Below are 110521 nucleotides of genomic sequence, written 5' to 3'. Positions count from 1 at the left end.
TGAAGATCGGCGTCGCGCCGATGATGGCCCGCACCACCCGCCGCGAGCCAGACGAGGGCACGACGATCACGTCGCCGGGGTAGATTTCAGGATCGGGGGCGCGGCCCGTGCGGATGTCCGCCAGGTCGGCGATCGCCGCCATCCGACGCTGCTCCACCGTCCGGAACACCACGATCTGGCGGATGTTGGCGGCCGGATCGACCCCCTGGGCGGTGGCGATCGCCTGCAGCAGCGTCATCTGACCGGTGATGTCGAAGACGCCGGGACGCTGCACAGCGCCCTCGACGGTGAATCGCCGGCTCACCGACTGGCGAACGAAGACGCTGACGTGCGGCGCCTGCAGGTAGCTGCGCCCAAGGCGCGCCGACATCTCCGCGGCGAGCTGGCGAGTGGTCTTGCCGGCAGCGGTCACCGGCCCGATCAGCGGAAAGTCGATCTGACCGTTGGAGTCCACCTGCATCGTGCGGCCGAGGTTTTCGACCTGGAAGACCGAGATCTCCAGCGTGTCCAGCGGCCCGATTCGGTAGTCGCCCTGCACCGACACCGGCGCCGGAGTCGGGTCCGGCGGCGGCAGGGAGCCTATGGTGCTCTGCCCGCCTCCCCCGCCCGCACAGCCGGCCAAGGTCGCCGCCACGAGCGCCAGGGTGAGCGGCCGGCGCAAGAAGACCCGCTGCAAGATCACTGACGCCCCCGCACTGGAGCCTGTCCGCCGTCCTCGAAAACCCAACTTAAGCGCGAGGTCATGACGCAGGGCTCGCCTTCCTACTCGATCAGCTGCATGCTTGATAGACGCTATGGTCAACCGGCCCAACAAGTTGATCACGCGATTGCGGGCGAGATCATGTCATCGCCGCAGTGCGGCGCCCAAACTTAGCGCACGAAGCCGAGCGAGCGCATCCCGGATTCACCGAACGGCGTTCAAAGATCGCCTGAAGGCCGGTTCCGCCTTGCCTTTCTCCTTAAGGAACTCTTAAGTTGGCCCGCTTCCGGCGGGCGTGCGCACGTGCGGCGGAGGCTTTGGGGATATCAGTTTCGCGATCCGCGAAGGTGCAGGTGGCGTATGGATCAGGCCTGGCAGGGCTTGTGGAGCCACTCTTTGGTGGCGTCCATCACAGCGTTTGTCGCCACAATCCTTCTGGTTGTGACGCTAAAGCCCGTGGCCCGGCTCCTCGGCTGGGTCGATCGCCCCGGCGGTCGTAAGATTCACGCCGTGCCGACCCCGCTGATCGGCGGGCTGGCGATCGTCCTGGGCGCGCTGCCCGCCGCCGTCTTCACCTTCGAGCCGACGCCGCGGGTGGTCGGCTTCGGGCTCGCCGCCCTGATCGTGGTGGCCGCCGGCATCATCGACGACCTCGTGGACCTTCGCTGGCCCTATCGCCTGCTCGCCCAGGCCTCGGCCGCGCTCGTCCTCGTCTATGTGGGCGACGTGCGCATCGAACATCTGGGGCCGATGTTCGGCGTTCAGTTCAGCGAACTCGGCGCCCTTTCCATGCCGCTCACCGTGATCGCCACCGTCGGCATCATCAACGCCCTCAACATGGCCGACGGCGTCGATGGATTGGCCGGGGCGATGACCGTCTGCGCCCTGGTCATGCTCACCTCGGCCGCGGTCTATTCGGGCAATGTGCGCCTCTCGCACGGGCTGGTCCTGCTGCTGGGGGCGGTCCTGGCCTTCCTGGCCTTCAACATGCGCACGCCCTGGCGCTCCCGCGCCGGGGTCTTCCTCGGCGACGCCGGGGCCGAGTTCCTGGGGCTGGCGATCGCCTGGGCCTGCTTCCGTCTCACCCAGAACGAGAACCATCCGGTCACGCCGGCGCTCGCGCCGTTCCTGATCGCCCCGCCGATCATCGACTGCCTGGCCGTGATGATCCGGCGCATGTCCAAGGGCCGCTCGCCCTTCGCCGCCGACCGCAACCACCTGCACCACATGATGCTGGACGGGGGCCTGCGCCCGTCGGTGGTGGTGGCCCTCCTGTCGGCGACCTCGCTGTTCATCGGCCTGATGGCGGCCCTGGCGCTGATGGCCCAGGTCCCGTCCTACTGGCTGATGGTCGCTTTCGTCGGCCTCACCCTCGCCTACTACATGGCCTCGGCGGATCGGGCCCGTTGCGTGCGCCTCTTCGCCTGGGTGGCGCGCCGGCTGCGGCGGGGTGAAGCCGCCGAAGGGCGCAAGATGATCGCCGCCGCCGAGTGAGCGCATCCCGCGCGCCCGAGGTCTTCGTCGACGCCGACGCCTGCCCCGTGAAGGACGAGGTCTACAAGGTCGCCCTGCGGCACGGCCTGAAGACCTGGGTCGTCGCCAACGCCTTCCTCATGGTTCCCGCCTCCCCCCGCATCGAGCGGGTGGTCGTCGAGGCCGGTCCCGACGCCGCCGACGACTGGATCGCCTCGCGCGTGGCCCCGGGCGACGTCGTCGTCACCTCCGACATCGCGCTGGCCGACCGCACGCTGAAGGCCGGCGGCCTCGCCCTCTCGCCGACTGGCAAGCCGTTCACGCCGGACTCCATCGGCGCGGCCCTGGCCAAGCGCGCCCTGATGGAGCACCTGCGCTCCTTCGGGGAAGTCACCGGCGGTCCCGCCCCCTTCAGCCGGGCCGACCGCTCGGCCTTCCTGCAGGCGCTCGACCGCCTGATCGTCCAGTCCCTGCGCTCGCGCCGCTGAGCGCCGCAATCGCCACAAGAAATCGGGACATGGCGCTTAATTCGCGCGCGCCTTGAGCAATGTCAGTTTCAACGCGCCGGACGTTTGCTCTAGCTTGCGCGCGCATTCGCATCACAAGGGGCGTTGGACCAGTAAATGCGTGTTCTCATGACGATCTCCGCGGCGGCCGCGCTTGCCGCCGCGCTCACCGGCTGCGGCCAGAAGCCAGCCTCTTCGGGCGACGGACAGGCCGCACCCAGCACGCCCGCAGCGGCGGCGCCCGCTGCGGCGCCCGCCGCCGCCGAGGGCCCCAGCGAGGCGGAGAAGGCCGAACTCCTCGCGGCCCTGCCCGCGCCCTACAACACCGGCGACCTGGAGAACGGCCGCCGCAAGTTCGGCCTCTGCCGCTCCTGCCACACCATCACCGAGGGCGGACCGAACATGACCGGCCCGAACCTCTACGGCGTGTTCGGCCGCCAGGCCGGCTCGGTGGAGAAGTTCAACTACTCCGACGCCGTGAAGAACGCCGGCTTCACCTGGGACGCCGAGAAGCTGGACCAGTGGCTGACCAATCCCGCGACCTTCCTGCCCGGCACGAAGATGCCGCCCGTCCCCGGCCTGAAGGAAGAGAAGGACCGCGTCGACCTGATCGCCTACCTCAAGGTCGAGACCGGCTATAAGCCGCACTGAGCCTGCAGGGCCGCCGCGCCGTCCTATTCTGCGGCGTTGGCGGCCCGCGCCTGCTCGGCCTCCTCGAAGGCCTCGATCCGCCGGGCCATGTGCATGGGCGACTTCGTGAAGCGGGCCAAGAGGTTGTAGAACACCGGCACGATGAAGAGGGTCAGCAGGGTCGAGAAGATCGCCCCGCAGAAGATCACCACCCCGATCGTCTTGCGCGCCTCGCCGCCCGCCCCGCCCCACACGATCAGCGGGATCGCCCCCGCCGCCGCCGAGATCGAGGTCATGATGATCGGCCGCAGGCGCAGCGCCGCCGATTCGATCACCGCCTCGCGGATCGAGAGCCCCTCGTCGCGCAGTTGGTTGGCGAACTCCACGATCAGGATGCCGTTCTTGGCGGCGATGCCCACCAGGATGATCAGCCCGATCTGGCTGTAGGTGTTGATCGTCGAGCCGACGATGAACAGGCCGAACAGGCCGCCCAGCGCCGCCACCGGCACCGTCAGCATGATCACGCCCGGGTGGATCCAGCTTTCGAACTGGGCGGCCAGCACCAGGAACACCAGGATCAGCGCCAGGCCGAAGGCCACGGCCACCGCGCCGCCGGCCTCCAGGTAGTCCCGCGCCAGGCCGCCCCACTTGACGCTCACCCCGGGCTGCTTGGCCAGCTCGGCCTCGAAGAACTGCACCGCCTCGCCGGTGGTGTAGCCAGGATTGAGCTGCACGCTGAGGGTGATCGAACGCAGCCGGTCGACCCGCGAGCGGTCGGGCGTGTCGCCGCGCACCTTGGTGGTCACCAGCGCCGCCAGCGGCACCAGCTCGCCGGACTTGGCGCGCACGTAGAGCTTGCCGAGGTCGTCCTCGGTCTGGCGCCGCTCCCGGTCCGTCTGCAGGATCACGTCGTATTCCTGGCCGCGCCGGATGTAGGTCGTCACCTGGCTGGAGCCGAACATGGTCTCCAGGGCCGAGCCCACCGACTGGGCCGTCACGCCCAGGGCGGCCGCCTTCTCCCGGTCCACGTCGACCAGCACCCGCGGGGAGGTGGGCTCATAGTCCAGGCGCGCGCGGGACATGCCGGGATTGGCCTCGGCCGCCCGCAGCAGGGGCGCGATCGCCTTGGCGATCTCCGGATACTCGTTGCCCACGACGATCAGATCGACGCTGCTGCCCCCGCCGCCGCCGCGCTGCAGGCTCGGCCGCACCGAGGCGATGACCCGCGCGCCGGTGATCGAGGAGAACTCGCGGTTCAGCTGGGCCGCCAGCTCCTGCGAGCGCACCTCGCTGTCCTCCGAAACCGTCACGTTGCCGCCGGCGGTGTTGTACTGGGTGTTCCCGAAGCGCGGGCTGGAGATGACGTAGCGGCTGATCGTGCCGTCCTTCAGCAGCTCCATCAGCCGGGCCTCGACCTTGCGGCTGATCGCCTGGGTGTAGTCGAAGCCGGCCCCCTCGGGCCCCTGGATGTTGAAGTCCACCCGTCCGCGGTCCTCGTTGGGCACGAGCTCCTGCGGCAGGATCAGGAACAGCCCCGTGGCCGCCACGGCCAGCACCGAGACCAGGCCGGCCGCGGCGAAGGTCGCCACGCGCTTGCCGAGCATGGCGTCCAGGGAGGCGCGGTAGGACTGCCGCAGAGCCCCCATGGCCGTATCCACCCGGCGGGCGATGAAGCCCTCCCCGTGGGCCGGGCGCAGCAGCTTGGAGGCCAGCATCGGCGACAGGCTCAGCGCCAGGAGCGCCGAGAAGAACACCGCCGCGGCGATCGCCACCGCCAGCTCCACGAACAGCCGGCCGATATAGCCTGGCATGAACATCAGCGGCGCGAACACCGAGATCAGCACCACGGTGGTCGCCACCACGGCGAAGAACACCTGGCGCGCGCCGCGCTCGGCGCCCACCGGCGGCGGCTCGCCGTCGTCAATCCGGCGCTGGATGTTCTCCACCACCACGATGGCGTCGTCGACCACAAGGCCGATCGCCAGCACCAGGGCCAGGAGCGTCAGGAGATTGATGGAAAAGCCCAGCGGGGCCAGGACGATGAAGGTCGACAGGATGCAGATCGGCGCGACGATCGAGGGGATCAGCGCCGCCCGCCAGGTGCCCAGGAAGATGAAGTTCACCAGGGCGACCAGCACCAGCGAGATGCCCATGGTGATCCACACCTCGTGGATCGCCTCGGCTGTGAAGGTCGTGAAGTCCACCGCCACCTTCAGCTCCGTGCCCGGCGGCAGGGCGCGGTTGATCTCCGGCAGCGCCTCGCGCACGCCCCTGGAGATCTCCAGGTCATTGGCCTGGGACTGGCGGGTGATGGCGATGCCGACCTGGTCGACCCCGTCGGAGCGGAAGATGCGCCGATGCTCGTCCGGCGCCTCCTCCACCCGGGCGATGTCCCCCAGGCGGGTCACATAGGCGTCGGCCGGCGCGGTCGAATTGGAGGGGCGCACGGGCAGGCGCGCGAATTCGGCGGGCGTGGAATAGCCCCGCGCCACGCGGATGGTGAAGTCCTTGCTCGGCGCCTCCAGCGAACCGGCGGGCAGCTCCAGGTTCTGGGTCGTCAGGGCGGTCTTGACGTCGTCCACGGTGATGCCGCGCGCCGCCATGGCCTCCGGGTCCAGCCAGATCCGCATGGAAAACAGCTGGCTGCCGGCGACGCGCACCGCGGCCACGCCGGGCACCGTGGAGAACCGCTCGACCAGATAGCGCTGGGCGTAGTCCGACAGCTCCATCCGGTTCAGCCGGTCCGAGGAGAAGCTCAGGAAGACGATCGGCTGGGAGTCGGCGTCGGCCTTGGCGATTTCCGGCGGTTCGGCCTCGTCGGGCAGTTGCGAGGTCACCCGCGAGACGGCGTCGCGCACGTCGTTGGCCGCGGCGTCGAGATCCCGGTCCAGGGTGAAGGACACGTTGATCCGCGACACCCCGTCCCGCGATGAGGAATTCACGCGGTCGATGCCCTGGATGCCGGCGACCTGGCGCTCGATGACCTCGGTGATCCGCTCCTCGACCACCTCGGCCGAGGCCCCGCGGTAGGTGGTGGAGATCGACACCACCGGCGGGTCGACGCTGGGCAGCTCGCGCACCGACAGGGTGCCGAAGGAGGCGATGCCGACCACGCACAGGATGATCGCCGCCACCGCGGCGAACACCGGCCGGCGGACGGAGATGTCGGACAGCATCATGCGGACGGCCGGGGACGGCCGGCGCCCCCTCCCTGCCCGGCGCGGCTCGCCCCGGCCACCTCGATCGGCTGGCCGGGCGTCACCTTGTTCAGCCCGTCGGCGACGATGCGGTCGCCCGCCGCCACGCCCTCGCGCAGCTCCACGAAACCGTCATGGCGGGCGCCGGTCACCACCGGCCGCTGCTCGGCCACCGTCTGGCCGTCGCGGTCGGCGACCAGGTAGACGAAGGAGGCGTCGCCCTCCACCGAGAGGGCCGATTCCGGCGCCGCCGTGGTCTGCCGCTGGCCGCGGGCGATCGCCACCCGGAACAGCATGCCCGGCTTCAGCCGCTGGCCGGGATTGGGAAACTCGGCGCGGGCGGTCATGGCGCGGGTGGTCTCGTCGACCCGGGTGTCCAGGGTGGCGATGCGGCCGGTGATCGTCTCGCCGGGGAAGGCGTCCACCGTGGCGGTGATGCTCTGGCCTTCGTGCAGACCGGCGATGTAACGCTCGGGCACCGGAAAATCGACGCGGATCATGCTGAGGTCGTCCAGCGTCACGATCGCCGCGCCGGGATTGATCAGGGCGCCTGGCGCGATGTCGCTCAGGCCGACCACGCCGGAGAACGGCGCGCGGATCACGCGGTCGCCCTGGCGGGCCCGGGCCGCGTCCACGTCCGCCTTGGCCGACAGATAGGCCGCCTCGTACTGGTCGATGGAGGCCTTGGAGGCGAAGCCCTTCTCGCCCAGCGTCTTCCACCGCTCGAAGGCGCGCCTGGCCTCGATCATCTGTGCTTCGGCCTGGGCGAGCGCCGCCGTCTGCTCGGTCGCCTTCAGCTCCACCAGCACCGCGCCCTTCGGCACGTGCTCGCCGTCGCGGATGTTCACCCGCTCCACAAGCTGGGTGGTCGCCGCGGTCAGGGTCACCGACTGGCGCCCTTTGGCCACGCCCAGCACCTCGATCGAATCCACGAAGGTGCGCGGCTGCACGGTGACGACCGAGACCTGGGCGGGACCGCCCATGCCGCGGCCTCCGCCGCCCTTGCCGGGAGGCGCGCCGCCCCCCTCGCCGCCCGCGCCCAACACGAACTTCAGCCCGCCGGCCACGACCATCAGGATCAGAACCGCCAGCGCGCTGACGAGGAAGAAGTGCCTTCGAAACAAACCTGGGAGCTCCCTGTCCCGCACACCGTCACGCATGGGACGCCCGCCGGCCCCGCGCCTGACGGGGCGGCATATACCTGTAGAAGCAATAGAACGATGGCTCGGCGATTGCCGCGCTGAAACAGACCATCAAATGGTCGTTTGCGCAGGCTCCGGATGACGAAAAACGGGCGCCCCGCCGGGGCGCCCGCTCAAACTTGCACGTTTCGGGTATCGGCGATTTCGCGTCGTTCGGCCGGACGGCGCGATTCGCCGCCGCCTCAGGCGTCGTAGCCCGGCAGTTCACGGTCGAGCCGGCGCAGGCAGCCGGGCCAGGCCAGCTTGCCGCCGATCCCCCGGGCGGTCTGCATCTTCACCTCGGCCACGGAAGCCTCCGGCGCGAACAGCACGTTCTCGCGCCCGGCCGACAGAGCCATCACCTGCTGCTTGCAGGCGCGCTCCAGGTAGAACATGCCCACCCAGCAGTCGGCGGCGCTCTCGCCCACCGACAGGGTGCCGTGGTTGCGCAGCAGCATCAGGGTCTTGTCGCCGATGTCGGCCACCAGGCGCTCGCGCTCGTCCAGGTTCAGCGCGATGCCTTCATAGTCGTGATAGGCCAGCCGCGGCAGCACGATCAGCGCGTGCTGAGACAGCGGCAGCAGCCCGTCCTTCTGCGCCGCCACGGCCACGCCCTGGTCCGAGTGCAGGTGCATGACGAACTTGGCGTCCTCCCGCGCGGCGTGGATCGCCGAGTGGATGGTGAAGCCCGCCGGATTGATGAAGTAGGGCGTCTCCTGGAGGATGTTCCCTTCCAGGTCGATCTTCACCAGCGAAGAGGCGGTGATCTCGTCGAACAGCATCCCGTAGGGATTGATCAGGAAGTGGTGCTCGGGCCCGGGGATCCGCGCCGAGATGTGGGTGTAGATCAGGTCGTCCCAGCCGTGCAGCGCCACCAGCCGGTAGAGGGCCGCCAGGTCGACGCGCGCCTGCCATTCCTCCGGGCTGACCTTGTCCTTGAGCGAGATCACGCCCGCGAGCGAACCGTCGGCCATCGGGGCCTCCCTTGCCTCTGTCTTGTCCGCGTCAAAATCCCCCCGCGCGCCGGCCGGGTCAAGCGGCGGGCTCAGCGGCCGGTCCGCACCCGCGCCACCGCGTCGAGCCAGCGGGCGTAGGCCGCCTCCCGCGCATGCGGACCGAGCTCGGGCGACAGGGTCTCGGACGGCGGCCGCGCGGCGGAGGCCTCGGCCGCGTCCGCATAGAGCCCCGCGCCGATGCCGGCGAACAGGGCCGCGCCCAGGGCGGTCGTCTCCTGGAACATCGCCCGGCGCACCGTCACGCCCGTCAGGTCGGCGAGGCGCTGCGAGAACCAGGCGCTGCGCGCCATGCCCCCGTCGATGCGCAGCTCCGCCGACTTGCCGAAGGCGTCCGGCGCATCGGCCCGCATCGCCTCGATCAGGTCGCGGGTCTGCAGCGCCGAGGCGTCGAGGGTGGCGTGGGCGATCTCGGCCAGGCCGGCGTCCCGCGTCAGGCCGAAGATCGCGCCCCGCGCCTCGGCGTCCCACCAGGGCGCGCCCAGCCCGGTGAAGGCCGGCACCAGCACCACGCCGTGGTCCCGGCGCGCGCCCATGGCGAGCTGCTCCACCGCCTGCGGCCCGCCGGCCACGCCCAGGCCCTCGTTGACCCATTGCACGGCCGCGCCCGCCACGAAGATCGCCCCCTCCAGGGCGAAGGTCGCCTGACCCCTCACCCGCGCGGCGACAGTGGTCAGCAGGCGCGAGCGCGACACCGGCGCCGCCGCCCCGGTGTTCACCAGCAGGAAGCACCCGGTGCCGTAGGTCGCCTTCATCTCCCCGGGGCGTACGCAGCCCTGCCCCATCAGCGCCGCCTGCTGGTCGCCGGCCACGCCCCGGATCGGCAGGGGGCGGCCAAGGAAACGGGCCTGCGTCTCCCCGAAATCGTCGGCGCAATCCAGCACCTGGGGCAGCAGAGCCGCGGGCACGTCGAACAGCTTCAGCATCTCCGGCGACCAGGCCTGGGCGCGCAGGTCGAACAGCAGGGTGCGCGAGGCGTTGGTGGCGTCGGTGGCGTGCACCCGTCCATCGGTCAGCTTCCAGATCACCCAGGAATCGATCGTCCCGGCCAGGAGCTCCCCCGCCTCGGCGCGCCGCCGCGCCCCGTTCACGTTGTCCAGGAGCCAGGCGATCTTGGTTCCGGCGAAGTAGGGGTCGAGCAGCAGCCCGGTCACCTCGGTCACCTGCGATTCGGCGCCGGCCGCCCGCAGCCGCTCGCACATCGCCGCCGTGCGCCGGTCCTGCCAGACGATGGCGGGATGGATCGGCCGGCCGGTGGCCCTGTCCCAGACCACCACGGTCTCGCGCTGATTTGTCACACCGATCGCCGCGACCGCCGCGGCGTCGCCGCCGGCCGCCTCCATCGCCTCTCGGAGCACCGCCACGCTGGCGTCGAAAATCTCCTCAGGGTCGTGCTCCACCCAGCCGTCGTCGGGATAATACTGCTTCAGGTTGCGGCCGGCCGTGTGCAGCGCCCGCCCCGCGCGATCGAACACGATGGCTCGAGTGCTGGTGGTTCCCTGGTCGAGCGCGAGAATGAGCGGTTCGGCCATGCGACGTCCCTCCCCTTGGCGTTGCGTAAGGTCCCGGCTGCGGGGGGCCGTTTAAGCATGTTTTCACCTTCGCGGGAGGAGCCTGCGGAAGAAGTTTCTCGCGCAACAACGGGTGGGGGATCCCGGTTTGGGCGTCGCGATCAAGACCGAACAGATCCTGGGCCTGGCCCGCAGCCGCGCGCCGGAGGACCGCGAGCGCCTGCTGCTGGCGGTCGTCGACCTCGCCGGCTCGGGCGGCGGCGGCGAGGCGATGACGGCCCCGCCGGTCCAGGCGCTGCTGAACTCCATCTTCATGAGCCTGGTGGTCGAGGCCGAGCGCGACATCCGCCGCCGGCTGGCCGAAAAGCTCGCCCACGCCGCATGGGCGCCGCCGGCGCTGATCAACGTCCTGGCCCTCGACGACATCGAAATTGCCGCCCCGATCATCGCCGCCAGCCCGGTGCTGAAGGACCACGACCTCGTGCGCCTGCTCGTCGAGGCCACGGTCGAGCACCAGATCGAGATCGCCCGCCGGCCGGCCATCGGCGCCCCGGTGGTCGCCGCCATCCTGCAGCAGGCCGAGCCGGCCGTGCTGACGGCGCTCGCCGGCAACGACCAGGTTGAGCTCTCCGCCTTCGACATGGAGCGCCTGGTCCAGGCCTCGCGCCGGGTCACCGGCCTGCGCGCCCCCCTCGCCCGCCGCGCCGAGCTCACCAGCGAACTGGCCTGCCGGCTCTACGCCTGGGTCGGCCAGGCCCTGCGCGAGGCGCTGGCCGGGCGCTTCCGCCTGGACGCCGCCGCCCTGGACGCCCAACTCGCCGAGGCGGTGCGCGAGGCCCACGCCGGGACCGGCGGCCCCGCAGACGTGCGCCTGGCCGCCAGCGATTCGGAACGCGAGGAGATGGAGCGGCGCCTGATCGCCAAGCTGCACGCCGCCGGACAGCTTCGTCCCGCCTACCTCCTGCGCGCCCTGCGCGAGCACCGCATCAGCCTGTTCGAGGCCGCCCTGGCGGCCCTTGGCCATTTCGAGCCGGACCAGATCCGCCGGACCATCGACAGCGACCGTCCCGAGCTCCTGGCCCTGGCCTGCGCGGCGGTGGGCATCGACAAGAGCGCCTTCCCCGCCATCCTGGACCTGGTGCGCCAGCTCAACGGCGGCCGGCCCGGGGGCGGGGCGGAAGGCGCGCGCCGGGCGGCGGGCGCCTTCGGGCCGTTCTCCGCCGAAGTGGCGGCCGCCGCCTTCCGCCAGGCCGTCGCCTCCGTTTGACAAGCGCCGCAGGCTGGGGGCTTGTGGCGCCCCATGTTCAAGCCCGAGCCCTTCGTCACGCGCCTCGCCTTCGCCGCCAGCGAACGTCCCGAGGCCCAGGAAGCCCGTGAGCGCCTGATCGCCCGCTATGGCGCGGTCGACGTGGCCGAGGCTCACGTGATCGTCGCCCTCGGCGGCGACGGCTTCATGCTCGAGACGCTGCACCGCCACATCGCCGATCCCCGGCCGATCTACGGGATGAACCGGGGCTCGGTCGGCTTCCTGATGAACGAGTACAGCGAGGACGGGCTTCTGGAGCGGATCAACGCCGCCGAGCGCGCCTCAATCCATCCCCTGAGCATGGTGGCGGTGGACGCGCGCCGAACCCAGCATCGGGCCCTGGCGATCAACGAGGTCTCCATGCTGCGCCAGACCCGCCAGACCGCGAAGCTGCGCATCTCCATCGACGGCCGGGTGCGGCTGAACGAGTTGTTCTGCGACGGCGCCCTTGTCGCGACTCCCGCCGGGTCCACCGCCTACAACCTCTCGGCCCATGGGCCGATCATCCCGCTGGACGCCAAGGTGCTGGCGCTCACCCCCATCAGCGCCTTCCGCCCCCGGCGCTGGCGCGGGGCGCTCCTGCCCCACACCGCCCGGGTGACCTTCGAGGTGCTCGAGGCCGACAAGCGCCCGGTCAGCGCCGTGGCCGACAACTTCGAGGTCCGCGACGTGCTCGAAGTCCACGTCGCCGAGGACCGCGACATCACCCTGATCATGCTTTTCGACGCCGGGCGCAGCCTGGAAGAGCGCGTTCTGGCCGAGCAGTTCTCGGTATGAACCTCAGCTATATCCGAGCACTGCGCGAAGGTGTTGTTAAGAGGTGAGGCCTAGATTTGGCGGCGTTGCTTGATGGAGGCGCGTGTGAGCCAGCAGAATCAAGGCCAGGTGATCCAGGTCCCCAACACCCTTCGCCTCAAGGTCGGCGGCCGGCTCGGCGGCATCGACCCCAGCGCCATCGCCAAGGCCGAGGCGGCCCTGAAGAGCCTGTCCGGCAATTTCGCCCAGTGGCTCCAGGACGAGGTGGTCAAGCTCGAGACCTCGCGCCAGCGGGTGAAGACCGAGGGGCTGACCCCGGAGACCATGGAGCAGCTCTACCTGCGCGCCCATGACCTGAAGGGCTTGGGCGCCACCTACGAGTTTCCGCTGATCACCCGCATCGCCGCCTCGCTGTGCAAGCTGATCGACGACAAGGAAAAGCGCGAAAAGGCGCCGATGGTGCTCATCGACGGACACATCGACGCCATCAAGGCCGCCGTGCGCGACAGCATCAAGACCGATGACCATCCGGTGGGCAAGGTGCTGGTCGAGGAGCTGGAGCGCCGCGTCGCCGAGATGGGGCTCTAGGGTCCGCTAGGCGCAGCCGAACGACGGATCGAGCCCCGCCGCCAGGGCGCCCGGAGGCCCTTAGCGGCCGCTCGTCGGGATGTCCTTGAACGGCACGGACTTGTCCACGCGGATGTCGCCGGGCAGACCAAGCACCCGCTCGCCGATGATGTTGCGCAGGATTTCGTCCGAGCCCCCTTCGATCCGCGTCGCCGGAGAGCGCATCAGCATGGCCTGGAATCTGCCGTTCTGCGGGCTATCGGGATCCCAGACCACCCCGGCCTGGCCCTGCAGGTCCAGGGCGAACATCGCCAGTTCCTGCATGCTCGCCCCCGCCACCAGCTTGCCGATGGAGTTCTCGGGCCCGGGGGTCTGACCCTTCGACAGGGCCGTGATCGCCCGCATGCCGGTGTACTTCAGGCCGCTCTGCCTGACGGCGAACTGGGCCAGCCGGGAGCGCACCGCCGCATCGTCCACCGCCGGGCGCCCGTCGATCTCTGCCTCTTCCAGGCAGAAGCGGAAGAGTTCGGGAAAGCCCGTCGACATGCCCGAGCCGATCGACAGCCGCTCGTTCATCAGGGTCGTCAGCGAGACTTCCCAGCCCTGGCCCACAGCGCCCAGGCGCTGGGCGTCCGGGATGCGCACGTCGGTGAAGTAGACCTCGTTGAAGCCCGACTGGCCATTGGCCTGCTTGATGGGGCGCACATCCACGCCAGGGCTGTCCATCCGCAGGAAGAACATAGTCAGACCCTTGTGCTTGGGCACGTCGGGATCGGTGCGGGTGATCAGCAGCCCCCAGTCGGAGTGCTGGGCGCCGCTGGTCCAGATCTTCTGGCCGTTGACGATCCAGTCCCCCGAGCCGTCGTCCGCCGGAACCGCCCGGGTGCGCAGGCCCGCCAGGTCCGATCCGCCGGCCGGCTCGGAGAAGAGCTGGCACCAGATCTCCTCGCCGCTGGCCAGGGGCGGCAGCAGCCGCCGCTTCCAGTCCTCCCCGGCCCAGGCCATGACGGTGGGGCCGCACATGCCGTGGCCGATGATGAAAGGGCCCGAAAGCGCGCCGTAGACGCCCTCCTCCTGGCCCCAGATCACCCGCTCGATCGGCGAGCGCGCCCCGCCGCCGTACTCCTTCGGCCAGTGCAGGCAGGCCCAGCCGGCCTCGGCCTTGGTCTTTTGCCAGGCCTTGGAGGCGGCCAGGGGGTCCTCGCTCTCCACGCCGGACGAGGCGAAGCCAGCGCGCTTCAGCTCGGCTTCCAGGTGCTTGGGGGCGTTGGCCTCGATCCAGGCGCGGGCTTCGGCGCGGAAGGCGGCTTCTTCGGGCGTGTCGTCGAAATCCATCTCTCGTCTCCCTTCAGGCCGCGGCTTCGACGTTGCCGGCGCGCATGCGGTCGATCAGCAGGTCTTCCCAGGTCGACTGGGCCCCGAGCGCCAGCGCCAGGGCGTTGGCGCGGCGGTAGAACAGGTGGCAGTCGAAAGCCCAGGTGAAGCCCATGCCGCCGTGGACCTGGATGTTGTTCTTGGCGCAGTGCAGGAAGGCCTGGGTGGCCGACACCCGCGCCGTGGCCGCCGCCACCGGCAGCTCGGCCGCGCCCGTGGCCAGGGCCCAGGCGCCGTAATAGGCGTTCGACCGCGCCAGCGTCGCCGACACGTACATGTCCGCAAGCATGTGCTTGATCGCCTGAAACGAGCCGATCGGCCGGCCGAAAGCCATCCGTTCCAGGGCGTAGTCCCGCGCCATCTCCAGCGCCCGGTCGGCGCCGCCGATCTGTTCGAAGGCCATCAGGATCGCCGCGCGGTCCATCACCTGGGACGCGATGCGCCAGCCGTCTCCCGGCCCGCCCAGGGGCTCGACCGGGGCGCCGTCGAAACTAAGGCGCGCCTGGCTGCGGGACGGGTCGATGGACTCCAGGGTCTGCCGTTCAACGCCCGGTCCCGACAGGTCGACCACGAACAGCGAGATCGCCTCGGCCCCGGCGCCGGCGCCCGTGCGGGCCGCGACGATGGCCACGTCCGCGCAGTCGCCGTCGGCCACCGGCGACTTGATCCCGCTCAGCCGGCCGTCGCGCACCTGGGTCTGGATCTTGTCCGGCGACATGCGCCCCTGGCCCTCGTTGAAGGCGAAGCAGCCCACCGCCTCGCCGCTCGCCAGCTTCGGCAGCCAGGCGCGCTTCTGGGCCTCCGATCCCGCCTGCATCAGGAACTCGGCGGCCAGGTAGATCGAGGAGGCCACCGGCGTCGGCGCCAGCGCCCGCCCCAGTTCCTCGGCCATCAGGCACAGCTCGAGGGTCGACAGCCCCACCCCGCCGTACGCCTCGGGGATCGCCGCGCCCAGCACGCCCATCTCCGCCAGCCCCTTGTAGAGCGCGCGATCGTAAGGCTCGGGCCCCTCCAGCACCGCCCGCGGGACGGACGGCGGGCAGTTGCCGGCCAGGAACCTGCGGACCTGGTCCTGCAGCGCCTTCTGGTCGTCGGAAAAGTCGAGGTTCATCGGGGTCTTCGCCTCAAACGCCGGATCGTCCAGGGACCGTGGCGACTTGCCGTCGGGTGAGTCCAGACGGCGCCCCGCGCCGCCCTACATCACCGACGACAGCGGCTCGGCCACCGTCCCGTAGCCGGCGTCCGGCGGCAACGTCAGCACCCGCCCCTCGGGGCGGTCCTCGACCTTGGGCTCCACAGTCACCAGGGTGCGGGCGCGGGCCCGGGCCACGGCGTCGGCGGCGCTGGTCGCCTCCGCCAGCAGTTGCACGTTCATCCGCGTGGGGAAGATGATCTTGCGCTCGCCGGTCTCGGCCTTGCGAAGGGCCTCGCTCGGGGCGATCCAGGTGGCGTCCACCGTCTCGCGGCCGTCGCAGGCGGCGAGCTGGTCGGCCGGCGCCTCGGCGATGTAGAACCAGGTGTCGAACCGCTTGGGCATGATCGCCGGGGTGATCCAGCGGGCGAAGACTGTCAGGGAATCCAGGTCCAGCTTGGCCCCCAGCCCCTTGACCACCTCCAGGAACGGCAGCTCCCCGCGATCCACCGCCTGGCGCACCTCCATCGGCGCGGCCTCGCCGCACAGAATCTCGCCGTCCTTGCGGGCCAGCAGCACCCCGGCCTCCTCGAAAACCTCGCGGATCGCGGCGATGCGCAGGGCCCGCTGGTCCGAATCATAGTCGGCGCCGCCGCCGATCAGGTGTTCGGCCCAGGCCGGGTCATGATCGCCGTCGTGCCACTTGCCGCCCGGGAACACCAGGGCGCCGGAGGCGAAGTCGATCTGGTGGTGGCGCTCGACCATCAGCACTTCGAAGCTGGGCTGGTCGCGCAGGAGCAGGATGGTGGCCGCAGGCCGGGCCGCGGCGGCGTTGGAGCTCGTCGTCATGGCCCGAGCTTGGCCGGGGCCGACGGCCGGAGCAAGCGCCTTGCGCTGCGGCTCAGGCGCTCAGCTGCATCCGCGCGTCGCGCCGCGAGCGGCGGGCGAGCTTGTCCATCCGGTCCAGAAGATAGTCCACGTCCTCGCGCCCGCCGGCCTGCGGCTGGGTCAGGAACCGCTGGATCATCCGCTCCTGAAAGCGCACCGCGTCCCGCGTCCCGCCGTCCAGCTCCATGGAGTGATAGGTGTCCACGGCGGCGCGGAATGCGGTGAACAGACGCGCCGGCAGGCCCGCCCGTTCGTAGATCGCCCGCAGGCCCAGGGGCCCCGCGTCGTGGATCATCAGCCAGGTGCGGTGGTGCGGCACGCCCGACAGCTCGGCCACGCCCCACTCGAAAAAGGTCATGTGCCCGTGCGCCAGGGCCCGCAGCAGCAGCGAGGCGGTCAGCCGCTCGTGCTTGTGCAGGTGGGCGACGAAGCTCTTCACGTCGGCGGTCCGGCCGGCCTGGTCCACCAGGTCGATGGTCGCCCGCTCCTTGGCGCCCAGCACCAGGTGCACCGCCGTCTCCGGCGAGATCTCATGGTGGCTGAGGATGTGGTCGCGGATCTGGTCGCCGACCATCTCAATGAGCCGCTCGGTCACCGACATCGGCAGCACCTGGCGATAGGCCACCGCCGCCAGCACCCGCTCGGACGCCTCGAACCGGCTGATCACCTTCTGCAGCGAGGACTCGCTGAATTCGGCCCGGTCGTTGGCGCAGGCCGCCTCCACCGCCCGCTCCACCCCGTGCTCGGCGATGGCGCCCGTCACCTTGGGCGACAGGCTGGGACGCTTGGCGATCGCCACCTGCTGCACCGCGCCGCCCAGGCGGATGATCTCGGCCAGGTCGTCGTCGGTGAACACCGGCGAGAAACTCAGCACCGGCAGGCAGACGCTGTCGACATCCTCGGCCAGCCGCAGCGCCACGTCCCGCGGCAGGATCGCCGACTCCTTCAGCGTGATCGCCATGGCCCGGCGGACCAGTTCGGCCGCATCGGCGGCCATCACCCGCAGGATGTCGCTCGCCCGCTGGCGGTCCTCCTCGCTCAGGTCCGGCCGGTCGATCTTGCGGCAGATCTTCTGGGCGGCCATGGCCCGCTCGTCGGGCGTGGCCCCTTTCACCAGCGTGCGGATGTCCTCTTCCGTCAACGCCGCGCGCGTCGTCGTCATGCCGCCCCCGATAAGCCCCAAGGCCCCCGCGTTAGAACATCACTATCGCCGGGTTAGGCTTAACGTTCGGTTGCGCCGAAACCGGTGGATTAACGATGCCGGGTAACGCAGCGCCAACCTTGCCGGGCATACCTTTCGCGCCTCGCCGCAGGGGATGCGTTCGTGTTCTTCCAGTTCAAGTCGAAGCCCGCCGGCGCCGCCCGGGGCGGCCTGTCGGTCACCCACCAGGCGCTCGAGGCGCAGCGCGCCCTGCTGCCCTACGCCCTGGCCGCCTTCGGCGTGGCCCTGCCGATCTTCGTCTGGGTGGGCTCGCATGCGGCCAACGTCGCCTGGATGAGCTTCGCCCTGGTCACCTTCGCCATCGCCTGGGCCGGGTTCTACGCGGCGGTCAACTGGCTGCGCGAGCCGGCCGCCGAGGACCTGGCGGCCCGCGCCCGGGTGCACATTCTCAGCGGCCTGCTCTGGGCCGCGGCCATCGTCCAGGTCACCGCCTTCGCCCAGGATGCGGGACCGGCCCGGCCGGCGCTGCTGATGATGGCCGCCGCCGCCGGCGTGGTCTGCATCTTCTTCACCGCCCCCTGGCTGCCGAGCCTCGCCATCGTCGGCCCGGCCGCCGTGATCGCCCCGCTGCTGGCGATCAGCCTGCATCCGATGCAGAACGACCTGGTCGGCTTCGCCTGGGGCGCCGTCGCCCTGGCTTTCGCCCTGGCCCTGATCCTCAACCGCGCCTTGCGCCGCCAGTTCGCCCTGGCCGCCGAGCGCGAGACCCTGATCGCCGAGCGCGCCCGCTCGGTGGAGGAGGCCAGCCGCCTGGCCCAGTCCAAGTCCGACCTCGTCGCCACCCTCTCCCACGAAATCCGCAACGGACTGGCGGGCGTCGCCCACGTGCTCGCCGGCGCCGCCGGACGCAGCGGCCGCCAGGCGCCCTCGCGCGAGCAGCTCTCCGCCGCCCTGGACGCCACCAACGACCTGATCGAGGTTCTCAACACCACCCTGGACTCCGAGACCGCCGAGACCGGCCGCCTGTCGGTGGACACGCGGCCCTTCGATCCCGTCGGGCTGGTCCGCGACCTGGTCCTGCTGAACCGTCCGACCGCCACCGCCAAGGGTCTGGAGTTCTCGCTCCACGTCTGCGAGGAGCTCGCCGAAGGGACCGCCGGCGCCGTGGTCGCCGACCCGGCCCGCGTGCGGCAGATCCTCGCCAACCTGATCAGCAACGCCATCAAGTTCACCGTGCGCGGCCGTGTCGAGGCCCGCCTCGAGCTGGCCGCCCCCGACCGCCTCGCCATCGAGATCGCCGACACCGGCCCGGGACTGTCCGCCGAGGAGCTCTCCCGTGCGTTCGAGGCGTTCCACCGGGTCCAGCGCACCAGCGCCGGGGTGCCGGGGGCCGGGCTCGGCCTGTCGCTCTCCCTGCACCTGGCCCGGCTGATGGGCGGCGACCTGGTCGCCCAGAGCGCCCTCGGCGTCGGCACCTGCCTGCGCCTGGAGCTGCCGTTCGACCCCAAGGTCGAGCTCGCCCCGTCCGAGGCGGCCCCGGTTCCGGCCGAGCCCGCCCCTGCCCGCCGCGGCCTGCGCGTCCTCGTGGCCGAGGACGATTCGCTGAACGCGGCCATGCTGCGCGCCATCCTCGAACAGCTCGGCCATCATGTCGTCCACGCCATCGACGGCCGCCGCGCGGTCGACCTGCGGCGGGTCTGCGACTTCGACCTGCTGATGATCGACGGACGCATGCCGAACCTCGACGGGCCCGAGGCGATCCGCGCCATCCGCGCCCTGCCGGGCGAGGCCGGCGCAACCCCGGTGATCGCGGTGATCGGCGGCGACGCCGACGAGGCCGCCGAATGCGCCGACGCCGGCGCTGACGTGGTCCTGCGAAAGCCGGTGGCCGTGGCCGCCGTGGCCCGCGCGGTGGCCGACGCCTGCGCGACCGAGCGCGACCCCGCGGCCCGCCAGGTCGCCTGATCGGCGGCAGCCGTCTTCCGCCTCGCGCCCCGCCCCGGTAAGACGGGGTCAAGGTGGGAGGAAAAGCCGTGCTTCTGAAGGGCCTGAAGGTCGTCGAGTTCGCGTCCTATATCGCCGCGCCGGGGGCGGCGGGCATCCTGGGCGACTGGGGCGCCGAGGTGATCAAGGTGGAGCGTCCGGGCGGCGACGCCATGCGCCACGTCTTCGCCGACGCCAAAAGCGACCTGGCCGGCAACCCCACCTTCGAGATGGACAACCGCGGCAAGCGTTCGGTGGTGCTGGACATCGGCCGCCCCGAAGGGCGCGAGGCCCTGGCGCGCCTGGCGGCCTCCGCCGACGTCTTCCTCACCAACGTGCGGGCCCAGTCCCTGCGCAAGGCCGGGCTCGACGAGGCGTCCCTGCGCGCCGCCAACCCGCGGTTGATCTACGCCCTGGTCACCGGCTACGGCATGGAGGGGCCCGAGGCCGACACCCCCGGCTTCGACGTCACCGCCTTCTGGGCCCGGGCGGGCGTGGCCCGGATGCACGCGCCCAAGGGCCAGGACCCGTTCCTGCTGCGCACCGGGGTCGGCGACCACATCACCTCCCTGGCCACCGTCTCGGCGATCCTGGCCGCGGTCTACGAGCGCGAGCAGACCGGCGTGGGGCGGCTGGTGCAGACCTCGCTCCTGGCGACGGGGGTCTATGTCGTCGGCTCCGACCTCGCCGTCCAGCTGCGCTTCGGCCGGCTGCTGTCCAACCGCCCGCGCACGGCGCCCCTCGACCCCACCGCCAACTTCTACCGCAGCGCCGACGACCGCTGGTTCGTGGTCAATCCCCGCGGCGGATCGGCCGACTGGCCGCTGCTGGCGAAGGCCGCCGGCCGGCCCGAGCTGGTGGAGGACGAGCGCTTCCGCACCAGCCGCCTGCGCAAGGACAACAGTCCCCTGCTGGTGGCCGAGCTGGACGCCGCCTTCGGGGCCATGGACTTCGCCGAGGTCGAACGCCGCCTCACCGAAGCCGACCTGGCCTGGGCGCCGGCCCAGACTCCGGCCGAAGTCGCCGCCGATCCCCAGGTCCGCGCCGCCCACGCCCTGGTGGAGGTCGAGGACGGCCGCGGCGGAACCAACGCCTCCCCCGCCGCGCCGGCCGTCTTTCCCGGCGCCCAGCCCGACAGCCGCCCGCCCGCCCCGGCGCTGGGACAGCACACCCGCGAGATCCTCGCCGAGATCGGCTACACGGACGCCGAGATCGAGGCCATGTTCGCCGCCGCCGCGGTGGCCTAAGGCCGCCGCTGTCGCCGCGCAACGCCAGGCCGCGCGCGTCCGCCCCCGCGGCCGCGGGGTTACGGTGAGATCCGAGATCTGCGGGAAGTGCGGAGCCGAAGCCCCGCCCGGTCCTAGGCCGTGACGGCGGCGTCCGACAGCGCTCGGCGCACGCGCGCGGCCAGCGGGTCCTGGGCGCGCCACTCGGCGTCCTCGTCGTCGGCGTCGACCATCACCGAGGGCACGCCCCAGGTGTTCATCAGCTCGCGCGCCAGGGTCTGGCCGTCACGGCGGCCGGTCAGCCTGGAGCCCACCACGGCAAGCGTCAGCGGCGACTGGGCGGCGAGCGCCAGGGCCATGCGGGCCGAGTCCACCGGACCCACCACGCTGAAGCCGAAATCGGTCAGGATGCCGACGATCTTCTCGGACGACTCCGGAGTGGCGCAGGCGACGACAACGGTGTCGGCGGCGGTCGCTTCAGGCATGGGTCGCCCTCACAGATTAACGAAATTTAACGGCAGCGCTTAATATCATCGCGGACACGACGGCGCTATGATATTGCCGTGACCGGCCGTGTCTGCGCGAAGCGGACAGAAACCGACGCCGTTCAGCCGGAAAACCACATTCTCCTGAGACGTGTCGTCCTGCTGGGACGCGACCGCGTTCGTCCCTGGCCCGGCGCTCAGCCGTAGACCGCCGCGATCACCACGGCCGAGATCACGATCACCAGCATCGACAGCGCCGCGCCCACCCGCCCGTAGTCGGCGAAGCGGTAGCCGCCCGGCCCCATCACCAGAAGGTTGTTCTGGTGCCCGATCGGGGTCAGGAAATCCGACGAGGCGCCGATCAGCACCGCGATCAGCAGCGCGTCCGGCGGGGCGCCCAGGGCGCGGGACACCGCCACGGCGATGGGCCCCATGATCACCGCCGTCGCCACGTTGTTCAGGAAGATCGACAGCAGCAGCGTCGCCGCCGTGGTGCAGGCCGCCGCCAGGACCAGCGGCGATCCGGACAGCCACTCGCCGAGCTGATGGGCGACGATCGCCGCCGCCCCGCTGGTCTCGAAGCTTTGCCCCACCGGGATCATCGCCCCCAGCAGCACGATCGCGGGCCAGTCGATGGAGCTGTAGATCTCCTGCGAAGGCAGGAAGCGCAGCGCCGCCAGGCCCGCCGCGGCCGCCGAGAATGTCAGGGCCGTGGGCCACTGGAAGACCACCGAGGCGAGCACCGCGGCCGCATAGATCCCCACCGCCAGGGCCGCGCGCCCCGGAAGCACGGCGACCGAGGCCTTGCGCTCCACCTCCAGCAGCCGGGCGTAGCGGATGTAGCTCTCCAGACGCTGGGCGGGCCCGTGGACCATCATCTGGTCGCCCGGCTGGATGTCCATCGCCCCCAGCGGGCCCTGCGCGCGGGCGGCCCGCGGCCCGCCGGCCACCACCCGCAGCTCTCCGTCGGTCTCCGCCGCGATGGTGTCGTAGGGCCGCCCCACCAGCGGCGAGCCGTGGCCGACGACGATCCGCGCCGTCACCGCGTCCGACGCGGGCGAGGCCAGGGCCGCGGCCCGCAGGCCGGCCGCCTTGGCCGTCTGCCAGGGATCGTCCCGGCCGATCACCAGGATGCGGTCGGTGGAATAGAGCACGTCCACATCCCGCGGCTTCAGCCGCTCGTGGTGGCGGATCACGGCCAGCACGTGCGCCCTCGCTTCCTTCAGGGCGGCGAACACCGCCTGCGGCGGCGCGTTGGCGTCCCCGTTCCCCAGGGTCTGCAGTTCGAACACGCTGCGCCCGCCGCCGGTGTCGGCCCGCCCGCCGCGGCGTGGCGTCAGCCGCCAGCCGATGAGGCAAAGATAGGCCAGCCCCACCGCCGCCACCGCCCCGCCCACCGGGGTCATGTCGAAGAAGTGGAACGGCGCGCCCAGCTGGTCCTGGCGCACCGACGACAGGATCAGGTTGGCCGGGGTGCCGATCAGGGTCGTCATCCCCCCGAGGATCGTGGCGAAGGCCAGCGGCATCAGGGCCGCGCTCGCCGGCAGGCGCGCGTTGCGGCAGATGCCCGCCACCGCCGGCATGGTGATCGCCAGTGCGGCGATGTTGTTCATGAAGGCGCTCAGGGCCGCGGCCAGCACCAGCAGCACGCCGAGCTGCAAGGGAAACGGCGCCTTCAGCGACGCCAGCCGCTCGGTCGCCGCGGCCGCCACCCCGGTCAGCTCTATGGCCCGGCCGATGATCAGCACCGCGGCGACGACCACCACCGCCGAATCGGAGAACCCCACCAGGGCCTCCTGGGGCGATACCAGTCCCAGGGCCAGGCAGGCTCCCAGGGCGATCACCGCCACCAGGTCGTGCCGGATGCGGTCCATGGCGAAGAGGATGAGCGTCAGGACCAGGACGATCCCGCTCAGCAGGGGCTCGGTCATGGCCTGGGCGCCTGGCCTTCGGGCTCGAGCCGCGCCACCCACCACATCGCCTCGTCCGGGCCGGCGGCGTCGGGCACGGAGGCGGAGGTGCGCGCCGGGGGGGCTCCGCTGGCGGCCAGCGCCTGCGCCACCGCCTCGGCCCTGGCCGAGGCCAGGGCCAGGTCCCGCCGCCGCGGCCCGCGGGGGCCGGGGCTGGCCATGCCGACCACCCGCACCGCGGGCACGCCCCAGCGCTGCAGCGCCCAGGCCGCGTCGGCCGCCTGCGCCCTCGCCTCCTCGTCCAGGGCGCGCGAGCCGCGGGCGAACCGGATCTGCGGCAGCGGCAGGAACGGCGGGGTGATCAACACCTCCTGGTCGGGCAGGAATCTCTGGGCGGCAGTCTCCAGCGCACGATAGTCCCCCAGGTCCGCGCCGTCGGGCAGCACCACCATGGCCTTCAAGGTCCCATCCGCACGGTCGATGGACGAGACCCGTCCGGCGACCGACAGCATATCCCGCAGGCGGCCCTCCGCCGAGCGCGGAGCGGCCTGGGGCGCGGTCAGCGCCCGGTTCAGCAGGGCCGAGCGCCCGCCCGCCACGGCGTCCTCCTCTGCGCTGAGGATCTGCTCGAGGTCCACCTGCGGCGCCCCGCCGAGCCGGGCGCGCACGGCGGCCTCGGCGCCGGAGACGTAGCGGCGGGCGAAGACGATCGCCTGGACCTCGCTCACCCGGCCCCGATCGACCTCCACGGCCAGTTCGGACACCCGTCCGCCCGCGTCGGCGAAGACCGCTTCGATGGCCGAACGCGCCCGGTGGGTCTCGCGGGTCTCGATGACGATGCTCTGCAGGGAGACGGCCAGCGGCACGCACAGCGCCGCCATCACCGCCAGCAGCACCGGCGTCTGCCAGCCGACCTCGGCCTTGCCCACGTGCCGGAATCCATAGAGCCGCGCCATGCCGTACACGGCGCCGACGATGGCCACGACGTTGGTCAGGAACAGCAGCATCGCCCCGCCGGCCACGGGCGCCGACCAGGTCGCCAGGCCGTAGCCGACCACCGCCAGCGGCGGCATCAGGGCCGTGGCGATGGCCACGCCCGCGATCACCGCCCCTCGCCGGGTGATGGTGACGTAGGCGCCGACCACCCCGGAGAGCACCGCCACGATCAGGTCCAGCAGGGTCGGCCGCGTGCGGGCCAGGATCTCGGGGGTCACGTCCTTCAGCGGAGAGAGCCAGACGATCAGCGCCGAGGCTGCGATCGCCCCGGCCGAGCCCAGGGCCAGCGTCCCGGCGGCTGTGCGCACCGACGGCGGGTCGAACCGCGCCAGCGCCAGTCCCATGGCCATGATCGGCCCCATCAGCGGCGAGATCAGCATCGCCCCGATCACCACCGCCGCCGAGGACTGCAGAAGCCCCAGGGCGGCGATCCCGCAGGCGCAGGTGAGCAGCAGCAGGTAGGCGTTGCTGATCCGCCCGGCCTCCTGCACCTCGGCCTCGATTCGGCGGCGCTCGTGCTCGGTGCGGCTGGAGGCGAGCGCGCGCACGGCGCGGCGCGACTTCAGCATTCCCAGCCGATAGAAGGCCTTGGCGCGTCGACGGGTCGGCGTCAGCATGGCTAAGGCATAACGTCCCTGCTCCTGCGTTCCTAGGCCGCAGGCGGGCTCGCCTCAGCTCTTGTCGCGCGCCTCCGAGAGCACGCGCAGCATTTCGCTGGTGAACAACGAGCCAGTGACCGAGCGGCTCCCCCCGTCCGGCCCGTCGGCCGACTGGGACCCGCGCAGGATCATCTCCACCAGGGCGTCCTGCTCCTTCATGCGGTCGGTCTGCCGCGCGGAGGCGTACTGGACGAAGCCGCCGTCGTCGGCCTGCGGGGCGGCGGGGCGTTCTCCGGTGGCTTGCCCGGCGCCGCCCGTCCGCGTGAGGTTGGCGTAGACCTCTGCGACGGTGGCCGGCCGGCCGCCGGGATAGAAGATGCTGCGGTTCGACGAGGCCGCGTCGGGGAACAGGCTGGCGGCGACGGCCCCGGGGCGCGTGCGCACCGCCTCGATCAGCCTGGCCGAGCCCTGCGGCCCCAGGAAGTGGGCGGCGTAGAGCTCGCCGGCCGTGGGCGTGCGCCCGGTCCGCCCGCGCAGGTACGAGGCGTGGTCCGACGCCAGCTCGCCGGCCATCAGCGAGGCGGCGTGCGGATCGAACCTCAAGTCCATCACCGTGCGGCGCGCTTCGGCCCCCGCCACGGTGTAGCGCCCGCGGGAATCGCGCTGGATCAGGTCGGCGTAGCGGGCGTAGCCGTACTTCGCGCCGTGCTGCTTCAGGGTCGAAAGCCAGGTCTGCTCGACGAACTGGAACAGCCCCGCGGCCGAGGAGGTCCCCGCCTTGGCCTTGGGATTGTAGCCGCTCTCGCGGGCGGCGGTGCGCATCAGGAATCCGAAGTCCACGCCCGTCGCGCTCGACGCGCGCTGGATGGCCGCCTCGACGACCCCGCGGATTCCCTGGACGCTCATGCCCGACTTGTGCCGCCGGCATGGTTAACGACGCGCTAACCATGTTCGCGGGCCGCGTCCGGCGGCCGGCGGCGCCCGCCCTCTGGCGCCCTTGTGCCGGGCGACCGCACAAATGCCATGCCGCGAGCATTGATTCGTCATGGATTCCGTGGCGAATGGACGCAGGCGCCGCTACGTCGCGGAGTCTGCCTGGCCAGGGCGCGTCACCCGGTACGCTCCCCTGGGCCGCGACGGATTGGATGATCAGTAGCCGTTCATGAGTGCAGGCGTTCGAGACCAGGCTGGGTCGGGGCGGTTGATCATCGTCTGCGACTGGCTGCCGCCGGAGTTCGGCGCCGTGGGCCAGTACATGCTCCAGCGCGCCGAGCGGGCCGCCCGCGCCGGCCGCGAGGTGGTGCTGATCGGCCTCGGCCGTGGCGCGGCCGCCGACGACGCCGAGCTGCTGGGCCAGGGACGCCTGCAGATCCGCCGCCTCGCCGCGCCAGTGACGCCAAAGCACAGCCTCGCGCAGCGCGGCCTCTGGGCGCTGTCGGTGAACCTGCGGCTGCTGGCGGCGGTCGCCGCCGCCCAGCGCGGCCGCCCCGACGCCGAGATCCTCGTCACCGGCTCGCCGCCGTTCCTGTCGCAGATGCTGATCCTGGCCAACCTCGTCTGGCGCCGCCCCCTCACCTACCGCATCACCGACTTCTATCCCGAGACGGCCCTGGCCGGCGGCAAGGCCCGCTTTCTCGCCCCCCTGCTGCCGCTGTTCCGCTGGGTGCGCCGCCAGGCCTCCTGCATCGAGATCATCGGCGAGGACCAGGGCCGGCGCCTGCGCGCCAGCGGCGTGCCGGCCGAACGCCTGCGGCTGGTCCGCGACGCCAGCCCGGTCGAGGTCGCCCCCGACGGGCCGGCTGCTCCGCGTCCGTTCGGACCCGACAAGCTCGTCCTTCTCTATTCCGGCAACCTCGGCGTCGCCCATGACGCCGCCGCCTTCTGCGAGGCCTATCGCCGCCACGTCCGCCAGGGCGCCGACCGCGTCCGGCTGTGGGTCAACGGCTCGGGGGTGCGCGTGGCCGAGCTGAAGGCCTATTGCGAGCGCCACGACCTGCCGCTGCATCTGACCGGCCCCGCGCCGTTGGCCGAGCTGCCCTCGCTTCTGCGCGCCGCCGACCTGCACCTGGTGCTCTTGGGCGCCCCGTTCTGGGGCTATGTGCTGCCGTCCAAGATCTACGCCTGCCTGGCCTCGGCGCGGCCGGTGCTCTACGTCGGGCCGCCGGAGTCCGACGTCGCCCTGCTCCTGCGCGAGCACCCCCAGGCCGGCCACGCCGCCGTCGCCGCCGGCGACGCCGACGCCTGCTTCGAGGCGCTGGAGGCGTTCGCCCGGCGCCCGGCGCGAACCTTGCAGGACGTCCGCCCCTCCGCCGTGGCCATGACAGGGACCCTCAAATGAAGACAGCTCTGGTGTGCGGCGCCGGCGGGTTCATCGGCGGCCATCTGGTGCGCCGCCTCAAGCGCGAGGGCTTCTGGGTGCGCGGCGTCGACCTGAAGTTCCACGACTACGCTGAGAGCGAGGCGGACGATTTCGTCGTCGGCGACCTGCGCGATCCCTACTTCGTGCGCCAGGTGATCGACCGCCGCTTCGACGAGGTCTACCAGCTCGCGGCCGACATGGGCGGCGCCGGCTTCATCTTCACCGGCGAGAACGACGCGGACATCATGCACAACTCCGCGACGATCAACCTCAACGTCCTGGACGCCGCCTACAAGCGCGCGATCAGGCGCATCTTCTATTCCTCCTCGGCCTGCATGTACCCGGCCTACAACCAGGAGGATCCGGACAATCCCAACTGCGCCGAGGACAGCGCCTATCCGGCCCAGCCCGACAGCGAGTACGGCTGGGAGAAGCTGTTCTCCGAGCGGCTCTACCTCACCTACGCCCGCTGCCGCGGCATGGAGGCGCGGGTCGCGCGCTACCACAACATCTTCGGGCCCGAGGGTGCCTGGACCGGCGGCCGCGAGAAGGCGCCGGCCGCCCTCTGCCGCAAGGTCGCCGCGGCCGCCAACCCGGGCGAGATCGAGATCTGGGGCGACGGCCTGCAGACCCGCTCCTTCCTCTATGTGGACGAGTGCGTGGAGGGCACCCTGCGCCTGATGCGCTCGGACTTCGCCGGCCCGGTCAACATCGGCTCCGACGAGATGGTCAGCATCAATCAGCTCGCCGCCCTCATCGCCGACATCGCGGGCAAGCGCATTGAGGTGAAGCACATCCCCGGCCCGCAAGGGGTGCGCGGCCGCAATTCGGACAACCGGCTCATCCAGTCCAGCCTGGGCTGGGCGCCCAGCCAGCCCCTGCGCACGGGGCTGGAGCGCACCTACGCCTGGATCGAGCGCGAGCTGCGCAGCAACAACGCGCGCTGACCCCAAGGCGCCGCCGCCCCGGCCGGGCGGGGCGCGCGACCGGGGCGGCGGGCTTCAGTCAGGTTTCAGAGGGTGCGGCGGGCCTCCGCACCCTGAGTGCGGTAGCGTGGGAGAACGCCCGCCTCCAGGGTCTGGCCCGGATATTCGGAGAGACGAGCCGTGCACATCCATAAGCGCGTCCTGGTGACCGGCGGCGCGGGCTTCATCGGCTCACACCTTTGCGAGCGCCTGCTCGCCCGCGGCGACGAGGTCCTCTGCGTCGACAACTTCTTCACCGGCACGCGGGCCAACGTCGCCCATCTGCTCGGCCATCCGATGTTCGAGCTGATGCGGCACGACGTGACCTTCCCGCTCTATGTGGAGGTCGACGAGATCTACAACCTCGCCTGTCCGGCCAGCCCGATCCACTACCAGTTCGACCCCGTGCAGACGACCAAGACCAGCGTCCACGGCGCCATCAACATGCTGGGCCTGGCCAAGCGGGTCCGCGCCAAGATCCTCCAGGCCTCGACCTCGGAGGTCTACGGCGACCCGGGCGTTCATCCGCAGCCGGAAGGCTACTGGGGCAACGTCAATCCCATCGGTCCGCGCTCCTGCTACGACGAGGGCAAGCGCTGCGCCGAGACCCTGTTCTTCGACTACTGGCGCCAGCACCGCGTGCGCATCAAGGTCGCGCGCATCTTCAACACCTACGGCCCGCGCATGCACCCCAACGACGGCCGGGTGGTCTCCAACTTCATCGTCCAGGCCCTCAAGGGCGAGCCGATCACCATCTATGGCGAAGGCCTGCAGACCCGGTCCTTCTGCTTCGTCGACGACCTGGTCGAGGGCCTGATGCGCCTGATGGCCACCGAGGACGCGGTGACCGGCCCGGTCAACCTCGGCAACCCGGGCGAGTTCACCATGCTCCAGCTCGCCGAGGCGGTGATCGAGCTCACCGGCTCGGCCTCGCAGCTGCAGTTCCTGCCCCTGCCCCAGGACGACCCGCGCCAGCGCCAGCCCGACATCGCCAAGGCCGCCGCCGAGCTCGGCTGGGCCCCCACCGTGCCGCTCCGGGAGGGCCTGAAGCGCACCATCGACTATTTCGACGCCCTGCTCTCGGCCGGCCGCGCCCAAGCCATCGCCGCCGACTGACCCGCACCCGTGCGCAACCCCCTGCCCTTCATCACGAACCACCCGCTCAACGCCGGGCGTCCGGTCTCCGCGATCCTGCGGTTCGCGGCCTGGCAGGCGTCCAGCCGGATCTTCGGCGAGCGTACGGTGCGCTGGATCGACGGGGCTCGGCTGGTGGTGCGCAACGGCATGACGGGCGCCACAGGCAACATCTACTGCGGCCTGCACGAGTTCGCCGACATGGGGTTCGTCCTGCACGCGCTGCGTCCGGCCGACCGCTTCCTCGACGTCGGCGCCAACGTCGGCAGCTACACCGTCCTGGCCTCGGCCGTCTGCGGGGCGCGGACCCTGGCCTTCGAGCCAGACCCCGGCGCGGCCGCCGCGCTTCGCCGCAACGTCGCGGTGAACGGGATTGAGGCGCGCGTGGCGGTCCACGAGACCGCCGTCGGGGAAGCCGCTGGCTGGGTGTGGTTCACCGTCGGCCGCGACACCACCAACCAGGTCGCCGCCGACGGGTCGAACGGCGCGCGTCGGGCGCCGACCATCGACCTGGACTCCGTGCCCGACGCCGTCGGCGCGGCGGTCGTCAAGCTCGACGTCGAGGGCTATGAGGCCTCGGCCCTGGCCGGCGCCGGGAACGTCCTCGCCGATCCCGCCCTCCTTGCGGTGCTCAGCGAGTGCCAGGACCGGCCGGTCACCGACATCCTCGCCCGCCACGGCTTCGAGCGGGCGTTCTATGATCCGTTCACACGCACCCTGTCCGACGCCCCGCTCCACCAGCGGGACGGCAGCCTCTTCGTCCGCGACGCCGCGGCCCTGCGCGAGCGCCTGGCGCAGGCCCCGAAGCGGAAGGTGCTCGGCCGTTGGCTCTGAGCCGGGACCTTCCATTGCGCCCCGAAAACTCGCCGCTCACGCGCAATGGCTTGGCGAACGGCGGGATCGCGCGCTCAGTCACAGGCTGCATCCGCCTGTCTGGACCCACCAGTCCGTGAAATCGACCGTCCCGTCCCGCCCGCCTTGCGCCTCGACTGCGGCGTGCAGGCTCGCCGTGGCCTTCGGTTAGCCGCCATGTGCGGGCTCAACGGCGTCTACGCCTATCACTATGCGGCCAGTCCGGTCACCGAGCGCGAGCTCCTGGCGACGCGCGACCACATGGCCCGGCGCGGCCCCGACGGCGAAGGCGCCTGGTGGAGCCAGGACCGCCGCATCGCCCTGGCCCACCGCCGTCTGTCGATCATCGACCTGTCCGAGCGCGCCGCCCAGCCGATGGCGAGTCAGGACGGCCGCCTCGTCGTCACCTTCAACGGCGAGATCTACAACTTCCCAGAACTGAAGGCCGAGCTGGAGGCCAAGGGCAGGCGCTTCCGCACCACCTCCGACACCGAAGCCCTGCTCCATCTCTACGCCCTCCACGGCGAGGACATGGTGCACCGGCTGCGCGGCATGTTCGCCTTCGCCATCTGGGACGAGGACCGCCAGGGGCTGTTCCTCGCCCGCGACCCCTACGGCATCAAGCCGCTCTACACCGCCAACGACGGCTGGACGTTCCGTTTCGCCAGCCAGGTCAAGGCGCTGCTCGCAGGCGGCAAGGTCTCGCGCGATCCCGAGCCGGCCGGCGTCGTCGGCTTCCACCTGTGGGGCAGCGTGCCCGCCCCCTTCACCATGTACCGCGAGATCCGCGCCCTGCCGGCCGGCCACACCCAGTGGATCGACAAGCTCGGCCCGCGCGAGCCCAGCTCCTACGTCCGCCTCTCCGAGGTCCTGGCCGAAGGCGCCCGGCGCCGAACCCCGGACGCCGAGCGCCCGCGCATCGTGCGCGAGGCGGTGCTCGACAGCGTCCGCGCTCACCTGCTCGCCGACGTCGAAGTGGGAATTTTCCTGTCGGCGGGGGTCGATTCCGGCGCCCTGCTCGGGCTGATGCGCGACGCCGGCCAGAGCGGCATCCGCGCCATCACCCTCGCCTTCGAGGAGTTCCGCGGCACCGACGAGGACGAGGCGCCCCTCGCGGCCCAGGTGGCCCAGCTCTACGGCGCCGGCCATGTCGTGCGCCGGGTCAGCAAGCGCGAGTTCCAGGACGACCTGCCGGCGATCCTGGAGGCGATGGACCAGCCGTCCATCGACGGCGTGAACACCTGGTTCGTCGCCAAGGCGGCCCGCGAGGCCGGCCTGAAGGTGGCCCTCTCCGGCGTCGGCGGCGACGAGCTCTTCGCCGGCTATCCGAGCTTCCGCGACATCCCGCGCTGGGTGAACTGGCTCGGGCCCACCCGCGCCCTGCCCGGCCTCGGCGGCGCGCTGCGGCGCGTCGGCGGCGTGGTCGCCCCCAGCCTGAAGCGCACGCTGCCCAAGGCGCTGAGCCTGGTCGAATACGGGGGCAGCTACCCGGGCGCCTATCTCCTGCGCCGCGGCCTCTATCTCCCCAGCGAGCTCGACGCCCTGCTCGACGGCGACGTGGTGCGCGAGGGCCTGCGCCGGCTGAAGCCGCTCCAGCGCGTGGCCGGCTGCCTGAAGCCCGACCCGGGCACCCCGATCGGCCGCGTCGTCGCCATGGAATCGGCGAACTACCTGCATCACCAGCTCCTGCGCGACGCCGACTGGGCGGGCATGGCCCACTCGATCGAGGTCCGAACGCCGCTGGTCGACATCGAGCTGCTCAGGCGCCTCTCCCCCATCGTTCCCGGCTTTTCGCCCGGCGCCGCCAAGCGCGACCTCGCCGGCGCGCCGACCTGCCCCCTCCCGGCCCAGATCGTCGAACGCTCCAAGACCGGCTTCGGCGTTCCCACCGCCGAGTGGATCGCGGCGGAGACCAACGCCCGGCCCCGGGCGATCGCCAAGGGCGCCAGTTCCCGCGCCTGGTCCCTCGAACTCATGCGACGACAGTGGACGCCGCCCGCGCCGATACCTTCGTAAGGCCGGTCCGCATCCTGGCGCTTGTCACCGAGGCGTTCGGGGGACGAGGCGGCATCGCCCAGTACAACCGCGACCTGATCCTGGCGCTGGCCGCCGGGCCCCGGGCCGCGTCGGCGCAGATCCTGCCGCGGCTCGCGCCGGACCCGCCAGGCTCGCTCCCGCCCGGCGTCGTCCAGCACCGGCCGCTCTTCGCCCGCGCCGCCTATGCTCTCAAGGCCCTGTGGCTCGTCGCCCGGACGCGGCCGGACGTGGTGTTCTGCGGCCACCTCTACATGGCGCCCCTGGCCGGCGTCCTGGCCGCCCTGGCCCGCGCCAGGCTGGCCGTCCAGCTCCACGGGGTCGAGACCTGGACCTCCCCGACGCCGGCCCAGCGCCGCGCGGTCGAGTCGGCCGACCTCGTCCTTTGCGTGAGCCGCGACACCCGCCGCCATGTCCTGGCCTGGTCGAACCAGCCCCCCGAACGGGTCGTCGTCCTGCCCAATACAGTCGGCGAGGGCTACGCGCCGGGCGACGCGGCCGCCGCCCGGGCCCGCCTGGGGCTCGGCCAGGAGACCGTCCTGCTCAGCGTCGGGCGCCTTGACGCGCGGGAGCGCTACAAGGGTCACGAGCGGGTCATTCGCCTCCTGCCCGAGCTCCTGCGCGAACATGGCCCGATGGCCTATCTGATCGCCGGCGACGGCGACGACCGGCCCCGCCTGGAGGCGCTCGCGCGGGATGCCGGCGTGGCGGCCCACGTTCGGTTCCTGGGGCAGGTGGAGCACGCCGACCTTCCCCTCCTCTACAGGGCCGCCGACGCCTTCGTCCTGCCCTCCACGGGCGAGGGGTTCGGCATCGTCTATCTGGAGGCCATGGCCTGCGGGACCCCGGCGATCGGCCTCGCCGCCGGCGGCGCCGCCGACGCGCTCGGCGACGGCGATCTCGGCGCCGCCGTGGCGGACGAGGACCTGGCGGCGGCGATCCTGCGCGCCCTGGTGCTGAGCCGCGGACGGGCGCCGGCCGATGCGGCGCGGCGCGATCTTGCCCAGCGGACGCGCGATCGGTTCGGCGTCGCCCAGTTCCGCGGTTTTGCCCAAGCCCTTCTCGCCTGCGTCACGTAAATGCCGCAACCGGTGCTGCTAATCGCCGTGTCGCCCCGGGCGACGCCGGCCCCTGCGTCAAACCGTTCGCCTGTGGTGCTTGAATGCGTGCACTTGCGTTAGTCACTGACGCATTCGGCGGCTTCGGCGGCATCGCTCGCTACAACCAGGAGTTCATCACCGCCCTGGCGGCCGCGCCGGGCGTGCGCGAAGTCCACGTCCTGCCCCGGATCGGCCGGGCCGAAGGCCCCCTGCCGGAAAAGGTGCGCCAGGAACCGCCGATCCGCTCGCGCCTGCGCTACGCCCTGGCCGCCCTGCGCATCGCCCTCAGCCAGCCGGTCGACCTGATCTTCTGCGGGCACCTCTACCACACGCCCCTCGCCGCCCTGCTCGCGCGGCTCACCCGCGCCCGGTTCGTCTGCCAGACCCATGGCGTGGAGGTGATTGAGCGCCCGCCGCCGCATCAGCGGGTCTCGGTCGAACAGGCCGACATGGTCCTCTGCGTCAGCCGCGACACCCGCGCCAAAGTCCTGCGCTGGGCCGACATCGCCCCGGAGCGGGCGATCGTCCTGCCCAACACCGTCGACGACGCCTTCCGCCTGGGCGACCGCAGCCGGATGCGCAGAGGCCTTGGCCTCGGCCCCCAGAAGGTGCTGCTCAGCGTCTCGCGCCTCGACGCCCGTCAGCGCCACAAGGGCCAGGACCGGGTGATCCTCGCGCTGCCGTCCCTGCTCCGCCGGGGCCTGGACGTCGTCTATCTCATCGCCGGCGACGGCGACGACCGGGCGCGGCTGGAGCGCCTGGCCCGGGAGCAGCGGGTCGAGGACCGGGTCCGCTTCCTGGGCCGTGTCCGCCAGGAGGACCTGCCCGACCTCTACCGCGCCGCCGACCTCTTCGTGCTGCCGTCCACCGGCGAGGGCTTCGGCATCGTCTTCCTCGAGGCCATGGCCTGCGGCACCCCGACGCTTGGCCTGGCGGCGGGGGGCGCCGGCGACGCCCTGGGCGAGGGCGGCCCCGGCCGGGCGGTCACCGAGGCCCAGTTGCCGTCCGCGATCCACACGGCCCTCAGCGACCTGGCCGTGGACCACGCCTATCTGGGCGAGGCGATCCGCGAGCGGTTCGGCCGGGCCCGGTTCCGGGACCGGGTCGCCCAGCTCCTGTCGACCCAGCCGGACTGAACGCCTGCCCTTGCCGCCCCGCACCATCCATCGCAGCGCCCCCTTCGCGTCCCCACTGGGCCATGCGTCTCGCCGAGACTTCTCGACAATGGTAGGTGGCGGACCTCATGGTCGTTCCGATCGTCACACGCCCAGGCGCGTGGACCCAGCCCACCTAGGCGCCCTTCGCTGATGCCGACCGACGCCCCCTCGCCCGACGATCCGGCCGCCGACCACGTGCTCGTGCTCGAGCCGGGCCGCGCCGAGCGCCACTACTGGCGCGACCTGTGGGCCTACCGCGAACTGTTCGCCATCCTGGCCTGGCGCGACCTGACCGTGCGCTACAAGCAGACGGTGATCGGCATCGCCTGGGCGGTGATGCGCCCGTTCCTGACCATGGTGATCTTCACCATCCTCTTCGGCCGCCTGGCGAAGATGCCGAGCGACGGGGCCGCGCCCTACCCGGTGATGGTGTTCGCCGGCATGCTGCCGTGGTTCCTGTTCTCCACCATCCTCAGCGAGGCCTCCAACAGCCTGGTGGTCAACGCCAACCTGATCGGCAAGGTCTACTTCCCGCGCCTGCTCGTGCCGGCGTCCACCGTCGCCGTGGCCCTGGCCGACGCGGCCGTCACCTTCGTCCTGCTGATCGGCATGATGGCCTGGTTCCAGTTCTGGCCCGACTGGCGGATCCTGGTGCTGCCGGTGTTCGTGGCGCTGGCCGTGCTGGCCGCCCTCGGCCCGGCGCTGATCATGACGGCGATGAACGTGAAGTATCGCGACTTCCGCTACATCATCCCCTTCATCCTGCAGTTCGGCCTCTACGTCTCTCCGGTGGGCTTCTCCAGCGCCGCGGTGCCCGACCAGTGGCGGCTGCTCTACAGCCTCAACCCCGCCGTCGGCGTCATCGACGGCTTCCGCTGGTGCCTGCTCGGCGGCGAGGCCGAGATCTACGCCCCCGGCTTCGCCCTGAGCCTGGCCATGGTGGCGGCCCTCCTTTGGATCGGCGTGGCCTATTTCCGCCGCACCGAGCGCACCTTCGCGGACCTGCTCTGATGGGCGATGCGCCGATCATCAGCGCCCGGGGCCTGGGCAAGAAGTACCTCATCGGCCACCAGCACGAGCGCGAGCGCTACGTCGCCCTGCGCGATGTCCTGGCCCGCAGCGCCCGCGGCTTCGCCCGCACCGTCCGCGACACCCTCGCCGGCCGGGCCATGGTCGCCGGCGATGAGGTCGAGGAGTTCTGGGCGCTGCGCGACGTCGACTTCGACATACGCCGCGGCGACGTCGTCGGGGTCATCGGCCGCAACGGGGCGGGCAAGTCCACCCTGCTCAAAGTGCTCTCCCGCATCACCGAGCCGTCCGAGGGCCGGGTGGAGATCCGCGGCCGCGTCGCCAGCCTGCTGGAGGTCGGCACCGGCTTCCATCCCGAGCTCACCGGCCGCGAGAACATCTTCCTCAACGGCGCCATCCTCGGCATGACCCGCGCCGAGATCCGCCGCAAGTTCGACGAAATCGTCGCCTTCGCCGAAGTCGAGCGTTTCCTGGACACGCCGGTCAAGCGCTACTCCAGCGGCATGTACGTGCGCCTGGCCTTCGCCGTGGCCGCCCACCTCGAGCCCGAGATCCTGGTGATCGACGAGGTCCTGGCCGTGGGCGACGCCGAGTTCCAGAAGAAATGCCTGGGCAAGATGAGCGAGGTCGCCGACGGCGGGCGCACCGTCCTGTTCGTCAGCCACAACGTCGGCGCTCTCCTGGCCATCTGCAAATCCGGCATCGTCCTGCGCTCGGGCCAGGTCGTCGCTTCCGGCACGATCCGCGAGGCGGTCGAGCACTATCGGGCGGAGGGCCACACCAGCGCCGGCGGCATCGACCCGGCCGCTTTCCGCGGCCCGCTGAAGTCGGTGATCATCGAGCAGATCGCGGTCAACGACGCGGTCGGCGGCGGGCGCCACTTCATTCAGCCGGACGACGAGATCACCGTGCGCCTCATCGGGGTCAGCACCGCCCATCACCCCGGCTTCCAGTTCGGCCTGGGCCTGAACTACGTCGGCGGCCGGCTCTTGACCCTGCACGATGCGGCCGCCGACCTCGAGCCGGGGCCCTTCGAGGTGACTTTCCACCTGCCGCGCCACTTTCTGCGGCCCGGCGAGTTTAGCGTCTGCGCGGGAGGCAGCTATGGCTCGGCCGGCGCCTGGACCTGGGCCGACGAACTCGCCGTGCTCGAGGTCACGCCGCAATGGTCCGAGCTTTATCTGCGCAAGAACGACGGCCTGGTGAACCTCTCCCGGTCGGGGGTGCGCACCCACCCCTCGCCCTCCCGTCCGCAGGAAGCGCTCCAGCCCGAGACCGGGCGGACGCCTGGATGAGGCCCCGGCCGCCTGCCGGCGGCGCGCCCGCAGTCCGCAAGGAACAGGTCCACGCATGACGGCGACACATCCGATCCAGCTCCTTTGGGTGTCCGGCGACCTGCCCTGGTACGCCCGGGCTGCGATCGAATCCTTCGCCCGGCGTGGCCACGAGGTGGTGCTCTACACCTACGAGCCGCCGCGCGATGCGCCGCCCGGATGCCGCCTCGCCGACGCCGGCGAGATCCTGCACGCCGACAACATCTTCGGCTACAAGTCGGGCATCGTGAAAGGCTACCTCAGCGGCTTCGCCAACTGGTTCCGCTACGAGCTCCTGCTCCGGAAGGGCGGCTGGTGGGCCGACGCCGACATGATCTGCCTGGCCCCCTTCGACCCCGGGCCGGCGGACCACCTGTTCGCCTCGGTCTGGGAGCCCGACGCCCCGCGCTACGTGAACAACAACGTCATCTTCGTGGGCCGGCCGGGGTCGGAGCTGATGGCCGCCTGCGCCCGCCGCTGCCGCGAGCGCGGCGCGGACATCCGCCACGCCGAGACCGGTCCGGTCCTGCTCCACCAGATGGTCCAGCAGTTCGGCATGGGCGGCCTGGTCACCCCGCCCTCGGCCTACAATCCGGTGCAGTACCGCGACATCGACCTCTTCTTCCGCTCGCCGTCCAGGGTGCGCCTGGTGGCTGCGAGCCGCGTCCTGCGCGGCCTGCGTCCGGTGCGCCTGGGCCGTCGCAGCAAGGGTCTGCACCTCTATTCGGCGCTGCTCCCCAAGGACGCCCCGCAGCTCATGCGCGAGCGTCCGGACTGCCTCCTCAGCCGCGTGGTGCGGCGTCACGCCCCCGGCAGTCTCCCAGCTTGAAGCTGCACGTCTACACGCCTGAATTCCTTGGCTCCGGGGGCGGAGTGGCGACCTACTACAGGGGCCTCCTGCCGGCGCTGGCCGAGCTCGGCTGCCGGGTGCGGGTCACCGAGGGCGGCGCCGCACGGGCGGTCCCCGGCGGCGACCGGCGCAGCGTGGGCGGCGTCGAGGTCGAGGTCCTCGACCTGGAGCGCCTCGATCGCTGGCGGGCCCGCCTTCCGGCGCTCGACGCCGCCCCGCGCCTGCAGCGCGACCTCGCCGCCGCCTGGGCCATGTGGGAGCTGTCCGCAGGAGCCGGCGAGGCCGAGGTGGTCGAGGCCTGCGACTTCGGCCTCTCCTTCGTTCCGCCGATCCTCGCCGGCGGTCCGCCCGCCGTCGTCCAGATGCACGGCGGCGCAGGCCAGCTCGCCATCCACGATCCCCTGCGGGGCCGCGAGCTCGACGGCCTCCTGGCGCTCGCTGTCGAGACGGCCGTCCTGCCCGCCGCCGCCGCGGTCCAGACCCTCTCGGCGGCCAACGCCGCCTACTGGTCGGCCCAGTCCGCCCGGACCGTCAGCGTGCGCCGGCCGGCCTGGGCCCCCGGCCCCCGTGTCGAGCCCTCGCCCGGCGAGCGCCTCGTCGTCATCGGCCGGCTCCAGCGCTGGAAGGGCCCCCACGTCCTGTGCGAAGCCCTGCGCGCCCTCGGCCCGGGCGCCCCCGGCGTCGACTGGTACGGCCGCGACACCGAAATCGAACGCCCCGGCCGCCGCGTCTCCGCCTGGCTCGCGGAGCGCTATCCGGACATCTGGGGCGATCGCCTGCGCCGCCTGGACCCGATCCCCCCCGAGGCCGTCGCCGCGCGCCAGGCGAGCGCGCTTCTCAACATCGTTCCCTCCACCTGGGACGTCTTCAACCTGACGGCCGTGGAGGCCATGGCCTCCGGGCGTCCGCTGGTGATCTCCAACGGCGCCGGCGCCAGCGAGCTGGTGGCCGACGGCGAGACCGGCTTCGTCTACGCCGGCGACGATCCGGCCGCCCTGGCGCAGGCGATCGCCCGCGCCCTGTCGCTTCCCCCCGCGCGCCTCGCCGAGATCGGCGCGGCCGCCCGCGCCCAGGTGATCGAGGCCCTCGCCCCCGCGCGGATCGCCGCCGAGCGGATCGCCGCCTACGAGGCGGCGCGCACCGCCACGGCCGCCGCCCCGGTGGCGGACTTCGCCGCCCGCGTCTGCCGCCCCGCCGGTGCGGCCGCCGATCCCGACTTCGCCTTCCTGGAGGGCCACCCGCTCTCGGCCCTGGCGGCTCATGTCGCCCGGCGGGGGCTTGGCAAGGTGTTCGGCCGATGAGCGCCGCCGACCGCCTCGCCCTGCTGATCCCGGCCTACAACGCCACCCCCTGGCTGGAACGGCTGCTGGCCTCGGCCAAGGCCCAGACCCAGCCCTTCGACGAGATCTGGGTCTACGACGACTGCTCCAGCGACGGCACCGCCGAGCTCGCCGAGCGCCTGGGCGCGCGGGTGGTCCGCGGCGAGGTCAACCGCGGCTGCAGCGCCGGCAAGAATGTCCTGGCCCGCCGCACCACCGCCCCCTGGGTCCACTTCCACGACGCCGACGACGAACTCCTGCCCGGCTTCGTCGCCCTGGCCCGCCGCTGGATGGCCGCCGACGCCGCCGACGTGGTGCTGTTCCCCTACGAGGAGCGCGACGACCGCACGGGCGAGCACATCGCCTGGCGCCGGTTCGACCCGGCGGACCTCGCCGCCGATCCGCGCTCCTACGCCCTTCGCGAACAGATCAACCCGTTCTGCGGCCTCTATCGTCGCGAGGCGTTCCTGGCGGCCGGCGGACACGACGAGGACCCCCTGGTGCTCTACAACGAGGATGTCGCCGTCCACGTGCGCCTGGCCTTCGCCGGCCTCGTCTTCGCCGCCGAGACCGAGGTCGCGATCGTCAATCACCGGCGGCTGGACTCGATGTCTGCGGCCAATGCGATGAAGTGCGTCCAGGCCCAGTACAACGTCATGCGCAAGGCCCTGGAGCTGCCCGGCGCGCAGGCCTACCACCGCGAGATCGCCTCGCGCCTGTGGCGCAACGCCGGTCTCCTCGCCGCCCACCTGGACTGGGAGACCGCCGACCGCGCCGCCGCCCTCGCCGCTCGCCTCGCGCCGCCGGCGCCCGCTGACGGCTCGGCCCTGTTCCGGGCCCTGGCGTCCATCTCGCCCGCAGGGGCGCTTCGAGTGCGCGAAGCGCTGATCCGCCTCGCCCGCCCCGACGCGCGGGCCGGCTATCCGCGCCGCGCCGCCCTTGCCGGAGCCCGTCCGTGACCGCCCCCCGCGTCTCGGTCCTGATCCCCTGCTACAACGCCGAAGCCTATGTGGCGCAGACCCTGGAGAGCGTCTTCGCCCAGACCTGGCCGAACATCGAGGTCGTGGTCGTCGACGACGGCTCCACCGACGCCAGCGCCGCCGTCGTCGCCGCCATGGCCCGCCCGAACCTGACTCTCGTGCGCCAGGACAACCGCGGCCAGACCGCCGCCCTCAATGTCGCCCTGGCCCACGCCGGCGGCGACTTCGTCCAGTACCTGGACGCCGACGACCTGATCGACCCGGAGAAGATCGCCGTGCAGATGGCCCGGCTGCAGGGCCGCCCCCGCAGCGTGGCGTCGGCCCGCTGGGGCCGCTTCTACGGCGCGCCGCAGGACACGCGCTTCGAGGAGGAGGCCGCCGTCCAGCGCGACCTGGCGCCCCTCGACTGGCTCGCCGCCTCCCGCGCCGGGGGGCTCGGCATGATGTTCCCGGCCCTTTGGCTGATCCCCATGCCGCTGGTGCGCGAGGCCGGCCCCTGGAACGAGCGCCTGACCCTCAACAACGACGCCGAGTACTTCACCCGCCTCCTGCTGACGGCCGACCAGGTGCTCTATTGCCCCGAGGCCCGCTGCCGCTACCGCTCCGGCCTCGTCGGCAACCTCTCGGGGCGCAAGGGCCCGGCCCACTGGCGTTCGCAGTTCGCCGTGATCGACCTGTGCGAGGGCTATGTCCTGGCGCGGGAGGACAGCGAACGGATGCGCCGCGGCTTCGCCCTGTCCTGGCAGCATCTGGCCCACGCCAGCCACCCCTACGCCCCGGACGTCGCGCGCCAGGCGCTGGAGCGGGCCAGGCGCCTCCACGCCGTGCGCATCCGCCCCGGGGGCGGGCCGTCCTTCCGCCTCCTGTCCCGACTGATCGGCTGGCGCGCGGCGCGCCGGCTCCAGGTCCTGAGCGGACGGCCATGAGCGGGCGGCGCATCTTCCTCGACGTCGGCGGCTACGTCGGCCACAGCGTCCTGGCCGGGCTCGACCCGATCTTCGCCTTCGACCGCGTCTACAGCTTCGAGCCGGTGCGCGCCCTCGCCGACCGCATCGCCCAGATCGCCGACCCCCGGCTGCACGTCGTCGTCGCCTGCCTGTCCAAGGGCCATGGCGCGGTCCAGCTCTTCAACCCCGGCTCCCTGGCCGGCAGCGTCTTCCCCGACGCCCCGGAATACGGCGGCGCTGCCCCGCCCCAGACCGTCGACAAGCTCGACGCCGGCGCCTTCCTGGCGGCCTTCACCGGGCCGGACGACAGGATCTGGATGAAGCTGAACTGCGAGGGCTCGGAGATCGACGTCCTGGAGAGCATCCTCGACGGCGGTCTTTCCGGCCGGCTCAGCGGCGTGCTCGTCGACTTCGACGCCCTGAAGATCCCCTCGCAGCGCCACCGGGTGGCGCCCATGGTCGCCCGCCTCGACGCGGCCGGCGTCCCCTATCTGACCCCCGAACAGTGCCAATACGGCATGGTGACCAACTACGGCGGCGTGCGGAACTGGCTGCTGATGGCCGGGGCGCGGCTGCCCGGCGCCGGCCGCGCGGCCGCCTCCCTGGCCTACAACGCCGCCATGATGCGCAGGCCCGACGTCAACGGCTATCACAAGATGCGCATCCTCAAGGCCGCGCCGATCCTCGCGCCGCTGGCCCGCTCGCGCCGCGACGCTCCGGGAGACGGCCGTGAGCCCTGACGCCGGCGCGCCCCTGCGCATCGCCCTCACCGCCGACCCGGAGCTGCCCGTGCCCCCGCGGCTCTACGGCGGCATCGAGCGCGTCATCGACATGCTCGCCCGCGGCCTCGTCGCCCGCGGCCATCACGTCACCCTCTTCGCCCATCCGGATTCGGCCTCGGCCGGCGACCTGCGCCCCTGGCCCGGGCGCGACAGCCGCTCGCGCCTGGACACCGTGCGCAACGGCCTGGCCCTCGCCGGCGGCGTGCTCGGCGGCCGCTTCGACCTCGTCCACAGCTTCTCGCGCATCGCCTATCTGACGCCGATCCTGCCGGCGCCGATCCCAAAGCTGATGACCTACCAGCGCGAGATCAGCCCCCGCACCGTGGGCCTGGGCCACGCCCTCTCCGGCGGCGCCCTCGAATTCTGCGCCATCAGCGACTGGATGAGCGCCCACGTCCGCCACATCGGGACCTGGCATATGGTGCCCAACGGCGTGCCGCTGGAGACCTACGACTTCAAGGCCCAGGCCGCCCCCGACGCGCCCCTGGTGTTCCTGGGCCGCATCGAGGAGATCAAGGGCCCGCACCTGGCCATCGAGGCGGCCCGCCGCGCCGGCGCGCGCCTGGTGATCGCAGGCAACATCCCCGAGCCCCATCGCGCCTGGTACGAGGCCCACGTGGCCCCGCACGTCGACGGCGAGCAAATCCGCTACGTCGGCCCGGTGGACGACGCCGCCAAGAACGCCCTGCTGGGCCAGGCCCGCGCCTTCCTGATGCCGATCCTGTGGGAGGAGCCCTTCGGCATCGTCATGGCCGAGGCGCTGGCCTGCGGCACGCCCGTCCTGGGCTTGCGCCGCGGCGCCGTGCCCGAGGTGGTGGACGACGGGGTCACCGGCTTCGTGCGTGACGACCTCGACGGCCTGGTGGAGTCCATCGGCCGCCTGGACGAGATAGACCGCGCCGCCTGCCGCGCCGCCGTCGAGGCCCGCTACAGCGCCGATGCGGTGGTCGAGGGCTATCTTGGCGTCTATCGCGACATGCTGGCCCGCCGCCGCGCCTGACCGCCATGGCCCGCATCTGCCTGATCACCCCGGGGCACCTTTCGACCAACCCGCGCCTGGTCAAGGAAGCCGACGCCCTGGCCGCCGCGGGCCACGACGTCCACGTGGTCGCCTGCCGCTACAGCGCCTGGGGCGAGGCCGCCGACGCCGCCTTCGCCGCCCGCCCCTGGAGCCGGTCCGCCCCGGTCCCTTTCGGCCCCCGCGCCCCGCTGCCCCGGCGCCTGGCGCAGAAGGCGCGTCGGAGCCTCTGGCGCGCCCGCCTGAAGGCCGGCCACTCCCCCCCGCCGGCCGCGCTCGCCGCCGCCCTTCATGACGCCTCGGCCGGCCTCGCCGCCGCCGCCGAGGCGGTCCCGGCGGACCTCTACGTGGCGCACTACGTCGCCGCCCTGCCGGCGGCCGCTCGGGCCGCCGCCCGCCATGGCGCCCGCTACGCCTTCGACGCCGAGGACTTCCACACTGGCGACCTGCCCGACCGGCCCGAACACGCCTTCGAGCGCGACCTGATCGGCCGCATCGAGGCCGCCCTCCTGCCGGGATGCGCCTACCTCACGGCGGCCTCCCCGGGCATCGCAGAGGCATACGCCCGGGCCTATGGGGTCGCCCGTCCGCAGGTGGTTCTCAACGTCTTCCCTACGGCGGAAGCGCCGCCGTCGCCCAGCCCGCAGGGCGGCGCCGATCCCGGCCCGTCGGTCTACTGGTTCTCCCAGACCATCGGCCCCGACCGCGGCCTCGAATGCGCCGTCCGCGCCCTGCCGCTCGCCGCCTCGCGCCCGCACCTCCACCTGCGCGGCCTGCCCGCCGCGGGCTACGCCGAGGCGCTTCAGGCCCTCGCCCGCGAACAGGGCGTCGCCGATCGCCTGCACCTGCTGTCGCCTGCCCCGCCGGACCGGATGGTCGGCCTCGCCGCCGCCTTCGACCTCGGCCTTGTCGGCGAAACCGGCGTCACAACCAACCGCCGCATCGCCTTGACCAACAAGCAGTTCACCTACCTCCTTGCCGGCGTGCCGAGCCTCCTGAGCGACATTCCCGCCCACCGCGACTTCGCCGCCGAGGCGCCCGGCGCGGCCGTCCTCTATCCGGCTGACGATCCGGCGGGCCTCGCCGCGGCCATGGACGCCCTGCTCCTCGACCCGGCGAGCCTGGCCAGGGCCCGCTCCGCCGCCTTCGCGCTCGGCCGCGACCGCTTCAACTGGGAGATCGAGCAGTCGCGGCTGCTGGCCGCAGTGGAGGCCGCCCTCCCGTGAGCGATCCGCGCACCGTCCTGATCGTCTCGCCGCACTTTCCGCCCTCCACCCTGGCTGGGGTCCACCGGGCGCGGCACCTGGCCAAGCACCTGCCCGCCCACGGCTGGCGTCCGATCGTTGTCTGCGTCGACGAGCGCTTCCACACCGAGACCCTGGACCCGGACCTGGCCGCCCTCGTCCCGTCCGCCGTCCGCATCGTAAAGACCGGCGCCCTGCCCGCCGACCTCACCCGCAAGGCCGGGGTCGGCGACATCGGCCTGCGGGGCTACGGCGGCCTCAGGGCCGCCCTGGCCCGCCTGATCCCCCAGGAACGGCCGGCGGCGGTGATGATCACCGGAGCGCCCTTCTATCCCATGCTGCTGGCCGGCTGGGTGCGCGCCCGGTTCGGCGTGCCCGTCGTCCTCGACTTCCAGGACCCCTGGGTCTCGGCCTGGGGCGCCAGCCGCAAACCCTTCACCAAGGCCTGGGCCGCGCACCGGCTCGCCCGGCTGCTTGAGCCCCGCGCCGTGCGCGCGGCGTCCTTCGTCACCTCGGTGTCCGACACCCAGAACGCGCAGATGGCCGAGCGCTACCCCTGGCTGGACAGAAGCCGCATGGCCGCCATCCCGATCGGCGGCGACCCGGAGGACTTCGTGGCCCTGCGCCGCAGCCCGCGGGTCGGCGGCGACGTCCCCCTCGATCCGGGCCGCCTGGAGTTCAGCTACGTCGGCGCCTTCCTGCCCCGCGCCGCGCCCCTGGCCGAGGTTCTGTTCCGCGCCGTGGCTCGTCTTGCACGTGAAGAGCCCGAGCTATCCGCCCGGCTTCGCTTGAACTTCATCGGGTCGAGCAACCAGCCGGACGACCGCACCACCTACCGGGTGGCGCCCCTCGCGGAGCGCGCCGGCGTCGCCCGCGTGGTCCGTGAGATTCCCCAGCGGATCCCCTTCCTCCAGGCCCTGGCGACCCTGGCCAACTCCCACGCCGTCCTGATGATCGGCTCCGACGAGCCGCACTACACCGCCTCCAAGATCTATCCGGGCATGATGTCGGGGCGGCCGTTTCTTTCCCTGTTCCACGCCGCCAGCAGCTCGCACCGCATCCTCACCGCCGCCGGGGGCGGCGCGGCCCTGGCCTTCGAGACGCCAGAGCAGCTCGCCGCCCTGGAGGCGCCGCTGGCCCAGGCGCTCGCCCGCCTCGCCCGCGATCCGGCGAGCTTCGGGGCGGTCGATCCGGCGGCCTATGCGCCCTACGAGGCCCGCGCCGTGGCCGGCCGCTTCGCCGACGTCTTCGATCGCGTGAGCTGACATGCGGCTGGCCGTCGTCACCTCCCATCCGATCCAGTACTACGCGCCGCTCTTCCGCACCCTGGCCGAGCGCCTCGACCTGCACGTGTTCTTCGCCCACCGCGCCACGCCCGAGCAGCAGGCCGCCGCCGGCTTCGGCACGGCGTTCGACTGGGACGTCGACCTCGCCAGCGGCTACGCCCACAGCTTCCTGAGGAACGTCGCCGCCGACCCGGGCCCGCATCACTTCGCCGGCTGCGACACGCCCGAGGTCGGCGCCCGCCTCGCCGAGGGCCGCTTCGACGCCGTCCTGCTCCTGGGCTGGCACCTGAAATCGCTCCTGCAGGCGCTGCTGGCGGCCAAGCGCCAGGGCCTGCCGGCGATGGTCCGCGGCGACAGCCAGCTCCAGACGCCTCGCTCGCCGCTCAAGCGCCTGGTCAAGGAGGCGGCCTATCCGGTGTTCCTGCGCCGGTTCGATGCGGCGCTCTACGTCGGCGCCCGCTCGCGGGCCTACTACGAACACTACCGCTATCCGGCCGAGCGCCTGTTCTTTTCGCCCCACTGCGTGGACAACGCCTTCTTCGCCGAGCGGGCGACGCCGCAGGCCCGCGCCGACCTGCGCGCCCGCCTCGGCGTCGCGCCGCAGACGCCCCTCGTCCTGTTCGCCGGCAAGCTGATCGACGTCAAGCGGCCCCTGGACGTCGTCGAGGCGGTCGCTCGCCTGCGCGCCCAGGGCGTCCCGGCCGAGGTGATGGTCGCCGGTTCGGGCGCGCTGGAGGGGCCGATGCGCGAGCGCGCGGCCCGGCTCGCCACGCCCCTGCATCTGCTGGGCTTCCAGAACCAGTCCGCCATGCCGGCGGTGTACGGGGCCTCGGATGTGCTGGTCCTCCCCTCGGCGAGCGAAACCTGGGGCCTGGTGTGCAACGAGGCCCTGGCCTGCGGGCGTCCGATCGTCGTCTCCAGCGGGGTCGGATGCGCCGAGGACCTGGCCGGCGAGGGCCCCGCCGGCCGCGTCTATCCGGTGGGCGAGGTCCCAGCCCTCGCGGACGCCCTCGGGGCGACGTTCGCCGGGCCGCCCGCCGCGGCCGCCGCCGTGGAACGCGCCGCCCGCTACAGCCTCGCCGCCGCCGCCGACGGCGTGCTGGCGGCGGTCCGCGCCGTCGGCCGTTCGCGCCCATGAGGATCGCCCACGTCCTGGCCGGCGTCGGCGAGGCCACGGCGGGTCCCTCGCACAGCGTGCCCGCTCTCTGCCGAGGCCTGGCGGACCTCGGCGCGGATGTGGAGCTGCACAGCGTCGCCGGCTGGCGCGGCCCCGCGCGCGAAGACCTGGCCTTCGCGCCCATCCTGCACCGCCAGGATCAGCCCCGGACGCCGATCCTCGGCCGGCTCTGCCTGTCCTCGGATCTGCGCCGGGCGCTGGAGCGCGCCCGCCCGCCCTTCGACGTGCTGCACGGCCACGGGCTGTGGCTTGCGCCCAACCTCTATCCGGCGTGGGCCGCCCGCCGCACCGGCGCGAAGCTCGTGATCTCGCCGCGCGGCATGCTCGGCTCGGCGGCCCTCAGCTTCTCGGCGGGCCGAAAGGCGCTCGCATGGCGCCTGGCCCAGGGTCCAGCCGCCCGGGCCGCCGCCCTGTTCCACGCCACCGGCGAAGCCGAGGCCGAGGAGATTCGCGCCGCGGGGCTTGCCGCGCCGATCGCCGTGATCCCCAACGGGGTGGACCTGCCGCCGCCGCGCCCCGCGGAGGCGAGGCGTGACGGCCCGCGCACCGTGCTGTCCCTTGGCCGCGTCCACCCGAAGAAGGGGCTGGACCGCCTCTTGCGGGCCTGGGCCGCGGTCGAGGCCAGCCACCCCGACTGGCGACTGCGCATCGTGGGCCCCAGCGAACTGGGCCACGGCGCCGAGCTCGCCGCCCTCGCCGCCCGCCTCGGCCTGGCCCACGCGACCCTCGAGGACGCCCTGGTCGGCGAGGCCAAGGCCGCCGCCCTCGCCGAGGCCGACCTCTTCGTCCTGCCGACCCTCAACGAGAACTTCGCCATGACGGTCGCAGAGGCGCTGGCCGCCGGCGCGCCGGTCATCTCGACCCGGGGCGCGCCCTGGTCGGGGCTGGAGGCCGAGCGCTGCGGCTGGTGGATCGACCATGGCCCCGAGCCCATGGCCGCGGCGCTTGCGGCCGCCATGGCCCTGCCGCCGGCCGAACGCGCCGCGATGGGCGAGCGCGGCCGCGCCTGGATGGCCCGCGACTTCTCCTGGGCCAAGGTCGCCTCGGACATGCTGCAGGCCTATCAGTGGCTGGCGGGCGCCGGTCCCCGCCCCGCAACCGTAAGGACGGACTAGGCCGTGCCGTCCTCCGCGCCCCCCGCGATCGACGTGATCCTGTCGACCTACAACGGCGCGGACTATGTGCGCGCGGCGGTGGACTCGGTCCTGGGCCAGACGTTCGAAGACTTCCGCCTGCACATCGTCGACGACGCCTCGCGCGATTCCACCTGGGATCTCGTCGCCGCCTACGACGATCCGCGGATCGTGCGCGCGCGCAACCCGCGCAACCTGGGGCTGTTCGCGAACATCAACCGACTGGCGGCCGCATCCGCCGCCCCCTTGGTCAAGTTGCTCGGCCAGGACGACGTGCTCGAGCCGGAATGCCTGGCCCGCGGCCACGCCTTCCACCTCGCCCATCCGCAGGTCGGCTACTTCTGGTGCTACAGCCGCTATATCGACGAGCGTGGGGCCTTCGTCGGCGGCGACGACCTCAGCCACGCCACCGGGCCGCTCGACGGCCAGGAGGCGGCGCTCAGCGCCCTCAGGTGGGGCTGCCTGTCGGCCAACATCTCGAACATGTTCCTTACCCGCCAGGCCCTGCGCGCGGCCGGCCCGTTCCGAGAAGACATCATGTCGGCGGACTTCGAGATGATGACCCGCGTCCAGCGCACCCACCAGCTCGCGCGCCTCGTCGAGCCGCTGGCCCGCATCCGCAAGCACGCCGGCCAGTGGAGCTCCGACCTCCACGCCATGGAAAACCAGATCGCCGGCAACTGCGCGGCCTTCCGCAACGTCCTGGACCACGCGGTCGTCGAGGCGGGCCTCGTCTCCCCGGCCCTTGCGCGCCGGACCCTGCTCGAGCGCCTGGCGCGCTACGAGTTCGACTGGACGGTCAAGGCCCTGGTCAAGACGGGGCAGGTCGGCGGCTTCTGGCGATCCGTCGCGCGTATGTCCAGGCTCGCGCCGCTGGCGCAGCTCGCCCCGGCCTGGGGCTGGGCCCGGCTGCAGCGGACGCTCGCCCGCGCCGGCGGCGCAAGGCCCTGATCCGCGCGCCCGCGCCCCGCGCATTGCCCGCGCCGTGGCCCCGGTTTATGCCATGGCGAGCGGCCTGCGCGGGCCGCCCGCCTCAGCCCTCAAGGCCTCTTCCTCCGCGATGACGTCCCCGCCGGTCCTCGACATCGCCGCCAACCGGCAGGCGCAGAAGTGGTCCGCCCCGGCGCTCGCCGGCCGCCTCGCCTGGGCGATCGCCCAGCCCGTCTTCGCCCTCAGCCCGCGGCCGCTGTGGGGCTGGCGCGTCCTGCTCCTGCGCCTCTTCGGCGCGCGGATCGGCCGTGAGGTGCACGTGCATCCCACCGTGCGCATCGCCGTGCCCTGGAACCTTCAGATCGGCGACTTCTCCGCCATCGGCGACCGGGCGGTGCTCTACAGCCTGGGCCTCATCCGCATCGGCCGCGCCGTCACCGTCTCCCAGCATGCGCACCTGTGCGCGGGCACGCATGACCATCGGCTGGCGAGCTTTCCCCTGGTCAAGACGCCCATCGAGATCGGCGACGGCGCATGGATCGCGGCCGACGCCTTCGTCGGACCCGGCGTCACGGTGGGCGACTACGCGATCGTCGGCGCCCGGGGCGTGGCGGTGCGCGATGTGGAGCCCTGGACCATCGTGGCGGGCAATCCGGCCAGGGTGGTGGGTCGCCGGCCTGTCCCCCAGGACGCCTGAGCCGTGGCCAGCCCCATGTCGCCAGCGTCCTCCAGCGCCCTGCCCCTGACGATCGTCGTTCCGGTGAAGAACGAGGCGAGCAACCTGCCCGCCTGCCTCGCCTCCCTGCCGCCCGTCCGCGAAGTGCTGGTGGTGGATTCGGGCAGCGTCGACCGGACCGCCGAGATCGCGCGGGAGTTCGGCGCCAGGGTGATCGACTTTCAGTGGAACGGCCGGTTCCCCAAGAAGCGCAACTGGGTGCTGGAAACCTACGCCTTCGGCTCGCCCTGGGTGCTGTTCCTGGACGCCGACGAGCGCCTGACCCCGGAGTTCAACGCCGCGCTTTCGGCGGCCCTCGCCCGCCGCGAGGTCGCGGGTTACTGGCTCAACTACACCAACTGGTTCATGGGCCGGCGCCTGCGGCACGGGGTGCGGCAGCGCAAGCTGGCGCTGTTCCGCATCGGCGCCGGCGCCTACGAGCGGATCGAGGATTCCAACTGGAGCGCCCTCGACATGGAGGTCCACGAGCATCCCCAGCTCGAAGGTCGCGTCGAGGAGATTCCCCAGCCCATCGAGCACAACGATTTCCGCGGGCTGCACCACTACCTGGCGCGGCACAACGAGTACTCCACCTGGGAAGCCCGCCGTTACGCCGCCCTGGCCGGCGACCCTGAGGCGCTCGCCCGGCTGACGCCGCGCCAGCGGGCCAAGTACCGCAACCTGACCCGCTGGTGGTTCTGCCTGGCCTATTTCCTCACCAACTACGTCCTGCGCCTGGGGATGCTCGACGGCGGCCCCGGTCTCGCCCATTCCCTGCTCAAGGCGAGCTACTTCATTGAAGTCCGGCTCAAGATCCTGGAACTTCGGCAGCAGGCGGGCGCCGGCCCCGGCGCTCGGGACGTCGAGGGACGGCGATCGTGAGCAAGGCCAACGCGCCGAGCCGGATCTGGCTCGCCAAGCTGACCGTGTCGGCGATCATCGTCGCCTTCACCGTCGTCGGCGCGGTCGGCAGTCCCACGCCCTATCCGCTGATCGCCTCCGGCGCGGCGCTGGTGCTGATCATCGCCCTGCTCTGGCCGGTCAACGGCCTGCCGATCCTGCTGCTGCCGGCGGTCTACCAGTGGTCGGTGGTGGCGGTGAAGCCGATCCAGAGCGCCATCGAGCACGTCCCCCTGAACGCGCTGTCCTCCTTCGGCGGGGACCTGGGGCGCGCGTCCTACTTCGCCCTGGCCGCCATCTGCGCGATGGCCCTGGGCATGAAGGTCGGCATCGGGCGCCTGGGCAAGGACCAGAACCGCGCCCTGGCCCAGGAGGCGGCGGCCTGGCCCCAGCGCCAGGTGCTGGCCATCACCGTGACCACCATCCTGCTGGGACACGCCCTCGACATCGCTTCGCCCTACACCGGCCCCGCCCGCCAGGTCTTCCTGGCGCTGGGCGGGCTTCGGTACGCCGGTCTCTTTGCCCTCACCTACTGGTGCCTGGTGCGGAAGCAGGCCTACGGCGTCCTGGCCCTCGTGCTGCTGGTGGAGATCGTCAGCGGCATGACCGGCTTCTTCGCCGACTTCCGGGGGGCCGTGCTGACGGTGGCCGTGGCCGCCCTGTGCGCCCGGCCGTCCCTGCGCCTGGGCAACCTCCTGACCATGGCGGTGATCGGCGGCGTGGTGCTTTCCGTGGCGGTGTTCTGGTCCGCCGTGAAGGCCGACTACCGCAACTTCGTCAATCTCGGCACCGGCGCCCAGGTCGTCTCGGTGCCGATCACCGCCCGCCTGGACTATCTGTCCGAGGCCCTCGACGAATACGACGCCCAGCAGTTCAACTACGGCCTGACGCGGCTCCTCAGCCGGCACAGCTACATCGACTTCCTGGCCAACACCCTCTCCTACGTGCCGCGCATCGTGGCGCACGAGGACGGGGGACGCCTGGGCAAGTCGCTCCTGCACATAGTCACGCCGCGGATCTTCTTCCCGAACAAGCCGCCCACGCCCAACGACGCCCAGGTCACCGCCCACTACACCGGCCTGCCCACGGCTAACAACCCGAACGCCTCGATCAGCATCGGCTACGTCGGCGAGTTCTACATCGACTTCGGCTACGTCGGGGCCGTCGTCGCCTGCTTCGTCATGGGCTGGTTCTACGGCTGGGGCTGCCGCTTCATCCTGACCAAGGGCCTCGGCTCGCGCCTGTTCCTCTACGGCCTGTGCGTGATGACGAGCCTGACGATGTCCAGCTTCGAGACCGCTCTGATCAAGCTCATCGGCGGCGTGGTGACCAGCTTCGCAGCCGCCTTCGTCATCAGCCGGTTCGTCCTGCCGCACCTGGCGCCGCGCCTGCGCGGCGCACGTCGCGTCCGCGCGGCCGCCCCCGTCCGGACCTAGCCCGCTCGATCCCCTCGAGGCGCTCGGGCGCCCGCGCCCCTTGAGGCGCTCAGGCGCCGGCGATCGTCTCGCGCCCAACCTCGACGCCGAGTTCGCGGTTCATGAGGTCCAGGAGCACGCGCACCCGGTCCGGGCCGCGGAGCTGGTCTATCACGCCGAACTGCCCGGCGAAGGGCCCCGCCAGCACGCTCACCGCGTCCCCCGGGCCAAGGCCGCGGCTGAGGTCGAGAAGCCCGCGCGCGTCGGCCTGGGCCTTCAGGGCCTCGACCAGGCCCCGCGGCGCCGGCAGCGGCCGCTCCCGGGCCATGACCAGGCGCACGACGCCGATGGTCGAATTCACGGCGCGCCAGCGGTCGCGCTCCAGGTCCAGCTCCACGAACAGATAGCCGGGGAAATAGGCGCCCGCCCGCGTCTCGATCTTGCGGGCATGGCGCACGGTGCGCAGGCTGAGCGGCAGGAACGTCGTGAAGTCCTGGCGGCGAAGCTGGGCCTCGGCCGCCGCCTCGCGCCCTGTTTTGGCGTGGACCAGATACCAGCGCGCACCTGGCCGTGCGGAACCCCCGACGTCCATGACCGCCAGCATAGCCGTACGCCCGCCCCTCTCAACGGAAAACCGCCGTCGTGCGCACGACAAAGTGACGTAGCGTCAATTTACGGCGACGCCTGATCGTGAGAGCGTGTTTCAACACTGCAACACAACTATGGGAGGTCGCCTTGGTCGTTCGTCAGTTTCTGCCCGCCTACGGACCAGCGCCCGCCGGCCGGCCGGCGCCTTCCGGCCTGGCTTGGGCCATCGGCGTTTCCGTGGCCCTCCACCTGGGCGCGGCGGCGTTCGTGATCACCCAGCGGGTCCAGCCCCCGCCAGCCTTGCCGCCGCCCGCCGAACGGATCGTCGACGTGCAGATGTGGACGCCGCCCAGGGTCCAACCGAACCGCCCGCCGCCGCCCCCGACCATCTCGCCCCGCGGGCCGATCGGGACCGACACGCCGATTCCGCCGATCGAGGTTGCGCCGGCCCCGGCGCCCGCCCCGGCGCCGCTTGCGCCGCTGAACCTCGGGCCGTCGGCCGAGATCGAGCTCGCGCCGCCCGCCTCGCCGCCGCACATCGACCGCCCGGCCTGGCTGCGCAAACCCGGCCCGCGGGAGTTCGCCCGCTTCTATCCGGACGCCGCCGCCCGCGCGGGCGTCGAGGGCGGCGCGACCCTGAGCTGCGCGGTGGCGATAGACGGCGCGCTGCGCGACTGCCGGGTCGTCGCCGAGTCCCCCGGCGACCGCGGGTTCGGCGCGGCGGCGCTGAAGCTGTCGCGCTACTTCCGCATGAGCCCGCAGACCGTCGACGGCCGTCCCGTCGACGGCGCCAGCGTGAGCATTCCGATCAGCTTCAGGCTGGCCGACTAGGGCGCTGCCCGCGCTTGCGCCGTCAGTAGCTCTTGGGCAGCCCGAGCACCCGCTCGGCGATGTAGTTCAGCACCATCTCCCGGCTGATGGGGGCCAGCCGGGCGATCATCGCCTCGCGGAAATAGCGCTCGACGTCGTACTCCTTGGCGTAGCCCATGCCGCCGTGCGCCATGACCGCCGCCTCGCAGGCGTTGAACCCGGCCTCCCCGCCCAGGAACTTGGCGGCGTTGGCCTCCGCGCCGCACTCGCGGCCGGCGTCGTACAGGGCGGCGGCCTTGAACGCCAGCAGGTTGGCCGCTTCCAGTTCCGCCCAGCACCGGGCCAGCGGATGGGCCACCCCCTGGTTCTGGCCGATCGGACGGCCGAAGACGACGCGCTCCTTGGCGTAGGCGACGGCGCGGGCGAGCGCCGCGCGGCCCAGGCCCACCGCCTCGGCGCCGAACAGCACCCGCTCGGGGTTCAGCCCCTCCAGAAGGTAGTAGAACCCGCGGCCCTCCTCGCCGATCAGGGCCTCGGGGGGCGCTTCGAGATGGTCGATGAAGACGGCGTTCGACTCCACCGCTTTGCGGCCCATCTTCGGGATCGGCTTGGCCTCGATCCGCGAGCGGTCGAAGTCGACGTAGAACAGCGACAGCCCCTGCGCCGGCTTCTTCACCTGGTCCCGGGGCGTGGTGCGGGCGATGATCAGCATCTTGTTCGCCCGCTGGGCGCTGGTCGTCCAGATCTTGCGGCCGTTGATCACCCAGCCCCTGTCTGTGCGCTCGGCCCGGGTGGTCAGGCTGGTGGTGTCCAGCCCCGCGTCCGGCTCGGTGATGCCGATGCACATCTTGTCTTCGCCGGAGATGATCCGCGGGATGTAGCGGCGCTTCTGCTCGTCCGTCGCGAACTTGGCGATCGGCATAGGCCCGAAGATGTTCAGGTGGATGGCGCTGGCGCCGGTGAAGCCCGCGCCGGACTCCGCAACCGCTTGCATCATCACCGCCGCTTCGGTCAGGCCGAGCCCCGCCCCGCCCAGCTCGACCGGCATGGCGGTGCCCAGCCAGCCGCCCGCGGCCATGGCCGCGACGAAGGCCTCCGGGAACTCGCCGGTCTCGTCCGTGCGCCGCCAGTAGTCGGCGTCGAAGCCGGCGCAAAGGCGCGCGACGCTTTCGCGGATCGCCTCCTGGTCCTGGCTGAGGCCAAATCCGTCCATCCTTCCCTCCCCTTGGTGTGTCGCTTCTTCCGGCGCCTCAGGTGAAGCGCGACGGCGCCATGCGCGCGGCCCAGGGGCCCGGTTCGGCGTCCAGGGCGTAGGCCGTCACCACCTCGGCGACCAGCGGCGCCAGGAGCCAGCCGTTCCGGCGCGCGCCGGCGGCCAGCAGGATAGGACCGCTTCCGCTGGGGCCGACAAGCGGCAGGCCGTCGGCGGTGGCCGCGCGCACGCCGACGCGCGCCTCGGCCGTCGCCCCGGCAAGGCCGGGGAACAGGGCTTCGCCCGCCTGGCGCAGGGCCGCCGTGCGCTGCGGATCGATCGCATCGTCGCACACCCCCGCCTCCATGGTGGCGCCCACAGTCATGCCGCCCTCGGCCGGCGCGGCGTAGGCGGCCGGGCCGCGCACCACCACCCCCGCGTAGGGCGCGCCGGCGAGCCGCAGGATATGGCCCTTGATCGGCTGGAGCCGGCCGATCTCCGGGGCGAGGCCGAGGAGGCTGTTGGCTGCGCCGGTGGCGACGACGACGCGGTCCGCGTCGCCCGTCCCCGTCAGCGGCTCGGTGCGGAAAGCCACCCCCAGGTCCCGCGCGGCGGCCCGCAGGGCCCGGATCGCCGGCCCGGCGTCGATGCGCCAGTCGTCGGCCGTGAAGATCCCGCCGGCGAAGCCCGCGGCGAGGCCCGGAGCCAGGGCGGCGGCCTGGGCCGTCCCCAGCCGCTCGGCGGCCAGGCCCAGGGCGGCGAAGTCCGCCTCCAGGCGGCCCAGCCGTTCGCCGTCGCCCACGGCCATGGCGCCGCGGCGGTCCAGGGCGAGCCCATGGCGTTGCGCAAAACCGGGCCAGACCTCCCGCGCCGCCGTCAGCAGCGCCAGGTGCGGGCGGGCGGCGTCGTCCAGCACCGTCTCGAAAGCCGGCGCCAGCATGCCGGCGGCCACGCCCGAGGCGTTGGCGAGCGGCGGCGAGGGATCGAACACGCTGACCTGCGCTCCGGCCTCGGCCAGGCGCACGGCGCAGGCCAGACCCAGGGCGCCCGCCCCGGCGATGTGAATCCTCAGCGCCTGCGACATGCGCCTAACCACCGGGTCTGGCGGCGAAAATCAAGTCGGAACCGGCCTCGGTGTTCGGGGTTCACCGCTGGCGAGGCGCACCACGCGCCAGAAAGGGAGTCTGTCATGGCCACCGCCACGTCCTCGACACAGAACAAGACGAGCAAGAGCTCGACCAAGGCCAAGTCCACTACCCGCACGGCCCAGCCGGACGCGATCAAGCTTCTCAAGGACGACCACCGCGAGGTCGAGGGCTGGTTCGACGAGTTCAAGCGCGCCCGCGCCGACACGCGCAAATCCGAGCTCGCGGCCAAGATCTGCCTGGCGCTGAAGGTCCACACCCAGATCGAGGAGGAGATCTTCTATCCGGCCTCGCGCCAGGTGCTGCAGGACGACTCGATCGTCGACGAAGCCGTCGTCGAGCACGACTCGGCCAAGAAGCTGATCGCCGAGATCGAGCAGATGAAGCCCGGCGACGACCTCTACGACGCCAAGGTCACGGTGCTCAGCGAGATCATCGAGCACCACGTCAAGGAAGAGGAGAAGGAGTACTTCCCCAGGGTGCGCAAGACCGACCTCGACCTGAAGTCGATGGGCCAAGAGCTCATGGCCCGCAAGGAGGAGCTTATGGGCAAGATGGCTCCCGACGGAGCCAAGTCCGTCCACTGAGCGCGCCATGGCCGAAGCGCTTGATCCTGCCCTGTCCGCCGAAGTCGACGACCTGGCCCGCAAGGTGCTCAAGGTCTGCGACGAGCGGCGGCTCAGGCTGGCCACGGCGGAAAGCTGCACGGGCGGTCTGCTGGCCGCCCTGCTGACCGACTTTCCCGGCCGTTCCCACGCCTTCGACCGCGGCTTCGTCGCCTATTCCGAGGAGGCCAAGCTGGAGGCGCTGGGCGTGCCGCGCTCGATCCTGGCGGCCGACGGGGCGGTCTCCCCGCGGACGGCCAGGGCCATGGCCGAGGGCGCCCTGGCGCGCTCCAAGGCGGACCTCGCGGTCTCGATCACCGGCTATTGCGAAGCCGGCCCGGGGCCCGACGAGCCGGCGGGGCTGGTCTATTTCGCCTGCGCCCGCCGGACGGGATCGACCCTTCGCCGGCGGGAGGCGTTTGGCGACATCGGCCGGGCGCGGGTGCGCATGGCGTGCCTGCGCACGGCCCTGTCTCTGCTGGCCGAGGCGGCGGCCGACGGCTCCCGGGCCGCCTGAAGCTGGCGCGCGGGCCGCCCCCCGACGGCCCGCGCGCGGCGCCTATTCCGCGGCGATGGAGATCGCCCCGGCGACGCGGTCCTTGAAGTTGATTTCCTGGAGGTACTTGATGCCCTCCTCGGCGATGTCGTCGCCGACCATCCGGTCGCCCTCGCCCTTCAGCTCGTCCATGTCGACATAGGTCGCATAGAAGGCCTTGGTGCGGTCGGTGATGATGCCCGCGTTCAGCAGGGTCTTGATCAGCACGCGGAAGATGTTGGTCTGGCTCTTCAGGCGCTCGCGACGGCTCTCATCGTTCTGGTAGAGCGCGCGCATCTCGTTCATGACGCGCTCGGGGTCCAGGCCGAAGTCGGCGTAGATAGCCTTCTGCTGCAGGGGCGAGCCCATGTTGAACAGCAGCGACTGGAAGCAGTGCGCCGACCAGTCCTCGATCAGGGCGTGCTCCTCGGGGCTGAGCTTGGGGATGGTGCGGTCGGCCCAGATCTTCCCGAACTTGTGGTGGAAGGCCTCGTCCGTCATCACCAGCTGGAAGAGCTTCCGGGCCAGCGGGTCGCGGTTGTACTGGAAGCCGGCGGCGAAGGCGCCCATGGCCAGGCCCTCCACCAGCATCTGCATGCCGATGATCTTCTTGTAGACCTCCGGCGCGTGGATGATGTCCACCAGGAGCGCCTGCAGGGTGGCGCCGCAGGGCCGCGGCCGGCCCCAGCGCGCCTTGATGTACTTGGCGAAGGCGGTGACGTGGCGGGCTTCCTCCCGGGTCTGGTTGGCGGCGTACTCCTGCGCCCCCTGGTCCTTCAGCACGTGGCACAGGCTGGCCGAAAGGTTCAGCGCGCCCTGCTCGCCGTGCAGGATCGAGGAGAAGTTCCAGAGCACCATCTCGTTGATGAAGCGGACCTTCTGGCCCGTCTTCTCCAGGTGCTCGCGCACATAGGGCACGCCCAGGGACATGACTTGGTCGTCGGGCAGCAGCGCCTCGTTCTCCATGTCCCAGGGCTCGTCGAAGTCGATGTACTTCTTGTCGAGCGGGTCCCAGAAGTGGTCGTGGGTGGCTGAGATGATCTTGTCGAAGGCGGTCGAACGCGCGTTGTAGCGGTCGAGCTCGAGCATCGACTCGAAGTCGTCCGGCGACACGGCGTCGTACATGATGTCCTTGGTGATGTTGCCATCGGCCATTGTGTTATCCTCCCGGCGCCCGCCCAGCAGGAACCCGTGAACACTGTTTGGATAGGCTGAAATGACGCCGGCGTCAGGCGCGGCGGAACAGCACCTCGAGCCCGACGATCACGTTTTCCATGAGGTCGGCGTCGGCCTCGACCTTGGCCAGGGTCATGGCCGCCGCGCCGTGCCCGCAGGCCCAGACCGCCAGGGCGACCTTGTGCAGCTCCTCCGGGGTGCGCGGCTGGATGGGATTGAGCGCGACGCCGACGAGCTCCTCCAGCACCGCGAACGCCCGCGCCATGGCCGCGCGCACCTCGGGATCCGACATCACCGCCGCGTCGTGCATCAGCCCATAGAGGGCCGGCTGGGCGCGGGCGAAGGCGAAGTAGGCGCGGGCGCAGGTGCGGATGCGCGCCCCCTGCGGCGCCTCGCGCGACACCTTCTCCAGTTCCGCCTGCAGCTCGCGGTAGCCCTCGGCGGCGAGCCCGGCGAGCAGCGCCGCCTTGCTGGCGTAGTGGTGGTACACCGACCCGGGGGCGATCCCCGCACGGGCCGCCAGCGACCGCAGGTTCAGCGCCCCGAGGCCGGCCTCCTCCAGGATCGCCCGGGCGTGCTGCAGCAGCTCGGCGCGCAGATTGCCGACATGATAGCGCCTTCGCGGCGCCTCCTCGTCCACCCACGCCATGGGCCTGATCTCCTCCGCGGCCCGTCGTTGCGGGCCTCGCTCGTCACCTTGGCGAGCGCTCCAATTGGGCCGCACATCGGGCCGGAAGTCCAGTCGGCGCCCTTGCGGCAGGCGCCGAAGCGACGGAACCCTTGGACGGCTGACGAGGGAGCTCTGCAATGACCGGCGCCGTGAAGGTGGACTACGAGGCCAGGACCGGCGGCCGCATAGCGCGGCTGACCATCGACAACGCCGCCCGGCTCAACACCCTGAACAGCCCGCTCATGGAGTCCTTCGCCGAGGCCGCCGCCCGCCTCGCCGCGGACGAGGCCCTGCGGGCCGTGGTGGTGACCGGCGCCGGCGACCGGGCGTTCGTGGGCGGCGCCGACATCGACGAGATGGCCGGCCTGGACGCGGCCAGCGGCCGGGCGTTCATCACCCGCGTCCACCGCTGCTGCGCGGCGCTGCGCGACCTGCCGGCGCCGGTGATCGCCCGGATCGACGGCTTCGCCCTGGGGGCGGGGCTGGAGCTGGCGGCGGCCTGCGACCTTCGCCTGGCTTCCACCCGCAGCGTGTTCGGAATGCCCGAAGTGAAGCTGGGGATACCCTCGGTGGTGGAGGCCGCCCTGCTGCCGGCCCTGGTCGGCTGGGGCCGGACCCGCGAGATGCTGCTGATCGGCGACACCTTCGGCGCCGAGGCGGCCGAGCGCTGGGGCCTCGTGGAGGCGCTCGCCGCGCCCGAGACGCTGGACGCCCTGGTCGACGCCCGGCTCGACGCCCTGCTCGCGGCCAAGCCGCAGGCGGTGCGCCTGCAGAAGGCGCTGATCCGCCGCTGGGAGGAGCTGCCGATGAGCCAGGCGGTCGCCGCGGGGATCGACGCCTTCGCCCAGGCCTGGTCGACCCCCGAACCGCGCGAGGCCATGGCCGAGTTCCAGGCCGAGCGGGAGCGACGGCGCAAAGCCAGGGGCTGAACGGTCAGCTTCGCGTCAGGTGGTGCAGGACGATGCCGCTGGTCACGGCGACGTTCAGCGAATCGAACCCGGCGGCCATCGGAATCCGCACGGTGCGCGCCCGCGCCATCACCTCCGGCGCCAGCCCCGGGCCCTCGGCCCCGAGGATCACCGCCGTGCGGCCGCGCGGACGATAGTCGGTCAGCGCCGTCTCGCCTGCGGGGCTCAGCGCCAGGGGTTCGAAGCCGTGCCGCTGGAGCAGGGTCACCATGTCCGCGCCTGCGGCGAGCCGGACCGTCGGCAGGATCAGGGCCGCGCCGACCGACACCCTGATCGCCTTGCGGTACAGCGGATCGCAGCAGCGCGCGTCCAGGAGCACGGCGGCGGCGCCGAAGGCGGCGGCGTTGCGGAAGATGCCGCCGATGTTGTCGTGGTTGCCCACCCCGCAGACGGCCACCACCACGGCCCGCCCGTCCATCGCGGCCAGCATTGCGTCCGGGTCCGGCTCGGGCGCCCGCTCCCCCAGGACCAGCACGCCGCGATGGATCGGAAAGCCGACGATGGCGTCCATCACCGGCTGGGCGGCGGCGTAGACCGGCGTCTGCGGCCCGAGCGCTGCGATCAGCTCCGCCTGGGCCTCGATCCGGTGTTCGGCGATCAGCGCCGAGACCGGCCGGTGCCGGGGCGCGCGGGCCAGGTGGTGCGCCACCACCTCCCCCTCGGCGATGAACAGGCCCCGGCGGCCGACGAGGTCGCGCTCGCGCACCTGGCGATAGGCGGCGATGCGCGGATCGTCCGGATCCTCGATGGGGATGATCATCCGCGCGGCCTCGCCCGTGTCGGCGCAGATTTCAAGCCTTCTCCCGCCGAAGAAAAGTTGACGCGTGCGTCATTTTTAGGTAGCTGGAATCGACCGGGAGGATCAAACATGGCCGATGGAACTGTGGACATTCGCAAGGCGGCGCAAGCCGAAGCCTATTCGACGCCGCTCGAGGAGCTGAACCCGGCGCAGCCGGCGCTCTTCCAGGCCGACGCCATGTGGCCGATCTTCGAGCGCCTGCGCAAGGAAGCGCCGATCCACTACACGGCCGACAGCGAGTTCGGCCCCTACTGGTCGGTCACCAAGTTCAACGACATCATGGCGGTGGACACCAACCACGAGGTGTTCTCCTCGCAGCCGGGCATCACCATCGCCGACCAGCAGGGCGACGAGGGCCCGCTGCCGATGTTCATCGCGATGGACCCGCCCAAGCACGACATCCAGCGCAAGACCGTCAGCCCGGCCGTGTCGCCGCACAACCTGGCGATCCTGGAGCCCCTGATCCGCGAGCGCGCGGCCAAGATTCTGGACGAGCTGCCGATCGGCGAGGAGTTCGACTGGGTCGACAAGGTGTCGATGGAGCTGACGGCGATGACCCTCGCCACCCTGTTCGGCATCCCGCAGGCGGACCGGCGCAAGCTGACCTACTGGTCGGACGTGGTCACCGCCGCCCCCGGGCAGGGCCTGGTCGACTCGCTCGAGCACAAGATGCAGATCTTCATGGAGTACCGCGCCTACTTCGACGAGGTGTGGAAGGACCGCGTCGCCTCCCCGCCGCGCGACGACCTGATCTCCATGCTCGCCCACGGCGAGGCCACCAAGGACATGGAGCCGCGGGAATACTTCGGCAACGTCGTGCTGCTGACCGTCGGCGGCAACGACACCACCCGCAACACGATCTCCGGCAGCGTCTACGCCCTGAACAAGAACCCGGACCAGTACGACAAGCTGCGGGCCAATCCGGACCTTATCCCCTCGATGGTCTCCGAGACCATCCGCTGGCAGACGCCGCTGGCCCACATGCGCCGGCGCGCGACCCGCGACTTCGAGCTGGGCGGCAAGCAGATCCGCGAAGGCGACAAGGTGGTCATGTGGTACGTCTCGGGCAACCGCGACGAAGAGGTGATCGACAACCCGAACGCCTACATCATCGACCGCGAGCGTCCGCGCCACCACATCTCCTTCGGCTTCGGCATCCACCGTTGCGTGGGCAACCGCCTGGCCGAGCTGCAGCTCAAGATCATCTGGGAAGAGATCATGAAGCGGTTCCCGAGGATCGAGGTCCTCGACGAGCCCAAGCGCTCCTACTCGGTGTTCGTGAAGGGCTACGAGCGCCTGCCGGTGGTGATCCCCAAGCGCGTGTGATCTAGTCCGCGCATGAGCGTGGACTTCACCGACCCGGGCGCCGTCATCGACGCCATGTACGCCATGATCTCGGGGCCCGCCGGGCCCCGGGACTGGTCCGTGCAGGACCAGATCTTCCATCCGGAGGCGCGCCAGATGCGCACCGGCCTGGACGCGGCCGGCGCGCCCTGGATCAGGATCATGTCGCCCAAGGCCTATGTGGACGACGTCGCCGCCTTCTTCGCGGCCAACGCCTTCTACGAGGTCGAGACCGCCCGCCGGCTCCAGGTCTTCGGCAACATGGCCCACGCCTGGAGCGTCTACGAGGCGCGCACCTCGCCCGACGATCCGACGCCGGAACGGCGGGGGATCAACTCGATCCAGCTCTATCGCGGCGAGGACGGCCGCTGGCGGATCATCTCCATGATCTGGGACAACGAGCGGCCCGGCCTCAGCGTCGGGCCGGTCTGAAGCCCCCTACCCCAGCCGCCGCCGATAGAGGCTGAACAGCCGCTCCCAGTGCCGCTCGGCCGATGAGCGGTGATAGAGCGCGCGCTGGGGAAAGACGAAGCCGTGCTCGGCGCCGGGATAGATCTCCACCTCGGCCGCCACGCCGGCGGCGGCCAGCGACTGGCTGAGGGCCTCCACCGTCTCCATCGGCGCCCAGCGGTCGGTCTCGGCGCAGGCGAAGTAGAGTTCGGCGGTTCCCTTCGAGGCCGCCACGTGCGGGCTGTCCGGCCGGTCGGTGACCAGCATGGTGCCGTGGATCGAGGCGGCCGCGGCGACACGGGCGGGATAGCTCGCCGCCAGATTGACCGCGTACTGGCCGCTCATGCAGTAGCCGACGCAGCCGATCGGGCCGTCCGAGGCCGCCGCCTGGCCGTCGGCGTAGGCGATCAGGGCGTCGGAGTCGGCCATCACCTCGGGAATGCCGATCGAGTTCATCAGCCCGAACATGCGATCGCGCGCGGCGTCCGGCTCCAGCGGCGGGAGATCGGCCAGCTCCATGACCCCGCTGCGATAGTAGAGGTTGGGCAGCATCACGTAGTAGCCGACGCTCGCCAGCCGCCGCACCATGTCGCGCAGCTCCTCGCGGATTCCCGGCGCGTCCATGAAGAACAGGACGAGCGGGTGCGGCCCGTCCCGTTCCGGATGGCAGATGAAGGTGGTGGCGAAGCCGTCCCGGGTGGGGATCTCGACGGTCTCTTCGATCATGGTCCGGGCCTAGAAGTTGGCGCGCTGGCTGATGGCGCCGTCCACCACCATGTTGATGCCGGTGGTGAAGGCGGACCGCGGGCTGGCCAGGAACACCGTCGCCGCGGCGATCTCCTCGGGGGTGGCCATCCGCCCGGTCGGGTTGCGCTTGATCATCTGCTCGAAGAAGGCGGGCATGCCGGCCTTGACGTTGCCCCACACGCCGCCTTCGAAGAAGACCGTCCCCGGCGAGACGAGGTTGCAGCGGATCCTCTTGGGGGCGTTCTCGCGGGCCAGGCCCTTGGCGAAGTGGATCTGCGCCGCCTTCATGGCGCCGTAGGCGGACGGGGCGTTCGCCTCCGCGGCCGAGATCGACGAGGTGATCAGGAAACAGGCGTCCCCGTGGGTCTGGCCGGCCTTCTCCAGGAACGGCTTGGCCGCCTCGAAGGTGCGCACCGCCCCCAGGACGTCGATGTCCAGCATCGCGCGCCAGTCCTCCTCCCGCGCCCCCTGCACCAGGGCGCTGGCGTTGGAGACCAGCACGTCGATCCCGCCCAGGTCCTCGGCCGCATCGGTGACGAAGTTGCGCAGCGCGGGGCCGTCGGCGATGTCGACCGCCCGGCCGAAGGCGTGCACGCCCTTGGCTTTCAGGGCCGCGACCGCCTCGGCCACCTGGCCCTCGTTGCGCGCGCAAATCGCCACGTCCGCGCCTTCGTCGGCGAAGAGGTCGGCGATGGCCCGGCCGATGCCGCGCGTCGCGCCGGTGACCACGACCTTCTTACCCTTGAGCTGCAGATCCACCCTGAATTCCTCCCTTGGACATGGCGGGGAAGATAGAAGGCTTCCCGCCCGCGTCGAGCCCGGCCGCGCCGAATTCGACGCCTTTTCGCCCCAGTTCTCCATTGCGTCCGACGGCCGATTGCGGCCACCTTCCGGCGCCGGCGCGCCAGACGCCGGACGGAATCGAAGGAAGGGACGCCCATCATGAGGCTCGCCATCGCCGCGGCCGCCCTGGCGCTCGCCGCCCAGGCCGCAGAGGCCAAGACGCTTGAGGTCGCCGCGGGCGAGGACGCCCAGGAACGGCTGCAGACGGCCCTGCTCGACGCCAAGCCAGGCGACGAAGTGGTCCTGGGCCCCGGCCGCTACGTGCTGGTCGACGGCCTGTCGCTGGACGTCGACGACGTGGTGGTCCGCGGCGCCGGCCCCGAAGCGACGGTGCTCAGCTTCGCCGGCCAGAAGGGCGCCGGCGAGGGCCTGCTCGTCACCTCCGACCGCGTCACCGTGCGCGACCTGGCGGTGGAGGACACCCGCGGCGACGGAATCAAGGCCAAGGGCTCCGACCAGATCAGCTTCGTGAACCTGCGGGTGGAATGGACCGGCGGGCCCAACGAGAAGAACGGCGCCTACGGCGTCTATCCGGTCAGCTCGACCAACGTCCTGATCGACAAGGTGACGGTGCGCGGCGCCTCCGACGCCGGGATCTACGTCGGCCAGTCGAAGAACATCGTGGTCAGGAACAGCACCGCCGAGTTCAACGTGGCCGGCATCGAGATCGAGAACTCGATGAACGCCGACGTCTTCGACAATGTGGCGACCCGCAACGCCGGCGGCATCCTGGTGTTCGACCTGCCCAACCTGCCGCAGATGGGCGGCCATTCCACCCGCCTGTTCCGCAACAAGGTGGTGCGGAACGACACGCCCAACTTCGCGCCCAAGGGCAACATCGTCGCCAACGTGCCCACCGGCACCGGCGTGATGGTCATGGCCAACCGCAACGTCCACGTCTTCGACAACGAGATCGCCGACAACCAGAGCGCGGCGGTGATGCTGGTGGCCTACACCCAGCCGTTCGACGACAAGTCTTACAATCCCCTGCCCCGCGAGATCGTGGTGCGCGACAACAGGCTGGGCCGAAACGGCTGGGCGCCGCAGTTCCCCGGCGGCGCCGAGCTCGCCCAGGCGGCGGGCGGGATGCTGCCGCCGGTGATGTGGGACGGGGTGACGGTGGACCCGCGCACCGGCGAGGTCTCCGCCGAGGCCGGACGGCTGTCGCTGACCACCGGCCCGGTGCTGAACCTCAACCTGCCGGCCGCCGGCGCCCTGGACAAGGCGCGGCCCGAAGTGACGCCCACCCTGGGCGGCGAGCCGGCCGCCGAGCCTGCGGCGGTCAGCCTTCCCCCGGCCCAGGCTGCGCTCGGCTCGTGAAGCGGCTGGCGGCGGTCCTGGCGGCGCTCGCCGCGGCCCTGCAGCTCGGCGCGGCCCCCGCGCCGGTGGCCCTGGACGTGGTGCTGGCGCCGGCCCCGGCGGCGAGCCTTTCCGCCTATCGCCTGTTCCTCGACGCGGGCGGACGCCGGCCGAACGCCGGGGTGACGCCCTACGCCCTGAACACGCCGCTGTTCAGCGACTACGCCGAGAAGTTCCGCCACCTCTACCTGCCCCCCGGAACGCACGTGGGCTACCGGGCCGAGGGCGTGCTCGACTTCCCGGTCGGGGCGGTGTTGGTGAAAACCTTCGCCTATCCGGCCGACCTGCGCCGGCCAGGCGAGAACGTCCGACTGATCGAGACGCGCCTCTTGATCCGCAAGGCCGAGGGCTGGACCGCCCTCGCCTACGTCTGGAACCCCGAGCAGACCGAAGCGGTGCTGAAGCGCGCCGGAGCCAGGCTGGACATCGCCGTGACGGGCCTGGACGGCGCGCCGCTCGCGATCGACTACGCCGTGCCCAACGCCAATCAGTGTAAGGAATGTCACTCGCTGAACGGGACGCTGTCCCCGATCGGCCCCAAGGCGCGAAACCTGAACGGCCCGTTCGCCTATCCGCAAGGTGAGCAGAACCAACTGGCGCACTGGCGCGGGGCGGCGATCATGCCCGACGCTCCCAGGCCCTCGGCCGCGCCGCGGACCGCCCGCTGGGACGACCCGGCCGAACCGCTGGCCGAGCGCGCCCGCGCCTATCTCGACGCCAACTGCGGCCACTGCCACAACCCGGCCGGCATCGCCAGCAACAGCGGCCTGTTCCTGAACCTGGAAGAGGATCGCCCCGCTGCACTTGGCGTCGGCAAGCGGCCCGTGGCGGCCGGCCGCGGGTCCGGCGGCCTGGAGGTCTCGATCGACCCGGGCCATCCGGACCGCTCGATCCTGGTGCATCGCATGGAGTCCAGCGAACCCGGCGTGATGATGCCCGAACTCGGCCGCAGCCTCGTGCACCGCGAGGGGGTGGATCTCGTCCGCGCCTATGTGGCGTCCATGGCGGCGACATCCCACTGAAGCTCCGCCAAGGCAGCGCTTCACACCTGCGTGAGATCAGCCCGCAGGCCGGATTGTCATGCTAAACAATTGATGCGCCGGCGCGCTTGGCGCCGTGCGTTTTCGCATCGCGCTTTCAGGCTCAGCTAAGTCGACCGGCGGAAGTATTCCGACGTCGATCGCTGCTGTGCTTTCCGGAGGCAGGCCGACATTTCTATCGGACATCCAGTGACCGCCGACAGGATATTCTCAGCTTGTCTGATCGCCGGCCTTCACATGCCTGGGAAACGCCGCTCTCGTGGACCTGCGGGCAAATTTTCCCTCGGTGAGGGCGCAAACCCCCGGTTCCGCGTTCAGCAGTCGGGACAGACCACGGACACCGAATGACCACAGCCAGTGAACAGCTTCTCGCCGTCGCCAGGATGGTGTGGGACGACCTCGCCAGCCTCACCGCGACGGAGCTCGCCATAAACAGCGGGCTGACGGCGCTGATCATCGCCGCCGCATTCATTCTCTCCAAGCTCGTGAAGGCCGCCCTGAACCGTGGGGCGAAGATCCTGCCCGGCCCGTCCGACGCCGAGAAGCACGTGCGCACGCGCCGCGTGGCCCGCTTCACCGTCTCGATCCTGGACGCCGGACTGACCCTCGCGGCCCTCTATCTGACCCTGGGCGTGTGGGGCTTCGACCTGGGCGCCTGGATGTCGCGGGGACTTGGCGAACAGCTCGTGCGGTCGATTCTTCGGGTGGCGCTGCTGGTGGTGGTGGCCTTCGCCGCCATCGAGATCACCGGCCTGCTGATCAACCAGTTCATCGGACGGCTGACGCGGATTTCGACCGCACGCCGCCGCAAGGCCCAGCTCGCCACCCTGGCGCCGCTGCTGCGGGGCGTGGCCCAGACGGCCATCACCCTGATCGCCCTCCTGATGGTCTTCTCCGAGATCGGCGTGAAGATCGGGCCGCTGCTGGCCGGCGCCGGGGTGGTCGGCATCGCCGTGGGCTTCGGCGCCCAGACCCTGGTGAAGGACTTCCTGACCGGCGTCTTCCTCCTGGCCGAGGACATCGTGGCCGTGGGCGACATCGTCAACATCGGCGGCTTCGGCGGACTGGTGGAGCAGATGACGCTGCGCACGATCCGCCTGCGCGACTTCGACGGCACCCTGCACGTCTTCCCCTACAGCGAGGCGCAGGTGGTGCATAACCTGACCAAGACGTTCTCCTACTATGTCTTCAACCTGCAGGTCTCCTACGAGTCCGACATCGACCGGGCCATCGAGGTGATGCGCGCCACCGGCGACGAACTGCAGGCCGATCCGGCCTTCTCCGACCTGATCCTGGAGCCGATCGAGGTGGTCGGGGTCGACGGCCTCGGCGACAGCGGGATCATCATCAAGGCGCGCATCAAGACCCGGCCCATCCAGCAGTGGACGGTCGGGCGCGAGTACAACCGCCGTATCAAGCACGCCTTCGACGCCAACGGCATCGAGATCCCCTATCCGCACCTCAAGATGGTGGTCGCCCCGCCGCAGCCGGAGCCTGCCGACGCATGATCCGCCCCATCCCCCTCATCGACGCCGCGTGCGCGCCGGCCTGGCCGGCCCGGGACCGTATGGCGCTGTTCCTGGACCTGGACGGCACTCTCGCCCCCATCGAGACCGAGCCGCAGGCGGTCGGCCCGCAGGCCGGGCGCAACGCCCTCCTGGCCCGGGTCTCCAGCGCCCTGGGCGGGCGCACGGCCATCGTCAGCGGGCGCACCGTCGCCGACATCGACCGGATTCTGGAGGGGCGGATCGCCGCCGTGGCCGGAGTCCACGGGCTGGAGCGGCGCACGGCCGCCGGCGAGTTCGCCGCCCTGCCCCCGCACCCGGCGCTCGGCGAGGCGCGGCGGGCCATGCTGGCCTTCGCCAGCGCCGACCGCGGCCTCGAGGTCGAGGACAAGGCCCTGAGCGTCGCCCTGCACTATCGTCGCGCCCCCGGCGCCTCCGAGGCGGTCCGCGATCTCGGCGGTCGCCTCTCGGCCGCCCTGGGCCTGGCGCGGCAGGACGGCGACTGCGTGGTCGAGCTTCGCACGCCCGGGCCCACCAAGGGCGACGCGGTGATGTCGTTCATGGCCGAGGCCCCGTTCGAGGGCGGCGTGCCGGTGTTCGTCGGCGACGACCTGACCGACGAGGACGCCTTCGCCGCCGTCGCCGCCGCCGGGGGCTTCGGCGTGCTGGTCGGCCCCCTGCGCGAGACCCGCGCCACCCACCGCCTGGGCGGGGTGGATCAGGTGCTGGCCTGGCTCGACGGCCTCGCCCAGCGCGCAGGCGCACAGGAGGGCGCGCAATGAGCCGCCTGATCGTCATCTCCAACCGGGTCAACCCGCCTGTCGAAGAGGGCGGCGGGGCCGTCGGGGGCCTGGCCATGGCCCTGGCCGCGGCGCTGCGCGAATACAGCGGCGTCTGGTTCGGCTGGAGCGGCCAGACGGCCGAGGGCTACACCGGCCAGATCGCCATCCAGCGGGTCGGCGGGGTGACGGTGGCGACCGTCGACCTCGATGAGCAGGACCGGCAGGAATACTACAACGGCTACGCCAACAAGACGCTGTGGCCGCTGTTCCACTACCGCATCGACCTGACGGCCTACGAGCGCTCGTTCGACGAGGGCTACGCGCGGGTCAACCGCCGCTTCGCCGAGACGGTGCGCCCGCTGATCGAGCCCGACGATTTCGTCTGGGTGCACGACTACCATCTGATCCCGCTCGCGCGGGAGCTGCGCAAGCTGGGCATGAAGAACCGGATCGGCTTCTTCCTGCACATCCCCTGGCCGGCCCGCCGTCTGCTGACCACTCTGCCCAAGCATCGCGAGCTGGTGGAGGCCCTGTTCGCCTACGACCTCGTCGGCTTCCAGACCGAAGATTCCCTGACCGCCTTCGAGGATTACGTGGTCAAGGAAGCCGGCGGGGCGGTGGGCGCCGAGGGCGCGGCCGAGGCGTTCGGCCTGCGAACCCGCATCGGCGCCTTCCCCATCGGCCTCGACGCCGATCACTTCGCCCGGGCGGCGCAAAGCCCCGAGGGTCGCGCCCAGTTCGCCCGCATGCAGGAGAGCCTGGCGGGGCGGCAGATGATGGTGGGGGTGGACCGGCTGGACTACTCCAAGGGGCTGGAGGAACGGTTCCTGGCCTATGAGCAGTTCCTGATCGACAATCCCGACGAGCGCGAGAAGGTCTTCCTCCTGCAGATCGCCACGCCCAGCCGCGACGAAGTGGAGGCCTACCAGGACATCCGCGCCCGCCTCGACGCTGTGGCCGGCCGCATCAACGGCGCCTTCGCGACCGTCGATTGGGTGCCCATCCGCTATGTGAACCGCACCTACCGCCGCGACGAGCTGGCGGGCATCTACCGCGCGGCGCGGATCGGGCTGGTGACGCCGCTGCGCGACGGCATGAACCTGGTGGCCAAGGAGTACGTGGCCGCCCAGGACCCGGACGATCCGGGCGTGCTGATCCTGTCGAAGTTCGCCGGCGCCGCGGCGCAGCTGCCCGAAGCCCTGGTCGTCAATCCGTTCAGCCGCGAGGACGTTTCGGAGGCAATCCGCAAGGGCCTGGCCATGAGCCGCGAAGAGCGGATCTCCCGCTGGACGCCCCTGATGCACAACGTCATGACCCAGGACGTGGCCGCCTGGCGCGACGACTTCGTGGCCGCCCTGCGCGCGACCGAGCGCCCCGCCGCGCCCGATCCGGTGAACGATCAGACGCCGATCGCCTCGGCTTCGTAGTGGAACTGGCCGACGAGCCGACCGCCTCGGTCGTGCACGGCCACCTGCGCGGACTCGCCGCCACGGGAAATCAGCTTCGCCAGCTCTCGCGCCTTCTGTTCGGCGCGACCGCCGCCGAGGAACATGAGAGGCATGCCATCCGGCGTCTGATCGACGATCCAGCCGCCGGGGACGGCTTTCACCGTGATGGTCTTCATCGTCCCGCTCCTCCACCACACGCGTCGTACTTTCGCGCGACTTGGGGGTCTACTAGACGAGTTTGACGACAATTGTGCCCTTGCGCGACCGGCGCAGGGTTAAATCTAGGTGATCGGCGGCCCCGCGGGCGGGGCCGCCGTCACTCTGCTCAGCGCTCGGGCGCCGCCATCACCGGCAGCGTCTCGGCCACCGTCTTCATCGCCGCGTGCTGATCGGCCGGCAGCGGGATCAGGCCGCGCTCCAGCAGATAGCCGCCCTTGCCCGTCGCCGCGTCGGAGACAAAGGCCGCGACGTACTCGCGCAGCCCCGGCGTGACGCCGATATTGCCCTTCTTGACGTAGATGTAGAGCGAACGCGCCAGCGGATAGGACCCGTCGGCGATCGTCTCGTGGGTCGGCTTGACGCCGTTGATCGTCGCCGGCTTCACCTGGTCGGCGTTGTTCTCGAGGAACGAATAGCCGAAGACGCCCAGCGAGCCCGGAGTCTTGGTCAGGGTCTGGACGATGGCGTTGTCGTTCTCGCCGGAGTCGGTCCAGGCGCCGTCGCTGCGGATCGTGTGGGCCCGGGCGGTGAACGCCTCGGAATCGGACTTCTTCAGCTCGGCGAGCTGCGGGATCTTCACCGCGCCCCCTTCCATGCCCAGTTCGACGAAGGCGTCGCGGGTGCCCGAGGTCGGCGGCGGGCCGTAGACCTGTATCCGTTCGGCCGGCAGGGTCTTGTCGACGTCCGCCCAGGTCTTGTTCGGGTTCGGCGCGAAGCCTTCGCCGGTCGGCAGGTCGGCGGCCAGGGCGCGGAAGATCTCCTCCTCGCTCAGGTCATAGGTCGCGCCGTTCAGGGCGTTGGCGATGACGATGCCGTCGAAGCCGATCTTGATCTCGACCACGTCGTTCACGCCGTTCGCGGCGCAGGCCTCGAACTCGGACTTCTTCATCGGCCGCGAGGCGTTGGCGATGTCGGGATAGGAAGAGCCGGTGCCCGAGCAGAACAGCTTGATGCCGCCGCCGGTGCCCAGCGATTCCACCTTGGCCGGGGAGCCGCCGGTGGTGCGCGCGACGTTCTCAGCCACCCGCGTGGCGAACGGGAACACCGTCGAAGACCCGGCCGCCCAGACCTGTTGCCGCGGACCGCCCGCCGCGCCGCCGCCTGCGCCGCCCGCGCCGCCGGCGTTCTGGCCGCACCCGGCCAGCAACGCGGCCGCGGCCGCAAATCCGATCCATGCCCTCATGTGCCTAGCTCCAAGTTCCTTCTGGCGAGCGCCGGCTCGATGAGCCGAATTGCTCCTACGTCGGACGGTCTCATAAACGCGACCGTTGACAGGTTTGCGACGCTTGGACGCGCGTCAACTCCCTCTGGGGCCGAACAGGTCGGCGTAGGTCTGGCGCAGGATGTTCTTCTGCACCTTGCCCATGGTGTTGCGGGGCAGCTCGCGGACGAAGACCACGCGCTTGGGCGCCTTGAAGGCCGCCAGCTTCTCGCGGGCCGCCGCGATCACCGCGGCTTCCTCGCCCTGGCCGGCGATCACGGCCACCACCGCCTCGCCGAAATCCGGGTGCGGCGCGCCGATCACGGCGCTTTCCTCCACCCCCGCCAGCTCGTCGAGCACCAGCTCGACCTCCTTGGGATAGACGTTGTAGCCGCCGGAGATGATCAGGTCCTTGGCCCGGCCCGAAATCCAGACCCGCCCGTCCGGGTCCACCCGGCCCACGTCGCCGGTGATGAACCAGCCGTCCGCCGTGAATTCCTCGGCGGTCTTCTCGGGCATCCGCCAGTAGCCGGAGAAGACGCTGGGCCCCCGGATTTCGATGACGCCGGCATCCTCCCCGCCGCCGATGCGAAGGCCGACGCCGGGGAGCGGAAAGCCGACGCTGCCGGCCACCCGCTCGCCATCCAGCGGATTGGTGGTGATGATCGCCGCCTCGCTCATCCCATAGCGTTCCAGGATGCGTTGGCCGGTGCGCGCCTCGAAGTCCTCGAAGGTGGATTCCAGCAGCGGCGCCGAGCCGCTGATGAACAGGCGCATATGCGCGGCCGCCTCGCGCGTGAAACCCGGATGAGCCAGCAGGCGCACATAGAAGGTGGGCACCCCCATCATCACCGTGGCCCTGGGCAGGGCCGCCAGCACCTGGGCCTCGTCGAACCTGTCGAGCCACAGCATCGGTCCGCCTGACAGGAGGGCGCAGTGCAGCGCCACGAACAGCCCATGGACGTGGAAGATCGGCAACGCGTGCAGCAGCACGTCGTCCGGCGTGAACCCCCAGGCCGCGTGCAGCGCCAGGGCGTTGGCGGCGAGGTTGCCGTGGCTGAGCATGGCGCCCTTGGAGCGGCCGGTGGTGCCCGAGGTGTAGAGGATCGCCGCCAGGTCCGACGCCGCGCGCGGAACCACCTCGTCCAGCGGCTCCAGGTCCTGCGCCTCCGCCGCCAGGGCGGCCGCGTCCCTGACGAACAGCGCCGGCTCGGCGTCGTCGAGGAAGTACTGGATCTCGGCCGCCGTATAGGCCGTGTTCAGCGGCAGGAACGCCGCGCCGACCTTCAGGGTGGCGAGCCAGAGCATCACCATCTGCGGGCTCTTGGGCGCCTGCACCGCGATGCGGTCGCCGGTCCGCACGCCCTTGGCCCGCAAGAGCGCCGCCAGCCGCCCCGCCCCCGCCTCCAGCTCGCCGTAGCTGACGGCGCCGCCGTCCGGCGTCAGGAAGCAGGGCTTCGCCCGATCCTGCGGGAAGCGCGAGGCGAACAGCGAGAAGAGGTTCTCTGACATGAGCCCATCCATAGACGCGGCGGTCGCCTTCGTCGCCCCGTCTTGCGCGGATTCGCCGGACCGCGCAGCGCGCCCGGTTTTCCACGCCGGATCAGTCATTTCGCCGGGGTCAAGCTGAGCCGCAATAACTAAAACGTGCGGCGAACTCCCGGCCGCGCGGCCCGGTTTCTTTGCGCAGGAGGGCGTCTGCCTCCGCCTGTGCTTTCACCCGTAGAACCGATCCCTGGGAGGGCTGTATGACCCGTATTCTTCTTGCGACCGCATCGGCGCTTGTCCTGGCCGCCGGCGGTTCGGCCGCTTGGGCTCAAGTGACGACCGACAACACCACCACCGACAACGGCGGCACGGCGACGATCACCGCCACCGACAGCTCCGGCTCCGGCAACACCGACAGTTCCAACTCCGGGAACACCGACAGCTCGAACTCCGGCAACTCGTTCAGCGTCGCCGATTCCGGCAACGACAACTCCGACAACTCCGACAATTCGGACAATTCCGACAACTCCGACAATTCGAACCAGGGCAACGACTACTCCGACAACTCGGACAACTCGGACAATTCCGACAACTCGACCACGACGAACACGACGACGGCCAGCCTGTCGCTGCAGTTCCTCAACGGTGCGGTCACCGGCGCGCCGGTGACGGCCGAAGGCGGCGACACCCAGGGCGGGCGCGTGCGGACGGGCGACATCGCGGCGGACGGCGGGTCCTATTCCGGCTTCGCCGGCATCCAGACCTCCAGCAACAACACGGGCCTGAGCTCGCTGAACCAGTCGGCCACGGCCCTTTCGGCCAACGCCAACATCAGCTTCGGCTCCCCGGCGGCGGCGCCGTAGGCCTGGGGTGCGGGGCCGGTCGGGCCGGCCCCGCCCTCGACCCCAGGGGTCCACGGTCGGGCAAGGTCGGAGGTTCGACATGAGAAGCCGATCATGGTGCGCAGCTCTGGCGGCCGCGGCCGCCGCGGCGGCGTTCGCCACCGGGCATGCGGCCGAGGCCCCGCCCGAGCCGGCGGCGCCGGCGTCCGCACCGTCGCCGTCCCCTCCGCCGACGCTCAGCCCCGCGGATCTCGAGGCCGAGACGGCCGGCGACGTCAACGTGATGTCGAGCCAGCAGCTCACCGCGACCAACAGCGGCAATTCGATCACCGCCGACACGGTCCAGTCCGGGGACATCGCCCTTACCGACAGCGCCTTCAGCGGCTTCAGCGGCGTCGGCAACTTCGTCTTCAACACAGGCGCGAACAACAACCTGCAAGGGGTCGTGAGCGTCAACATCGTGGGCTCGCCCGGCCTCTAGTCATGCGCCCCCTCGCGTACCTTTCGCCCGCGCTCGTGCTCGCGGCCCTGGCCGGCTTCTCCGCCCCGGCCGCGGCTCAGGTCGCCCTGGCCCAGGGCGGCGAGCTCTACGCGGTGCCGGTGACGAGCCTGCGCGACATCCCGTTCCGCACGGTGGTGCGCCAGCAGTACGACTACAGCTGCGGCTCTGCGGCCCTGGCCACCCTGCTGCACCATCACTACGGCCTGCCGGTCGGCGAGGCGGAGGTGTTCCAGACGATGTACGCGGCGGGCGACCAGTCCCGCATCCGAAAGGTCGGCTTCTCGCTCCTGGACATGAAGCGCTACCTGGAGGCGCGCGGCTATCCGGCCGACGGCTACAAGCTCACCTACGACCAGCTCCTGGCCCTGCGCGCGCCGGCCATCACCATCATCCAGGTCAAGACCTACCGCCACTTCGTGGTCATCAAGGGGGTGCGCCCCGACGAGGTGCTGGTCGGCGATCCGGCCGAAGGCCTTCGCACCTACCCTCGCGCGGAGTTCGAGAAGGTCTGGCAGGGCGTCGTCTTCCTGATCCGCGACGCCGCGGCGGTCTACAACGCCGAGGCCGAGTGGCGCCGCAACGCAGCGCCCCTGGACGCGCCGATGAGCGACGAGTCCCTGTCCGACTTCACCCGCCAGCTCCCCGTCATCAACCAGATCACGCCGGTGTTCTCCCTCAACGAGGTGCTCCGGTGAACCGCCTCGCGCCGACGCTGGCCGCGGGCCTTGTCCTCGCCCTCGGCGCGCCCGCCGCCGCCGAGCCCTTCGGACGGGTCGAGGCCGCCGCCCCCCTGGGCGAGGCGGCGCTCGACCAGCAGCGCGGGGGCCTGCGCACCCCCGACGGGCTGGAGTTCGGCTTCGGCGCGGTGGTGCGCACCTTCGTCGATGGCGCCATGGCGCTGGAGACCCACGTGACCTGGACCGACCAGGGTCCGGTGGAGATGTCCGGTCTCGGCGCCGCGCCCCAGGCCCTCGCCCTCCCCGGCGGCGCCGAGGCCTGGCGCGGCCTGGTGCTGCCGGGGGACGGCGGCGCCACCACGATCCTGCACAAGCTGGACGACGGCCAGGTGCGCAACGTGATCCTGAACACGGCGAACAACCGCGACATCCGCCAGGAGACCGAGGTGACCCTGAACGTGCCGGCCCTCGACGAGGTCCAGCGCCAGGCGCTCTCGGCCCAGACGGCCATGCGCCTGGACGAGGCCATGGCCGACGCCCTCAGCCACGCCGCCCGCTGACCGCCGGTTCGGCCGGCCGGCGTCTCAGTAGATCAGCGGCGCGCGCACGACGAAGCGCACGTCCGGCGCGTCGCTGGTGACGCCGAACTCGAAGTTGGCGCTGAGGGTGCGCATCTCGTTCAGCCGGTACGACAGCCCCATCAGCATCGAGCCCACCTGGATGCTGTTGGATTCCTGGAGCACGCCGTCGATCTCGGTCTTGGTCGGGAAGACGTAGTTGTGGCTGTAGCCCAGGGACACGGAGAACTTCGGATTGAGCGCCAGGCCGAAGCCCAGGTTGGCGCTGATGGAGTCGCCCGGATCCACCCGCCCGACGAACACCTTGCCCAGGGTCTTGTCGACGTCGTCGGCGATGTTGTGGTTGTAGCCCAGCCCCGCGTAGATCACCGCCGGATCGGTCGGGTAGAGCATGGTCAGGCCCGCTTCGGCGCCCCAGAACCCCGAGCCGCGCGCCAGGTCCTCGGCGATGCCGAACTCGTCATAGGTGACGTCGTAGGGCCCCTTGCCGGTCGGCGGCTTGGCGCGCACCGCGCCGATGAAGATCGGCGCGCCGTCGGCGCCGGTGTTGAGCTGGTAGCGCAGGGCCAGTTCGATGTCCCCCAGCCCCGCCCCCTGCACGTCCTGCGAGCGGGCGATGGCGTCGTTCTGCTGGCGCACCGTCGTCAGCCGGTCGCTGCGGTAGACGTAGGGAACGCGCGCCTCCAGCTCCAGGCGGTTGGTCAGGCCGTAGCGGCCGGACAGGGTGAAGACCCCGGAGTTGCGGTCGGCGTCGCCGGCCTCCAGCACCCCGAGCTGCACGCCCGGCACGATCTCGACCCCCCGATAGACCAGCCTGTTGGAACTGGTGCGGCTGTACTCGATGATCGGCTCCAGCAGCACCTGGCCCCTGGGGGTCAGCACGCCCGCCTGCTCGGGCATGGCCGCCGCCTGGCGCACCGGGCTTTCTTCGGGCGGCGCTTCGCCGACATGGCGCGGCGCGGGATTGAGGTCGCCGATGCTCAGGTCGGCCATCAGCAGGCGCTCGGCGCCCCGGCCGGACCCGCCCGCGCGCGCCGGACCGGGCGTCGTCTCCCGGGCCAGCAGCCGGTCGGGCCCCAGGCCCGTCAGGACCGCCCGAGACACCGCGCCGCCGGCGCGCTGGTCGTCCAGCGGCTCGGCCTGCAGCGCATGGATCGTGCGCTGCTGTTCGGCGATGACGGCTTCCTGTTCGCGCAGCCGCCGCTCCTGGGCGGCCATCCGCGCCTCGACCGCCCGCAGCCGCTGCTCCAGCTCCTGGGCGTCCTGGGCGCGGACGGGGCCCGAGGCGCCGGCGGCGGCCAGGACGGCGAGAGCGGCGGCGCCGAGGCCGCGCCCCCGTGCTCGATGCCAACGCCGCCAGATCTGCATTGAGGACCTCCGGGACCCGTTCGCAGCACCGCCCGCCCGATCGGCGGGCCTCGTTCAGGCGCAGAGATCCCTTCGCACGTCCGCATCGTCCGTCGGCCGGACGCGGCGGCCGGAGGCGTGCAGGTCGAAATCGACGATCTGGGCCAGCCGGCCGCGGGCGCGGTTGACCCGGCTCTTCATGGTGCCGACGGCGCAGCCGCAGATCTCGGCGGCCTCCTGGTAGCTCAGCCCCGAGGAGACCACGAGCAGCAGCGCGTCGCGGGAGTCCGGGCTGAGCTGATCGAGCGCCCGCAGCAGTTCGGCGTACTGGACCCGCCACTCCTGGTCCGGGGTGCAGGACAGCGTCGCGGCCCAGCGGCCGTCGACGTCCTCCACCGTGTCCCGGCGCTTGGCGGCCTGGGTGTAGAAGGCGTTGCGCACGATACGGTAGAGCCAGGCGCGCAGGTTGGTTCCCATCTGGTAGCCGTCGCGGAACCGCCAGGCGCGCACCAGGGCGTCCTGCACGATGTCGTCGGCTTCCGCACTGGAGCCGGACAGGCTCATCGCGTAGGCGCGAAGCCGCGGGATCAGCGCCACCACTTGATCTTGGAACAGGTCTTTCATCGACCACACCCTTGAGCGCAGCGGGCGTTCTTGTGCGCCCACTCTTTTTTCAGCCGCGCCGCCGCCCCCTGTTCACGGACGACCCATCGCCGATGGTTCGAAGTCACCCCCGGCCATGAAGTAGCTCGACTCTAGATTCGGCGGAGTCACCCTTCAAGTCCGACTTTTTGAAATCTTCACATCAATCCAAAGACATCATTGGAAAACGGATGTCGCAGTTGAACTTGCGACTGGTTTACTTCGCCTGCGGGCGCCGCAAAGCGGAACTGCGCCGGCTGAAGGCGACGGGCGCGGCCGCCGAAGGCACACGTTCTGCGTGCGTCACGAAACATTAGGCATGAAGATTCACCGGGCGGCAGCAACTGGTCCGCATGCTGTCCTGGGATTTCCGGGATCTGAGCGCAGCAACCTATGAGCAGGCAGTGGCTAGACGGCGCGTTCGCGCGCCTTCCGTTGCTCGGTTACCGCAGCAAGCTGCTGGCGGTGGCCGCGACGGCGGCCGCCTTCCCGATCGCCGTGCTGTTCGCCCTGGCGCGCGCGGCGCCGCAGCTCGCGCTCGGGCCGATCGTGGTCTGCGCATTGGCCGCCGCGGGGCTGGCGCTCCTGGTGCTGGCCCACCTGCTGCGCCCCGTCGCCGTCACCGCCGCCGCCCTGCGCGGCTGCGCCGGCGAGGACGAGGACGCCGATGCGCCCCGGCGGCGGGATGAAGCCGGGCGCATGATGCACGACGCCCAGCGCCTGGCCGCCCAACTGAACGCCCTGCGCCATCGCCTCGGCAACCGCCACGGCGTCAGCGGCCTTCCCACCCGCGAGCCCTTCTTCGCCGAAGTCGCCGACGACATGGCCGCCCATGTGGATCCGGTGGTGATGGGCGTGATCCGCTTCGTCGACTACGACCGCCTGGCGGCCTTCGACCAGGCCGCCGCCGACCGCGCCCTGGCCGCCTTCGCCCGGCGCCTGGAGAGCGCCGTGGCGCGCAGCCGGCCCCTGGCCCAGGTCGACCGCGACTGCTTCGCCGTCTGGTTCCGCGGCGCGGTCTCCTCGGAGACGGCGGCGGGCGAGCTGCAGGCGATGTCCTACGTCCTCCAGCAGGAGCTGGGCGACGGCGAACTCAAGCTGACGCCGCAGGTGGGCCTGGGCGCGGCCGTCTACCCCCGCGACGGCGGCGAACCGCACACCCTGATGACCCGCGCGATCGCCGCCCTGCCCAAGGCCGAGAAGGCCACCTCGGGCAAGCTCGCCTTCTTCTCCGCCCAGTCCACCGCCGAGGCGCGCGAGCGCTTCGCCCTGGAGCAGGACCTGCGCCAGGCCATCCGCCGCGAGCAGTTCCTGCTGCACTTCCAGCCCGTCGTCGACCTGGCGAGCGGCCGGGTCCGCGGCGCCGAGGCGCTTCTGCGCTGGCGCCATCCGGAACTGGGCTTCGTGCCGCCCTCCCACTTCATCCCGGTGCTCGAGCAGTCCTCGATGATGGACGAAGTCGGACTGTGGGTGCTGAACTCGGCCTGCCGCGAGGCCCGCGCCTGGAAGGACCAGGGCCTCGAGGATCTGAAGATGGCGGTGAACCTGTCGGCCCGGCAGTTCCATGATCCGGCGCTCAACGCCATGATCCTGCGCACCCTGGACCGCCACGGCCTGACGCCCGAGGCCCTGGAGCTGGAGCTCACCGAGACCGCCGCCATGGAGGACGCCGAGCGCACCCGCCGCCTGTTCGGCGACCTGCGCGGCCTGGGCGTCAGCGTGGCCATCGACGATTTCGGTGCGGGCTACTCCAGTCTGAGCTATCTGAAGAACCTGCCCTTCACCAAGTTGAAGATCGACCGCGAGTTCGTGACCCAGATTGACCAGCGCGCCGACAGCCGGGCCATCTGCAAGGCCCTGGTTGAGCTGGGCCGCGGCCTCGACATCGCGGTGCTGGCGGAAGGCGTCGAAACGCGCGATGAGGTGGAGACGCTCCGCAATCTCGGCTGCCAGATGTTCCAAGGCTACTATTTCGCCCGTCCCTTGCCCGCCGAGGGCTTCGTCCGGCTGGTCAACGACCCCGACTGGCTGATGCTGCTCGCCTCCCCGGTGCATCGCGAGCGCGCGGACCTGAGCCGGCGCGTGGCCGGATGACCCGCGCTGGCGGCATCCTGAACGTGCGAGGCTTCACCGCGGCCCTGCTGCTGGCCGCGACGCTGACGCTCGGCGCCTGCGCGACGGCCCCCAAGGCGCCGCCGCCCGCGCCGGCCGCCCCGGCGCCGCTGCGCGCCACCCCCGGCCTGACGGTGCAGCAACGCATCGAGAAGGTGGTCGAACTGCTCGGCCAGGGCGACGAGGCCCAGGCCAAGGTGGAGCTTCTGCAGGCCCTCGAGGACGAGCCGGGGCATCCCGCCGCCCGCAGCCTGCTGGGCCAGATCGAGGTCGACCCCAAGACCCTACTGGGGGAGAAGCACTACACCTATGTCGTCAAGCCGGGGGACACGATCTCCGGCCTCGCCGACCGCCTGCTCGGCGACCGGCTGATGTTCTACGCCCTGGCCCGCTACAACGGCATGACCAAGCCTGAGGAGCTGACCGCCGGCCAGGAGCTGATGATCCCCGGCTCGGAAAAGAAGGCCGCCCCGCCCGCGCCCCTGCGCAAGACCCTGCCGGCCCCGCCGCCCAAGGTCGCCGCGCCCCCCTCGCCCACCTCCGACAAGGTCAACGCCAAGGCCCGCGCGCGGGTCCTGCGCAGCAAGGCCCTGCAGAACATGAACAGCGGCGCCATCGACACCGCCGTGGCCCTGCTTCGCGAGGCGCTTCAGCTCGACCCGGAAAACTTCCTGATTCAGAACGACATGGCCCGGGCGCTTCGCATCCAGGCGGCCCTGCGCGCGCGTCCCTGACGCTTCGCGCGGATTTCCCGGTCCGGCGCTCGTCTTCCCTTAACCTCGGCGGTCTAGCCTGAGGCGATCGGTCGCATCGGCCGAGGCCCACGTCGCCAGGATCCGACAGGAGGACAGGCTGTGCTGAAACTGGTCGGCCGCTACGAGCTGCAGGAGCGCATCGGCGAAGGCGCGATGGCCGACGTCTATCGCGCCTACGACCCCAGCATCAATCGCGTCCTGGCCATCAAGGTGCTGAAGGGCGAATTCCGCCAGAACGCCGAGTGCGCGGCTCGCTTCCTGCGCGAGGCCAAGGCCGCCGGCGCCCTGTCGCACCCCAACATCGTGACGATCTACGACGTCGGCGAGGCCGACGGCTATCCCTACATCGTCATGGAGATGCTCGAGGGCGAGCCCCTCGACCAGGTGATCGCCCAGGGCCGCTCGCTGCCGGCGGACGACGTGATGTCGATCGGCGTCCAGCTGGGCGAGGCCCTGCACTACGCCCACGGCCAGGGCGTGATCCACCGGGACATCAAGCCGTCCAACATCGTCGTCGGCAAGGACGGCCGCACCATCAAGATCCTCGACTTCGGCATCGCCCGGGTGACCGAGGCCGACAGCCTGCGGTTCGAGGCCGAGACCCTGAAGACCCAGGTCGGCCAGGTGATCGGCACGCCCCGCTACATGAGCCCCGAGCAGGCCCTCGGCGGCGAGATCGACGGCCGCTCGGACCTGTTCTCGGTCGGCGTCGTCCTCTACGAACTGGCGACCGGCTGCAAGGCCTTCTCCGCCTCCAACGCCGGGGCCCTGGCCCTGCAGATCGCCCAGCAGGACCCCGCCCCCATCGACGCCCTCGCCCCGGACACGCCGCGCGGGCTGCAGTACATCGTCGAAAAGCTGCTGGCCAAGCGCGCCGACCGCCGGTTCGCCGACGGCGCCCAGCTCGCCGAAGCCCTTCGCCGGGAGCTGTCGGCCTACGGCGCGGTGCTGGACGAGGCCGAGACCAGGGGCCGGGCGCTGCCGCTGCAGCTCCGCGTCACCCTGGTGATGGCCACCATCACCGCCCTGGTGCTGTTCTTCAGCGTCGGCGGCGTGCTGAAGCGCCAGGACCAGGCGATGCAGCGGATGGCCCTGACCTCCGGCACGGCGATCACGTCCTTCGTGGCCAGCAACGCCTCCCTTCGCGCGGTGGAGAACGCCGCCCTGCCGCCGGGCGAGCGCGACTGGCTGCCGGTCGAGGCCTTCATCGCCGCCGCCTCCAGCGACCCCAACGTCCAGCAGCTCACCGTGGTCGACGCGGACGGCGTGATCCGCGCCGCCACCGACCCAGCCGAGGTGGGCCAGTACTACCGCGCCCCGACCGCCGAACAGGTGGTCGAGACCGACGGCGACCTGAAGGTCACCCGCACCCACGACGCCAAGGGGGCCGAGGGCTTCCGCTTCGTGCGCCCGATCACCTACGCCGGCCGCGCCTTCGGCCTCGTCGACGTCAGCGTCAGCAAGGCCGAGCTGACCGAGGCCGCGCGGCTGTCGCGCCTGCTTCTGATCGGGCTGGGCCTCGTCACCCTGGGCGCCGTCATCGCGGTGAGCTTCACCATGGCGCGGCTGCTCACCCTTCCGATCCGGCGGCTCAAGGCCGCCCTGGCCGACGCCGCGGACGGCGACCTCGACTTCCGCATCTCCCACCAGCGCAAGGACGAGTTCGGCGAACTGTTCGACGGCTTCAACCGCTTCGCCGCCTCCATGCAGGAGCGGCTGGAAGCGGCCGAGGCCCGAACGCGCGAGCTTCCCTTGGATGCGCCGGCGCGGAGCATCGCCCCGCGCAGGTCCGCGACGGCGGCGGCCCATGACCCGTTCGCCGCCCCCGACGACGACCTGGACAGCACCCGCCTCGACAGCGCCCGCCTGGACTCCGGCCCGCAAGCGGCGCTCGCCGCCTCCCGCTGAGGACTCCCCATGGTCACGCTCCGGCTTTTCCATCAGTCCGACCCGTTCCACCAGATCGAGTCGCGCATCCTCTCCGATGGCGAGCTGACGATCGGCCGCGACGCCGCCGCCGACTGGGTCATCCCCGATCCGGAGCGCTCGGTCTCGCGGGTGCACTGCGTCCTGGCGCGCAAGGACGGCCGGCTGTCCCTGCGCGACACCAGCTCCAACGGCGTGTTCGTGGGCGCCGACCGGCGCCGCCTTCAGCCCCTTGAGCCCGCGCCCATCGACGAGGGCGAGACGTTCCGCCTGGGCGGCTACCTGATCGTCATCGACAGCGGTTCGGACCAGCGCGCCGGCTTCGACGCGCCCTTCAGCCAGCCCATGCTGAAGCCGATGTCGGTGACCGGCGACGTGCTGGCGGTGCCGAGCGACTGGGCCTCGGCCGAGGTCCACGCCCCAGACGCCGGCCGCCCCCCCACCGACGGCTCGCTGCTGGAGGCGTTCTGCGAGGGCGCCAGGCTCGACGCCTCGGCCTTCTCCGGCGAGGACCCGGCCCAGGTGATGCGACGGCTTGGCGCGGTCTACCAGCAGATGGTGCTCGGCCTGTCGGACCTGATGAGCGAGCGCACCACGCTCAAGACCGAATACCGTATGACCCGCACCACCGTTCGGGCCGAGGGCAACAATCCCTTCAAGTGGGCTCCCGCCCACCGGGTGGCGGTGGACCTGCTGCGCGCGCGCGACGACGGCTTCCTCTCCGGGCCTGCGGCGGCCAGGGCCAGCTTCGAGGACCTGAAGAAGCACCTGCTGTGCATTCTCGCCGGCCTGCGCGCCGCCCTGGGCGAGACGCTGGAGAGCCTGGACCCCGCCGCCATCGAGGAACAGCTCAAGGGTCGCTCCTTCGTGCTGCAGGGGCGCGCCGCGGCCGCCTGGGCCGAGTACCAGAGGCTCTACGCCGACGTCCGCCGCCAGGCCGACGACGATCCGGACGGGCCGGTCAGCCGCGCCTTCCGCGCCGCCTACGAGCGCCAGCTCCAGGAGCTTGACGCCCTGGGCCCCGTCCCGTGACGGCCCTGTCAGCCATGCGCGCACCGCCTGCCGACGTCACGCCCATTCCGCAGTCCCGCAGGCACGGCCTGGGCCTGCGTTCGGTCGCCCGGACCCATGCCGGGACCGTGCGCACCCTCAACGAGGATCGCTACATCGAGCGGCCCGACGTGCGGCTCTGGGCCGTGGCCGACGGCATGGGCGGGCACGAGGCCGGCGACGTGGCCGCCGCCCTGATCGTCGAGACCCTGGCCGAGGTCGCCGCGCCGACCTCCGGCTACGGCTTCCTGAACGGGGTGTGCGACCGCCTGCAGGCGGTCAACCGCGAGCTCGTCGAGCGCGCCGCCGCCCTCGCCTACGGCTCCCTGATCGGCTCCACGGTCGTGGCGCTGCTGGCCTACGACGACCACTACGCCTGCGTCTGGGCCGGCGACAGCCGCATCTATCTTCTGCGCGACGGCGCGCTCGAGCGCCTGACCCGCGACCACAGCGTCGTCCAGGAGATGGTCGACAGCGGCGTGATCCGCGCCGAGGAGGCCCAGGGCCACAGCCGCTCCAACATCGTCACCCGCGCGGTCGGCGCAGGCGAGCCGCTCGAGCTGGACGTGCGCCATGCCGCGATCCTGCCCGGCGACGTCTTCCTTCTGTGCTCCGACGGCCTGACCGGCGCGGTGAGCGACGAGGAGATCCGGCGCATCCTGGCGGCCATGCCGCTGGAGCGCGCCGCCGACGGGCTTCTGGCCCTCAGCCTGGACCGCGGCGCCCGCGACAACGTCACCCTGGTGCTGGTCGCCGCCGAGGCCTGAACCGCCAGATCGCGCCTGGGCGGGGGGCGCATGCGCTGCTAATCGGGTCGCGTCCCTGCCGCGATCGAGAGCGCCATGTCCCAGCACGTCGTCCCCGCCCGCCTGAACCGCTCGCAGCTCGCCGTGCCCGGCTCCTCGCCGCGGTTCATCGAAAAGGCCGCGACCAGCGCCGCCGACGTCGTGTTCCTCGACCTGGAGGACGCCGTCGCGCCCCCCGACAAGGAAGCCGCGCGCAGGACCGTGATCGCCGCCGCCCGCGACGTGGACTGGGGCGACAAGACCCTGTCGGTGCGGATCAACGCCCTCGACACCCCCTTCATGTACCGCGACCTGATCGAAGTGGCCGAAGGCGCGGGCGAACGTCTGGACCTGATCCTGGTCCCCAAGGTCAACAGCGCGGCCGACGTGCACCTGCTGGACGTGCTGCTCACCCAGATCGAGGCCGCCGTCGGCCGCAGGAAGCGCTTCGGCCTGGAGCTGCAGATCGAAACCGCCGAGGGCCTGGTCAACGCCGAGGCCATCGCCCGCGCCAGCCCCCGGGTCGAGAGCCTGCACTTCGGGCCCGGAGACTTCGCCGCCTCGGTCGGCGCGCGCACCACCTCGATCGGCGGGGCCGTGCCGGACTATTCGATGCTGGGCGAGCCGGACGTGAACGGCCTGCGCGCCCTCTACATGGGCGATCCCTGGCACTATGTCCTCGCCCGCATCGTGGTCGCCTGCCGGGCCGCGGGCGTGCGGCCCATCGACGGCCCCTACGCCGACTTCAAGGATCCGCTCGGCCTGGAATGGAGCGCCCGCCGCGCCGCCGCGCTCGGATTCGACGGCAAGTGGGCGATCCACCCGACGCAGATCGAGGCGCTGAACGAGGCCTTCAGCCCCCGCCCGGACGAAGTGGAGCGGGCCCACCGCATCCTCGCCGCTCTCGCCGAGGCCGAGACCGCCGGCCGCGGCGCGGTGGTGCTGGACGGCAAGATGATCGACGCCGCCTCCATCCGCCAGGCGCAGATGATGGTGGAGAAGGCCCGCCGGGTCGGCGGCGCCTGACTTCGCCAGGCGCCGCAACGTCATCATTCTCCAAGCCCGATAAGCGCTTGCGCGACGTGACGGCAGGACTCCAAAGTTCGTGACCACGACACCGGCCCGTCCGCCCCAGCGGCGGAGAGAGCGCCGGACGGGAGGAGACGCGAGCCAAGGAGGCGCTGCCGCGTGCAGACCTTTGACCTGATCATCGTGGGCGGCGGCATCGGCGGCTCGGCGCTGGCGGCCGTGATGGCGCGGGCGGGCAAGTCGGTCCTGCTGCTGGAGCAGACCGAGGTCTATGTCGACAAGGTCCGCGGCGAGTGGATCGCGCCCTGGGGCGTGGCCGAGGTCCAGCGCCTGGGGCTCTACGACCTCCTGATGGGCGCCGGCGGACATCACCTGACCCGCCACATCACCTATGACGAGACCCTGCCGCCCGAGGCGGCCGAGGCCGCTCCCCTGCCGCTGGGCATCTTCAAGGAAGGCGTGCCCGGCCCCCTGTGCCTGCGCCACCCGATCCATTGCCAGACCCTGTTCGACGCCGCCGCCCAGGCCGGGGCGAGCGCCCTGCGCGGGGTTCAGGTGTCCGAGGTCCGCGGCGGCGAACGGCCGGGGGTGACCTACCAGCACGGCGGCCGCACCCATCAGGCGCAGGCGTCTCTCGTCGTCGGGGCCGACGGCCGCACCTCCCAGGTGCGCGAGGCCGCCGGCGTCAAGCTGCACCAGGACAAGCCGCACCACTGGTTCGCCGGCCTCCTCGTGGAGGGCGCAGAGGGCTGGGCCGACGATCTGCAGGCGATCGGCACCGAGGGCGACTTCGGCTTCCTGGCCTTCCCCCAGGGCCAGGGCCGCGTGCGCGTCTACGGCGGCTATCCGCTGGAGCAGGCGCAGCGCTTCAAGGGGCCGGACGGCCCGCGCCGGTTCCTGGACGCCTTTTCCATGGCCTGCAGCCCGCCCAACCGGCACCTGGTGGCCGGCCGCCCCGCCGGGCCGCTGTTCAGCTACTTCAACGCCGACGCCTGGACCGACGAGCCGTTCGCGCCGGGGATCGTGCTGGTCGGCGACGCGGCCGGCTGGAACGACCCGATCCTGGGCCTGGGGCTGTCGATCACCTATCGCGACGTGCGGATCGTCTCCGAACTCCTGAAGGGCGAGGACGACTGGAGCGCCCTGTCCTTCGCGCCCTACGCCGAGGAGCGCGCCGAGCGGATGCGGCGGCTGAGGTTCGTGGCCAAGCTGCAGGCGACCATCGACATGGAGTTCGGCGAACGGGCCCAGGCCCGCCGCCGGGACCTCTTCGAACGGTCCGCCGCCGACCCGTCCCTGAAGGCCGCCGCCTTCGCCGTGATGGCCGGGCCCGAGACCCTGCCGCCGGACATGTTCACCGAGGAGCACCGCGCCCGCGTCCTGGGCGCCTGAGGAGCCCATGAGCGCCATCGACATCGCCGACTACAACGCCCGCTGGCTGAAGGCCTGGACCGACAAGGACGTGGACGGACTGTGCGCCTTCTACGCCCCCGACTGCGTCTACAAGGACCCCCAGACCGCCGCGGGTCTGACCGGCCAGGAGGCCCTGCGCGCCTACCTCACCGGCCTGTTCGCCGCCACGCCGCCCATCACCTACACCCCCGACGAGGTCTGGCCGATCCCCGGCGGCTTCTGCGGGCGCTGGTACTGCGAGGTGGGCGGCGGCGGCGGCCGGCTGCGCGGCTTCGACCTCGTGATCCTCGACGGCGACCGCATCGCCCTGAACGAGGTCTACGTGCACCAGATGCCCGCATGAGCCGCCCCGACATCCGCAGGCCCGGCGCGATCGACGCGCGCTGGCTCACCGAGGTGCTGCAGGCGGCCGGCGTCGACGCGGTGGTGAAGGGCTTCAGCGCCGGGAACGTCGGCTCGGGCCAGATCGGCGAAAGCGTGCGCTTCAAGCTCGACTACGAACGCGCGGGCGAGGATGCGCCGGCCTCGATGGTCGGCAAGTTCCCCTCCCCTGGCGAGGAGAGCCGCGCGACCGGGGTAATGCTCGGCAACTACATCCGCGAGGTGCGCTTCTACCAGCAGCTCGCCCCGACGGCCCTGATCCACACCCCTCGCTGCTACTTCACCGACGTCGACGAGGCGACCAGCGAGTTCGTCCTGATGATGGAGGACCTGGCGCCGGCCGAACAGGGCGACCAGCTCAAGGGGGTCAGCCTCGACCAGGCGCGGCTGGTCACGCTCGAGGCCGCCAAGCTGCACGCCTCGCACTGGGGCGACGACGGCCTCGACGAGCTGCCGTGGGTGTCCGGCTCCAAGGCCGCGCCCTCCAGTCCGGTGAGCGGCGAGATGGTCGCCATGCTCTGGAAGGGCTTCTGCGACCGCTATGGCGAGCGCATGGAGCGCGACTGGATCGAGGTGGGCGAGCGGATGGCCGCGCGCTTCGAGGCGCTGGCCGAGATGCACGACGGTCCCCGCTGCCTCACGCACAACGACTTCCGGCCGGACAACATGATGTTCGCCAGCGCCCGCGGCGGCTATCCGGTGACGACCCTCGACTGGCAGAGCTACGCCTACGGCGCCGGGCCGACGGACCTGGCCTATTTCCTGGCCGGCGCCCTGCCCGCGGACGTGCGCCGGGCGGCCGAGCCCGAACTCCTGGGTCTCTACCACCGCGAGCTGACCGCCAGGGGCGTCGCCGGCTACTCCATGGACGACCTTCGCCGCCACTATGGCCAGGGCGCCTACCTTCTGTTCCTCACCGCCTTCTTCGCGGCCATGGTCGTCACCCGCACCGAGCGGGGCGACGCCATGTTCCTGCGCATGCTTGGCGGCGCGGCCGAGCACATGCTGGACCATGGCATGCTGGAGGCCCTGGCCTGACCCTCAGAACGTCCAGTTCAGCCGCACACTGACGAACCTCGGCCGGCCGTAGTATTCCTCGATCATGCCGATCCAGTCGGACAGGTCGAAGGTCTGCACCAGGTATTCCTCGTTGAAGAGGTTCTTCACCGACAGGCTGAGATTCCAATCGCCGTCCGTGGGGGTCCAGGTGGCCGAGGCGTTGGCGACGACATAGCCGTCCTCGGTGGTGGCCGGGGTCACGTCCAGGCTGAAATAGTGCTCGGACTGGTACTGGGCGTCCGCCTGCAGCGCCAGGGTCCCGGCCTCGCCGATCGGGAATTCGTACCGCGCCAGGCCGTTGATGTTCCACTTCGGCGTGTTCACCGAGGTCAGCGTCTGGCCCGGGAAGCCGATCACGTCGGTCACCTCCACGTCGGTGTAGCCGACGCCCAGGCGCAGATCCATGCCGGCCAGCGGCGAGCCCTCGATCTCGATCTCCCCGCCCTTGTTGACCGCCTGGGCGTTCACGGTGGCGCTGCCCAGGCCGCCGGGGAAGTTCGTATAGGCCTGATAGTTGGAGTAGTCGTAGTAGTAGAAGGCCGAGTTGATCCGCAGCGCGCCGGGGATCGCGTCCCACTTGGCCCCCACCTCGTAGGCGTCGAGGATCTCCGGGTCGTAGCTCAGGAGCTCCGGCGTCACGATCAGCGCCGAGGTGGGGTCGAACGGCGGCTGGCTGAAGCCCCCCGACTTCACCCCCCGGTTCCAGCTCACATAGGTCAGCAGGTCGGGCGTCGGCTTGTAGTTGAGCTGCAGCCGCCCGGCCCACAGCGAGTCCTCGCGTTTCTCCGGATCGAAGACGGTGTAGGTCGTCTCCACCACGGTGCGCGAGTCCAGGCCGCTGGTGGCGTTGGCGGCGAACAGCACGTCCTCGCGCCGCGAGACGAAGTCGCGGCTTTCCGAGATCCAGCGCGCCCCGGCGATCAGCGTCCACTTGTCGTTGAACTGATACTCGCCCTGGCCGAACACCGAGAACGACTTCGTCTCCGAGCTGGAGGGCGTGCGGTCGCCGTTGGCCGGAAGCTGGTCGACCGGCAGGCCGTAGAGGTCGGCGTAGTAGCCGGGCGCGATCCCGCCGGTGGAATCATCGCTGGACAGGTCCATGTAGTAGAGGCCCGCCACGAAGTTCAGCGCCCCGAAGGTGCGGCTGGCCCGCAGCTCCTGGGAGAACTGCTGGGCGTCGTTGGTCTGGTAGTATTCGTAGTAGCGCGTCGGCGTCGCGTCGGTGTCTTCGATGTAGTCGCGGAACACGGTCTGGTAATCGGTCAGCGAGACGAAGTCCCAGCCGCCGAACGCCCACTTGACCGTCCCGGTCACGCCGAACAGCTCGGAGATGTTGTGGCCGCGGGTGTTGTAGTCCCCCGCCCACACGTCGCCGTCGGTGTCGATGTAGCCGCCGAACAGGGGGTTCAGGGCTCCGGGCGTGGGCACGCCGCCCCCGTTCACCGCCGAGACGTATTCGAAGAATCCGGTGCGGATCTCCTGCCCTCCGCCGCGGATGTTGAACAGGACGCTGAAACTGTCGGTCGGTTCGGCCAGGATCTGCAGGCGCGCGCCGTAGTCATTGTTGTTGTTGAGTTTTTCTTCCGGGTGCTCGCGGTTGGTGATGTAGCCGGTGCTGGTGTGCACGCCGGCCGACAGCCGCGCCGACAGCCAGTCGTTGACCGGCATGTTGACGGCGCCCTGGATCACCAGGTCCGAATGCTCGCCGCCGGCGACGGCGCCGAAGCCGCCGAACTCCTGGCCCGGCTTGGCGGTGGTGTACTGCACCAGGCCGCCCGTGGCGTTGCGGCCGAACAGCGTCCCCTGCGGTCCGCGCAGGATCTCCACCTGGTCGATGTCGAACAGAAGGAAGCCCGTGCCCGACATCTGGCTGATGTAGACCTCGTCCACATAGACCGCGACCGGGCTCTCCACGTTGGTCGTCAGGTCGTTGTTGGCCACCCCCCGGATGGCGAAGGAGTAGTTGCCCTCCCCGTTCGGCTGCACCGAGACCACGCCGGGAGCGAAGGCCGCCACGTCCTGGGCGTTGGTGTAGCCCAGCGCCTGAAGCTGGTCCGCGCTCAGGGCGGTGATGGCGATCCCCACGTCCTGCAGGTCCTGCGCCCGCTTCTGGGCGGTGACGAAGATCTCCTCGACGAGGACCTGCGCCTGCGCAGGCGCGCCGGCCAGGGCTCCCAGAGCGGCGCCCGCCACGCCGCAGTTCAACAGACGGCGCGACAATGGGCGGCGCGCCAGGTCGTTTGCAGACACATTCATCACGATCCCCCGCAATAGGGCGCAAAAATCCCCGCCTCCGGAAAGGGCATATACCTCGCCGGACCACGCGATTTCCTGGGCTTGCGCCGCACCCTTGAAACAGATCGATGGTGAAGGCAGTTATGAGAGAGTCAATTACTTTGCCATCGACAAACATCATCAGATCGTCACATTGCACTGATTCACAATAACTTAGGCATCGCCTGCCTCGGCTTCGCACATACTTTCAATTCAAAGTAATATGGGCGTGCGAAGGCGCCCGATGCCCACGTCACAGCGCGACAACGGCTCCCCGGCCGCACGGCCGGTCCGCAAGGCTCCCCCCATGGGTACGGTGTTCTTGCCCTGTCAGGGCCAGGGATAGTCGGCGATCACGACGCCGTTCTTGGCCAGCCGCGCCGCCAGCGCCCGCCGATAGGCGACGACGTCGACGATGTGGGCGGCCCGCAGCCGGCCCACCTCTTCGGCGGTGAAGGGCTCGGCCTCCTCCGCCGCCCACTCCTCGAGCACGTAGTTCATCACCGCGGCGAGTTGGGCGTCCTTCAGCCCCGAGCCGGCGACGCCGGGCACGTGCATGAGATAGGCCCGGCCCTCCCCGTCGCGGGCGATCTTGCCGACCGAGCCGGGGAACGGCGGAACGCCCGCCTCCGGAGCCCCCAGCCCATCCGTGCGGTGGCAGCCGGAACAGCGCAGGAGGAAGAGCGACTTGGCCGACATGCCGTCGACCAGCTCGTAGGTGGTCTTCGGCGGGGCCGGCTCGTCGGCGGCCAGGGCCGAGACCGCCGTGACGGCCACGGCCGCGGCCAGCGCCGCACCCGCCAGCACGCCCGCCCGCCGGCTCATCACTCGGCCACGCCGACCACCAGGGCGACCGTGCAGTGGTAGCCCTTGTTGGCGTTCGACATGCACCAGTTGATGTCGTTGTGCAGGCCCATGGAATAGCCCGGCCGCTCGCCCTCGCTGCGCAGGCAGAACTGCGCGCCGGAGAAGGCGGTCTTCCCGCAGCAGTCGTAGTAGGAAATCATGTAGTCGCGCTTGTCGCCCGGGTTGTGGCAGGTGCCCACCCACGACACCAGCGAGGCTTCCGCCCCGACCGGGCAGCTCGACTTCGTCCCTCCCGCCGTGGTGCACAGGAAGCCGTCAAGAGCGCAGTAGCGCCAGTAGTCGCAGCTCTTGTCGTCGTCCACTCCGCCCCCCGCGGCTGGGGTCGAGGCGAAGGCGCGGTCGAACGGCAGCGTCGTGGCCACCGCCCCGCCCACCAGGAATCCGCCCACCTTGGCCAGGGCGCTGCGACGGCCGTGGCGGCGGGCGCTGGCGCGGGCGCCGGAGAGCACCACATCGTCAAGAGCCTTACTGAACCGACTGAAGAAATTAGACAATTTCCATTCTCCTGGTTCGATCGGTCGTCATTCGGCGGCCTGGGCCGCGGCAAGGTGTTGAAGCGAGGGCGCACCCACGGCCAGGGCGGTGAACAGGCTCTCGAGCTGTTCGCGGTTGTTCACCAGCCCCTTGGCGCGCACGACGCCGGACTTGTCGGTCAGCACGGCGAAGGGCAGCCGCTGCACGCGGTAGGTCATCCCAAGGTCCGTCGACAGCACATAGGGAAAGGCCGACAGCTTCTGCTTGGCGATGAAGGCCCGGTGCTTGTCCGCCTCCCCGTCGCTGGCCAGCACCACCTCGAGCCAGCCCGCCTCGTCGGCGCGGATGCTGGCCAGGACCGGCAGCAGTTGCTTGCACACCGGGCAGGTGGGCGAGAGGAAGAACACGAGCTGGGCGCGCGTCCCGGGCGCGCCGATCGCCACCTCCGCGCCGGTCAGGCTGGGCAGCAGGAAGGCGCGCGCGGCCTCGCCCACCTGCGGGCCGGCGCTGTCCATCAGCGCGCCCATCGGCGAGATCCGCTCGTAGAGGACGCCGATCTGGCGAAGCATCACCCAGATCACCCCGGCCATGACCAGGACCAGGACCCACAGGGCGGCGACGGCGAAGACGAGGGCGTTCATGCGGCGCCTCCCAGCCCGGCTCCGGCCGCCAGGCGCACGTCAAGCCGCATCCGCCGGGCGTTGGCGGACAGTTGCTCCATGCCTCCCCAGACCAGGAAGGCGACGAGGCCGACGCCCCAGGCCGACATCACTTGGCCCCAGCCGGCAGGCGCCGCCAGGCCGAACGCCGCGGGGGCCAGGCAGCCGGCCAGGACAAGGTTGCGGACCACCAGCGCCCAGCTCAGCGGCTCCGGCGCGCCGCCGCAGCCGCAGTCGATCTCGGTGCGGCCGCGGGCGAGGTTGACGCCCATCGCCGCCGCATAGGCGACCAGCAGCCCCGCCCCCGCCCCGGCCCCGGCCATGCGCGACGGTTCGAGCGCCAGGGCGGCGGCGGCGGCGAACTCGGCCGCCGGCACGATCCGCGCCAGGGCCCGCAGCGCCCCCTCCGGCGCCAGGCCGTAGTCGGCCAGCACGCCCTCGAACCGTCCCGCGTCGCCGGCCTTGTGCAGCGCCGCGCGCAGAAAGATCAGGGCCGCGAGCACGCAGGCCGTCGCCGCCGCCATCCGGGCCAGGTCAGCGCTCATGGTCAGGGCGCCACGACATAGCCGGCCTCTCTCAGCTCGATCTGGTGGGTGAGCTTCGCCGCGAACTTGGCCGTCGGATCGACCTCGAAGCGGAAGAGCCCGCCCTCATGGCCGTTGACGCCGAACACCAGCGGGGCCTTGCCCTGGGTGACGGCCACATGGGTCAGCCCCTTCGCCACCGAGCGGTAGAGCACTGTCTTCTTGGCCAGGTCGACGGCCCAGATCTCCTCGGAGGGGTTCTTGTGGCTCCCGTCCTTGGCGCCCGAGTGCATCAGCACGAACATGACCCCATAGGGCGCGCTGTAGCTCATCACCTCGTAGCCGCCGGGGGCCCAGTCGCCGGGCGCCCCCGCCGCGATCGGGATGGTCTCCACCAGCTTGGCCGCGGGGCCCTTGTCCGACACGCGGTAGAGCACGCCCTTGTAGGACAGGAAGTAGAGGTCGCCCTTCACCCGCTGGGAGTGGACGAACAGCGGGTCCTTCTCGACGTCGAAGATCTTGTCGCTGTAGGCCTGCCCCGTCGGCTTCCCGTCCGCGCCGACCTTCACCGTCAGCATGGTCCCGTCGCCGCACAGGCTGGAGAAGCCGCTGCCGTCCTCCGCCGGAATGATGGTCCAGCACCCGGGGATGGGAGCCTCGGCGGTCACCGCCCCGCTCTTCAGGTCGATGATGGACACCGAGGTCGCCGGCGTGGCGTTCTGCACATAGGCGCGGCCGCCGTCCGGCGTGACCTGCAGCGCGCCCTGCATCGCCGCGGTCTGGGCGAACTTGGCCGGGATCTCGATCTCCTGCGTCGTCTTCAGGGTCGAGATGTCGAAGGTCTGGAGCACCGCCTCGATCGGACCGTAGGTGATGCGCTTGGGAAAGGCCGAGGCCGAGTAGCCGACGTCGCCCTTGGCGCCGAGGGCGAACTGGCCGGTCATGCCCGTCGCGTAGTTGCCCTTGTAGCTTAGGTCGTCGGCCGAAAAGATGCTGATCGCCCCCGCTCCCGCCCAGGACGGCGAGGTGACGTAGACGTTCGGCCCAGGCTTGATCGCCTGTTCGACCTTCAACTCTTCAGGCGCGATCGGCTCCTGCGCCAGGACCGTACTGGAGATCAGCGCCGCAATGACGCCGTAGGCCGCGCCCCATCTTCCCGACATCAATCATCCCCGCCCAAATTGACCGCCTAGACCGCCTGAAGCGCGCGCTCATCCCTCGCGAATGCCTGAGAGAACGCAAGCCCCTCTGTCGAAGTAGACCTGATCAGAGCGCCCACGGCGGCGTCAACTGACCTGGGCGAGTATTCGCGCCGTCGAGCCCAAATACCTGCCGTGAAGCTTGACTGTGAGGTCTTTGTGGGCGCCGGGCGGCGCCCAACGCCGCGGACTTGTGCGCCCGGCCCGCGCAACGCCCGCGGATTCGCCGTCGCGATCCGGCGCCGCCTGGGTTCGCGGCGCCGGGGCGCTGCGAAGGTGCGGCGGCGCTTCGCCGCTTTGGCGGGGCCCGGCCGCCGCCTAGTGTGCGCCTGCGGCGTCGGCCGCGGGGAGTCGGAAGAGGCGCGATGTCAGTTGGATTGGTTCGAGCCGCGGTCCTGGGCGCGGTCCTCACCCTCGCCGCGGCGGGCGGCGCCGAAGCCGGGGCCGCCGAAGGCGAGGCGCTCTTCAAGCGCCATTGCGCCGTCTGCCACTCGGCCACGCCTGACGAGGTGATCTCTGGCCCCAGCCTGGCCCGCCTGGTCGGCCGCAAGGCCGGGTCCGCCAGGGGCTATCCCTATTCGCCGGCGATGAAGGCGGCCGGCCTGACCTGGAGCCCCGCCGCCCTGGACGCCTTCCTGGCGGCGCCGCGCAAGGCGGTGCCGAAGACCACCATGGCCTTCATCGGCCTGCCCAACCCCGCCCAGCGGGCCGATCTGGTCGCCTATCTCGCCACCCTGAAGTAGCCGCCGGGGCGTCAGGCCTCGCCCGTCGCGGTCATGCCGACCGTGCCGTCGGCGCGGATCGCCCTCACCTCCCCCTCGGCCTCCCCGCCCGTCAGGCGGATCGGCTGGCCGGCGAACATCGGCGACTGGGCGCGGAAGGCGAAGGTCCTCAGGCGCCGGCCCGCGCGGGCCTCGGCGAAGGCGTGCAGCCGCGCCGCGGTGAAGGGGCCGTGGACCACCAGCCCCGGATAGCCCTCGGCCTCCCGCGCGTACGGCAGGTCGTAGTGGATGCGGTGGCTGTTGAAGGTGACGGCGGAGAAGCGGAACAGGTCGACCGGTCCCGGCGTCCACACCATGTCGCCGGGCGCCAGCGCCTGCAGCCGCGGCTCCACCGCCGGCGTGCGTCCGCCTTCGGCGCGGTAGACGATGGTCTGGCGTTCGGCCACGCAGGTCTCCTCGCCCTGGGTGATGGCGCGGTCGACCTCCACGAACACCAGGTCGCCGCTCTTGCCCGCCCGGTGGCGCACGTCGGCGATGGTCGCGGTCAGCCGGGCCGGCTCGCCCAGCCTCAGCCGGGCGCCGAACCCCATGTCGGCGGCGGCGAACATCCGCCGCGGCAGCGTCACCGGCGGCAGGAACCCGCCGCGCCGGGGGTGGCCGTCGGGTCCGATCTCGCTCCCGGCGACGACGGGCAGGAAGAAGGCCCAGTGCGCCAGCGGCGGCTGCACCCGCTCCACCTCCAGGTCGGCGCCCACGGCGGCGGCGAAGCGGCGCAGCGCCTCGGGGTCGAGCACCTCCTCGTGGGTCTCGACCCTGCCGATCCAGGCGCGCCAGGCCTCGACGTCCTCGGCGCTGACGGCTGCGGGCGAAGGGGTCTGGCTCATCAGCGGGTCTCCGGGCCGGCGACCAGGCCGGCGTCGTGCAGTCGTCCGATCTCGCCCGACGACAGGCCTAGCACCTCGGCCAGCACTTCGTCGGTGTGCTGCCCCAGCCGCGGCGCGGGCGCAAGGGCGCCCCGCGGCTCGCCGGCCAGGGTGCCGGGCGGGCCGGACGCCGGATAGGTCAGGCCGCTCGGGTGGGCGATGGTCTGGAAGACCGGGTTGGCGGTGAACAGGCGCGCATCCTGCGTCGCGGCCTCGTGGAGGCTCTGGTAGGGCCCCCAGGTGACGGCCTCGGCGTCGAGCATCGGCCCCAGCTCGGCGCTGGTTCGCGCGGCGAAGGCGGCCTCGAAGTGCGGGAAGAGGCGTTCGCGGTGGGTGAAGCGGGCGCCTTCGTCGCGGGCGAAGTCGACCCCCAGGTCCGCTTCGAGCGCGCCCACCGCCGCCGTGAGGCCCAGGGCCGCCACCAGGCCCCGCCACTGCTTGGGCGTGATCGCCACGACCATCAGCCGCCGCCCGTCGGCGCAGGCGAAGTCGCGCCCGAAGGCGCCGAACAGGCTGTTGCCCAGGCGTGGACGATCCGCGCCGGTGGTCAGCACCTCGGCCAGCTGCCCCATGTGCGCCAGGCTGGCGGCGGCGAGGTCGGAGAGCGGCACGCGCACCTCCCGCCCCTGGCCGCTGGCCCGGCGGTCGTGCAGCGCCGCCATCAGGGCGAAGGCGCCATAGGCCCCGCCCAGCAGGTCCCAGGCCGGCAGCACGTGGTTCACCGGTTCGTCGCGGTCGACGGGGCCGGTCATCATCGGCACGCCCACGGCGGCGTTGACCGTGTAGTCCATGGCGGGGGCGCCGTCCGCCCAGCCCATCACCCGCACGCAGATCATGTCGGCGCGGCGAGCCTTCAGGCGCTCGTAGGACAGGAAGCCGTCGACCGGGTAGTTGGTGACGAAGAGCCCCGCGTGCTCCCCCGGGGCCGTGGCGATGGCCACCGCCAGCTCGCGGCCTTCCGGGCTCGACAGGTTCAGCGCCACCGACTTCTTGGCCTTGTTGAGCCCCTCCCAGTAGAGGCTGTCCCCCGCCTCGGTCAGCGGCCAGCGGCGGAAGTCTGGGCCGCCGCCGATGGAATCGAAGCGGATCACCTCCGCGCCCATCTGGGCCAGGTGCAGGCCGCAGGTCGGGCCGGCCACGAACGCCGCTCCCTCCACCACGCGAAGCCCCTTGAGAAGTCCGTACATGCTGGCCGTCCCCTCCGCAGTCGCCCCGCCCGTCTCCGTCGATTTCGCCGCCGCTGCAAGGCGCCGTAGCGGCGCCGACCCCTATCCGGACACGGTTCACGGGCGCAAGATCGCCGAAAACCGTCCAGGGAGGACACCATGGCCGATTTCGGCGGCGGCGACATCGAGACGTTCCGCGCCCAGGCGCGCGCCTGGCTCCAAGCCAACTTCCCGCCCTCGCTGAAGGGACGCTTCGACATTCCGGCCAGCGAGGCGCCGGTCCCCGTGGAAGGCGACTACAGGCTGTGGCGCGAACGCATGGGCGAGACCGGCTGGGGCGTGCCGACCTGGCCGAAGGCCTACGGCGGCGGCGGCCTCTCCCACGCCGAGGCGCGGGTCCTGGCCGACGAGATGGCGGCGATCGGCGCCTGGAACCCCATCGGCGGCATGGGGGTGATGATGTTCGGCCCCACCCTGCTGGAATACGGGACCGAAGAGCAGAAGCTGCGGCACATCCCGCCGATCTGCCGCGGCGAGCTCCGCTGGTGCCAGGGCTACTCCGAGCCCGGGTCCGGCTCGGACCTCGCCTCTCTGCAGACCTTCGCCGAGGACAAGGGCGACCATTTCCTGGTCAACGGCCAGAAGATCTGGACCAGCGGCGCCCAGTACGCCGACTGGTGCTTCTGCCTGGTGCGCACCGACCGCAGCCGCAAGCACGAGGGCATCAGCTTCGTCCTGATCGACATGAGGACGCCCGGCGTGGAGACGCGGCCGATCCTGCTGATCTCCGGCTCGTCGCCCTTCTGCGAGACCTTCTTCACCGACGTGAAGGTGCCCAAGGAGAACCTCGTCGGCCCGCTGAACGGCGGTTGGACCGTGGGCAAGCGCCTCCTGCAGCACGAGCGCAACAGCCTCTCGTCCGGCGGCGGCGGCCGGCCGCGGGCCAATCCCGCCGCCCTGCGCGAGGCGGCCCGCCGCTACATCGGCCTGGACGAGACCGGCCGGCTGGCCGACCCGGACTTCCGCACGCGCCTGGCCCAGCACGACATCGACGCGCGCGCCTACGCCCTGACGCTCCAGCGGGTGGCCGACGAGGGTAAGAGCCGCAACGGGCCGAGCGCCGCCACCTCGATCATGAAGAACGCCAGCTCGAAGCTTTCGGTGGACCACGCCGAACTGATGATCGAGGCCATGGGCGCGAACGGCCTGGGCTGGCAGGGCGAGAGCTTCAGCGCCGAGGAGCTGGCGGCGGCGCGGGCCTACCTGCGCATCAAGTCGTCGACCATCGCCGGCGGCTCGTTCGAGATCCAGAACAACATCATCTCCAAGCGCATCCTGGGCCTGCCGGACATGACCCGGCACGCCTGAGCGCCGCCGTCAGAGGAGATATTCGCGCACCCCGGCGCTCAGGCCGTAGCGGCCCCCGCCCAGGTCGTCGAAGATGCATACGCCGGCCGGCCCCTTGCCCTTCGGCGCCGAGTAGTAGGCGAGCAGCTCGCTCACCTCGCTGCGGACGCTGGCGGGACTGCGGTCCGGCAGGGCCGCGGAGATCATCGTCACCAGGGCCTCGACGCTGGCCTCCCCGCCGGCCAGCGACAGGGCGCCGAACAGGGCGCTCAGCAGTTCCAGCTTCGGAATGGGCCGGGGAGCGGAGCGGGTCGTCGGAAAGGCCACGACGGTCCCGCAGCGCCGGCCGTTCAGCCTGGCCCGCTCGTCGCCGGCCGCGTCGAGCCCGATCGCCCTGTCGTTCGGGCGGATAGCCATGCGCAGGTCTCCCAGCTTCCGTGCAAGGCCGAGAGTCCGGCCATAGCGCGCCACGATCTGCGCCCATCTGTAGTTAACACCAGTTTCGAATTGCAGACTGGAGTTACCCATTTTGGGTGACCTTTGCTCGCCAATACTTCGCCAACGATCAGATGTATTGGAAGCCACAAGCCTCGGTTGAAGTCGATATTCATTTCGAGCGTGCGACGGCGTGCCACAGCGCCTGCGACCCCTTCCTGGTGCGCGATTCTGGCTTCGCGTTGTCCAGCGAGTCGCCTACTCATCGAATTCGCCTGCAACTTCAATGGCGGAACTCTGGAGCAATAGGTGCCGCCCATGGCGTCCGCGCCGCAATCAGGCCCCTCGCCCGCGGTCGGCCGGCTCGCGGCCGAGTTCGTTCTGGACTTCCTGCGCAGCGCCGCCCGCGTCAGCGAACACGACTTCATCGACGGAGTGATCCGCACGGCGATCCTGAACGCCAACGTCCGGCACATCGCCGCCGAACCGGAAACCTCCTTCGCCTATGCCGGCTTCAACACCCCCCTTCCGGACGGCATGCGTCGGCCGGCGAGCATCAATGCGATCGCCGGTTCGCTGGACCTGCCGTTCGAGACCGTCCGCCGGCGCATCCACGCCCTGGCCGAGCGCGACATGGTGCTGGAGACCCGGGACGGCGTGATCCTGGCCCAGCGCCAGCTCGTCACGCCCCAGATGCAGGTGTTCGCCCAGAGCAACTACGACGCGCTTCTGAAGCTCTATCGGGACCTGACGCGCCTAGCGCCGGAGTTCAGCCCCCTGGCCGATGCGGTGGCGGGCGAGACGCAGCCGGAAGCGCCCGTGGACGAGCCCGTCCGCCTGGCCATGCGCTTCACCTCCGGCTTCGTCCTGCGCTACCTGGAGGTCTCCCGTCCCATCGCCGGGGAGCTGTTCAACGCGATCCTGTTCCTGGCCGTCGCCGTCCTGAACGTGGAGCACATCACCCACTCGCAGGAGGCCTCCGCCCGCTACGCCGCCCCCGGCGCGGCGGTGCCGGACGAGGCGCGCCGGCGGGTGAGCGTACGCCGGCTGGCGGGGGAACTGGGACTGTCGTTCGAGACCGTGCGGCGGCGCGCGGCGGTCCTGGTCGAGCGCGGCGCCTGCGCCCGCGACGCCGAGGGGCTCTACGTCACCCAGCGGATCCTGCTCGACGACCTCCTGGTGGCCCACCGCCGCGACGCCGCCGCCAGCCTGCAGCGCCTGTTCACCGCCCTATGGCGCCTGGGGGTCGTCTTCGACTGATCCGGCGTCCGCCCGCCCCTCGTCCCGTCCGGCGATCGCGGCGACCGCGACGTCGGCGGTGACGTTGCCGACCGTGCGGAAGATGTCGGGGATGGTCTCGACCGCCAGCAGGATGGGCAGGAGTTCCAGCGGCACGCCGAGGCTGAGGCAGATCGGAACTATGGTCGTGAAGAAGGTCGTCTGTCCCGGCAGGCCGACGGCGGCCAGGCTGACTACGGCCGCCACGCCCACCGCGACGGCGATCTGGCCCGGCGTCAGGGCCAGTCCATAGACCTGGGCCACATAGAGCGCCACGCCCAGGTTGGCCGCCGGGCTGGTGATCCGGAACAGCGACACCGCCAGCGGCAGCACGACCCCCGCCGCCCGGCTCGAAGCGCCCGCCGCCCGCGCGCCCTGCAGCATGGCCGGCAGGGAGGCGATGGACGACTGGGTCGAGAACGCCGTCACCTGCGCCGGCGCCACCGCCCGGGCGAAGCGCCAGGGGGCGACCTTCCCCAGGAGGGTCACGAGCGGATACTGGGTCAGGGTGATGGCGATGCAGACCCCGCTCAGCACCACCAGATAGTGGCCCAGCACCCCGGCCGCGCCCCAGCCGGCGCGGGCGCCGACCACCAGGGCCAGGGCGAACACCCCCGCCGGCGCCGCCCACAGCACCCAGCCGACCAGCACCAGCATGGTCTGGCCGACCGCCTCGAACAGCTCGGTCAGCCGCGCCCGGGGCCCGTGGGCGATCCGCGTCGCCGCCAGGGCGAACAGCAGGGCGAAGATCACCAGGGGCGCCATCTCGCCCTCGGCCGCCGCCTTGATCGGATTGGTCGGCACGAAGCTTCGGATCCAGTCGCCGGCCGGGGGCATCTCGGCCTGGGGCGCCGGGCCCGCCGTGCCGACCGCCGCGCGCAGGGCCTGGGCGGCGTCCGGCGGGATCGGCCAGGCCTGCAGAGCCAGCGGCGCCAGGATCGCGGCGAAGGCGGCGGAAGCCAGCAGGAGGACCGCGAACAGGCCCAGCGCCCGCGCCGCCGCGCCGCCCGACGCCGCCGCCCCGCGCGCCGAGGCCATGCCGGTGACGATCAGCGAGAACACCAGCGGCACGATGGTCATGCGCAGCGCGTCCAGCCACAGCCCGCCCACCGGCTCGGCGACGGCGATCACCTGGTCCAGGCCGGCGAAGCCCGCCGCCGACAGGGCGGCGCCCGCCGTCAGGCCGAGGACGAGCCCCAGGAGTACGCGCAAGGTCAGGGGCATCGGGGTCTCCGCGGGGATGAACGCGCCAGCCTAGCGGCCGCGGGCGCGGAGGAAAGCGCCGGCCGCCGCCTGGCGCGAAGACAGCCTCCAGGCGCCCGCTTTGCGGCGCGGACCGCTTCAGGCCAGGGCGCGCATCACGGCCAGCCCGACGAACACGCCGATCAGCGAGGCCAGCACCGTGCCCAGCACATACGCCAGCGTCATCGCCGAGGCGCCCCGCTGCCACAGCAGGGCCGCGTCCAGCGAGAAGGCCGAGAAGGTCGTGAACCCGCCCAGCACCCCGGTGGTCAGGAACAGCCGCAGGGTCTGGCCGCTCGCCTCCCCGCGGAAGGCGAACCAGCCGGCCAGCAGCCCCATGGCGATCGAGCCGGTGACGTTGACCAGCATCGTCGACAGCGGGAAGTGCATGGAGATCGCCAGGGGGACGGCGCGGTTGACCAGGTGGCGCGCCACCCCGCCCAAGCCGGCGCCGGCGAACACCACCGCCGCAATGGTGACCTCCCGCATCAGCGGGCGTCCTGGGCGCTGGGCTTCGAACTCATGTCGGTCTCCATGTTGCGAGCGGCCGGCTAGGCGCCGAGCAGCCGGCGCAGCTTCACCATGACCCGATCCATCGGCTCCTGGTAGCCGACGGGCTCCACGAACCGGCCCTTGGCGTCCATCAGATAGACAGCGGTGGAATGGTCCATGGTGTACTCCCCGCCCTCGATCGGCACCTTGCGGTAGTAGACCCGGAACCCCTTGGCCATGGCGGCCACGGCGTCGGCCGTCCCGGTGACGCCGCGGATGCGCGGGTCGAAGGAGGACAGGTAGAGGTCCAGTTGCTCGGGCGTGTCCCTGGCCGGATCGACGCTGACGAACACCACGTTGAGCTTGTCGGCCTCGGGGCCGAGCGCCTCCATCCAGCGGCCGATGTCCATGAGGGTGGTCGGGCAGATCTCCGGGCAGTAGGTGAAGCCGAAGAACACCGCCGAAGGCTTGCCCTTCAGGTCCGCGGCGGTGAAGGGCCGGCCCTTCTGGTCCACCAGCCGCACGTCGGCGGGCATGGCGATGGTCGACGCCGTCGGGGCGCTCGGCCGGCTGGCCAGGTAGACGCCCCCCAGGGCCAGGGCCGCCGCCAGCACGACGCCCCCCGCCCAGAGGATGAGGCCTTTGCGCATCTCAGCGGTTCCCGTGCATGGGCGGCTGGCCCGCCGCCGGCGGGGTCTGGACCATGAAGGTGACGGCGACCTCGCCGGCCCGTTCGAACTTGAGCGTGACCGGCACGCGCTCGCCCGGCTTCAGCGGCCGCTTCAGGCCGATCAGCATCAGGTGCAGGCCGCCGGGCTTCAGCTCGACGGTCTTGCCGGGCGCCAGCGCCAGGCCGTTCTCCAGCTTGCGCATGCGCATGATGGACCCGTCCATCGACATCTCGTGCACCTCCAGGCGCGCGGCCACGGGGGTGGAGCCGCCGAGCAGGCGGTCCGGCTGCGAACTGGAATTGACGAGCGTCACATAGCCGCCGCCGGTGGGTGCGCCGGGCGGGGTGGGCCGCACCCACGGGCGCTGGATGGAGATGGCTCCGGCCTTGGCGCTCTGGGCCACGGCGGGAACGGCGGCGGCCAGGGAAAGGCCGGCCGCAAGGGCGAAGAGATGACGACGGTTCATGGGGTGATCCTCTGGATCGCGAGTTCGAAGAGGCGCGCCGGAAGGCGCGCAGGCGCTCAGGTTCGGCCGTCCCGCGGCGTGCGAGGGCGTCAGGCGCGGAGCGGCGGTCCGGTCTGCGGCGGCGGAGGCGCGAGAAGTCCCGGGCCGGGCCCCTCGGCGAGGCTCCAGGCGGGGCCCGGCGCCGGCGCAAGGTCGGCGGGCGCCTCGATCTGCCCCGCGGGCGGCGCCGACAGCGCAGGCCCCAGGGCGGCGAAGGCGCAGGGCCCCTCGTGGCCGGGGCGTCCCGGCTCGCCGTCCGCCGGGTCGGTCGGCCCGCCGGCGCCGTCCGGCGACACCGCCACGAGCCCCTGGCTCGTGCAGAGCACGATGGGCGCGCCGCCCTCGGCGTCCGCCAGGGCCGGCATGTAGCCCTGCGGCGCCGCGATGCGCATGGCGAGCGCCAGGCAAGCCAGGACCAGGGCCCAGGCCGTCAAGGCTCGCGACTTGCCGCGCATCGAACGCATCGCGTCTGGATATAGGGCGCGCCGGCCCGTGTCGATGCGTCCGGCCGCTGCGGCTCAGGCCAGGGCCAGGCGCACCTCGGCGCAAAGCCCGCCCTCCGGCCGGTTGGCCAGCGCCAGCCGCCCGCCCTGGCTCTCGGCCAGGGCCGCGACGATGGCCAGGCCAAGGCCCGCCCCCCCGCCCCCGCGGTGACGGGATTCCTCCAGCCGCTCGAACGGCTTGACCAGGCGTTCAAGCGCGCTGGCGGGCACGCCGGGCCCCTCGTCCTCGACCCGCACCACGGCCCAGCCGTCCTCCGCCCTCAGGCTGATGCGGGCCACCTGGCCGTAGCGCACGGCGTTGTCGGTCAGGTTGGCGAGCATCCGGCGCAGGGCGAGCGGGCTAACCCTCGCGCTCAGCCGCGCCGGCGCCGAGGCCAGGGCCACCGGCTCGCCGAGCTCGGCGCGGGCGGCGACGAACCGCGCCGTCTCCTCGGAAAGGTCCAGCGGCGCGCTCGGCGCGCGGTCGGCGGTGGCCTCGCGGGCGAAGGCCAGGGTGTCGTCCAGCAGCAGGCCCATCTCGTCGATGTCCTCCACCGCCTTCGCCCGCTGCTCGGCGTCGCCGATGAACTCCGCCCGCAGGCGCAGCCGCGTCAGATAGGTGCGGTAGTCGTGCGCGATGGCCGCCAGCATGCGGGTGCGGTCGTCCACCAGTCCGCGGATCGTCCGCTTCATCTCGTTGAACGCGGCCGAGAGGTCGCGGATCTCCCGCGGCCCCTGCACCGGCAGGTCGGGCGCCGAGAGGTCGCCCGAGAACTGCCTCGCCGCCGCCGCCAGCCGCTCGACCGGGCTCGCCGTGCGCCGGATCGCCAGCCACAGCATGGCCATCAGGATCAGGCCGCCGAGGGCCGCCAGGATGGCCGAACGGCGCACGAAACGGCGCAGGGCCGCCGGCGCGGTGCGCTCCATGGTCATGACCTCGCCCGTGCGCAGGCGCACCATGATGCGCACCGGCCCGTCGGCGACCAGGCGGCCGTCGCGCTGGGCGACCGCCTGCAGATAGGCGCCGGGCCGCACCTGGATCACGAAGTCCCGGTCGCCCATGGCCCGCCGATAGGGGGCGAACACCAGCGGCCGGCGCGGCGGGACGTAGGTGCGCAGCCGCGGGTCGAGGGGAAAGTCCGTCTCCAGGCGCACGTTCATCGCCTGGCTGGAGACGGCCCGCGCGATCAGGGGCCGCACCTGGGGCGGGCTGGCCTCCATCGCCTCAGCGGCGGCCAGCACCTCGGCCGGAGACGGAAGCTGGAACAGCCCCCCGCGCTCGCGTCCCGCCGGCAGCACCATCACCGCCCCGATCATGAGCTGCAGGGCCACCAGGCCGGCCAGCAGGATCACCGCGATGCGGGTCGCCAGATTGTCGATCAGCGCAGGCATCTAGCCGCGCTCCACCTGTGGGGCGAACAGATAGCCGCCGCCGCGCACGGTGCGGATGAAGGTCGGCGCCTCGGACCGGTCGCCCAGCTTTCGGCGAAGGCGCGAGAGCTGCACGTCCACGGCGCGGTCGTAGGGCTCGGCGCTGCGCCCGCGGGTCCAGTCGAGCAATTGGTCGCGGCTCAGCACCCGCTGCGGATGGGTGAGGAAGGCCATCAGCAGGTCGAACTCCCCGCCCGTCAGATCCACGGGGCGGCCGGAGGGGTCTCTCAGGGCCCGCGAGCCGGAATCCAGGGTCCAGCCGGCGAAGCGGAAGACGGCCGCCGGCGGGTTGGCGGCGATGCGATGGATCGCGCGCGTGCGCCGCAGGATCGCCCGCACCCGCGCCAGCAGTTCGCGCGGGTTGAACGGCTTGCCGATGTAGTCGTCGGCCCCGAGCTCCAGCCCCACCACCCGGTCGATGTCGTCCGACTTCGCGGTGACCATCAGGACCGGCGTGTCCCCCGCGGCCCGCAGCCGCCGGCAGATCGACAGCCCGTCCTCGCCGGGCATCATCAGGTCGAGCAGCACCAGGTCCACGCGCCGGCGCGCCATCACCCGGTCGAGCTCGGCGCCGTCCGGACAGGCGGCCACCTCGAAGCCTTCGCGCGACAGCAGGCCGGCGACCAGGGCGCGGATTTCCGCGTCGTCCTCCACCACGGCGATCAGGGTCGTCTCGCTCATGGGCGGAAGCTGGCGGATTTCCCCGCGGCGCGGAAGGCGCGGCCGTAGGGCGGATACACTTTGATACGAAGCGACGCGGCCCGGACATGGCGGCCTTACCGGACGGGTGGAGTTTGCCCGGCGTCCCGACGGACCCCCGACCCCAACGTCTGCGAAGGAAATGCACCATGTCCCTCCCCCGCACCAAGGCCGCCATCGGTCTGGCCGCGATCGCCGCCCTCCTGACCCTCGCCGCCGCTGAGGCCGCAGAGGCCCAGACCCGCAGCCGCACGACCACCGTGCAGGGCGCCTATGGCCGGGGCGTGACCGCCACCCGGTCGGGCGCGCGCTCGGACGGCGCCTACGCCGGATCGGCCACCCGCACCTACAACAACGGCGCGACCGCCACGCGCAGCACCTCGGCGGTCGCCAACGGCGACGGCTCGGCCAGCTATTCGGCCTCGCGAACCGGCGCCGCCGGCCGCTCTCAGTCGACCTGGGGCACGGTCTACGCCACCGAAGACGGCCATGGCCGCCAGAGCACCTACACGACCTCCAACGGCGGCAGCCTGACGACCAGCAAGGACGTCTCCTACACCGACGAGGGCCGGGTGGTGACGCGCAGCGCGACCACCGGCGCCGGCGGCTCGGCCTCCAGCACCCGCACCGTCACCTATCCCTGACGCCCCCCAGAGGCCTTCCCCCACAGGCCTTCCCCCACAGGCCTTCCCCCTGAGAGCTTCCCCCCGAAGCGTCCCCAGCGGCGCGCCTGCGCGCCGTCCCCTTGGTCCCCGCCGCCCCCACGGCGGGGACCGTCTTTCCCCAAGGAACGGATGATCACGACATGCTCGTCGCCCTCGTCTCTGCCGGCCTGATGGCCGCCGCCCCCTCCGCCGAGGCCATGCTCGCCCGCGCCGACGTCAATAACGACGGCCGGGTCACCCGCGCCGAGTTCATCGACGCACGGGCCGCGACCTTCACGCGGATGGACCGCAACCGCGACGGATACCTCACCCACGCCGACGTGGGCCCGCGCGCGGCCCGCCGCCTGGCGGCCAGCGGCCAGTCCGACATCTTCGGCCAGTTCGACGACAACCGCGACGGTCGGGTCAGCCGCCAGGAGTTCGCCACCGGCCCGGCGGTCGCCTTCGACATGGCCGATCGCAACCGCGACGGCGTCGTCGACCGGGCCGAAATGGCCGCCGTGCGCGAAGCGGCCGAGCAGCGCCGCGCCTACTGAGCCTCGCCCCGGCTGAGCCGGATCAGCCGAGGGCGCGCCAGACCTGAAGGCGGCCGACGACGCCAAGGGCGGCGGCGAAGAAGACCATGCCCCACAGCAGCCGCCAGCCCGTCCGGGCCGGTCGCGGTCCGCGGGCGCCCCAGACGCTGCGCCGCCGCCGGACCGGCCGATGCTCGTAGCCGAGGCGGAACAGCAGGTGGCTGGAGAAGACCTCCTCCAGCACCGCCTCGTCGGCGGCCGACAGGCGCACGGCCGCCCGCAGCGCCCTGTCCGGCACGATCGGCTCGCCGTAGCCGGGGTCCAGCCGCTCGGCCAGCGCCTCGCGGCTGGACACGTCCAGGGCCGCGGCGGCGTCGGCGGCGTCCAGCTCCACGCCCCAGTGGCTCCAGATCCGCCGGACCCATCCGGCAGGATCGTTCTGCACGTCCTCGTAGCGAACCACCAGGATCTGGTCCTTGCAGGCGCGGGCCAGGCCGCCCCAGCGGTTGAAGAAGCGGACGAACCACCAGACGTCCTCGACCTTCTTGGCGCCCGGCGCCGGCCGGCGCACGAAGGCGGACAGCTCGCCCAGGCCGTAGGGCTCGCGCCACTTGACGTAGTAGGAGACCAGGGCCTCCGGGATGTCGCGGACCAGCACCACCGTCGGCGGCAGCCGCACGAGCCCGGCCCGGGCCAGCGCCGCCACCAGGCGCGAGGGAATGTTGTGCGAGGCGCCGATCCGCGGCGCGTGGGAGAACACCTGCGGCCGCTTGGGATGGCAGATGAAGGTCTCGCTGTCGCGGCCGCTCGAGCGGGACGGCGCAGGCAGGTTCAGCCTGTGGGCGATGGCGGCGCTCAGCATGAAGCGCAGCCAGTGGGTTCCCGAGTTCTTGGCGGTGACGAAGTAGCCGTCCACGCGGCCCGCGTACTTCAGGAGATGGAAGTTGGAGAGGTCGTTGCCGAGGTCGCGCCCGGCGAGCCGCCGCGCCTGGGCCCGATGTTCCCGTCGAGCCGGGCGAACGCGGGCCTCGGCCGCCGGCGCAGTTCCAAATTCCAGAAGACCCACCGGGCGATGCTCCGCGCTGTTGCTGAAAGGCGCGAGTGGAGCGTGCCGACTTGTCCCGCATGCGACCGGTCGTTCTCATTGGACGCGGGTTTCCGACCTCGGCGTTACATTGGACAGGCGCCGATCGCGCGGCGTTACACCTGCGAACACCTGGAGAAATCTGGGCGGCTCAGCATCGCGGCCATGATCGCCCAGGGATATGCGCAGATCCTCGTCCGGACGGCCGACGGCTGGCGGTGGCGGCTGGTGGACGCCGGCGGACGGCTGCTGGTCTGGGGCCTCGCCAGCTCGCGTCCCGCCGCTCTGCGGGCGGTCTGGGGCGCGATCGAGGGCTTGCGCGGCGTGCAGCCGCAAGGCCCCGGCCGCCGTCCGTTCTGACCGCGGCCCCGCGCCGGCGGGCTGGGCCGCGGCTCACGCGACGGCGCCTTGCCGGGGCGTGGCGGCCGGGGTCTGATGGCTTGGCCTGGAGCCGGTCGGCGTACACGAAACCGTGCAGGGCGTGCGCCGTCCCCTTCCGAACACCACTCTAGGGTCTGGCGGAACGAAGGAGAGGAGCGCCCCGTGATCGACCTGCACTACTGGCCCACCCCCAACGGCAAGAAGGTGACCATCCTCCTCGAGGAACTGGGCATGCCCTACCGCATCGTCCCGGTGAACATCGGCCGGGGCGACCAGTTCACCGACGACTTCCTCAGGATCGGCCCGAACAACCGCATGCCCGCCATGGTCGACACCGCGCCGGCGGACGGCGGCGAGCCGGTCAGCGTGTTCGAAAGCGGCGCGATCATGATGTACCTGGCCGAAAAGGCCGGGCGCTTCTGGCCTCAGGACCTGCGCGGCAGGTACGAGGTGGTCCAGTGGGTCATGTGGCAGATGGCCAACCAGGGGCCCAAGACCGGCGAGCGCGGGCACTTCAGCCGCGTGCCCCCCGAGGCGGGCGACCAGTCCTACGCCCAGCGCCGCTTCAACGACGAGGTCCACCGGCTCTACGGCGTGCTCAACAACCGCCTCTACGACCGGCGCTACATCGCCGGCGACGAGTACACCATCGCCGACATGATCTCCTATCCCTGGACCGTCGGCTGGAAGCAGCAGGGCATAGACCTGGGCGAATTCAAATACTTCAAGCGCTGGTTTGACGAGCTGTCGGAGCGCCCGGCGGTCCAGCGCGGCATGGCCGTCGCGGCCGGCCCGGCCGAAGACCCGGCGAGCCTCACCCCCGAGGAGCAGGCGCGCCGCCGCAAGCTCCTCTACAACCAGCGGGCCCGCCCCGCCCCCGCCGAATAGCCCCCGCGAAGGAGCGCGCATGAGCGACGAGCCGATCCTGCTGACCGACGATCCCGCGCCGCACGTGCGCCGGCTCACCCTCAACCGCCCGGCCAAGCGCAACGCGCTCTCCAACGCCCTTCGCGGCGAGCTCTTCGCCGCCCTGGAGGCCGCCGACCGCGACCCGGAGGTGCGCGTGATCGTCCTCCGCGGCGCCGGGACCTGCTTCTCCTCGGGCTACGACCTCTCCAGCCTGGGCGAGCTTCCGTTCCACACCGCCGGCGGCCAGGGCCAGTGGGCGCGCCATGTGGTGGAGGGCTGCTTCCGGATGTGGGATCTAGCCAAGCCGATCATCGCCCAGGTGCACGGCTGGTGCCTGGCCGGCGGCTCGGAACTGGCGGTGGCCTGCGACCTCGTCTACGTCGCCGAGGACGCCCAGATCGGCTACCCGGCCGTGCGCACCATGAGCCCGCCCGACAACCAGTACCACGCCTGGATCGTCGGCATGCGCGCGGCCATGGAGCTGATGCTGACGGGCGACGCCATCTCGGGGACCGAGGCCGTGCGCCTGGGCTTCGCCAACCGCGCCTTCCCCGCCGATCGCCTTGAGGACGAGGTGCTGGCCATGGCCCAGCGCATCGCCAAGGTCGACCCCGAGCTCGCCCAGCTCAACAAGCGCCTGGTCCACCGGCAGATGGAGGCCATGGGCCTGCGCGCCGGCCTGCGGGCGGGGACCGACCTGCACGCCCTCGGCTGGCACACCCGGGCCAGCCGCGAATACATGGCCGAGCTGCGCCAGGGCGTGACCCAGGCCCTGTCGTCACGGGACTCCAAGTTCGGCGACTACCGCACGGAAAAGGCGTCGGAAACCTGAAATCCGGGCCAGGGGGACTGCGCCTTCGGCGGCAAGCGCGCTAGACTGGTTGTGATGCCTCCCCCCTCCGCGCCGCCCGCTCCCCCCGTCCTGTCGCTGCGCGGGCTGAAGAAGTCCGTGCCCGGCGGCCGCGTGCTGTTCGACGGCCTCGGTCTCGACCTGCACCCCGGGGAGTTCGTCGCCGTGATGGGCGAATCCGGCGCGGGCAAGTCCACCCTGCTGAACCTGGTCGCCGGACTGGACGGCGTCGACGAAGGCGTCGTCGCGGTCGCCGGCGTGGACCTGGCCGTCCTCGACGACGACGCCCGCACCCGCCTGCGCCGCGACCGCATCGGCTTCGTCTTCCAGGCCTTTCACATCCTGCCGCACCTCAGCCTGGCCCGGAACGTGGCCCTGCCGCTGGTGCTGCAGCGCGCGCCCGCGGGCGAAGCCCTGGCGCGGGCCGGCGAGATGCTCCAGGCCGTCGGCCTCGCCGGCCGCGGCGACGACTTCCCCGCCCAGCTCTCCGGCGGCGAGCTGCAGCGGGTGGCCATCGCCCGCGCCCTGGTCCACCGGCCCAGCCTGATCCTCGCCGACGAGCCCACCGGCAACCTCGACCCGCAGACCGCCGAGCGGGTGCTGGAGGTCTTCACCGGCCAAATCCGCGCCTCGGGCGCGGCGGTGCTGATGGTCACCCATTCGGAGCGCGCCGCCGCGGTCGCCGACCGGCGGCTGAACCTTGGCCCCCATGGCCTGGCGCCGCACGATGGCTGAGGGCTCCGCCGCCGTCGCCGCCCGCTGGATGGCCGCCGGCGAGTGGCGCGCCCATCCCGGCCGGGTGGTCACCGCCGCGGTCGCCATCGCCGTCGGGGTGGCGCTCGGCTTCGCGGTGCATCTGGTCAACGCCTCGGCCCTGAACGAATTCAGCCGCGCCATCCGGGCGGTGAACGGCGAGGCGGACCTGCGGGTGCGCGCGGTCGCGCCTGCCGGGTTCGACGAGGCGCTCTACCCGCGCCTGGCCCGGACGGCGGACGTCGCCGCCGCAAGCCCGATGGTCGAGCTGCGCGGCCAAGGCCCCGGTGGGGCGGACCTCACCCTCATCGGCCTCGATCTCCTGCGGGCGGCGAACGTCACCCCCTCCCTGGTGGGCGCCGAGGGGGCGGGCGCCTTTTCCGCCGACGCGGCCCTGGTCTCCCGCGCCCTTCTGGCGCGGACCGGCCTTGCGCCCGGCCGGTCCCTGGCCGTGACCGCCAACGGCGAGACCCACGCCTTCCGCATCGCCGGGGTTCTGACCGCGGTGGGCGAGGACCAGAGCCTCGTCGTCGTCGACATCGCCGACGCCCAGTGGCGTTTCGCGCGCCTGGGCCGCCTCGACCGCGTGGACGTCAAGCTCGCCGAAGGCGCCGACGCGGCCCGGGTCCGCCGGGCGATCGCCGCCCTTCTGCCGGCCGACGCCCAGGTGGCGGACGCCGAGAGCGACGCGCGGGTCTCCGACAACCTCTCCCGCGCCTACCGGGTGA

The 110521-nt window shown here is 71.6% G+C and carries 108 protein-coding genes (1 of these 108 cut by a window edge); 65 read left to right on the top strand and 43 right to left on the bottom strand.

Annotated features, from left to right (window positions below; all coding sequences use genetic code 11):
- A protein-coding gene (locus ACK4YQ_RS15760; RefSeq protein WP_409612534.1) for a polysaccharide biosynthesis/export family protein crosses the window boundary here: on the bottom strand, positions 1 to 676 show its 5' portion. 23 nt of this gene lie to the left of the window's left edge; only the first 676 of its 699 coding nucleotides appear in the window; it begins with the start codon at positions 674 to 676; its stop codon lies off the left edge, out of view.
- Between the two features lie 534 nt (positions 677 to 1210).
- On the opposite strand from ACK4YQ_RS15760, the gene ACK4YQ_RS15755 reads away from it, so the two are divergent.
- From ACK4YQ_RS15755 to ACK4YQ_RS15745, 3 genes are all read left to right on the top strand, one after another.
- A complete protein-coding gene (locus ACK4YQ_RS15755) occupies positions 1211 to 2194 on the top strand; it encodes an MraY family glycosyltransferase (protein ID WP_409612533.1) in 984 nt (327 codons plus the stop codon).
- Positions 2191 to 2661, top strand: coding sequence for a YaiI/YqxD family protein (locus tag ACK4YQ_RS15750; protein ID WP_409612531.1), 471 nt, complete (start codon positions 2191 to 2193; stop codon positions 2659 to 2661). The genes ACK4YQ_RS15755 and ACK4YQ_RS15750 overlap by 4 nt, the downstream gene beginning before the upstream one ends.
- Before the next feature lie 135 nt (positions 2662 to 2796).
- Positions 2797 to 3330 carry a c-type cytochrome gene (locus tag ACK4YQ_RS15745; RefSeq protein WP_409612530.1) on the top strand — a complete coding sequence of 178 codons (534 nt, stop codon included), beginning with the start codon at positions 2797 to 2799 and terminating at the stop codon, positions 3328 to 3330.
- Positions 3331 to 3353: 23 nt separating this feature from the next.
- On the opposite strand, the gene ACK4YQ_RS15740 is transcribed toward ACK4YQ_RS15745, so the two are convergent.
- The 4 genes from ACK4YQ_RS15740 to glpK form a co-directional block, all read right to left on the bottom strand.
- A complete protein-coding gene (locus ACK4YQ_RS15740) occupies positions 3354 to 6485 on the bottom strand; it encodes an efflux RND transporter permease subunit (RefSeq protein ID WP_409612544.1) in 3132 nt (1043 codons plus the stop codon).
- A complete protein-coding gene (locus tag ACK4YQ_RS15735) occupies positions 6485 to 7630 on the bottom strand; it encodes an efflux RND transporter periplasmic adaptor subunit (RefSeq protein ID WP_409612528.1) in 1146 nt (381 codons plus the stop codon). Before ACK4YQ_RS15735 ends, ACK4YQ_RS15740 begins: the two co-directional genes overlap by 1 nt.
- 260 nt (positions 7631 to 7890) lie before the next feature.
- Positions 7891 to 8661, bottom strand: coding sequence for a class II aldolase/adducin family protein (locus ACK4YQ_RS15730; RefSeq protein ID WP_409612526.1), 771 nt, complete (start codon positions 8659 to 8661; stop codon positions 7891 to 7893).
- A gap of 71 nt (positions 8662 to 8732) precedes the next feature.
- Entirely contained in the window at positions 8733 to 10232 is a 1500-nt protein-coding gene (gene glpK, locus ACK4YQ_RS15725) for a glycerol kinase GlpK (RefSeq protein ID WP_409612525.1), read from the bottom strand.
- A gap of 127 nt (positions 10233 to 10359) precedes the next feature.
- Here glpK and ACK4YQ_RS15720 point away from each other — a divergent pair, with 127 nt between their 5' ends.
- From ACK4YQ_RS15720 to ACK4YQ_RS15710, 3 genes are all read left to right on the top strand, one after another.
- Entirely contained in the window at positions 10360 to 11478 is a 1119-nt protein-coding gene (locus ACK4YQ_RS15720) for a DUF2336 domain-containing protein (protein ID WP_409612523.1), read from the top strand.
- Positions 11479 to 11511: 33 nt separating this feature from the next.
- Positions 11512 to 12294, top strand: coding sequence for an NAD kinase (locus ACK4YQ_RS15715; RefSeq protein WP_409612521.1), 783 nt, complete (start codon positions 11512 to 11514; stop codon positions 12292 to 12294).
- Positions 12295 to 12366: 72 nt separating this feature from the next.
- Positions 12367 to 12861, top strand: a complete 495-nt coding sequence (locus ACK4YQ_RS15710) for an Hpt domain-containing protein (protein WP_409612519.1) — start codon at positions 12367 to 12369, stop codon at positions 12859 to 12861.
- 60 nt (positions 12862 to 12921) lie between these two features.
- On the opposite strand, the gene ACK4YQ_RS15705 is transcribed toward ACK4YQ_RS15710, so the two are convergent.
- From ACK4YQ_RS15705 to ACK4YQ_RS15690, 4 genes are all read right to left on the bottom strand, one after another.
- Positions 12922 to 14175, bottom strand: a complete 1254-nt coding sequence (locus tag ACK4YQ_RS15705) for an acyl-CoA dehydrogenase family protein (protein ID WP_409612518.1) — start codon at positions 14173 to 14175, stop codon at positions 12922 to 12924.
- Positions 14176 to 14188: 13 nt separating this feature from the next.
- Positions 14189 to 15325 (bottom strand): acyl-CoA dehydrogenase family protein, encoded by a 1137-nt coding sequence (locus ACK4YQ_RS15700; protein ID WP_409612516.1) that lies wholly within the window; start codon positions 15323 to 15325, stop codon positions 14189 to 14191.
- 84 nt (positions 15326 to 15409) lie between these two features.
- A complete protein-coding gene (locus tag ACK4YQ_RS15695; protein WP_409612515.1) occupies positions 15410 to 16195 on the bottom strand; it encodes an NUDIX hydrolase in 786 nt (261 codons plus the stop codon).
- A 52-nt stretch (positions 16196 to 16247) separates the two neighbouring features.
- The gene (locus ACK4YQ_RS15690; protein ID WP_409612514.1) at positions 16248 to 17396 is read right to left on the bottom strand and encodes a DUF2336 domain-containing protein; all 1149 of its coding nucleotides are present in this window, start codon (positions 17394 to 17396) and stop codon (positions 16248 to 16250) included.
- A gap of 162 nt (positions 17397 to 17558) precedes the next feature.
- Between ACK4YQ_RS15690 and ACK4YQ_RS15685 the strand changes: the two genes are divergently transcribed.
- Together ACK4YQ_RS15685 and ACK4YQ_RS15680 are read left to right on the top strand one after the other, a co-directional pair.
- The gene (locus ACK4YQ_RS15685; RefSeq protein WP_409612512.1) at positions 17559 to 19361 is read left to right on the top strand and encodes an ATP-binding protein; all 1803 of its coding nucleotides are present in this window, start codon (positions 17559 to 17561) and stop codon (positions 19359 to 19361) included.
- Positions 19362 to 19429: 68 nt separating this feature from the next.
- Positions 19430 to 20626, top strand: a complete 1197-nt coding sequence (locus ACK4YQ_RS15680; RefSeq protein ID WP_409612510.1) for a CaiB/BaiF CoA transferase family protein — start codon at positions 19430 to 19432, stop codon at positions 20624 to 20626.
- A gap of 113 nt (positions 20627 to 20739) precedes the next feature.
- Here the strand turns inward: ACK4YQ_RS15680 and ACK4YQ_RS15675 are convergent, their stop codons facing one another.
- The 4 genes from ACK4YQ_RS15675 to ACK4YQ_RS15660 all read right to left on the bottom strand — a co-directional run bounded on the left by ACK4YQ_RS15675 (position 20740) and on the right by ACK4YQ_RS15660 (position 25501).
- A complete protein-coding gene (locus ACK4YQ_RS15675; RefSeq protein ID WP_409612509.1) occupies positions 20740 to 21090 on the bottom strand; it encodes a hypothetical protein in 351 nt (116 codons plus the stop codon).
- 197 nt (positions 21091 to 21287) lie between these two features.
- A complete protein-coding gene (locus ACK4YQ_RS15670) occupies positions 21288 to 23021 on the bottom strand; it encodes an SLC13 family permease (RefSeq protein WP_409612507.1) in 1734 nt (577 codons plus the stop codon).
- Positions 23018 to 24613 carry a DUF389 domain-containing protein gene (locus tag ACK4YQ_RS15665; RefSeq protein ID WP_409612505.1) on the bottom strand — a complete coding sequence of 532 codons (1596 nt, stop codon included), beginning with the start codon at positions 24611 to 24613 and terminating at the stop codon, positions 23018 to 23020. The genes ACK4YQ_RS15670 and ACK4YQ_RS15665 overlap by 4 nt, the downstream gene beginning before the upstream one ends.
- A 54-nt stretch (positions 24614 to 24667) precedes the next feature.
- Positions 24668 to 25501, bottom strand: coding sequence for a transglycosylase SLT domain-containing protein (locus ACK4YQ_RS15660; protein ID WP_409612504.1), 834 nt, complete (start codon positions 25499 to 25501; stop codon positions 24668 to 24670).
- A 256-nt stretch (positions 25502 to 25757) separates the two neighbouring features.
- On the opposite strand from ACK4YQ_RS15660, the gene ACK4YQ_RS15655 reads away from it, so the two are divergent.
- From ACK4YQ_RS15655 to ACK4YQ_RS15545, 23 genes are all read left to right on the top strand, one after another.
- A complete protein-coding gene (locus ACK4YQ_RS15655; protein ID WP_409612503.1) occupies positions 25758 to 26933 on the top strand; it encodes a glycosyltransferase in 1176 nt (391 codons plus the stop codon).
- Complete coding sequence (locus ACK4YQ_RS15650; protein WP_409612501.1) at positions 26930 to 27901, top strand: NAD-dependent epimerase/dehydratase family protein; 972 nt, start codon at positions 26930 to 26932, stop codon at positions 27899 to 27901. The genes ACK4YQ_RS15655 and ACK4YQ_RS15650 overlap by 4 nt, the downstream gene beginning before the upstream one ends.
- A gap of 165 nt (positions 27902 to 28066) precedes the next feature.
- Positions 28067 to 29035 carry a UDP-glucuronic acid decarboxylase family protein gene (locus ACK4YQ_RS15645; protein ID WP_409612543.1) on the top strand — a complete coding sequence of 323 codons (969 nt, stop codon included), beginning with the start codon at positions 28067 to 28069 and terminating at the stop codon, positions 29033 to 29035.
- Between the two features lie 9 nt (positions 29036 to 29044).
- Positions 29045 to 29887: an FkbM family methyltransferase gene (locus tag ACK4YQ_RS15640; RefSeq protein ID WP_409612499.1), complete on the top strand. Its 843-nt coding sequence runs from the start codon at positions 29045 to 29047 to the stop codon at positions 29885 to 29887.
- Positions 29888 to 30082: 195 nt separating this feature from the next.
- On the top strand, positions 30083 to 31921 hold the full coding sequence (asnB, locus tag ACK4YQ_RS15635) for an asparagine synthase (glutamine-hydrolyzing) (RefSeq protein ID WP_409612497.1): 1839 nt from the start codon (positions 30083 to 30085) through the stop codon (positions 31919 to 31921).
- Positions 31891 to 33018 carry a glycosyltransferase gene (locus tag ACK4YQ_RS15630; RefSeq protein WP_409612495.1) on the top strand — a complete coding sequence of 376 codons (1128 nt, stop codon included), beginning with the start codon at positions 31891 to 31893 and terminating at the stop codon, positions 33016 to 33018. The genes asnB and ACK4YQ_RS15630 overlap by 31 nt, the downstream gene beginning before the upstream one ends.
- Before the next feature lie 83 nt (positions 33019 to 33101).
- Positions 33102 to 34175, top strand: coding sequence for a glycosyltransferase family 4 protein (locus ACK4YQ_RS15625; protein WP_409612493.1), 1074 nt, complete (start codon positions 33102 to 33104; stop codon positions 34173 to 34175).
- Positions 34176 to 34346: 171 nt separating this feature from the next.
- Positions 34347 to 35207 carry an ABC transporter permease gene (locus tag ACK4YQ_RS15620; protein WP_409612491.1) on the top strand — a complete coding sequence of 287 codons (861 nt, stop codon included), beginning with the start codon at positions 34347 to 34349 and terminating at the stop codon, positions 35205 to 35207.
- Positions 35207 to 36520 (top strand): ABC transporter ATP-binding protein, encoded by a 1314-nt coding sequence (locus tag ACK4YQ_RS15615; protein ID WP_409612489.1) that lies wholly within the window; start codon positions 35207 to 35209, stop codon positions 36518 to 36520. The genes ACK4YQ_RS15620 and ACK4YQ_RS15615 overlap by 1 nt, the downstream gene beginning before the upstream one ends.
- Positions 36521 to 36575: 55 nt before the next feature.
- Complete coding sequence (locus tag ACK4YQ_RS15610; protein ID WP_409612487.1) at positions 36576 to 37367, top strand: hypothetical protein; 792 nt, start codon at positions 36576 to 36578, stop codon at positions 37365 to 37367.
- Positions 37364 to 38689, top strand: a complete 1326-nt coding sequence (locus ACK4YQ_RS15605) for a glycosyltransferase family 4 protein (RefSeq protein WP_409612485.1) — start codon at positions 37364 to 37366, stop codon at positions 38687 to 38689. Before ACK4YQ_RS15610 ends, ACK4YQ_RS15605 begins: the two co-directional genes overlap by 4 nt.
- A complete protein-coding gene (locus ACK4YQ_RS15600; protein ID WP_409612484.1) occupies positions 38686 to 39666 on the top strand; it encodes a glycosyltransferase family 2 protein in 981 nt (326 codons plus the stop codon). The genes ACK4YQ_RS15605 and ACK4YQ_RS15600 overlap by 4 nt, the downstream gene beginning before the upstream one ends.
- On the top strand, positions 39663 to 40613 hold the full coding sequence (locus ACK4YQ_RS15595; RefSeq protein WP_409612482.1) for a glycosyltransferase family 2 protein: 951 nt from the start codon (positions 39663 to 39665) through the stop codon (positions 40611 to 40613). The genes ACK4YQ_RS15600 and ACK4YQ_RS15595 overlap by 4 nt, the downstream gene beginning before the upstream one ends.
- The gene (locus ACK4YQ_RS15590; protein ID WP_409612480.1) at positions 40610 to 41374 is read left to right on the top strand and encodes a hypothetical protein; all 765 of its coding nucleotides are present in this window, start codon (positions 40610 to 40612) and stop codon (positions 41372 to 41374) included. The genes ACK4YQ_RS15595 and ACK4YQ_RS15590 overlap by 4 nt, the downstream gene beginning before the upstream one ends.
- Positions 41364 to 42416 carry a glycosyltransferase family 4 protein gene (locus tag ACK4YQ_RS15585; protein ID WP_409612478.1) on the top strand — a complete coding sequence of 351 codons (1053 nt, stop codon included), beginning with the start codon at positions 41364 to 41366 and terminating at the stop codon, positions 42414 to 42416. Before ACK4YQ_RS15590 ends, ACK4YQ_RS15585 begins: the two co-directional genes overlap by 11 nt.
- A 5-nt stretch (positions 42417 to 42421) precedes the next feature.
- Positions 42422 to 43660 (top strand): glycosyltransferase, encoded by a 1239-nt coding sequence (locus tag ACK4YQ_RS15580; RefSeq protein WP_409612477.1) that lies wholly within the window; start codon positions 42422 to 42424, stop codon positions 43658 to 43660.
- Positions 43657 to 44943, top strand: coding sequence for a glycosyltransferase (locus ACK4YQ_RS15575; protein ID WP_409612475.1), 1287 nt, complete (start codon positions 43657 to 43659; stop codon positions 44941 to 44943). The genes ACK4YQ_RS15580 and ACK4YQ_RS15575 overlap by 4 nt, the downstream gene beginning before the upstream one ends.
- 1 nt (position 44944) lies before the next feature.
- On the top strand, positions 44945 to 46102 hold the full coding sequence (locus ACK4YQ_RS15570) for a glycosyltransferase family 4 protein (protein WP_409612473.1): 1158 nt from the start codon (positions 44945 to 44947) through the stop codon (positions 46100 to 46102).
- Positions 46099 to 47256: a glycosyltransferase gene (locus ACK4YQ_RS15565; RefSeq protein ID WP_409612471.1), complete on the top strand. Its 1158-nt coding sequence runs from the start codon at positions 46099 to 46101 to the stop codon at positions 47254 to 47256. The genes ACK4YQ_RS15570 and ACK4YQ_RS15565 overlap by 4 nt, the downstream gene beginning before the upstream one ends.
- 3 nt (positions 47257 to 47259) lie before the next feature.
- Complete coding sequence (locus tag ACK4YQ_RS15560) at positions 47260 to 48225, top strand: glycosyltransferase family 2 protein (RefSeq protein ID WP_409612469.1); 966 nt, start codon at positions 47260 to 47262, stop codon at positions 48223 to 48225.
- Between the two features lie 109 nt (positions 48226 to 48334).
- Entirely contained in the window at positions 48335 to 48901 is a 567-nt protein-coding gene (locus ACK4YQ_RS15555) for a WcaF family extracellular polysaccharide biosynthesis acetyltransferase (protein ID WP_409612467.1), read from the top strand.
- Positions 48902 to 48916: 15 nt separating this feature from the next.
- Complete coding sequence (locus ACK4YQ_RS15550; protein ID WP_409612466.1) at positions 48917 to 49801, top strand: glycosyltransferase family 2 protein; 885 nt, start codon at positions 48917 to 48919, stop codon at positions 49799 to 49801.
- Positions 49798 to 51255, top strand: a complete 1458-nt coding sequence (locus tag ACK4YQ_RS15545) for a hypothetical protein (RefSeq protein WP_409612464.1) — start codon at positions 49798 to 49800, stop codon at positions 51253 to 51255. Before ACK4YQ_RS15550 ends, ACK4YQ_RS15545 begins: the two co-directional genes overlap by 4 nt.
- A gap of 49 nt (positions 51256 to 51304) precedes the next feature.
- Here the strand turns inward: ACK4YQ_RS15545 and ACK4YQ_RS15540 are convergent, their stop codons facing one another.
- Complete coding sequence (locus ACK4YQ_RS15540; RefSeq protein ID WP_409612462.1) at positions 51305 to 51826, bottom strand: transcription termination/antitermination protein NusG; 522 nt, start codon at positions 51824 to 51826, stop codon at positions 51305 to 51307.
- A gap of 143 nt (positions 51827 to 51969) precedes the next feature.
- Between ACK4YQ_RS15540 and ACK4YQ_RS15535 the strand changes: the two genes are divergently transcribed.
- Positions 51970 to 52653 (top strand): energy transducer TonB, encoded by a 684-nt coding sequence (locus ACK4YQ_RS15535; protein ID WP_409612460.1) that lies wholly within the window; start codon positions 51970 to 51972, stop codon positions 52651 to 52653.
- A 22-nt stretch (positions 52654 to 52675) separates the two neighbouring features.
- Here the strand turns inward: ACK4YQ_RS15535 and ACK4YQ_RS15530 are convergent, their stop codons facing one another.
- Both ACK4YQ_RS15530 and ACK4YQ_RS15525 read right to left on the bottom strand, forming a co-directional pair.
- Positions 52676 to 53845, bottom strand: coding sequence for an acyl-CoA dehydrogenase family protein (locus ACK4YQ_RS15530; RefSeq protein WP_409612458.1), 1170 nt, complete (start codon positions 53843 to 53845; stop codon positions 52676 to 52678).
- 37 nt (positions 53846 to 53882) lie between these two features.
- Positions 53883 to 54908 carry an NAD(P)/FAD-dependent oxidoreductase gene (locus ACK4YQ_RS15525; RefSeq protein WP_409612456.1) on the bottom strand — a complete coding sequence of 342 codons (1026 nt, stop codon included), beginning with the start codon at positions 54906 to 54908 and terminating at the stop codon, positions 53883 to 53885.
- Positions 54909 to 55013: 105 nt separating this feature from the next.
- On the opposite strand from ACK4YQ_RS15525, the gene ACK4YQ_RS15520 reads away from it, so the two are divergent.
- Together ACK4YQ_RS15520 and ACK4YQ_RS15515 are read left to right on the top strand one after the other, a co-directional pair.
- On the top strand, positions 55014 to 55556 hold the full coding sequence (locus tag ACK4YQ_RS15520) for a hemerythrin domain-containing protein (RefSeq protein ID WP_409612454.1): 543 nt from the start codon (positions 55014 to 55016) through the stop codon (positions 55554 to 55556).
- Between the two features lie 7 nt (positions 55557 to 55563).
- Positions 55564 to 56091 carry a CinA family protein gene (locus ACK4YQ_RS15515; protein ID WP_409612453.1) on the top strand — a complete coding sequence of 176 codons (528 nt, stop codon included), beginning with the start codon at positions 55564 to 55566 and terminating at the stop codon, positions 56089 to 56091.
- Positions 56092 to 56133: 42 nt separating this feature from the next.
- Here ACK4YQ_RS15515 and ACK4YQ_RS15510 read toward each other — a convergent pair whose 3' ends face one another.
- A complete protein-coding gene (locus ACK4YQ_RS15510; protein WP_409612451.1) occupies positions 56134 to 57264 on the bottom strand; it encodes a ferritin-like domain-containing protein in 1131 nt (376 codons plus the stop codon).
- A gap of 73 nt (positions 57265 to 57337) precedes the next feature.
- Complete coding sequence (locus ACK4YQ_RS15505) at positions 57338 to 57934, bottom strand: TetR/AcrR family transcriptional regulator (RefSeq protein ID WP_409612449.1); 597 nt, start codon at positions 57932 to 57934, stop codon at positions 57338 to 57340.
- Between the two features lie 158 nt (positions 57935 to 58092).
- On the opposite strand from ACK4YQ_RS15505, the gene ACK4YQ_RS15500 reads away from it, so the two are divergent.
- Complete coding sequence (locus ACK4YQ_RS15500) at positions 58093 to 58884, top strand: enoyl-CoA hydratase (RefSeq protein ID WP_409612447.1); 792 nt, start codon at positions 58093 to 58095, stop codon at positions 58882 to 58884.
- Positions 58885 to 58888: 4 nt separating this feature from the next.
- Here the strand turns inward: ACK4YQ_RS15500 and ACK4YQ_RS15495 are convergent, their stop codons facing one another.
- Entirely contained in the window at positions 58889 to 59683 is a 795-nt protein-coding gene (locus ACK4YQ_RS15495; RefSeq protein WP_409612445.1) for a TrmH family RNA methyltransferase, read from the bottom strand.
- 108 nt (positions 59684 to 59791) lie between these two features.
- Between ACK4YQ_RS15495 and ACK4YQ_RS15490 the strand changes: the two genes are divergently transcribed.
- Positions 59792 to 61048, top strand: coding sequence for a cytochrome P450 (locus tag ACK4YQ_RS15490; RefSeq protein WP_409612443.1), 1257 nt, complete (start codon positions 59792 to 59794; stop codon positions 61046 to 61048).
- Positions 61049 to 61060: 12 nt separating this feature from the next.
- The gene (locus ACK4YQ_RS15485) at positions 61061 to 61498 is read left to right on the top strand and encodes a hypothetical protein (protein ID WP_409612441.1); all 438 of its coding nucleotides are present in this window, start codon (positions 61061 to 61063) and stop codon (positions 61496 to 61498) included.
- Positions 61499 to 61504: 6 nt separating this feature from the next.
- On the opposite strand, the gene ACK4YQ_RS15480 is transcribed toward ACK4YQ_RS15485, so the two are convergent.
- Positions 61505 to 62242, bottom strand: coding sequence for a dienelactone hydrolase family protein (locus ACK4YQ_RS15480; protein WP_409612440.1), 738 nt, complete (start codon positions 62240 to 62242; stop codon positions 61505 to 61507).
- Between the two features lie 9 nt (positions 62243 to 62251).
- The gene (locus ACK4YQ_RS15475; RefSeq protein ID WP_409612438.1) at positions 62252 to 63022 is read right to left on the bottom strand and encodes an SDR family NAD(P)-dependent oxidoreductase; all 771 of its coding nucleotides are present in this window, start codon (positions 63020 to 63022) and stop codon (positions 62252 to 62254) included.
- 183 nt (positions 63023 to 63205) lie between these two features.
- Between ACK4YQ_RS15475 and ACK4YQ_RS15470 the strand changes: the two genes are divergently transcribed.
- From ACK4YQ_RS15470 to otsA, 5 genes are all read left to right on the top strand, one after another.
- On the top strand, positions 63206 to 64426 hold the full coding sequence (locus tag ACK4YQ_RS15470) for a parallel beta-helix domain-containing protein (protein ID WP_409612437.1): 1221 nt from the start codon (positions 63206 to 63208) through the stop codon (positions 64424 to 64426).
- Entirely contained in the window at positions 64423 to 65487 is a 1065-nt protein-coding gene (locus ACK4YQ_RS15465; RefSeq protein WP_409612435.1) for an SO2930 family diheme c-type cytochrome, read from the top strand. Before ACK4YQ_RS15470 ends, ACK4YQ_RS15465 begins: the two co-directional genes overlap by 4 nt.
- A 362-nt stretch (positions 65488 to 65849) precedes the next feature.
- Positions 65850 to 67013 (top strand): mechanosensitive ion channel family protein, encoded by a 1164-nt coding sequence (locus ACK4YQ_RS15460; RefSeq protein ID WP_409612433.1) that lies wholly within the window; start codon positions 65850 to 65852, stop codon positions 67011 to 67013.
- Positions 67010 to 67792 carry a trehalose-phosphatase gene (otsB, locus tag ACK4YQ_RS15455; RefSeq protein WP_409612431.1) on the top strand — a complete coding sequence of 261 codons (783 nt, stop codon included), beginning with the start codon at positions 67010 to 67012 and terminating at the stop codon, positions 67790 to 67792. The genes ACK4YQ_RS15460 and otsB overlap by 4 nt, the downstream gene beginning before the upstream one ends.
- Positions 67789 to 69219, top strand: a complete 1431-nt coding sequence (otsA, locus tag ACK4YQ_RS15450) for an alpha,alpha-trehalose-phosphate synthase (UDP-forming) (RefSeq protein ID WP_409612429.1) — start codon at positions 67789 to 67791, stop codon at positions 69217 to 69219. Before otsB ends, otsA begins: the two co-directional genes overlap by 4 nt.
- Here the strand turns inward: otsA and ACK4YQ_RS15445 are convergent.
- The 3 genes from ACK4YQ_RS15445 to ACK4YQ_RS15435 all read right to left on the bottom strand — a co-directional run bounded on the left by ACK4YQ_RS15445 (position 69192) and on the right by ACK4YQ_RS15435 (position 72172).
- Positions 69192 to 69416, bottom strand: coding sequence for a hypothetical protein (locus ACK4YQ_RS15445; RefSeq protein WP_409612427.1), 225 nt, complete (start codon positions 69414 to 69416; stop codon positions 69192 to 69194). The two genes, otsA and ACK4YQ_RS15445, sit on opposite strands and share 28 nt — an antisense overlap.
- Before the next feature lie 149 nt (positions 69417 to 69565).
- Positions 69566 to 70642 (bottom strand): substrate-binding domain-containing protein, encoded by a 1077-nt coding sequence (locus ACK4YQ_RS15440; RefSeq protein WP_409612425.1) that lies wholly within the window; start codon positions 70640 to 70642, stop codon positions 69566 to 69568.
- Between the two features lie 114 nt (positions 70643 to 70756).
- Positions 70757 to 72172 carry an AMP-binding protein gene (locus tag ACK4YQ_RS15435; RefSeq protein ID WP_409612423.1) on the bottom strand — a complete coding sequence of 472 codons (1416 nt, stop codon included), beginning with the start codon at positions 72170 to 72172 and terminating at the stop codon, positions 70757 to 70759.
- A 236-nt stretch (positions 72173 to 72408) separates the two neighbouring features.
- On the opposite strand from ACK4YQ_RS15435, the gene ACK4YQ_RS15430 reads away from it, so the two are divergent.
- The 4 genes from ACK4YQ_RS15430 to ACK4YQ_RS15415 all read left to right on the top strand — a co-directional run bounded on the left by ACK4YQ_RS15430 (position 72409) and on the right by ACK4YQ_RS15415 (position 74729).
- On the top strand, positions 72409 to 73011 hold the full coding sequence (locus tag ACK4YQ_RS15430; RefSeq protein ID WP_409612422.1) for a hypothetical protein: 603 nt from the start codon (positions 72409 to 72411) through the stop codon (positions 73009 to 73011).
- A 79-nt stretch (positions 73012 to 73090) separates the two neighbouring features.
- On the top strand, positions 73091 to 73471 hold the full coding sequence (locus ACK4YQ_RS15425; RefSeq protein WP_409612420.1) for a hypothetical protein: 381 nt from the start codon (positions 73091 to 73093) through the stop codon (positions 73469 to 73471).
- A 2-nt stretch (positions 73472 to 73473) separates the two neighbouring features.
- Positions 73474 to 74187 carry a C39 family peptidase gene (locus ACK4YQ_RS15420; RefSeq protein WP_409612418.1) on the top strand — a complete coding sequence of 238 codons (714 nt, stop codon included), beginning with the start codon at positions 73474 to 73476 and terminating at the stop codon, positions 74185 to 74187.
- Complete coding sequence (locus tag ACK4YQ_RS15415; protein WP_409612417.1) at positions 74184 to 74729, top strand: hypothetical protein; 546 nt, start codon at positions 74184 to 74186, stop codon at positions 74727 to 74729. The genes ACK4YQ_RS15420 and ACK4YQ_RS15415 overlap by 4 nt, the downstream gene beginning before the upstream one ends.
- A gap of 24 nt (positions 74730 to 74753) precedes the next feature.
- Here the strand turns inward: ACK4YQ_RS15415 and ACK4YQ_RS15410 are convergent, their stop codons facing one another.
- Both ACK4YQ_RS15410 and ACK4YQ_RS15405 read right to left on the bottom strand, forming a co-directional pair.
- Positions 74754 to 76115, bottom strand: a complete 1362-nt coding sequence (locus ACK4YQ_RS15410) for a transporter (protein WP_409612416.1) — start codon at positions 76113 to 76115, stop codon at positions 74754 to 74756.
- Between the two features lie 54 nt (positions 76116 to 76169).
- Positions 76170 to 76718, bottom strand: coding sequence for a sigma-70 family RNA polymerase sigma factor (locus ACK4YQ_RS15405; RefSeq protein ID WP_409612414.1), 549 nt, complete (start codon positions 76716 to 76718; stop codon positions 76170 to 76172).
- A gap of 411 nt (positions 76719 to 77129) precedes the next feature.
- Between ACK4YQ_RS15405 and ACK4YQ_RS15400 the strand changes: the two genes are divergently transcribed.
- The 9 genes from ACK4YQ_RS15400 to ACK4YQ_RS15360 all read left to right on the top strand — a co-directional run bounded on the left by ACK4YQ_RS15400 (position 77130) and on the right by ACK4YQ_RS15360 (position 87225).
- Positions 77130 to 78830 carry a putative bifunctional diguanylate cyclase/phosphodiesterase gene (locus tag ACK4YQ_RS15400; RefSeq protein ID WP_409612413.1) on the top strand — a complete coding sequence of 567 codons (1701 nt, stop codon included), beginning with the start codon at positions 77130 to 77132 and terminating at the stop codon, positions 78828 to 78830.
- On the top strand, positions 78827 to 79582 hold the full coding sequence (locus ACK4YQ_RS15395; RefSeq protein ID WP_409612411.1) for a LysM peptidoglycan-binding domain-containing protein: 756 nt from the start codon (positions 78827 to 78829) through the stop codon (positions 79580 to 79582). The genes ACK4YQ_RS15400 and ACK4YQ_RS15395 overlap by 4 nt, the downstream gene beginning before the upstream one ends.
- 120 nt (positions 79583 to 79702) lie before the next feature.
- Positions 79703 to 81511 (top strand): protein kinase domain-containing protein, encoded by a 1809-nt coding sequence (locus tag ACK4YQ_RS15390; protein ID WP_409612409.1) that lies wholly within the window; start codon positions 79703 to 79705, stop codon positions 81509 to 81511.
- Between the two features lie 9 nt (positions 81512 to 81520).
- Positions 81521 to 82561, top strand: a complete 1041-nt coding sequence (tagH, locus tag ACK4YQ_RS15385) for a type VI secretion system-associated FHA domain protein TagH (protein WP_409612408.1) — start codon at positions 81521 to 81523, stop codon at positions 82559 to 82561.
- A gap of 14 nt (positions 82562 to 82575) precedes the next feature.
- Positions 82576 to 83346 carry a PP2C family protein-serine/threonine phosphatase gene (locus ACK4YQ_RS15380; RefSeq protein ID WP_409612406.1) on the top strand — a complete coding sequence of 257 codons (771 nt, stop codon included), beginning with the start codon at positions 82576 to 82578 and terminating at the stop codon, positions 83344 to 83346.
- A 75-nt stretch (positions 83347 to 83421) separates the two neighbouring features.
- Positions 83422 to 84390 (top strand): HpcH/HpaI aldolase/citrate lyase family protein, encoded by a 969-nt coding sequence (locus tag ACK4YQ_RS15375; RefSeq protein WP_409612404.1) that lies wholly within the window; start codon positions 83422 to 83424, stop codon positions 84388 to 84390.
- 162 nt (positions 84391 to 84552) lie between these two features.
- Positions 84553 to 85785: an FAD-dependent oxidoreductase gene (locus ACK4YQ_RS15370; protein WP_409612402.1), complete on the top strand. Its 1233-nt coding sequence runs from the start codon at positions 84553 to 84555 to the stop codon at positions 85783 to 85785.
- 7 nt (positions 85786 to 85792) lie between these two features.
- Entirely contained in the window at positions 85793 to 86149 is a 357-nt protein-coding gene (locus ACK4YQ_RS15365) for a YybH family protein (protein WP_409612400.1), read from the top strand.
- Positions 86146 to 87225: a phosphotransferase gene (locus tag ACK4YQ_RS15360; protein WP_409612398.1), complete on the top strand. Its 1080-nt coding sequence runs from the start codon at positions 86146 to 86148 to the stop codon at positions 87223 to 87225. Before ACK4YQ_RS15365 ends, ACK4YQ_RS15360 begins: the two co-directional genes overlap by 4 nt.
- Before the next feature lie 3 nt (positions 87226 to 87228).
- Here ACK4YQ_RS15360 and ACK4YQ_RS15355 read toward each other — a convergent pair whose 3' ends face one another.
- The 6 genes from ACK4YQ_RS15355 to ACK4YQ_RS15330 form a co-directional block, all read right to left on the bottom strand.
- Positions 87229 to 89502: a TonB-dependent receptor gene (locus ACK4YQ_RS15355; RefSeq protein ID WP_409612396.1), complete on the bottom strand. Its 2274-nt coding sequence runs from the start codon at positions 89500 to 89502 to the stop codon at positions 87229 to 87231.
- A 348-nt stretch (positions 89503 to 89850) separates the two neighbouring features.
- On the bottom strand, positions 89851 to 90345 hold the full coding sequence (locus tag ACK4YQ_RS15350) for a c-type cytochrome (RefSeq protein ID WP_409612394.1): 495 nt from the start codon (positions 90343 to 90345) through the stop codon (positions 89851 to 89853).
- The gene (locus ACK4YQ_RS15345; protein ID WP_409612392.1) at positions 90345 to 90839 is read right to left on the bottom strand and encodes a methylamine dehydrogenase light chain; all 495 of its coding nucleotides are present in this window, start codon (positions 90837 to 90839) and stop codon (positions 90345 to 90347) included. Before ACK4YQ_RS15345 ends, ACK4YQ_RS15350 begins: the two co-directional genes overlap by 1 nt.
- 69 nt (positions 90840 to 90908) lie before the next feature.
- Complete coding sequence (locus ACK4YQ_RS15340; RefSeq protein WP_409612391.1) at positions 90909 to 91502, bottom strand: methylamine dehydrogenase; 594 nt, start codon at positions 91500 to 91502, stop codon at positions 90909 to 90911.
- Complete coding sequence (locus ACK4YQ_RS15335; RefSeq protein ID WP_409612390.1) at positions 91499 to 92065, bottom strand: MauE/DoxX family redox-associated membrane protein; 567 nt, start codon at positions 92063 to 92065, stop codon at positions 91499 to 91501. The genes ACK4YQ_RS15340 and ACK4YQ_RS15335 overlap by 4 nt, the downstream gene beginning before the upstream one ends.
- Before the next feature lie 2 nt (positions 92066 to 92067).
- The gene (locus ACK4YQ_RS15330) at positions 92068 to 93207 is read right to left on the bottom strand and encodes an amine dehydrogenase large subunit (RefSeq protein WP_409612388.1); all 1140 of its coding nucleotides are present in this window, start codon (positions 93205 to 93207) and stop codon (positions 92068 to 92070) included.
- A 401-nt stretch (positions 93208 to 93608) separates the two neighbouring features.
- On the opposite strand from ACK4YQ_RS15330, the gene ACK4YQ_RS15325 reads away from it, so the two are divergent.
- A complete protein-coding gene (locus tag ACK4YQ_RS15325) occupies positions 93609 to 93986 on the top strand; it encodes a c-type cytochrome (protein ID WP_409612386.1) in 378 nt (125 codons plus the stop codon).
- A gap of 11 nt (positions 93987 to 93997) precedes the next feature.
- On the opposite strand, the gene ACK4YQ_RS15320 is transcribed toward ACK4YQ_RS15325, so the two are convergent.
- Both ACK4YQ_RS15320 and ACK4YQ_RS15315 read right to left on the bottom strand, forming a co-directional pair.
- Positions 93998 to 94849 (bottom strand): MaoC family dehydratase N-terminal domain-containing protein, encoded by an 852-nt coding sequence (locus ACK4YQ_RS15320; RefSeq protein ID WP_409612384.1) that lies wholly within the window; start codon positions 94847 to 94849, stop codon positions 93998 to 94000.
- Entirely contained in the window at positions 94849 to 96075 is a 1227-nt protein-coding gene (locus ACK4YQ_RS15315; protein ID WP_409612383.1) for a CoA transferase, read from the bottom strand. The genes ACK4YQ_RS15320 and ACK4YQ_RS15315 overlap by 1 nt, the downstream gene beginning before the upstream one ends.
- A gap of 138 nt (positions 96076 to 96213) precedes the next feature.
- On the opposite strand from ACK4YQ_RS15315, the gene ACK4YQ_RS15310 reads away from it, so the two are divergent.
- On the top strand, positions 96214 to 97422 hold the full coding sequence (locus tag ACK4YQ_RS15310) for an acyl-CoA dehydrogenase family protein (protein ID WP_409612381.1): 1209 nt from the start codon (positions 96214 to 96216) through the stop codon (positions 97420 to 97422).
- Between the two features lie 9 nt (positions 97423 to 97431).
- On the opposite strand, the gene ACK4YQ_RS15305 is transcribed toward ACK4YQ_RS15310, so the two are convergent.
- Positions 97432 to 97818 (bottom strand): hypothetical protein, encoded by a 387-nt coding sequence (locus ACK4YQ_RS15305; protein WP_409612379.1) that lies wholly within the window; start codon positions 97816 to 97818, stop codon positions 97432 to 97434.
- Positions 97819 to 98154: 336 nt separating this feature from the next.
- Between ACK4YQ_RS15305 and ACK4YQ_RS15300 the strand changes: the two genes are divergently transcribed.
- The gene (locus tag ACK4YQ_RS15300) at positions 98155 to 99096 is read left to right on the top strand and encodes a hypothetical protein (protein ID WP_409612377.1); all 942 of its coding nucleotides are present in this window, start codon (positions 98155 to 98157) and stop codon (positions 99094 to 99096) included.
- On the opposite strand, the gene ACK4YQ_RS15295 is transcribed toward ACK4YQ_RS15300, so the two are convergent.
- The 7 genes from ACK4YQ_RS15295 to ACK4YQ_RS15265 all read right to left on the bottom strand — a co-directional run bounded on the left by ACK4YQ_RS15295 (position 99067) and on the right by ACK4YQ_RS15265 (position 104618).
- The gene (locus ACK4YQ_RS15295; RefSeq protein WP_409612375.1) at positions 99067 to 100338 is read right to left on the bottom strand and encodes a dicarboxylate/amino acid:cation symporter; all 1272 of its coding nucleotides are present in this window, start codon (positions 100336 to 100338) and stop codon (positions 99067 to 99069) included. The two genes, ACK4YQ_RS15300 and ACK4YQ_RS15295, sit on opposite strands and share 30 nt — an antisense overlap.
- Before the next feature lie 117 nt (positions 100339 to 100455).
- Positions 100456 to 100845 (bottom strand): fluoride efflux transporter CrcB, encoded by a 390-nt coding sequence (gene crcB, locus ACK4YQ_RS15290; RefSeq protein WP_409612373.1) that lies wholly within the window; start codon positions 100843 to 100845, stop codon positions 100456 to 100458.
- 62 nt (positions 100846 to 100907) lie between these two features.
- Entirely contained in the window at positions 100908 to 101498 is a 591-nt protein-coding gene (locus ACK4YQ_RS15285) for an SCO family protein (RefSeq protein WP_409612371.1), read from the bottom strand.
- A gap of 1 nt (position 101499) precedes the next feature.
- Positions 101500 to 101985 (bottom strand): copper chaperone PCu(A)C, encoded by a 486-nt coding sequence (locus ACK4YQ_RS15280; RefSeq protein WP_409612370.1) that lies wholly within the window; start codon positions 101983 to 101985, stop codon positions 101500 to 101502.
- An 89-nt stretch (positions 101986 to 102074) separates the two neighbouring features.
- Positions 102075 to 102458, bottom strand: a complete 384-nt coding sequence (locus ACK4YQ_RS15275; RefSeq protein ID WP_409612368.1) for a hypothetical protein — start codon at positions 102456 to 102458, stop codon at positions 102075 to 102077.
- Positions 102459 to 102542: 84 nt separating this feature from the next.
- Entirely contained in the window at positions 102543 to 103898 is a 1356-nt protein-coding gene (locus tag ACK4YQ_RS15270; protein ID WP_409612366.1) for an ATP-binding protein, read from the bottom strand.
- A complete protein-coding gene (locus ACK4YQ_RS15265) occupies positions 103899 to 104618 on the bottom strand; it encodes a response regulator (protein ID WP_409612364.1) in 720 nt (239 codons plus the stop codon).
- A 167-nt stretch (positions 104619 to 104785) separates the two neighbouring features.
- Between ACK4YQ_RS15265 and ACK4YQ_RS15260 the strand changes: the two genes are divergently transcribed.
- Positions 104786 to 105280 (top strand): hypothetical protein, encoded by a 495-nt coding sequence (locus ACK4YQ_RS15260; protein ID WP_409612362.1) that lies wholly within the window; start codon positions 104786 to 104788, stop codon positions 105278 to 105280.
- A gap of 161 nt (positions 105281 to 105441) precedes the next feature.
- Positions 105442 to 105837 (top strand): EF-hand domain-containing protein, encoded by a 396-nt coding sequence (locus ACK4YQ_RS15255; protein WP_409612360.1) that lies wholly within the window; start codon positions 105442 to 105444, stop codon positions 105835 to 105837.
- Positions 105838 to 105859: 22 nt separating this feature from the next.
- Here the strand turns inward: ACK4YQ_RS15255 and ACK4YQ_RS15250 are convergent, their stop codons facing one another.
- Entirely contained in the window at positions 105860 to 106882 is a 1023-nt protein-coding gene (locus ACK4YQ_RS15250; RefSeq protein ID WP_409612358.1) for a sulfotransferase domain-containing protein, read from the bottom strand.
- Between the two features lie 183 nt (positions 106883 to 107065).
- Here ACK4YQ_RS15250 and ACK4YQ_RS15245 point away from each other — a divergent pair, with 183 nt between their 5' ends.
- The 5 genes from ACK4YQ_RS15245 to ACK4YQ_RS15225 form a co-directional block, all read left to right on the top strand.
- Positions 107066 to 107260 carry a hypothetical protein gene (locus tag ACK4YQ_RS15245; protein ID WP_409612356.1) on the top strand — a complete coding sequence of 65 codons (195 nt, stop codon included), beginning with the start codon at positions 107066 to 107068 and terminating at the stop codon, positions 107258 to 107260.
- A 183-nt stretch (positions 107261 to 107443) separates the two neighbouring features.
- Complete coding sequence (locus ACK4YQ_RS15240; protein WP_409612354.1) at positions 107444 to 108169, top strand: glutathione S-transferase N-terminal domain-containing protein; 726 nt, start codon at positions 107444 to 107446, stop codon at positions 108167 to 108169.
- A gap of 19 nt (positions 108170 to 108188) precedes the next feature.
- Entirely contained in the window at positions 108189 to 109022 is an 834-nt protein-coding gene (locus tag ACK4YQ_RS15235) for an enoyl-CoA hydratase-related protein (RefSeq protein ID WP_409612352.1), read from the top strand.
- Positions 109023 to 109076: 54 nt separating this feature from the next.
- Positions 109077 to 109775, top strand: coding sequence for an ABC transporter ATP-binding protein (locus ACK4YQ_RS15230; protein ID WP_409612350.1), 699 nt, complete (start codon positions 109077 to 109079; stop codon positions 109773 to 109775).
- The coding region (locus tag ACK4YQ_RS15225; protein ID WP_409612348.1) for an ABC transporter permease at positions 109768 to 110521 on the top strand (754 nt) is incomplete at its 3' end. The genes ACK4YQ_RS15230 and ACK4YQ_RS15225, both read left to right, overlap by 8 nt.

This window comes from Phenylobacterium sp. (genome assembly GCF_046291545.1).
GTDB lineage: Bacteria > Pseudomonadota > Alphaproteobacteria > Caulobacterales > Caulobacteraceae > Phenylobacterium.
This window is presented reverse-complemented; position numbering and strand designations above follow the sequence as displayed.

Bases quoted from the DNA above. Each gene is read 5' to 3' on its own strand.
- ACK4YQ_RS15365 (WP_409612400.1), top strand. From the start codon at position 85,793: ATGAGCGCCATCGACATCGCCGACTACAACGCCCGCTGGCTGAAGGCC.
- ACK4YQ_RS15305 (WP_409612379.1), bottom strand. From the start codon at position 97,818: ATGGCTATCCGCCCGAACGACAGGGCGATCGGGCTCGACGCGGCCGGC.
- ACK4YQ_RS15665 (WP_409612505.1), bottom strand. From the start codon at position 24,613: ATGCTGACGCCGACCCGTCGACGCGCCAAGGCCTTCTATCGGCTGGGA.
- ACK4YQ_RS15470 (WP_409612437.1), top strand. From the start codon at position 63,206: ATGAGGCTCGCCATCGCCGCGGCCGCCCTGGCGCTCGCCGCCCAGGCC.
- ACK4YQ_RS15265 (WP_409612364.1), bottom strand. From the start codon at position 104,618: ATGAGCGAGACGACCCTGATCGCCGTGGTGGAGGACGACGCGGAAATC.
- ACK4YQ_RS15230 (WP_409612350.1), top strand. From the start codon at position 109,077: ATGCCTCCCCCCTCCGCGCCGCCCGCTCCCCCCGTCCTGTCGCTGCGC.
- ACK4YQ_RS15440 (WP_409612425.1), bottom strand. From the start codon at position 70,642: ATGAGGGCATGGATCGGATTTGCGGCCGCGGCCGCGTTGCTGGCCGGG.
- ACK4YQ_RS15615 (WP_409612489.1), top strand. From the start codon at position 35,207: ATGGGCGATGCGCCGATCATCAGCGCCCGGGGCCTGGGCAAGAAGTAC.
- ACK4YQ_RS15740 (WP_409612544.1), bottom strand. From the start codon at position 6,485: ATGCTGTCCGACATCTCCGTCCGCCGGCCGGTGTTCGCCGCGGTGGCG.
- crcB (WP_409612373.1), bottom strand. From the start codon at position 100,845: ATGCGGGAGGTCACCATTGCGGCGGTGGTGTTCGCCGGCGCCGGCTTG.
- ACK4YQ_RS15505 (WP_409612449.1), bottom strand. From the start codon at position 57,934: ATGGCGTGGGTGGACGAGGAGGCGCCGCGAAGGCGCTATCATGTCGGC.
- ACK4YQ_RS15650 (WP_409612501.1), top strand. From the start codon at position 26,930: ATGAAGACAGCTCTGGTGTGCGGCGCCGGCGGGTTCATCGGCGGCCAT.
- ACK4YQ_RS15405 (WP_409612414.1), bottom strand. From the start codon at position 76,718: ATGAAAGACCTGTTCCAAGATCAAGTGGTGGCGCTGATCCCGCGGCTT.
- ACK4YQ_RS15670 (WP_409612507.1), bottom strand. From the start codon at position 23,021: ATGACCGAGCCCCTGCTGAGCGGGATCGTCCTGGTCCTGACGCTCATC.
- ACK4YQ_RS15540 (WP_409612462.1), bottom strand. From the start codon at position 51,826: ATGGACGTCGGGGGTTCCGCACGGCCAGGTGCGCGCTGGTATCTGGTC.
- ACK4YQ_RS15610 (WP_409612487.1), top strand. From the start codon at position 36,576: ATGACGGCGACACATCCGATCCAGCTCCTTTGGGTGTCCGGCGACCTG.
- ACK4YQ_RS15315 (WP_409612383.1), bottom strand. From the start codon at position 96,075: ATGTACGGACTTCTCAAGGGGCTTCGCGTGGTGGAGGGAGCGGCGTTC.
- ACK4YQ_RS15550 (WP_409612466.1), top strand. From the start codon at position 48,917: ATGTCGCCAGCGTCCTCCAGCGCCCTGCCCCTGACGATCGTCGTTCCG.
- ACK4YQ_RS15530 (WP_409612458.1), bottom strand. From the start codon at position 53,845: ATGGACGGATTTGGCCTCAGCCAGGACCAGGAGGCGATCCGCGAAAGC.
- ACK4YQ_RS15705 (WP_409612518.1), bottom strand. From the start codon at position 14,175: ATGGATTTCGACGACACGCCCGAAGAAGCCGCCTTCCGCGCCGAAGCC.
- ACK4YQ_RS15570 (WP_409612473.1), top strand. From the start codon at position 44,945: ATGCGGCTGGCCGTCGTCACCTCCCATCCGATCCAGTACTACGCGCCG.
- ACK4YQ_RS15625 (WP_409612493.1), top strand. From the start codon at position 33,102: ATGCGTGCACTTGCGTTAGTCACTGACGCATTCGGCGGCTTCGGCGGC.
- ACK4YQ_RS15745 (WP_409612530.1), top strand. From the start codon at position 2,797: ATGCGTGTTCTCATGACGATCTCCGCGGCGGCCGCGCTTGCCGCCGCG.
- ACK4YQ_RS15660 (WP_409612504.1), bottom strand. From the start codon at position 25,501: ATGAGCGTCCAGGGAATCCGCGGGGTCGTCGAGGCGGCCATCCAGCGC.
- ACK4YQ_RS15410 (WP_409612416.1), bottom strand. From the start codon at position 76,115: ATGCAGATCTGGCGGCGTTGGCATCGAGCACGGGGGCGCGGCCTCGGC.
- asnB (WP_409612497.1), top strand. From the start codon at position 30,083: ATGTGCGGGCTCAACGGCGTCTACGCCTATCACTATGCGGCCAGTCCG.
- ACK4YQ_RS15590 (WP_409612480.1), top strand. From the start codon at position 40,610: ATGAGCGGGCGGCGCATCTTCCTCGACGTCGGCGGCTACGTCGGCCAC.
- ACK4YQ_RS15620 (WP_409612491.1), top strand. From the start codon at position 34,347: ATGCCGACCGACGCCCCCTCGCCCGACGATCCGGCCGCCGACCACGTG.
- ACK4YQ_RS15730 (WP_409612526.1), bottom strand. From the start codon at position 8,661: ATGGCCGACGGTTCGCTCGCGGGCGTGATCTCGCTCAAGGACAAGGTC.
- ACK4YQ_RS15340 (WP_409612391.1), bottom strand. From the start codon at position 91,502: ATGAACGCCCTCGTCTTCGCCGTCGCCGCCCTGTGGGTCCTGGTCCTG.
- ACK4YQ_RS15500 (WP_409612447.1), top strand. From the start codon at position 58,093: ATGACCGGCGCCGTGAAGGTGGACTACGAGGCCAGGACCGGCGGCCGC.
- ACK4YQ_RS15375 (WP_409612404.1), top strand. From the start codon at position 83,422: ATGTCCCAGCACGTCGTCCCCGCCCGCCTGAACCGCTCGCAGCTCGCC.
- ACK4YQ_RS15355 (WP_409612396.1), bottom strand. From the start codon at position 89,502: ATGAATGTGTCTGCAAACGACCTGGCGCGCCGCCCATTGTCGCGCCGT.
- ACK4YQ_RS15310 (WP_409612381.1), top strand. From the start codon at position 96,214: ATGGCCGATTTCGGCGGCGGCGACATCGAGACGTTCCGCGCCCAGGCG.
- ACK4YQ_RS15350 (WP_409612394.1), bottom strand. From the start codon at position 90,345: ATGAGCCGGCGGGCGGGCGTGCTGGCGGGTGCGGCGCTGGCCGCGGCC.
- ACK4YQ_RS15330 (WP_409612388.1), bottom strand. From the start codon at position 93,207: ATGTCGGGAAGATGGGGCGCGGCCTACGGCGTCATTGCGGCGCTGATC.
- ACK4YQ_RS15710 (WP_409612519.1), top strand. From the start codon at position 12,367: ATGGAGGCGCGTGTGAGCCAGCAGAATCAAGGCCAGGTGATCCAGGTC.
- ACK4YQ_RS15600 (WP_409612484.1), top strand. From the start codon at position 38,686: ATGAGCGCCGCCGACCGCCTCGCCCTGCTGATCCCGGCCTACAACGCC.
- ACK4YQ_RS15460 (WP_409612433.1), top strand. From the start codon at position 65,850: ATGACCACAGCCAGTGAACAGCTTCTCGCCGTCGCCAGGATGGTGTGG.
- ACK4YQ_RS15690 (WP_409612514.1), bottom strand. From the start codon at position 17,396: ATGACGACGACGCGCGCGGCGTTGACGGAAGAGGACATCCGCACGCTG.
- ACK4YQ_RS15580 (WP_409612477.1), top strand. From the start codon at position 42,422: ATGGCCCGCATCTGCCTGATCACCCCGGGGCACCTTTCGACCAACCCG.
- ACK4YQ_RS15260 (WP_409612362.1), top strand. From the start codon at position 104,786: ATGTCCCTCCCCCGCACCAAGGCCGCCATCGGTCTGGCCGCGATCGCC.
- ACK4YQ_RS15555 (WP_409612467.1), top strand. From the start codon at position 48,335: ATGACGTCCCCGCCGGTCCTCGACATCGCCGCCAACCGGCAGGCGCAG.
- ACK4YQ_RS15295 (WP_409612375.1), bottom strand. From the start codon at position 100,338: ATGCCCCTGACCTTGCGCGTACTCCTGGGGCTCGTCCTCGGCCTGACG.
- ACK4YQ_RS15335 (WP_409612390.1), bottom strand. From the start codon at position 92,065: ATGAGCGCTGACCTGGCCCGGATGGCGGCGGCGACGGCCTGCGTGCTC.
- otsA (WP_409612429.1), top strand. From the start codon at position 67,789: ATGAGCCGCCTGATCGTCATCTCCAACCGGGTCAACCCGCCTGTCGAA.
- glpK (WP_409612525.1), bottom strand. From the start codon at position 10,232: ATGGCCGAACCGCTCATTCTCGCGCTCGACCAGGGAACCACCAGCACT.
- otsB (WP_409612431.1), top strand. From the start codon at position 67,010: ATGATCCGCCCCATCCCCCTCATCGACGCCGCGTGCGCGCCGGCCTGG.
- ACK4YQ_RS15285 (WP_409612371.1), bottom strand. From the start codon at position 101,498: ATGCGCAAAGGCCTCATCCTCTGGGCGGGGGGCGTCGTGCTGGCGGCG.
- ACK4YQ_RS15425 (WP_409612420.1), top strand. From the start codon at position 73,091: ATGAGAAGCCGATCATGGTGCGCAGCTCTGGCGGCCGCGGCCGCCGCG.
- ACK4YQ_RS15395 (WP_409612411.1), top strand. From the start codon at position 78,827: ATGACCCGCGCTGGCGGCATCCTGAACGTGCGAGGCTTCACCGCGGCC.
- ACK4YQ_RS15430 (WP_409612422.1), top strand. From the start codon at position 72,409: ATGACCCGTATTCTTCTTGCGACCGCATCGGCGCTTGTCCTGGCCGCC.
- ACK4YQ_RS15380 (WP_409612406.1), top strand. From the start codon at position 82,576: ATGCGCGCACCGCCTGCCGACGTCACGCCCATTCCGCAGTCCCGCAGG.
- ACK4YQ_RS15515 (WP_409612453.1), top strand. From the start codon at position 55,564: ATGGCCGAAGCGCTTGATCCTGCCCTGTCCGCCGAAGTCGACGACCTG.
- ACK4YQ_RS15495 (WP_409612445.1), bottom strand. From the start codon at position 59,683: ATGATCATCCCCATCGAGGATCCGGACGATCCGCGCATCGCCGCCTAT.
- ACK4YQ_RS15320 (WP_409612384.1), bottom strand. From the start codon at position 94,849: ATGAGCCAGACCCCTTCGCCCGCAGCCGTCAGCGCCGAGGACGTCGAG.
- ACK4YQ_RS15255 (WP_409612360.1), top strand. From the start codon at position 105,442: ATGCTCGTCGCCCTCGTCTCTGCCGGCCTGATGGCCGCCGCCCCCTCC.
- ACK4YQ_RS15715 (WP_409612521.1), top strand. From the start codon at position 11,512: ATGTTCAAGCCCGAGCCCTTCGTCACGCGCCTCGCCTTCGCCGCCAGC.
- ACK4YQ_RS15270 (WP_409612366.1), bottom strand. From the start codon at position 103,898: ATGCCTGCGCTGATCGACAATCTGGCGACCCGCATCGCGGTGATCCTG.
- ACK4YQ_RS15445 (WP_409612427.1), bottom strand. From the start codon at position 69,416: ATGAAGACCATCACGGTGAAAGCCGTCCCCGGCGGCTGGATCGTCGAT.
- ACK4YQ_RS15400 (WP_409612413.1), top strand. From the start codon at position 77,130: ATGAGCAGGCAGTGGCTAGACGGCGCGTTCGCGCGCCTTCCGTTGCTC.
- ACK4YQ_RS15435 (WP_409612423.1), bottom strand. From the start codon at position 72,172: ATGTCAGAGAACCTCTTCTCGCTGTTCGCCTCGCGCTTCCCGCAGGAT.
- ACK4YQ_RS15325 (WP_409612386.1), top strand. From the start codon at position 93,609: ATGTCAGTTGGATTGGTTCGAGCCGCGGTCCTGGGCGCGGTCCTCACC.
- tagH (WP_409612408.1), top strand. From the start codon at position 81,521: ATGGTCACGCTCCGGCTTTTCCATCAGTCCGACCCGTTCCACCAGATC.
- ACK4YQ_RS15245 (WP_409612356.1), top strand. From the start codon at position 107,066: ATGATCGCCCAGGGATATGCGCAGATCCTCGTCCGGACGGCCGACGGC.
- ACK4YQ_RS15490 (WP_409612443.1), top strand. From the start codon at position 59,792: ATGGCCGATGGAACTGTGGACATTCGCAAGGCGGCGCAAGCCGAAGCC.
- ACK4YQ_RS15280 (WP_409612370.1), bottom strand. From the start codon at position 101,985: ATGAACCGTCGTCATCTCTTCGCCCTTGCGGCCGGCCTTTCCCTGGCC.
- ACK4YQ_RS15525 (WP_409612456.1), bottom strand. From the start codon at position 54,908: ATGTCGCAGGCGCTGAGGATTCACATCGCCGGGGCGGGCGCCCTGGGT.
- ACK4YQ_RS15235 (WP_409612352.1), top strand. From the start codon at position 108,189: ATGAGCGACGAGCCGATCCTGCTGACCGACGATCCCGCGCCGCACGTG.
- ACK4YQ_RS15695 (WP_409612515.1), bottom strand. From the start codon at position 16,195: ATGACGACGAGCTCCAACGCCGCCGCGGCCCGGCCTGCGGCCACCATC.
- ACK4YQ_RS15655 (WP_409612503.1), top strand. From the start codon at position 25,758: ATGAGTGCAGGCGTTCGAGACCAGGCTGGGTCGGGGCGGTTGATCATC.
- ACK4YQ_RS15565 (WP_409612471.1), top strand. From the start codon at position 46,099: ATGAGGATCGCCCACGTCCTGGCCGGCGTCGGCGAGGCCACGGCGGGT.
- ACK4YQ_RS15700 (WP_409612516.1), bottom strand. From the start codon at position 15,325: ATGAACCTCGACTTTTCCGACGACCAGAAGGCGCTGCAGGACCAGGTC.
- ACK4YQ_RS15360 (WP_409612398.1), top strand. From the start codon at position 86,146: ATGAGCCGCCCCGACATCCGCAGGCCCGGCGCGATCGACGCGCGCTGG.
- ACK4YQ_RS15485 (WP_409612441.1), top strand. From the start codon at position 61,061: ATGAGCGTGGACTTCACCGACCCGGGCGCCGTCATCGACGCCATGTAC.
- ACK4YQ_RS15675 (WP_409612509.1), bottom strand. From the start codon at position 21,090: ATGCCTGAAGCGACCGCCGCCGACACCGTTGTCGTCGCCTGCGCCACT.
- ACK4YQ_RS15480 (WP_409612440.1), bottom strand. From the start codon at position 62,242: ATGATCGAAGAGACCGTCGAGATCCCCACCCGGGACGGCTTCGCCACC.
- ACK4YQ_RS15510 (WP_409612451.1), bottom strand. From the start codon at position 57,264: ATGGCCGATGGCAACATCACCAAGGACATCATGTACGACGCCGTGTCG.
- ACK4YQ_RS15300 (WP_409612377.1), top strand. From the start codon at position 98,155: ATGGCGTCCGCGCCGCAATCAGGCCCCTCGCCCGCGGTCGGCCGGCTC.
- ACK4YQ_RS15520 (WP_409612454.1), top strand. From the start codon at position 55,014: ATGGCCACCGCCACGTCCTCGACACAGAACAAGACGAGCAAGAGCTCG.
- ACK4YQ_RS15420 (WP_409612418.1), top strand. From the start codon at position 73,474: ATGCGCCCCCTCGCGTACCTTTCGCCCGCGCTCGTGCTCGCGGCCCTG.